The organism is Fulvivirga sediminis (assembly GCF_016757215.1).
Classification (GTDB): domain Bacteria; phylum Bacteroidota; class Bacteroidia; order Cytophagales; family Cyclobacteriaceae; genus Fulvivirga; species Fulvivirga sediminis.
In genome coordinates this window covers 576,713-692,055 of record NZ_JAESIY010000001.1, presented here as the reverse complement: position 1 = coordinate 692,055, position 115,343 = coordinate 576,713, and the positions used below count along the sequence as shown (strand labels likewise).

General features: G+C 38.1%; 101 protein-coding genes, 3 tRNA genes and 1 riboswitch (2 of these 105 running past the window's edge). Of the genes, 46 read left to right on the top strand and 58 right to left on the bottom strand.

Annotated features, from left to right (window positions below; translation table 11 throughout):
• The 3 genes in view from JL102_RS03105 to JL102_RS03095 are tightly spaced (at most 12 nt apart) and all read left to right on the top strand, a layout consistent with a single transcriptional unit that may run on beyond the window.
• Positions 1 to 816 carry the 3' portion of a CBASS cGAMP synthase gene (locus JL102_RS03105; RefSeq protein ID WP_202242279.1) on the top strand. The gene continues 150 nt to the left of window position 1, outside the view, so the window shows 816 of its 966 coding nt (coding positions 151-966); its start codon lies off the left edge, out of view; its stop codon occupies positions 814 to 816.
• Positions 817 to 828: 12 nt separating this feature from the next.
• The gene (locus JL102_RS03100) at positions 829 to 4,068 is read left to right on the top strand and encodes a type I restriction endonuclease subunit R (protein WP_202242277.1); all 3,240 of its coding nucleotides are present in this window, start codon (positions 829 to 831) and stop codon (positions 4,066 to 4,068) included.
• Complete coding sequence (locus JL102_RS03095) at positions 4,061 to 4,771, top strand: M48 family metallopeptidase (RefSeq protein ID WP_202242275.1); 711 nt, start codon at positions 4,061 to 4,063, stop codon at positions 4,769 to 4,771. The genes JL102_RS03100 and JL102_RS03095 overlap by 8 nt, the downstream gene beginning before the upstream one ends.
• A gap of 169 nt (positions 4,772 to 4,940) precedes the next feature.
• Here JL102_RS03095 and JL102_RS03090 read toward each other — a convergent pair whose 3' ends face one another.
• From JL102_RS03090 to JL102_RS03080, 3 genes are all read right to left on the bottom strand, one after another.
• The gene (locus JL102_RS03090) at positions 4,941 to 6,164 is read right to left on the bottom strand and encodes a site-specific integrase (protein ID WP_202242273.1); all 1,224 of its coding nucleotides are present in this window, start codon (positions 6,162 to 6,164) and stop codon (positions 4,941 to 4,943) included.
• 281 nt (positions 6,165 to 6,445) lie between these two features.
• Positions 6,446 to 6,520: transfer RNA gene (locus JL102_RS03085), tRNA-Pro, on the bottom strand.
• A gap of 56 nt (positions 6,521 to 6,576) precedes the next feature.
• Entirely contained in the window at positions 6,577 to 7,182 is a 606-nt protein-coding gene (locus JL102_RS03080) for a carboxypeptidase-like regulatory domain-containing protein (RefSeq protein WP_202242272.1), read from the bottom strand.
• A 168-nt stretch (positions 7,183 to 7,350) separates the two neighbouring features.
• On the opposite strand from JL102_RS03080, the gene JL102_RS03075 reads away from it, so the two are divergent.
• From JL102_RS03075 to JL102_RS03045, 7 genes are all read left to right on the top strand, one after another.
• Complete coding sequence (locus tag JL102_RS03075) at positions 7,351 to 7,737, top strand: ArsR/SmtB family transcription factor (protein ID WP_202242270.1); 387 nt, start codon at positions 7,351 to 7,353, stop codon at positions 7,735 to 7,737.
• The gene (locus tag JL102_RS03070; RefSeq protein WP_202242268.1) at positions 7,734 to 8,426 is read left to right on the top strand and encodes a YjjG family noncanonical pyrimidine nucleotidase; all 693 of its coding nucleotides are present in this window, start codon (positions 7,734 to 7,736) and stop codon (positions 8,424 to 8,426) included. Before JL102_RS03075 ends, JL102_RS03070 begins: the two co-directional genes overlap by 4 nt.
• Positions 8,427 to 8,506: 80 nt before the next feature.
• Complete coding sequence (pruA, locus tag JL102_RS03065) at positions 8,507 to 10,135, top strand: L-glutamate gamma-semialdehyde dehydrogenase (RefSeq protein WP_202242266.1); 1,629 nt, start codon at positions 8,507 to 8,509, stop codon at positions 10,133 to 10,135.
• 124 nt (positions 10,136 to 10,259) lie between these two features.
• Positions 10,260 to 10,877, top strand: a complete 618-nt coding sequence (locus tag JL102_RS03060) for a response regulator transcription factor (protein ID WP_202242264.1) — start codon at positions 10,260 to 10,262, stop codon at positions 10,875 to 10,877.
• Positions 10,878 to 10,953: 76 nt separating this feature from the next.
• On the top strand, positions 10,954 to 11,328 hold the full coding sequence (locus JL102_RS03055) for a hypothetical protein (protein ID WP_202242262.1): 375 nt from the start codon (positions 10,954 to 10,956) through the stop codon (positions 11,326 to 11,328).
• Between the two features lie 32 nt (positions 11,329 to 11,360).
• On the top strand, positions 11,361 to 12,284 hold the full coding sequence (locus JL102_RS03050; protein ID WP_202242260.1) for a M90 family metallopeptidase: 924 nt from the start codon (positions 11,361 to 11,363) through the stop codon (positions 12,282 to 12,284).
• A 7-nt stretch (positions 12,285 to 12,291) separates the two neighbouring features.
• The gene (locus tag JL102_RS03045) at positions 12,292 to 13,806 is read left to right on the top strand and encodes an FMN-binding glutamate synthase family protein (protein WP_202242258.1); all 1,515 of its coding nucleotides are present in this window, start codon (positions 12,292 to 12,294) and stop codon (positions 13,804 to 13,806) included.
• Here JL102_RS03045 and JL102_RS03040 read toward each other — a convergent pair.
• The 4 genes from JL102_RS03040 to JL102_RS03025 form a co-directional block, all read right to left on the bottom strand.
• On the bottom strand, positions 13,803 to 14,099 hold the full coding sequence (locus JL102_RS03040; RefSeq protein WP_202242256.1) for a hypothetical protein: 297 nt from the start codon (positions 14,097 to 14,099) through the stop codon (positions 13,803 to 13,805). The two genes, JL102_RS03045 and JL102_RS03040, sit on opposite strands and share 4 nt — an antisense overlap.
• Positions 14,100 to 14,289: 190 nt before the next feature.
• Positions 14,290 to 16,110 (bottom strand): glycoside hydrolase family 2 protein, encoded by a 1,821-nt coding sequence (locus tag JL102_RS03035; protein WP_202242254.1) that lies wholly within the window; start codon positions 16,108 to 16,110, stop codon positions 14,290 to 14,292.
• A gap of 61 nt (positions 16,111 to 16,171) precedes the next feature.
• Positions 16,172 to 16,654, bottom strand: a complete 483-nt coding sequence (locus JL102_RS03030) for a hypothetical protein (protein ID WP_202242252.1) — start codon at positions 16,652 to 16,654, stop codon at positions 16,172 to 16,174.
• A 7-nt stretch (positions 16,655 to 16,661) separates the two neighbouring features.
• A complete protein-coding gene (locus tag JL102_RS03025; RefSeq protein ID WP_202242250.1) occupies positions 16,662 to 17,504 on the bottom strand; it encodes a helix-turn-helix domain-containing protein in 843 nt (280 codons plus the stop codon).
• 196 nt (positions 17,505 to 17,700) lie between these two features.
• Between JL102_RS03025 and hxlB the strand changes: the two genes are divergently transcribed.
• The 3 genes from hxlB to arsB all read left to right on the top strand — a co-directional run bounded on the left by hxlB (position 17,701) and on the right by arsB (position 20,198).
• A complete protein-coding gene (hxlB, locus tag JL102_RS03020) occupies positions 17,701 to 18,282 on the top strand; it encodes a 6-phospho-3-hexuloisomerase (protein WP_202242248.1) in 582 nt (193 codons plus the stop codon).
• 51 nt (positions 18,283 to 18,333) lie between these two features.
• A complete protein-coding gene (gene hxlA, locus JL102_RS03015) occupies positions 18,334 to 18,960 on the top strand; it encodes a 3-hexulose-6-phosphate synthase (protein ID WP_202242246.1) in 627 nt (208 codons plus the stop codon).
• Positions 18,961 to 19,160: 200 nt separating this feature from the next.
• On the top strand, positions 19,161 to 20,198 hold the full coding sequence (gene arsB / locus JL102_RS03010; protein ID WP_202242244.1) for an ACR3 family arsenite efflux transporter: 1,038 nt from the start codon (positions 19,161 to 19,163) through the stop codon (positions 20,196 to 20,198).
• Positions 20,199 to 20,248: 50 nt separating this feature from the next.
• Here arsB and JL102_RS03005 read toward each other — a convergent pair whose 3' ends face one another.
• From JL102_RS03005 to JL102_RS02990, 4 genes are all read right to left on the bottom strand, one after another.
• Positions 20,249 to 20,911 (bottom strand): hypothetical protein, encoded by a 663-nt coding sequence (locus JL102_RS03005; RefSeq protein WP_202242242.1) that lies wholly within the window; start codon positions 20,909 to 20,911, stop codon positions 20,249 to 20,251.
• A 101-nt stretch (positions 20,912 to 21,012) separates the two neighbouring features.
• Positions 21,013 to 21,912 (bottom strand): flotillin-like protein FloA, encoded by a 900-nt coding sequence (gene floA, locus JL102_RS03000; RefSeq protein WP_202242240.1) that lies wholly within the window; start codon positions 21,910 to 21,912, stop codon positions 21,013 to 21,015.
• Positions 21,913 to 22,371: 459 nt separating this feature from the next.
• Positions 22,372 to 23,130 (bottom strand): DUF1828 domain-containing protein, encoded by a 759-nt coding sequence (locus JL102_RS02995; protein WP_202242238.1) that lies wholly within the window; start codon positions 23,128 to 23,130, stop codon positions 22,372 to 22,374.
• Between the two features lie 12 nt (positions 23,131 to 23,142).
• Entirely contained in the window at positions 23,143 to 23,631 is a 489-nt protein-coding gene (locus tag JL102_RS02990; protein WP_202242236.1) for a DUF6978 family protein, read from the bottom strand.
• A 477-nt stretch (positions 23,632 to 24,108) separates the two neighbouring features.
• Here JL102_RS02990 and JL102_RS02985 point away from each other — a divergent pair, with 477 nt between their 5' ends.
• Positions 24,109 to 24,687, top strand: a complete 579-nt coding sequence (locus JL102_RS02985; RefSeq protein WP_202242234.1) for a hypothetical protein — start codon at positions 24,109 to 24,111, stop codon at positions 24,685 to 24,687.
• Positions 24,688 to 24,858: 171 nt separating this feature from the next.
• On the opposite strand, the gene JL102_RS02980 is transcribed toward JL102_RS02985, so the two are convergent.
• Positions 24,859 to 24,932 (bottom strand) — tRNA-Asn (locus tag JL102_RS02980).
• 398 nt (positions 24,933 to 25,330) lie between these two features.
• On the opposite strand from JL102_RS02980, the gene JL102_RS02975 reads away from it, so the two are divergent.
• Positions 25,331 to 25,750 carry an Hsp20/alpha crystallin family protein gene (locus JL102_RS02975; protein WP_202242232.1) on the top strand — a complete coding sequence of 140 codons (420 nt, stop codon included), beginning with the start codon at positions 25,331 to 25,333 and terminating at the stop codon, positions 25,748 to 25,750.
• Positions 25,751 to 25,806: 56 nt separating this feature from the next.
• On the opposite strand, the gene JL102_RS02970 is transcribed toward JL102_RS02975, so the two are convergent.
• Both JL102_RS02970 and JL102_RS02965 read right to left on the bottom strand, forming a co-directional pair.
• Positions 25,807 to 26,709, bottom strand: a complete 903-nt coding sequence (locus JL102_RS02970; protein WP_202242230.1) for a hypothetical protein — start codon at positions 26,707 to 26,709, stop codon at positions 25,807 to 25,809.
• Between the two features lie 63 nt (positions 26,710 to 26,772).
• Complete coding sequence (locus JL102_RS02965; protein ID WP_202242228.1) at positions 26,773 to 28,050, bottom strand: CHASE2 domain-containing protein; 1,278 nt, start codon at positions 28,048 to 28,050, stop codon at positions 26,773 to 26,775.
• 103 nt (positions 28,051 to 28,153) lie between these two features.
• Between JL102_RS02965 and meaB the strand changes: the two genes are divergently transcribed.
• On the top strand, positions 28,154 to 29,137 hold the full coding sequence (meaB, locus tag JL102_RS02960) for a methylmalonyl Co-A mutase-associated GTPase MeaB (protein ID WP_202242226.1): 984 nt from the start codon (positions 28,154 to 28,156) through the stop codon (positions 29,135 to 29,137).
• Here meaB and JL102_RS02955 read toward each other — a convergent pair.
• From JL102_RS02955 to JL102_RS02930, 6 genes are read right to left on the bottom strand one after another with little or no spacing between them, the layout of a single operon-like run.
• On the bottom strand, positions 29,134 to 29,826 hold the full coding sequence (locus tag JL102_RS02955; RefSeq protein WP_317191609.1) for a Dph6-related ATP pyrophosphatase: 693 nt from the start codon (positions 29,824 to 29,826) through the stop codon (positions 29,134 to 29,136). The two genes, meaB and JL102_RS02955, sit on opposite strands and share 4 nt — an antisense overlap.
• A gap of 32 nt (positions 29,827 to 29,858) precedes the next feature.
• Positions 29,859 to 30,005: a DUF5522 domain-containing protein gene (locus JL102_RS02950; RefSeq protein WP_202242222.1), complete on the bottom strand. Its 147-nt coding sequence runs from the start codon at positions 30,003 to 30,005 to the stop codon at positions 29,859 to 29,861.
• 6 nt (positions 30,006 to 30,011) lie between these two features.
• A complete protein-coding gene (locus tag JL102_RS02945; RefSeq protein ID WP_202242220.1) occupies positions 30,012 to 30,398 on the bottom strand; it encodes an acyl-CoA thioesterase in 387 nt (128 codons plus the stop codon).
• Positions 30,349 to 31,320 (bottom strand): cobalamin-binding protein, encoded by a 972-nt coding sequence (locus tag JL102_RS02940; RefSeq protein ID WP_202242218.1) that lies wholly within the window; start codon positions 31,318 to 31,320, stop codon positions 30,349 to 30,351. Before JL102_RS02940 ends, JL102_RS02945 begins: the two co-directional genes overlap by 50 nt.
• Before the next feature lie 9 nt (positions 31,321 to 31,329).
• Entirely contained in the window at positions 31,330 to 32,346 is a 1,017-nt protein-coding gene (locus JL102_RS02935) for a YncE family protein (protein ID WP_202242216.1), read from the bottom strand.
• Between the two features lie 5 nt (positions 32,347 to 32,351).
• The gene (locus tag JL102_RS02930) at positions 32,352 to 34,208 is read right to left on the bottom strand and encodes a TonB-dependent receptor (RefSeq protein ID WP_202242214.1); all 1,857 of its coding nucleotides are present in this window, start codon (positions 34,206 to 34,208) and stop codon (positions 32,352 to 32,354) included.
• Positions 34,209 to 34,304: 96 nt separating this feature from the next.
• Positions 34,305 to 34,516, bottom strand: a riboswitch (cobalamin riboswitch).
• A gap of 100 nt (positions 34,517 to 34,616) precedes the next feature.
• Here JL102_RS02930 and JL102_RS02925 point away from each other — a divergent pair.
• Genes JL102_RS02925 through JL102_RS02915 form a run of 3 tightly spaced genes read left to right on the top strand, consistent with a single transcriptional unit; the run spans position 34,617 to position 37,832 of the window.
• The gene (locus tag JL102_RS02925) at positions 34,617 to 35,765 is read left to right on the top strand and encodes an ABC transporter substrate-binding protein (RefSeq protein ID WP_202242212.1); all 1,149 of its coding nucleotides are present in this window, start codon (positions 34,617 to 34,619) and stop codon (positions 35,763 to 35,765) included.
• Between the two features lies 1 nt (position 35,766).
• Positions 35,767 to 36,822 carry an iron ABC transporter permease gene (locus JL102_RS02920; RefSeq protein WP_317191605.1) on the top strand — a complete coding sequence of 352 codons (1,056 nt, stop codon included), beginning with the start codon at positions 35,767 to 35,769 and terminating at the stop codon, positions 36,820 to 36,822.
• The gene (locus tag JL102_RS02915; protein WP_202242210.1) at positions 36,819 to 37,832 is read left to right on the top strand and encodes an ABC transporter ATP-binding protein; all 1,014 of its coding nucleotides are present in this window, start codon (positions 36,819 to 36,821) and stop codon (positions 37,830 to 37,832) included. Before JL102_RS02920 ends, JL102_RS02915 begins: the two co-directional genes overlap by 4 nt.
• Positions 37,833 to 37,885: 53 nt before the next feature.
• On the opposite strand, the gene JL102_RS23945 is transcribed toward JL102_RS02915, so the two are convergent.
• Entirely contained in the window at positions 37,886 to 39,112 is a 1,227-nt protein-coding gene (locus tag JL102_RS23945; protein ID WP_202242208.1) for a BspA family leucine-rich repeat surface protein, read from the bottom strand.
• A gap of 379 nt (positions 39,113 to 39,491) precedes the next feature.
• Between JL102_RS23945 and JL102_RS02905 the strand changes: the two genes are divergently transcribed.
• Positions 39,492 to 40,820, top strand: a complete 1,329-nt coding sequence (locus tag JL102_RS02905) for an NAD(P)/FAD-dependent oxidoreductase (protein ID WP_202242206.1) — start codon at positions 39,492 to 39,494, stop codon at positions 40,818 to 40,820.
• A gap of 11 nt (positions 40,821 to 40,831) precedes the next feature.
• Positions 40,832 to 42,619, top strand: coding sequence for a 4Fe-4S binding protein (locus JL102_RS02900; protein ID WP_202242204.1), 1,788 nt, complete (start codon positions 40,832 to 40,834; stop codon positions 42,617 to 42,619).
• Between the two features lie 33 nt (positions 42,620 to 42,652).
• On the opposite strand, the gene JL102_RS02895 is transcribed toward JL102_RS02900, so the two are convergent.
• The 4 genes from JL102_RS02895 to JL102_RS02880 all read right to left on the bottom strand — a co-directional run bounded on the left by JL102_RS02895 (position 42,653) and on the right by JL102_RS02880 (position 48,415).
• Entirely contained in the window at positions 42,653 to 44,581 is a 1,929-nt protein-coding gene (locus tag JL102_RS02895; RefSeq protein ID WP_202242202.1) for an ATP-binding protein, read from the bottom strand.
• 172 nt (positions 44,582 to 44,753) lie between these two features.
• Complete coding sequence (floA, locus tag JL102_RS02890; protein WP_202242200.1) at positions 44,754 to 45,758, bottom strand: flotillin-like protein FloA; 1,005 nt, start codon at positions 45,756 to 45,758, stop codon at positions 44,754 to 44,756.
• A gap of 2 nt (positions 45,759 to 45,760) precedes the next feature.
• Positions 45,761 to 46,231 (bottom strand): NfeD family protein, encoded by a 471-nt coding sequence (locus tag JL102_RS02885; protein ID WP_202242198.1) that lies wholly within the window; start codon positions 46,229 to 46,231, stop codon positions 45,761 to 45,763.
• A 33-nt stretch (positions 46,232 to 46,264) separates the two neighbouring features.
• Positions 46,265 to 48,415 carry a WG repeat-containing protein gene (locus JL102_RS02880; RefSeq protein WP_202242195.1) on the bottom strand — a complete coding sequence of 717 codons (2,151 nt, stop codon included), beginning with the start codon at positions 48,413 to 48,415 and terminating at the stop codon, positions 46,265 to 46,267.
• 94 nt (positions 48,416 to 48,509) lie between these two features.
• Between JL102_RS02880 and JL102_RS02875 the strand changes: the two genes are divergently transcribed.
• Positions 48,510 to 49,871, top strand: a complete 1,362-nt coding sequence (locus JL102_RS02875; protein ID WP_202242193.1) for an MBL fold metallo-hydrolase — start codon at positions 48,510 to 48,512, stop codon at positions 49,869 to 49,871.
• A gap of 4 nt (positions 49,872 to 49,875) precedes the next feature.
• Here JL102_RS02875 and JL102_RS02870 read toward each other — a convergent pair whose 3' ends face one another.
• Positions 49,876 to 50,181: a hypothetical protein gene (locus JL102_RS02870; RefSeq protein ID WP_202242191.1), complete on the bottom strand. Its 306-nt coding sequence runs from the start codon at positions 50,179 to 50,181 to the stop codon at positions 49,876 to 49,878.
• A gap of 152 nt (positions 50,182 to 50,333) precedes the next feature.
• On the opposite strand from JL102_RS02870, the gene JL102_RS02865 reads away from it, so the two are divergent.
• From JL102_RS02865 to JL102_RS02855, 3 genes are all read left to right on the top strand, one after another.
• Positions 50,334 to 50,528 (top strand): hypothetical protein, encoded by a 195-nt coding sequence (locus JL102_RS02865; protein ID WP_202242189.1) that lies wholly within the window; start codon positions 50,334 to 50,336, stop codon positions 50,526 to 50,528.
• Between the two features lie 38 nt (positions 50,529 to 50,566).
• Complete coding sequence (locus tag JL102_RS02860; protein ID WP_202242187.1) at positions 50,567 to 51,391, top strand: DUF817 domain-containing protein; 825 nt, start codon at positions 50,567 to 50,569, stop codon at positions 51,389 to 51,391.
• A gap of 232 nt (positions 51,392 to 51,623) precedes the next feature.
• On the top strand, positions 51,624 to 53,693 hold the full coding sequence (locus JL102_RS02855; protein WP_237390319.1) for a glycoside hydrolase family 97 protein: 2,070 nt from the start codon (positions 51,624 to 51,626) through the stop codon (positions 53,691 to 53,693).
• Positions 53,694 to 53,792: 99 nt separating this feature from the next.
• Here JL102_RS02855 and JL102_RS02850 read toward each other — a convergent pair whose 3' ends face one another.
• The 9 genes from JL102_RS02850 to proS all read right to left on the bottom strand — a co-directional run bounded on the left by JL102_RS02850 (position 53,793) and on the right by proS (position 62,024).
• A complete protein-coding gene (locus tag JL102_RS02850; RefSeq protein ID WP_202242183.1) occupies positions 53,793 to 54,275 on the bottom strand; it encodes a c-type cytochrome in 483 nt (160 codons plus the stop codon).
• A gap of 1 nt (position 54,276) precedes the next feature.
• Complete coding sequence (locus JL102_RS02845; RefSeq protein ID WP_202242181.1) at positions 54,277 to 54,912, bottom strand: SCO family protein; 636 nt, start codon at positions 54,910 to 54,912, stop codon at positions 54,277 to 54,279.
• On the bottom strand, positions 54,899 to 55,438 hold the full coding sequence (locus JL102_RS02840; RefSeq protein ID WP_202242179.1) for a CopD family protein: 540 nt from the start codon (positions 55,436 to 55,438) through the stop codon (positions 54,899 to 54,901). Before JL102_RS02840 ends, JL102_RS02845 begins: the two co-directional genes overlap by 14 nt.
• A gap of 31 nt (positions 55,439 to 55,469) precedes the next feature.
• Positions 55,470 to 56,282, bottom strand: a complete 813-nt coding sequence (locus JL102_RS02835) for an MOSC domain-containing protein (protein WP_202242177.1) — start codon at positions 56,280 to 56,282, stop codon at positions 55,470 to 55,472.
• Positions 56,283 to 56,364: 82 nt separating this feature from the next.
• Positions 56,365 to 56,970: a TIGR04282 family arsenosugar biosynthesis glycosyltransferase gene (locus JL102_RS02830; protein ID WP_202242175.1), complete on the bottom strand. Its 606-nt coding sequence runs from the start codon at positions 56,968 to 56,970 to the stop codon at positions 56,365 to 56,367.
• A complete protein-coding gene (locus JL102_RS02825) occupies positions 56,967 to 58,313 on the bottom strand; it encodes a glycosyltransferase 87 family protein (protein WP_202242173.1) in 1,347 nt (448 codons plus the stop codon). The genes JL102_RS02830 and JL102_RS02825 overlap by 4 nt, the downstream gene beginning before the upstream one ends.
• A complete protein-coding gene (locus JL102_RS02820) occupies positions 58,306 to 59,760 on the bottom strand; it encodes a cellulose synthase family protein (RefSeq protein WP_202242171.1) in 1,455 nt (484 codons plus the stop codon). Before JL102_RS02820 ends, JL102_RS02825 begins: the two co-directional genes overlap by 8 nt.
• Positions 59,757 to 60,449, bottom strand: coding sequence for a glycosyltransferase family 2 protein (locus tag JL102_RS02815; RefSeq protein ID WP_202242169.1), 693 nt, complete (start codon positions 60,447 to 60,449; stop codon positions 59,757 to 59,759). The genes JL102_RS02820 and JL102_RS02815 overlap by 4 nt, the downstream gene beginning before the upstream one ends.
• Before the next feature lie 99 nt (positions 60,450 to 60,548).
• Positions 60,549 to 62,024 carry a proline--tRNA ligase gene (proS, locus tag JL102_RS02810; protein ID WP_202242167.1) on the bottom strand — a complete coding sequence of 492 codons (1,476 nt, stop codon included), beginning with the start codon at positions 62,022 to 62,024 and terminating at the stop codon, positions 60,549 to 60,551.
• A gap of 145 nt (positions 62,025 to 62,169) precedes the next feature.
• On the opposite strand from proS, the gene JL102_RS02805 reads away from it, so the two are divergent.
• Together JL102_RS02805 and JL102_RS02800 are read left to right on the top strand one after the other, a co-directional pair.
• Complete coding sequence (locus JL102_RS02805) at positions 62,170 to 63,567, top strand: hypothetical protein (RefSeq protein WP_202242165.1); 1,398 nt, start codon at positions 62,170 to 62,172, stop codon at positions 63,565 to 63,567.
• A 30-nt stretch (positions 63,568 to 63,597) separates the two neighbouring features.
• Complete coding sequence (locus tag JL102_RS02800) at positions 63,598 to 65,220, top strand: OmpP1/FadL family transporter (protein WP_202242163.1); 1,623 nt, start codon at positions 63,598 to 63,600, stop codon at positions 65,218 to 65,220.
• A gap of 42 nt (positions 65,221 to 65,262) precedes the next feature.
• Here JL102_RS02800 and JL102_RS02795 read toward each other — a convergent pair whose 3' ends face one another.
• Genes JL102_RS02795 through JL102_RS02785 form a run of 3 tightly spaced genes read right to left on the bottom strand, consistent with a single transcriptional unit; the run spans position 65,263 to position 67,424 of the window.
• On the bottom strand, positions 65,263 to 65,784 hold the full coding sequence (locus JL102_RS02795; protein WP_202242161.1) for a shikimate kinase: 522 nt from the start codon (positions 65,782 to 65,784) through the stop codon (positions 65,263 to 65,265).
• Positions 65,768 to 66,877: a BT_3928 family protein gene (locus tag JL102_RS02790; RefSeq protein WP_237390318.1), complete on the bottom strand. Its 1,110-nt coding sequence runs from the start codon at positions 66,875 to 66,877 to the stop codon at positions 65,768 to 65,770. Before JL102_RS02790 ends, JL102_RS02795 begins: the two co-directional genes overlap by 17 nt.
• Positions 66,870 to 67,424: a DUF1599 domain-containing protein gene (locus JL102_RS02785; protein ID WP_202242159.1), complete on the bottom strand. Its 555-nt coding sequence runs from the start codon at positions 67,422 to 67,424 to the stop codon at positions 66,870 to 66,872. The genes JL102_RS02790 and JL102_RS02785 overlap by 8 nt, the downstream gene beginning before the upstream one ends.
• A 39-nt stretch (positions 67,425 to 67,463) precedes the next feature.
• Here JL102_RS02785 and folP point away from each other — a divergent pair, with 39 nt between their 5' ends.
• The gene (gene folP, locus JL102_RS02780) at positions 67,464 to 68,318 is read left to right on the top strand and encodes a dihydropteroate synthase (RefSeq protein ID WP_317191604.1); all 855 of its coding nucleotides are present in this window, start codon (positions 67,464 to 67,466) and stop codon (positions 68,316 to 68,318) included.
• A gap of 5 nt (positions 68,319 to 68,323) precedes the next feature.
• The gene (gene cdaA / locus JL102_RS02775) at positions 68,324 to 69,217 is read left to right on the top strand and encodes a diadenylate cyclase CdaA (RefSeq protein WP_202242157.1); all 894 of its coding nucleotides are present in this window, start codon (positions 68,324 to 68,326) and stop codon (positions 69,215 to 69,217) included.
• A 43-nt stretch (positions 69,218 to 69,260) separates the two neighbouring features.
• On the opposite strand, the gene kbl is transcribed toward cdaA, so the two are convergent.
• Both kbl and JL102_RS02765 read right to left on the bottom strand, forming a co-directional pair.
• Positions 69,261 to 70,457 carry a glycine C-acetyltransferase gene (gene kbl, locus JL102_RS02770; protein WP_202242155.1) on the bottom strand — a complete coding sequence of 399 codons (1,197 nt, stop codon included), beginning with the start codon at positions 70,455 to 70,457 and terminating at the stop codon, positions 69,261 to 69,263.
• Between the two features lie 6 nt (positions 70,458 to 70,463).
• Positions 70,464 to 71,255, bottom strand: coding sequence for a hypothetical protein (locus tag JL102_RS02765; RefSeq protein ID WP_202242153.1), 792 nt, complete (start codon positions 71,253 to 71,255; stop codon positions 70,464 to 70,466).
• A gap of 108 nt (positions 71,256 to 71,363) precedes the next feature.
• On the opposite strand from JL102_RS02765, the gene JL102_RS02760 reads away from it, so the two are divergent.
• The gene (locus tag JL102_RS02760; protein ID WP_202242151.1) at positions 71,364 to 72,311 is read left to right on the top strand and encodes an NAD-dependent epimerase/dehydratase family protein; all 948 of its coding nucleotides are present in this window, start codon (positions 71,364 to 71,366) and stop codon (positions 72,309 to 72,311) included.
• On the opposite strand, the gene JL102_RS02755 is transcribed toward JL102_RS02760, so the two are convergent.
• Positions 72,297 to 73,448, bottom strand: a complete 1,152-nt coding sequence (locus JL102_RS02755; RefSeq protein WP_202242149.1) for a T9SS type A sorting domain-containing protein — start codon at positions 73,446 to 73,448, stop codon at positions 72,297 to 72,299. The genes JL102_RS02760 and JL102_RS02755 overlap by 15 nt on opposite strands.
• 278 nt (positions 73,449 to 73,726) lie before the next feature.
• On the opposite strand from JL102_RS02755, the gene JL102_RS02750 reads away from it, so the two are divergent.
• The 16 genes from JL102_RS02750 (at position 73,727) to JL102_RS02675 (ending at position 97,177) form a co-directional block, all read left to right on the top strand.
• Complete coding sequence (locus tag JL102_RS02750) at positions 73,727 to 74,509, top strand: enoyl-CoA hydratase/isomerase family protein (RefSeq protein ID WP_202242147.1); 783 nt, start codon at positions 73,727 to 73,729, stop codon at positions 74,507 to 74,509.
• A 12-nt stretch (positions 74,510 to 74,521) separates the two neighbouring features.
• The gene (locus tag JL102_RS02745; RefSeq protein ID WP_202242145.1) at positions 74,522 to 76,009 is read left to right on the top strand and encodes a lipopolysaccharide biosynthesis protein; all 1,488 of its coding nucleotides are present in this window, start codon (positions 74,522 to 74,524) and stop codon (positions 76,007 to 76,009) included.
• A gap of 39 nt (positions 76,010 to 76,048) precedes the next feature.
• Entirely contained in the window at positions 76,049 to 77,056 is a 1,008-nt protein-coding gene (locus tag JL102_RS02740; protein ID WP_202242143.1) for a sugar phosphate nucleotidyltransferase, read from the top strand.
• A 68-nt stretch (positions 77,057 to 77,124) separates the two neighbouring features.
• Positions 77,125 to 78,795 carry a tetratricopeptide repeat protein gene (locus JL102_RS02735; protein ID WP_202242141.1) on the top strand — a complete coding sequence of 557 codons (1,671 nt, stop codon included), beginning with the start codon at positions 77,125 to 77,127 and terminating at the stop codon, positions 78,793 to 78,795.
• Positions 78,788 to 79,543, top strand: coding sequence for a DUF4292 domain-containing protein (locus tag JL102_RS02730; protein ID WP_202242139.1), 756 nt, complete (start codon positions 78,788 to 78,790; stop codon positions 79,541 to 79,543). Before JL102_RS02735 ends, JL102_RS02730 begins: the two co-directional genes overlap by 8 nt.
• The gene (locus tag JL102_RS02725; RefSeq protein ID WP_202242137.1) at positions 79,530 to 80,723 is read left to right on the top strand and encodes a murein hydrolase activator EnvC family protein; all 1,194 of its coding nucleotides are present in this window, start codon (positions 79,530 to 79,532) and stop codon (positions 80,721 to 80,723) included. The genes JL102_RS02730 and JL102_RS02725 overlap by 14 nt, the downstream gene beginning before the upstream one ends.
• 184 nt (positions 80,724 to 80,907) lie before the next feature.
• Complete coding sequence (locus JL102_RS02720; RefSeq protein WP_202242135.1) at positions 80,908 to 81,177, top strand: Sec-independent protein translocase subunit TatA/TatB; 270 nt, start codon at positions 80,908 to 80,910, stop codon at positions 81,175 to 81,177.
• Positions 81,178 to 81,228: 51 nt separating this feature from the next.
• Entirely contained in the window at positions 81,229 to 82,653 is a 1,425-nt protein-coding gene (gene gatA, locus JL102_RS02715) for an Asp-tRNA(Asn)/Glu-tRNA(Gln) amidotransferase subunit GatA (protein ID WP_202242133.1), read from the top strand.
• Positions 82,650 to 84,122 carry a lytic transglycosylase domain-containing protein gene (locus JL102_RS02710; RefSeq protein WP_237390316.1) on the top strand — a complete coding sequence of 491 codons (1,473 nt, stop codon included), beginning with the start codon at positions 82,650 to 82,652 and terminating at the stop codon, positions 84,120 to 84,122. The genes gatA and JL102_RS02710 overlap by 4 nt, the downstream gene beginning before the upstream one ends.
• Positions 84,123 to 84,282: 160 nt before the next feature.
• Entirely contained in the window at positions 84,283 to 85,374 is a 1,092-nt protein-coding gene (locus JL102_RS02705) for a DUF4837 family protein (protein ID WP_202242131.1), read from the top strand.
• A gap of 131 nt (positions 85,375 to 85,505) precedes the next feature.
• Entirely contained in the window at positions 85,506 to 87,788 is a 2,283-nt protein-coding gene (locus tag JL102_RS02700; RefSeq protein ID WP_202242129.1) for an NADP-dependent malic enzyme, read from the top strand.
• A complete protein-coding gene (ruvA, locus tag JL102_RS02695; RefSeq protein ID WP_202242128.1) occupies positions 87,785 to 88,378 on the top strand; it encodes a Holliday junction branch migration protein RuvA in 594 nt (197 codons plus the stop codon). Before JL102_RS02700 ends, ruvA begins: the two co-directional genes overlap by 4 nt.
• A gap of 19 nt (positions 88,379 to 88,397) precedes the next feature.
• Positions 88,398 to 95,615 carry a T9SS outer membrane translocon Sov/SprA gene (gene sov / locus JL102_RS02690; protein ID WP_237390315.1) on the top strand — a complete coding sequence of 2,406 codons (7,218 nt, stop codon included), beginning with the start codon at positions 88,398 to 88,400 and terminating at the stop codon, positions 95,613 to 95,615.
• Between the two features lie 58 nt (positions 95,616 to 95,673).
• Positions 95,674 to 96,051 (top strand): glycine cleavage system protein GcvH, encoded by a 378-nt coding sequence (gcvH, locus tag JL102_RS02685; protein WP_202242127.1) that lies wholly within the window; start codon positions 95,674 to 95,676, stop codon positions 96,049 to 96,051.
• Positions 96,052 to 96,054: 3 nt separating this feature from the next.
• The gene (locus JL102_RS02680) at positions 96,055 to 96,420 is read left to right on the top strand and encodes a VanZ family protein (RefSeq protein WP_202242126.1); all 366 of its coding nucleotides are present in this window, start codon (positions 96,055 to 96,057) and stop codon (positions 96,418 to 96,420) included.
• An 82-nt stretch (positions 96,421 to 96,502) separates the two neighbouring features.
• A complete protein-coding gene (locus tag JL102_RS02675; protein WP_202242125.1) occupies positions 96,503 to 97,177 on the top strand; it encodes an energy transducer TonB in 675 nt (224 codons plus the stop codon).
• A 219-nt stretch (positions 97,178 to 97,396) separates the two neighbouring features.
• Here the strand turns inward: JL102_RS02675 and chrA are convergent, their stop codons facing one another.
• The 17 genes from chrA to tuf all read right to left on the bottom strand — a co-directional run.
• On the bottom strand, positions 97,397 to 98,566 hold the full coding sequence (gene chrA / locus JL102_RS02670; protein WP_202242124.1) for a chromate efflux transporter: 1,170 nt from the start codon (positions 98,564 to 98,566) through the stop codon (positions 97,397 to 97,399).
• Positions 98,567 to 98,569: 3 nt separating this feature from the next.
• A complete protein-coding gene (locus JL102_RS02665) occupies positions 98,570 to 99,541 on the bottom strand; it encodes an isopenicillin N synthase family dioxygenase (RefSeq protein ID WP_202242123.1) in 972 nt (323 codons plus the stop codon).
• Between the two features lie 172 nt (positions 99,542 to 99,713).
• The gene (rpsJ, locus tag JL102_RS02660; protein WP_009581876.1) at positions 99,714 to 100,019 is read right to left on the bottom strand and encodes a 30S ribosomal protein S10; all 306 of its coding nucleotides are present in this window, start codon (positions 100,017 to 100,019) and stop codon (positions 99,714 to 99,716) included.
• Positions 100,020 to 100,026: 7 nt separating this feature from the next.
• On the bottom strand, positions 100,027 to 102,144 hold the full coding sequence (gene fusA, locus JL102_RS02655) for an elongation factor G (protein ID WP_202242122.1): 2,118 nt from the start codon (positions 102,142 to 102,144) through the stop codon (positions 100,027 to 100,029).
• An 11-nt stretch (positions 102,145 to 102,155) separates the two neighbouring features.
• The gene (rpsG, locus tag JL102_RS02650; protein ID WP_202242121.1) at positions 102,156 to 102,623 is read right to left on the bottom strand and encodes a 30S ribosomal protein S7; all 468 of its coding nucleotides are present in this window, start codon (positions 102,621 to 102,623) and stop codon (positions 102,156 to 102,158) included.
• A 14-nt stretch (positions 102,624 to 102,637) separates the two neighbouring features.
• Positions 102,638 to 103,012, bottom strand: coding sequence for a 30S ribosomal protein S12 (gene rpsL, locus JL102_RS02645; protein WP_202242120.1), 375 nt, complete (start codon positions 103,010 to 103,012; stop codon positions 102,638 to 102,640).
• A 163-nt stretch (positions 103,013 to 103,175) separates the two neighbouring features.
• Positions 103,176 to 103,505, bottom strand: coding sequence for a DUF3467 domain-containing protein (locus tag JL102_RS02640; RefSeq protein WP_202242119.1), 330 nt, complete (start codon positions 103,503 to 103,505; stop codon positions 103,176 to 103,178).
• Between the two features lie 6 nt (positions 103,506 to 103,511).
• Positions 103,512 to 107,816: a DNA-directed RNA polymerase subunit beta' gene (rpoC, locus tag JL102_RS02635; protein ID WP_202242118.1), complete on the bottom strand. Its 4,305-nt coding sequence runs from the start codon at positions 107,814 to 107,816 to the stop codon at positions 103,512 to 103,514.
• 64 nt (positions 107,817 to 107,880) lie between these two features.
• Positions 107,881 to 111,753, bottom strand: coding sequence for a DNA-directed RNA polymerase subunit beta (rpoB, locus tag JL102_RS02630; protein ID WP_202242117.1), 3,873 nt, complete (start codon positions 111,751 to 111,753; stop codon positions 107,881 to 107,883).
• A gap of 165 nt (positions 111,754 to 111,918) precedes the next feature.
• Complete coding sequence (gene rplL, locus JL102_RS02625; RefSeq protein ID WP_202242116.1) at positions 111,919 to 112,299, bottom strand: 50S ribosomal protein L7/L12; 381 nt, start codon at positions 112,297 to 112,299, stop codon at positions 111,919 to 111,921.
• A gap of 37 nt (positions 112,300 to 112,336) precedes the next feature.
• The gene (rplJ, locus tag JL102_RS02620) at positions 112,337 to 112,867 is read right to left on the bottom strand and encodes a 50S ribosomal protein L10 (protein WP_202242115.1); all 531 of its coding nucleotides are present in this window, start codon (positions 112,865 to 112,867) and stop codon (positions 112,337 to 112,339) included.
• On the bottom strand, positions 112,864 to 113,568 hold the full coding sequence (gene rplA / locus JL102_RS02615; RefSeq protein WP_202242114.1) for a 50S ribosomal protein L1: 705 nt from the start codon (positions 113,566 to 113,568) through the stop codon (positions 112,864 to 112,866). Before rplA ends, rplJ begins: the two co-directional genes overlap by 4 nt.
• 12 nt (positions 113,569 to 113,580) lie before the next feature.
• Positions 113,581 to 114,021, bottom strand: coding sequence for a 50S ribosomal protein L11 (gene rplK, locus JL102_RS02610; RefSeq protein ID WP_202242113.1), 441 nt, complete (start codon positions 114,019 to 114,021; stop codon positions 113,581 to 113,583).
• Positions 114,022 to 114,025: 4 nt separating this feature from the next.
• Positions 114,026 to 114,583 carry a transcription termination/antitermination protein NusG gene (gene nusG, locus JL102_RS02605; RefSeq protein WP_202242112.1) on the bottom strand — a complete coding sequence of 186 codons (558 nt, stop codon included), beginning with the start codon at positions 114,581 to 114,583 and terminating at the stop codon, positions 114,026 to 114,028.
• Positions 114,584 to 114,595: 12 nt separating this feature from the next.
• Positions 114,596 to 114,787 carry a preprotein translocase subunit SecE gene (gene secE, locus JL102_RS02600; RefSeq protein ID WP_202242111.1) on the bottom strand — a complete coding sequence of 64 codons (192 nt, stop codon included), beginning with the start codon at positions 114,785 to 114,787 and terminating at the stop codon, positions 114,596 to 114,598.
• Between the two features lie 23 nt (positions 114,788 to 114,810).
• A tRNA-Trp gene (locus JL102_RS02595) sits at positions 114,811 to 114,883 on the bottom strand.
• 160 nt (positions 114,884 to 115,043) lie between these two features.
• Positions 115,044 to 115,343: the end of an elongation factor Tu gene (gene tuf / locus JL102_RS02590; protein WP_202242110.1), read on the bottom strand. The gene runs 888 nt beyond the window's last position; the window shows 300 of its 1,188 coding nt (coding positions 889-1,188); the start codon falls outside the window, past its right edge; its stop codon occupies positions 115,044 to 115,046.

The window sequence follows — 115,343 nt, the reverse complement described above, 5'->3', positions numbered from 1 at the left end:
CCTGATAAAGTAGCCAATCTAAGACGTGCGCACAATACAATCCGTTCAAAGGTGAGTGCTTACTTTGAAAAGTATACGAACCTTCCAATCCCAAATTTCTACATACAAGGTTCTTATAAAATGGGAACTGTCATTGAAAATAGAAGCACAATTTGTGATGTCGATCTCGGTGTGTTTTTTCCCAAACACCCAAATATGAATGTTGAAACCATTCAAAATCACATAAAAAAAGCTCTCATAGGACATACCAGTAAAGGAGTGACCATTAAAGCGAATTCTGTACGATTAAACTATGTTCGAGACTTTCACATTGACCTTCCTATCTACTACGTAGATTCCTATTCAAACAAAACATACTTTGGATCAAGGGGATATGAATGGGAACATTCCGAGCCGAAAGCTTTTATTGAATGGTTTAAAAAAGAGACCAGCAATAAGCCACAGCTAATTCGGATCATTCGCTACTTAAAAGCATGGTCTGATCACACTAAAGCTAAAACTGGGAAAAAGTTCCCGAGTGGTCTTGCATTGACTCTTTGGGCTATACAGTGCTATGAAAAAAACGGTCGTGATGATGTAGCATTTTTTAATACGTCATCAGCGATCATGGAGTATTTACACAATAAGAAGACCTGGAATGCAATTATGCCTGTCCCCCCAGGTGATGATGTAATGCATCGTCTTACTTCGTCTCAGAAGAACGCATTTTATGAGGAAATAGGCGAAATGGTTTCATTGGCAGCAGATGCTGTTAGTGCTCCTAATAAATTAAAAGCCACAACAAAGTGGCGGAAAATATTTGGCAATCGATTTTAAAGCTTTACAATAATGGCAGTACCATCATTCAAAGAAGACCATATATCACAGCTTCCCGCACTGAAGCTGCTTATGAATATGGGCTGGAAATACCTCTCTCCAGAGCAGGCTTTAGAAGCCCGAGGAGGCAGGACATCCAATGTGCTGTTGGAGACCATTTTGAAGGATCAACTTCAAGTCATCAACACCATTGAATACAAGGGCAAAGAGTTTCCCTTTTCTGATGCCAACGTAAACAACGCTATTCTCGCCATTCGTGACCTTCCGGTTCAGGATGGTTTTATTGCTGCCAATAAAGCCTTTTATGAACTTATCACTTTAGGCAGGAGCTTTGAGCAGTCCGTATTAGGAGATAAAAAGAGCTTCTCTTTCCATTACATTGATTGGAAACATCCTGAAAACAATACCTACCACGTATCAGAAGAGTTTAGTGTACATAGACGTGGCAGCAGCGAGCATTACCGTCCTGATATTGTATTGTTCATCAATGGCATTCCGGTTGTGGTTATTGAGTGCAAAAGCCCAAAAATCAAAGACCCAATCGACAAATCAATTGAGCAGCACCTTAGGAATCAGCAGGAAGACGGAATACGTGCATTGTATCAATACTCCAACCTGGTGATGGGATTGGCTACCCATGAAGCCAAATACGCTACAACTGCCACCCAGAAAGAGTTTTGGAGTTTTTGGAAAGAACTCTTTAAAACCAAAGCAGAGGAAACTGCATGGCTGGATAAACTCCAGACATTAAAAAATCAGCCACTTCCTACCAACGAAAGAACCACGCTATTTCAGGAACGCTACAAGAACGTCTGGACTTTCTTCCAGAACCTCGAAAAGGAAGAACAGGCAGTAACAGAGCAGGACAAGCTACTATTTAGCTTTTGTCAGCCAGAGAGACTTTTAGACCTATTCTTCAACTTCACATTATATGACGATGGCATCAAGAAAGTCACGAGGTATCAGCAATACTTTGCCGTTCATAATACCTTGGACAAGGTAGTTAAAACAGATAGTGAAGGATTAAGAAAAGGCGGTGTAATCTGGCACACTCAGGGAAGTGGCAAATCCCTCACTATGGTCATGTTGGCTCAGTTGATTGCTACGCATCCTCAAATCAAGAATCCTAAGATCATCTTGGTTACTGACCGGATTGATTTGGACGATCAAATCACAGAGACGTTCAAAAAATGTCAAATACCAGTTGAGAACGCTCAAACAGGCAAACACTTGGTAGAGCTTCTTTCTGGCACAGGTGATACGGTTATCACTACCTTGATTCACAAGTTTGAAGCGGCTGTCAACCGAGCTAAAGAAGGTTTTGATTCACCCGACATCTTTGTTTTGGTAGATGAAGGCCACAGAAGTCAATACGGCACATTCAATATCAAAATGCAAAAGGTATTTCCAAAAGGCTGCTTTATAGCCTTTACCGGAACACCTTTAATGAAGAAAGAGAAGAGCACAGCGAATCGCTTTGGTGGCCTAATAGATGTGTACTCCATCACTGATGCAGTTGAAGATGGAGCCGTAGTTCCTTTGCTTTATGAAGGTCGTCACAACCTGATTGAAGTGAATGAAAAACCATTGGACAATTACTTTGATCGGGTTTCCGAACCGCTTACCCCTTATGGTAAAGCTGCACTCAAGAGAAAGTTTAGCTCCACCAATCAACTGAACAAAGCTGAGGAGGTAATCTATGCCCGTGCCTGGGATATTTCAGACCACTACGAACAAAACGTTCAGGATATTCTATTTGGTAGTTTGAAGGCCAAAGGTCAGTTGGTAGCACCCAATAAAACCACAGCAATCCGATACCGTGAGTTTATCAAGGAAATTGGAAAAGTAACCTGTGAAGTCCTGATCTCCCCTCCTGATGTGCGAGAGAACTATGAGGATGCTTTTGAAGAAAGTGACGATTTGATATTGAAGTTTTGGAAAGCCATGATGGATAAATATGGCAGTCCGGATAACTATGAAAAGTCATTAATTAACTCATTCAAAAAGCAAGACCACCCTGAAATAATCATTGTGGTTGACAAGCTACTTACTGGCTTTGATGCTCCCAACAACTACGTTTTGTACCTCACACGCCAGCTCAAAGAACACACACTATTACAAGCGATTGCGAGAGTAAACCGCTTAGCTCCAGGCAAGGAACATGGTTTAATTATAGATTACTATGGTAATCTGGAGAATCTTGACAGCGCATTAGAAACCTACTCAGGTACAAACAACTATGATAATGCTGATCTGGAAGGTACATTGACCAACATCAGTGAAGAAATCAAGAAGTTACCACAGGCTCATTCAGAAGTATGGGACATCTTCAAAGAAGTCAAAAACAAGTATGACGAACCTGCTTATGAAGAGCTCTTGCAGGATGAAGCTATTCGACACATTTTCTATGAAAAGGTATCTGCTTTCTCTCGCTTGCTAAAGCTAGCTCTATCCAGCTTTGAGTTCATTAGTAAAACACCGGAGCAACAAATCAACAAGTACAAGCAGGACACCAAATTCTTCCTTGGATTGCGAATCTCTGTCAAACGCAGATACTTTGATGATCTGGAATACAAGGAATATGAGCCACAAGTTCAAAAGCTCATTGACAAGCATATCACCACGGAAGGTGAAATTCTTCGCATCACTGAAATGGTCAACATTTTTGACAAAGAAGAAAGAGACCGTGAAGTTGAGAAGATAACCAGCAAAGCTGCCAAAGCGGATCACATTGCAAGCAGGACAATCAAAGCGATCAATGTGAAGATGAATGAAGATCCTGTGTATTACAAGAAGCTATCAAGGCTTATTCGGGATACCATAGAAGATTATCACCAGCACCGGATTTCAGAAGCCGATTATCTGAACAAAGCAAGAGAATATGAAGATCAGTTCCATAATGGCAGACAGGACAATGTACCTGAAAACCTCGCTGGAAATGACACGGGTATTGCCATCTACAACCTCGTCAATGAGATTTTCAAAGGACATTTAAAACGTAGTGAAGGGTCGGAAAATATAGCTGCAATAATGGCTGAAGGTATCGATCAGGTAATCAAATCCATAGTCTTTGAAAACGGCAAGCCTATTATTGACTGGATAAACAAATCAGACATAGAAGGCAGAATTAAGATTGATATTGATGACTATCTGTTTGACCTTAAAGCCCAACAGGACATTGAGTTGCCTTTTGATTTGATTGATGAATTGGTAGAAGAAGGACTTAAAGTAGCCAAGTTGAAATATGTCTAAAACAGCCACCATAGAATCCTTAGCTTTTGGCTCTAGAGAGATCATGTATGAACTCTCTTATCAGGATCGCAAAACACTCGGCATTCGGGTTTATCCCGATTGCAAAGTACAGGTGATTGCTCCCCTCGACACCACAGAGGAGAAATTGAAAACAAAACTCAGGGAGAAAGCACCTTGGATCATCAAGCAGCAACTTGATTTTCTTTCTTATCATCCGCTAACACCACCCCGCAAATACATCAATGGTGAAACCCATCTTTACTTAGGAAGGCAGTACAAGCTTAGAATTGAAAAGGCTGCAACCAATGAAGTGAAACTGTTTAGAGGAAGGCTATTGGTATTGAAAAAAGAAAATACAACAGCCAAAAACCTCCTGTCAGAATGGTACAGAGATAAGGCTACTATTCACTTTGAGGTAACCCTAAAAAAGATACTACCGCTTTTTAATCGATACAATATCGATCAGCCAGAGCTTCAAATCAGGCAAATGCCTACACGTTGGGGAAGTTGTACACCCAAAGGAAAAGTGATTCTAAACCCTGAATTAATCAAAGCACCTAAAGGAAGTATAGAATACGTCATTATTCATGAGGTGTGTCACTTGGTTCATCACAACCACACAAGTGCATTCTACGAACTTCAAGAAAAAATAATGCCTGACTGGAAAAAATGGAAAGAAAGACTTGAAACCACTTTAACTTAACATTAATTGATTCAGTATGCATTTTCAATTCATAAACGAACAATCGCCTCAATTCAAATTAAGTATTAGATAATACCCCCTTTATTTCCTAAATTCAATTATCTTCTGAATCGTGATCACCCTAAAATTACAGCTGATAAGCCTTGAAACCTTCTTGCTTCATTAACTATTACCTAAGCTTCTCCCTCAACCCCGCCATATCTCTACTGATCTTTTGCTTTATCACTTTAGCATAAATTTGCGTGGTACTCAATTTCGTATGGCCAAGCATTTCACTCACGGTTTCTATCGGGATATCATTTGCCAAGGTAATGGTAGTAGCAAAGGTATGCCGGGCGGTGTGGAAGGTGAGATTTTTATTAATTCCGCAAAGTACAGCCAGTTCCTTTAAATATTGATTAGTCTTTTGATTGGAATATACTGGCAGGCATTTGCCTTCACCTTTCATTGGCAAATCATTGCGGTGTTTATACTTCTTTAAAATACTTAATGCTTTCGGCAAAAGCGGTACTGAAAATAGCTTATCAGACTTTTGGCGTCTACCTGTAATCCACAATTCATTATCCACTCCTTTAATAATATTATCTGTCGATAAATTCAAGGTATCTATATATGACAACCCGGTATAACAGGCAAAAACGAACACATCTCTTACTAACACCAACCTATCTTTAGTCAGCTTTACACTTTCTATATGCTGCAGTTCATCATGATTTAAGTAACATCTTTCTGTCTTCCTAAATTTCAGTTGGTATTTAATAAACGGGTTTTTAGTTATCCATTCTTCCCGTAAGGCCAGATTCATCATTTTGCACAACCTTTCCATATGCTTCATTGTGCCATTCTGCGTACAGGGTAAGTTCGATTGCAAAGGATTATTTCTGATATACCTTTCAAAGGATTTAATAAAACCATAATTCAACTCTTCCAGGTAGATATCCTTTACTCTAAGTCTGGATTTAAGAAATTTACGAATATACCTTTCAGTACTCCGATAGTTCTTCATAGTACCTTCCTTAAGCTCATAGTTCATTTCCCGATTATGATATTCTACAAGTTGAAGTAAGGAATTGCGCCGCTGATCCTGCCCGGTATACCTATTTTTAATGGCATCTGCTGTAATTATTTTTCGTTCCTTTTCCAGCTCTTCTATACATTCATATAATCTATTACGCAGGGTACCCATATAACTATTTAAAATATCGCTCCCATTGCTAGATTTACGCACTCGGGACTTCACAGCATCCCAATCTTCCAGATGCACCTTGCGCTTGATAGACATATCCACAGAGTGTCCATTAACCGTAATACGCACATAAATAGGCACCTGACCGCTTATTTTCTTATACTTCTTAACATAAAAAGAAAAACCAAATGTTGACTGACTCCTCATATAACATAGTGTTTAATGTAATTTGACTTCATTTGTGCCCTTTTTAAAAAGGGCACAGAAACGGAGGTCATTTAGAACCAATCGAGTTCATTCAATAAATCTCAATCAATTGATTATCAATACATTAATTCATCATCAACACTAAAAATAGCAATAAAAAAGGGGGCACGAAAAGGGCACATTTTTATTGGTTTTCTTTGTGTTTAGTTGGTGGGGTAATAACAAAAAACCCCTTAAAACATATGTTTTAAGGGGTTTTGGTTTTTGTTGTTGTAAAATCGTCGGGATGACTGGATTCGAACCAGCGGCCCCCACGTCCCTAACGTGGTGCGCTAACCGGGCTGCGCCACATCCCGTTCCTTAATGGGCTGCAATTATACTGAAATTTTTATTTTTTATAGCAAAGGATTGACTAATCCTTTTTCTTATTTTTCAAGCCCTTAAAAAACCGAGCCCAATTAAAGGGATTCAGCAGTGGATTGGGCCTGGGGCCGAATCTATCGTTTTGATACATTGCCCAGTTATCCATATAATATCGATAGTTTACGTAGCCATCCATGGGTGTGGTTTGCATCATAAGGGCTAGTAATTCATCATTCAGGTTTTGTGAGTTCACATCTTCGCTCACCGGCAAGTTCAGCGCCAGCACAGCCTCTTTGAAAATCTCCTCTGTGGGGAAAGGCATGATTTCCACCGTCTCCAAAAAGGTGGTATCAGAAATCAACTCTACCAATATCGTAAGGTTATCTCCTTCGGTATCGGGCACTCTATAATATTGCTTTTCGAAGCCTACCGCACTAATTACTATCTCATCTCCTACTAGTGTAGGCATGGAAAAGTAGCCCACCCTATTGGTAGAAGTTCCTCTACCGGCCTTAGGCACATAGACATTTACCCCGGGCACCCCGGCTACACTGTCTTCTCCCAAGATAATTCCTGATAATTGTATCACTCGTTTTTTACCTTGAGCCTGAGTGTTTTGTGCGGAAAACAACAGACCTAAACAAAGTATCAACATTAATAAGAAAATAAGGGATGAATTATTTCTGTGGTGGCTTTTTATAGTCATCAAAACGGGCATTGTGCAAAATTCCGAAGTTATCAATTGAACGGTAAATTTCCTTATAATGTTCACTAATTATTTTTTAAATTTGATAATATACATCTTTTACTCCGTTGTAAATTTATGAGGTTAAAAAATTTCAGCTTGTCGTTTGGTTCCCAAATATTCAAATCCTGTTCTGATGAATCCAGGCTTAGGATACTTTTCCTCATATTTCAAAATAAAGAGATGTGCATCTCTGATTTAGAGCAAATTCTAGACTTCACACAAACTAAAACGTCTCGACATCTTATTTATTTAAAAAACTCAGGTATAGTAAGTACCCGCAAGCATGATCAATGGGTTTTTTATCACCTTAAAGATGAGGTCTATGACATTATCAGTCAGATATTCCAGTTTTTAGAAAAAGACCAAACCTTAAAAATTGACCTACAGACTTATAAAACGATGTATTCTAACCGGGAGCTGGCGCTTAACAAGCTGGAAACCAAAAACTGGCAACGTGAATGAACTATAAAGCCATATTCTTCGACCTCGATCACACTTTATGGGATTACCAAAAAAACGCTTCCGAAGCGCTGGAAGAGCTATATAAGCAGTTTGACTTATACAGGCTGGGGGGCTTTAGCAGCAGTGCATTTATAGAACGATTCACCACAGTAAATTACGGCCTTTGGGATCAGTTTAATCATGGCCTCATTGATAAAGACAAACTTAGAGAAGAACGATTTCATAAAATACTTCATCATTTTAAGGTGTTGGATAAGCCGCTGTCACTTAAAATATCAGATGCTTACCTGAAGCTATGCCCCACCAAAACTAACCTTTTCCCTTATACCCATGATGTACTCAGCTACTTGCAAAGTAAGTATCAACTTTACATACTCACCAATGGCTTTAATGATGTACAGCAGATAAAGATCAATAGCAGCAACCTAACTTCTTATTTTAAGGGCGTGATCACCTCTGACAGTATTGGGTATAAGAAGCCTAACAAAGAGATTTTTGATCATGCTTTAGAGGTAGCTGGCATTGCTAATTATGAAGGACTCATGGTGGGAGACAACTTGAATGCTGATATTAGAGGAGCCAGAAATGCTGATATTGCTTCTATTTACTTCAATCCGGAGCGTAACCGCCATAAGGAAAAGCAACTTACGGAAATCAGCTGCCTTAGTGAACTTATGAATATTTTGTAACAATCAGGCGATTAGTTAAGTTATTAAAGTAGATTTACTAGTGAAAAAAATTTTGTAATACTAAATAATTAACTTAAGCAATGCCTAAAGGAATATACAAGATACCTACTCCAACCAATGAACCGGTATTATCATATGCACCGGGAACAGCAGAAAGAGAAACGCTAAAAAAAGCGCTGGAAGAAACGAGAGCAAAGGAAGTAGAGGTACCTATGTACATTGGTAGCGAAGAAGTAACTACCGGAAATAAAATAGCGATGACCCCTCCTCACGATCACAAGCATGTGCTAGGGTATTTTCATGAGGGAGATTCATCCCACGTAGAGCAGGCCATAAATGCAGCATTAGGAGCAAAAGAGGCTTGGGCTTCTCTTAGCTGGGAACACAGAGCCAGCGTTTTCCTTAAAGCTGCTGATCTTATTGCCGGACCTTACAGAAATAAAATAAATGCTGCGACCATGATGGGGCAGTCAAAAAATGCTTTTCAGGCCGAGATCGATTCAGCGTGTGAGATAGTGGACTTTTTAAGGTTCAACGCACACTTCATGCAGCAGATCTATGATGATCAGCCTTCTTCTTCTCCTGGTGTATGGAATAGAACAGAATACAGACCTCTGGAAGGTTTTGTATTTGCCATCACTCCTTTTAACTTCACTGCTATAGCGGGTAACTTACCTGCCTCAGCAGCATTAATGGGTAACACCGTAGTATGGAAGCCAGCATATTCTCAAGTATATTCTGCTAACATAATCATGCAGGTATTTAAAGAAGCAGGTTTACCTGATGGGGTAATCAACCTTATATTTGTAGATGGACCAGTAGCAGGTGATGTAATCTTTAATCACCCTGAATTTGCAGGTCTACACTTCACAGGAAGTACTGCCGTATTCAAACAACTATGGAAAACTATAGGTCAGAATATTGATAAGTACAGAACATACCCTCGCATAGTAGGAGAAACCGGAGGTAAAGACTTTATTATGGCTCATAAATCAGCCTATGCTAAACGTCTGGCCACTGCCATAGTAAGAGGTTCATTCGAATTTCAAGGACAGAAATGTTCTGCTGCCTCAAGAGTGTATGTACCATCTAACCTATGGGAAGAAGTAAAAGGTTATATAATCGAAGACATAAAAACACTGAAAGTAGGTAGTCCTGAAGACTTCTCTAACTTCGTTAATGCAGTTATTGATGAGAATGCTTTTGATAAGATAGCTGGTTATATAGATAAAGCCAAGGCAAATGATATGAATGAAATCATTGCTGGTGGTGGATATGATAAGTCTAAAGGATACTTCATTGAACCAACAGTTATCGAAACTAAAGATCCTCAGTCACTTACCATGTGTGAGGAAATTTTCGGCCCTGTGGTAACTATATATGTTTACCATGCTGAAAACTTCGAAGATACATTGGAGCTGGTAAACAGCACATCTCCTTACGCACTTACTGGCGCTATTTTCTCTACTGACAGATATGCCATTGATTTAGCCGCGAAAAAACTCGTACACGCTGCTGGTAACTTCTACATCAATGATAAGCCTACGGGCGCAGTAGTAGGTCAGCAACCATTCGGAGGAGCCAGAGGATCAGGCACTAACGATAAAGCAGGATCTGCATTAAACCTATTAAGATGGGTTTCTTCCAGAACTATTAAAGAGACATTTAATGCTCCTACTGATTATCGCTATCCATTTCTTGGAGAATAGTTAAAGCTATTTATATATCAAAATGCCATCTGAACTATTCAGATGGCATTTTTCGTTTATAATCAATTAGTTACCCAAACTAAAAGACGAAATATTTACAAAAAATAAATGTTTTATATTATTTTTGAAGAATACGATATGGCTAGTAAACATTTTCAACCTTAAAGCATTTAATACTTATAACTTTGTACTAACGTCTATGCCTGGCTTTACTTTTAGTAAAGTGGATCATTACAGAACTAAATGGCCACTTACAGATGATATTATTGATTTAAAGTTTCCTTCTGAACTTGAGAGTATGGATGAAAATTTGTTAAAAGATAGCTTACTCATCTTCATTGTAGAAGACGATCCTATGTTTCTTCAAATTTTAAATACCCACTTTAGCAAACTTCAACTCAAATTACCTAATGATACTCTGGTTAAATTCAAAATCAGAAATTTTGCCACTGGCCAAAGTGCGATCAACCACCTGAACCTAAAGCCTGATATTATTTTGCTCAATTATTTCATTAATCACGGCTTGCCTAATGCTCTGAGCGGACATGAGACCCTGCGTGAAATCATGGAAATTAACCCTGAGCAAAAGATAGTGGTATTGAATGACCTGCCGTTTGACATCAGCCATGCCTTTGTAGAAAATGGCTTAAGAGATTACATTATTCAAGACGAAGAAGCTCTGAATCACCTCAACGAAGTACTATTTGATGTCTTAAAAAACGTTAAAAAATCCGCTCAATAGCGAATTTTAAGGCATTTATTAAACATAGGTCATTAATATACGTTTCTCTATATGAATTTTAGCAAAGAGAAACCTGGTGGATAATTCGAAACAAAGCGTAAATCAAATAATACTCACTACATGGCTAATGATTGCGCTGCTTATAATGTTTGGAAGTACGGGCACCTCATTGTACTTTATAATACAATTTATTATTAGTCACCCAGCTCATAATAAAGCTTTTATCTTAGGAGGTCTTTCCTGCTTTCATGAAACGCTGAACATTCAAACTACTGTTAAAAACATTATCATCACTACCACAGAAAATTGGGGGTTGATAGCAAAACATCGCTTCACTACTTCTGTCTGTGGAAATTGTTTTATCCACCACGTTTCTATCCCTGCCTATTTTAAACTTGCAGGTAGCACAACCATTAAACCTAACTATAATCAACTATTGGTACTCTCATAAAATATGAGAAGCACATACCAATACCCTAGAAAATGAAAAAACACTTTAAACCTGATTGGTTCGATTATTTCCTAAGTGCAGGAGCTTTTACCATCCTATTAATCTTTTGCTACCCTCTGTACAGCGACGACATTAGTTTGCTGCCCGTAGTAGCGGCCTTCTGTCTCATAGCAGCTTACCTATTGTTCTATAGGCTTACCAGAAGTGTAAGAAAACGAAACAAGTTAATAAAGCTGGAATTTTCTCAAGAATGGAGAGATATTCTTAATGATAAAGTGAAATTTTACCGTGGATTAACTGAGAAAGACAAGTCTAAATTTGAAAGGGAAATCAATATATTTATCTCAGAAAAGCTTATCACAGGCGTTGAAACCGACATTACCGACACAGACCGATTGTTAGTAGCTAGCAGTGCTATTATCCCCGTATTTGCTTTTCCTAACTGGAACTATGATGACCTTACTGAAGTACTCATATATCCCAACTCTTTCAACCACGAATATCAGCTAGAAGGCAAAGGACGTAATATTTCAGGAATGGTGGGCAATGGTGTAATGAATGGAAAAATGATCCTTTCCAAAAAGGATTTGCACTACGGTTTCGAATATCCGCAAAGCAAGTCTAACGTTGGAATTCATGAGTTTGTACACCTTATAGATGACTCTGATGGTAGTATTGATGGAATTCCTGGTCTATTAATGGAGCATAGCTATGCCCAACCCTGGCTGGAGGCATTACAGCGAGAAATTGAAAAAATAAGAAAAAATAAATCTGACATTAACGCCTATGGAGGCACTAGCAAAGAGGAGTTCTTTCCCGTTATTAGTGAATACTTCTTCCAAAGGCCAAGGCTATTCAAGCGTAAACACCCTAAATTATATAAAATGATGAACAAAGTATTTAGGCAGGATCCGGTAAGCAGACTCAAGAAAAAAGTAGCCCTAAAAACAAAATAGTTAATACATGCGCAATATATTCATTTTTGGAAACCTCGTTCTAGTAAGCCTAACCATTGCTATCTTCTTTATTTGGCCTCCCATCATCTGGACATTAGCTATCATTGGCCCTTTTATTTTATTGGGCATTTATGATCTTCTACAAAAGAAGCATACCATATTAAGAAACTTCCCTGTACTGGGCCACTTCAGATACTTCTTCGAACTGATTTCCCCGGAGATACATCAGTACTTTGTAGAGTCAGACACCGATGGTAAGCCTATTGATCGTAATCATCGAGCTTACATTTACCAACGTGCTAAATTACAGACAGCCACACACCCTTTTGGCACTCAGCTAGACCTGAATGAGCCTGGGTATGAATATATGCATCAAAGCATTTATCCAGCAAAAAAACTGGATGATTTCCCTAGAGTTACTGTGGGCGGGCCAGATTGTAAATCTCCTTATTCGGCCAGTATTTTTAATATATCTGCCATGAGCTACGGAGCTTTAAGTAAAAATGCGATCACTGCCCTCAACATTGGAGCAAGGGAAGGTCACTTTTTTCATGACACAGGCGAAGGAAGTATCTCTCCATACCATCTCCAAGGTGGTGACTTGGTATATGAAGTGGGCACAGGCTACTTTGGCTGCAGATCAGAGGATGGTAATTTTTCTCCTGAGAAGTTTAAAGTGCAGGCAGAACGCCAAGAGGTAAAAATGATAGAAATAAAAATATCTCAAGGAGCCAAACCTGGTCATGGCGGAGTACTACCAGCCTCTAAAAATGACGAAGAGATTGCTGAAATAAGAGGCGTAAAACCACATACTACCGTCCTATCGCCTCCAGGACATTCTGCATTTAATGACGCTCAAGGCTTGTGCTATTTCATTAAAGAATTGCGTGACCTTTCCAAAGGTAAACCCATCGGCTTTAAGCTATGCATAGGTAACAAAGATGAGTTTATAGAAATATGTGAGGCAATGCGTAAGACAGGCATCAAACCTGATTTTATTACTGTAGATGGCGCTGAAGGTGGTACAGGAGCGGCCCCCATTGACTTCTCTAACTATGTAGGTATGCCATGGGAAGAAGCTTTAATATTTGTGGTAGATATGCTCAATGGTTACGATCTCAAAAAAGACATTAAAGTAATAACCGCTACCAAAATATTTACTGCCTTTGATATATACAAAGCCTTAAGCATGGGGGCAGATATCTGCAACTCCGCGAGAGGAATGATGCTGGCACTAGGTTGCATACAAGCTCTAAAGTGCGATACTAATAACTGCCCCACAGGTGTTACTTCTAACAAACCTCACCTAAGAAAAGGATTGGTAGTATCAGAAAAATGGAAAAGAGTGAAAAATTATCACCAAGAAACCTTAAAAGATTTTATTGAACTACTCTCAGCCTCTGGTAATAGCTCCATAGAACAACTCAACAGAACACATATTTATAAGCGTACTTTCAATAACAACTTGCTATCTTTTGAAGAAATATATCCTAGTGTAAAAGAGGGTAAGTTAGCTCGCTAGTATTTACCAAACGTTCTGCTTCTCCTTAAGGTCATCTTTACTTTGGGCTTGTCTCCTACCGGAGCTAATTCTGTCTGCATAAATTTGAGCAACTTATGAATAAGCTCATGACAATTATGAAAGCGATCCTTACATTTAATGGCATCATATTTAGCCAACTGAGCACTGAAAGCCATTTCTTCCTGATGGCTGGCATCTATGTAACGATTAACATTAAAAATCAACTCTCCTTCACTGGAAGACACTTCTACCATAAACTTTAGTGAAGGCTTTTGAATGATAAGTTTATCCATAATAATTAGCGTTTGTTGTATGTAGGTATTAGATACAACCACACTTCAATCGAAAACGTTTGCAAAACTCTAATTATTAATAACTCCTATTTCTCACTTCGTTTTAGGTGACCTTCAGAATCCTTTATAAAAATAAGGGCGAATGCTTCTTAATTGAACATTCGCCCTTATTCATGATTTAAAATAGATACTATTTTTTGTAAGCCTCTTCCTGCTTTTGATAGTAATCCTTTAAGATAAAAAAGGCCTTTTTCTTATCCCCTGTGTTTGATATCAGCCCCTTTCTATTCCAGAAGTTTTGATATACTGAATGCGGTCTTCTGGGAGACCTGAAATCGACCAGAATCCAGGGCGTCACACCCCTAAGCTGTTTAATTTCGGTAAGTAATTTTATCTGTTTGATATAAAGGTCTTCCTGATACTCTTCTGACCACCTCACTCTATCTTCGCTGTGAAAACCGCCTAAAGCACCTGCCCCAAATTCAGAGATAAAAACAGGCTTATCAATATCAAATTCAAATTTTATTTTACTCAACTCTGAAGGAGTAAGCCAATACCAACCTGCATATTCATTAAAACTAACTAAATCAATCTTATCTACCAGCGGATCATCACAGGTCCAAACCATCTCACCTTCCTTTTGGGATACCTCTAGCGCAGCGGCCACTAACCTGGAATCATCTAAAGACCTCACCTTATCCGCTAGGCCTCCCATAAATTTCATCCTAGGCTCGCTCACAGGCGTTTCATTTCCTACCGACCAAATCATTATAGATGCTCGATTTTTATCTCTAACTATCATATCTGTAAGTTGAGCCTCCGCATTTTTATAAGTAGCCTCATTCTCCCAAGATATAGTCCAGTAAACAGGTATTTCCGCCCATACCATCAAGCCCATTTCATCGGCCAGCTTCAGCGCTTTTTCATCATGCGGATAATGGGCCAGTCTAATAAAGTTGCAATTGAGTTCTTTAGCCCACTGAAATAACATTTTAATATCTCCCTCTCCCCTAAGTCTTCCTGGTAAGAATGGATTTTCTTCATGCATAGAAATGCCTCTTAAAAACACTGACTTTCCATTTAACAAAATATCAGTCCCCTCGGTGGTAATAGTTCTGAACCCTATTTTATCTAACACCATATCATTAGAAGAACTTATTTGCACCTCATATAACTTAGGGTTTTCAGGGCTCCAGTAAACCACTTTTTTCACAGGAATAGCAAATGAAGCATAGCCATTTCTATCTACAGCAATAGCTTTATCTACTTTCAGCTCAGGAATAGCAACCTTCACTTCACTTTCCTCCCCTTCCACCTTCACAAAACCGCGAATCTCTTTATTATTTGCAGGGTTTAGTTTTAGTTGATAATCCTGAATGTAACTATCAGGAGTATTGATGAGCAAAACATCTCTGGTAACACCTCCGTAATTCCACCAATCAGTATTTACAGTAGGCACTTCGTCTTGATGCCTGGCATTATCAACCTTCAGCACTATGAAGTTATCCCCCTCATGGAGCAGGTCAGTTACTTCAAACTGGAAAGGTGTGAATCCGCCTTTGTGAGTGCCCAGCTTCTTACCATTCAGATATACATGAGCTTCATAATTAACGGCGCCAAAGTAAAGCCAGTATTTTTTGCCTTTCTCGGGGCTTACCACAAACGCTCTCTGATACCATACCGTACCCTCATAGAGTTCCAGTTTTTCTACCTGAGAATTCCAATCTCCAGGAACATCAAGAGTAGGAGCATGATCAAAATCATACTCTATCAAAGACATAGGATTATTTTGCTTTAGATTATCATAGTAACCACCCTTTTTGTTACCTATCTCGTCAAAGGCTTTTCTTCTATAATTGTAATATCCGTTTTCATAAGGATCAGCAATATAATGCCAAGGCCCATTAAGGCTAATATGATCACGGCTATAAGGGTTTTGTAGTAAAGAACTCTGTGCTCTCACTGCTGTAGAAACAACAAACAAAAGCAGCAGTATATTAAGATATTTCATGAATTGAGGGTTTATTATAAGTGATAATTAAAGATAACAAACATCACTCATTTAACCCTCTTTAAAGATAGTCTTCTGCTTTCTCTACTTCTTGTTTGTAATCTGTTTGCAAGTCGGCATGGAGCTTACCATAAGCTGCTTTTATTTTCTTCACCTGCGATTGATACATATTCTTGAGCACACTACCCCCATGAATATTTATGTCTCTTTTCTGCACCCCTAAACAAAAATAAAGCAGCAGCTCCAACTCCGTTCTTTTCTCACCAGAATAACGGATATACTTATTAAGCTGCCGTAGTATCTTTCTTATATTCTTCTTGGCATAATAGTAGGAATGGGTATTCACTTCATCCAGAGCATCATCTACATATTCTTTTATCAGATCAATGTAGGCATCTTCATCTGGAGCTTCAAAAATGAGGTAAGTAAGTAGTTCTTTATTATCCTTCTTGAATTTAGCCAGCCTTAGCAACATAGCTGCCATCTGCTCGCTATCCATTTCTCTAAGTTCCTTCTTAATATCTACTAAGCTTGCTGCTTTCATCTATATTTTAATTAATCAACGTATTGGCATGTGCTCGTACATGCTCTTTCACTTCCTCCTGAAATTCCTGTGGAGTTTTAGCGGTATGTTGCTTAAAGAAACGACTAAAATAAGATCGATCATTAAAGCCCAGGTTAAACGCTATTTCTTTTATGGTATTCTCACTATGGATAATTTGACGTTTTGCCTCCAGCACCACTCTCTCATGAATGAGATTTGTGCCTGTTTTGTTCAACTTATCTTTAAGAACCTGATTTAACCTTTTCGCACTTATACCCAGCTTATCAGCATAAAAATCAATATTCCTTTGCTCTAAATAATTCATTTCTAATAAAAGCATAAACTCATACACCCGCTTTTCATGAATATCATGCTTGGTAAAATGCTGCTCTTTCAATTGAATAAGTTGCAATAAAAACACCTTGAGCAAGGCCTTGATCATAGTCATATTCATAGCAGAACGCTTATACTCTTCATTCAGCAGGTCAAAAACGGTAATAAGACCTTTTGAGCTTTCTTCATTTACCTGCAAACAAGAAAACTCACCCTGAATATTGAACATACGAAATACATCCAGCAAAAACTCTTTTAGGTCTCCCTCCAAAAGCTCTCTTTTAAAGGAAATTAGCACCCCTTTCTTGCCTGCCTTGTTGAGCTGATGCACACGGTAAGGAGGAATAAGATAAATCCAATCTCCCCTTAAGGTTTGAAAATCATGCTGAGGAACATGTAGTGCCTCCTCATCATGCAACCATACTATTTCAAAAAACTCTCTTCTTCCAGGATCATCCAGATAAGAAGGAGGACACTGATCCAGATTTCGAATAAATAAAACCTTATCACTTAGCATATTCTCTACTATTTATTATCAACCTAAAATCGACTCATTTCCAAATTGTACCACAATAATAGACAATATCACCACCAACTCTTTCAATATTAGCAAATTGTACTACACATTTATCTGATCGTGTACAAAGGCCCCCTTAAGGCCTCCCTACATTTGCCCCATTAATAATTAACGGCATTTTCATCAATTCATAAACATGAATACATCCACCACTACTGAGGCTAAGGCTATAAAAAATGCACTGGAAATGATTCTTAATGAGCACCAGGAACTATCTAAAAGGCTCACTTTTGAACCAATAACTTCTATAATACCTGCATTAAACGAAGCTAAGAATATTTTCTTGATTGGAGCAGGACGCACAGGCTTTATGATCAACGCAGCGGCTATGCGACTGATGCATTTAGGATATTCTGCTTATGTGGTGGGAGAAACCACTACGCCAGCCATAGGCGAAGGAGATGTGCTTATAGCCGCTTCAGGATCAGGCACTACCTCATCTATAGTAAAGGCAGGAGAAACGGCTAAAAAAGTAGGAGCTACTTTGATATGCTTTACAACTAATGCTACTTCTCCGCTAGCCGAAACGGCAGATTATACTGTAACCATACCTGCTGCTGGCAAGCAAGACCATAACACCAAAGTGTCTTCTCAATATGCCGGCAGCTTGTTTGAGCAGGGCTTTTTATTACTGTTCGATGCGCTAATCCACGAGCTATGGAATATAGATGGTAGCTCCGCAGAAGAACTATGGACAAGACACGCAAACATGGAGTAAATCTCATTTAACAATAAATATAATTTCGAAATAAAATAACTATATAACATTATGGCCAAATTACAAGTAGCAATTGACTTGCTTACCACAGAAGACGCCATCGCTTTGGCAACTAAAGTAGCACCTTACGTAGACATCATCGAATTAGGAACTCCTCTAATCAAGAGTGAAGGTCTAAGCGTAATCACTGCTATGAAATCAGCTTTCCCTGATAAAATGATCTTTGCTGATTTCAAAACTGCTGATGCTGGTGGTCTTGAAGCTGAAATGGCTTTTAAAGCAGGGGCTGATTACATCACTATCTTGGGAGCTACTGGTAACTCTACCATCTCAGGAGCTGTAGAAGCTGCTAAAAAATATAATAGAGCGGTAGTAGTAGATACTATCGGTGTAAAAGACAGAGTGAAGCGTGCTCAGGAAGTAATTGCTCTCGGAGTAGAATTCGTAGAGCTACATGCTGGGTTAGATGAGCAGGCTGAGCCTGGTTACTCTATTCAGGTTTTAATAGATGAGGCTTCAAGAGCTGGAGTACCTGTATCTATTGCCGGTGGAGTTAATATCAATAACATAGAAGCAGTTAAAAACTCAGGTGCTACTGTAGCTGTAGCCGGAGCTGCTATTTATGGTCAGGAAGATCCTGCTGCTGCCGCTAAAGCTTTAAAAGAAGCCTTAGCTTAAGTTAAGTTACTAAGCATTATGCTTATTTTATTATGGGCCTCATATCTTACGATATGAGGCTTTTTCATGTTCTACCTATAACATCTCTTTAACAAAAAGCGACATCCTTTTCAGTAGCCCTTAAATCAGTTGTAACTTTGCAGCGTTAGCAATATGAGTTCTACATTGCCCTCACTAATTAAGGTTAAACTATTCATCGCGTGACTAATAAAAAATTAAGCTTTTTAGACCAATACCTAACTCTGTGGATATTTTTTGCCATGATAATAGGCGTAGTCATTGGCTACCTTTTCCCATCATCATCGGCCTTTATCAACTCTTTTAGCAGCGGAAGCACCAATATTCCTATAGCCATTGGCTTGATATTGATGATGTACCCTCCTTTAGCTAAAGTGGACTACAAGCTACTACCACAGGTTTTTAGAAACACGAAAATACTTTCTATCTCTTTGTTGCTCAACTGGATCATAGGCCCTACCCTGATGTTTGTGTTGGCTCTGATATTCTTGCATGACTATCCTGAATATATGGCAGGCTTAATACTGATTGGCTTAGCTCGCTGTATAGCCATGGTATTGGTTTGGAATGACCTGGCAGACGGAAGCAGTGAATATGGTGCCGGATTAGTAGCTCTAAATAGTATTTTTCAGGTCTTTGCTTATAGTTTCTATGCTTGGTTATTCATTACCAAGCTGCCTCCACTTTTCGGTTTTGAAGGTGCCACTATTGACATATCTATTGCCACCATAGCTGAAAGTGTAGCCATCTATCTGGGCATTCCATTTTTAGCAGGATTGCTGAGCCGGATAATATTGGTAAAAATCAAAGGAGAAGAATGGTATAAAACGAAATTTATTCCTACCATTTCACCATTAACGCTGATTGCACTGCTCTTCACTATAGTAACTATGTTTTCACTCAAAGGTGAGCTGATCGTGCAAATACCAATGGATGTTATCCGCATAGCGATACCTCTCTTAATTTACTTCGCACTCATGTTTTTAATCGGCTTTTTTATAAGCAAAGCCATGGGCGCCGAATATGATAAAAATGCTTCTATAGCCTTCACCGCAGCCGGTAACAACTTTGAACTGGCCATAGCAGTAGCCATAGCCGTATTTGGCCTTAACTCGGGCCAGGCTTTCACTGGTGTTATTGGACCACTGGTAGAAGTCCCCGCTTTAATTATATTAGTAAGAGTAGCCTTTTGGTTAAAGAAGAGGTATTATAGTTCTTAAGTAGAGATGAAGGGTCTCCGGGCAAGCTCAGCAAAACAGAGCTACTTTATTTATGATTTAGCGGAAACCATATTTTTCTTGATCATTTTAAAGGCTTTTTTATAAACATCATAAAGGGCTGTCATCTTATTGGTAACATTCACATGTGATTCGGCGCCTTCATCCTCCTTAATGATTAATGAATTGATAGAAGTATGCACCAAAAACTTAGCTTCTATACTTTTGGAACCGATAGCATAAACATTAAAAATCATATCTGCTTCACTTGATTCATCATCGGAGTTATAAGATGCGTTGTATTGATTGAGTTCCTTTTCTGCATAAAACTCATAAATTGATCCATCTTTAAAATTATTTAACCGAGTTTCAATTATGTATCTCACCCCTAATTTATCTCCAATTTCCGACAAAGTGATACTGTCAGAAAGCGTCAGATGATCAAGCATATCCTTACTTATGCCCGATTTTATGAGATTATATTCTTCTTCTGGCAAATATAAAAGCCTGGCTTCGGTATCTTTAAATTGCACTTTAGTCTGCTCATACAAATTTTGAGACCAGTAATCTTTAATCCCCTTCGTGGGAAGAATCAAGATTCGCGAATTTTCAATAAGCCTGGGAGTACCATAGTAGTTGGTGATTTTCGTGTTAACACATGATGTGATTAACAATACTGCCATTACAATCAGCGACAATCTTAAAATATTATTCAAAATGATATTAATTAATATATTACTACAGATAATTAATACTAAATATATTAATTATTTTATATTAAATAACATTTATTAATTAAATTAATTCACTCAAATGACTAGTTCCGCTTTTTGAATAATTGCCCTTGCCTGAAGGCATCAGATAGAGCCGCAGGTATTTCCGCTTCTGCATCTATTACTTTGGCTTTAGCCTCCTGAATACGAGCCATCATCTCCTGCTCTTGTGCTATAGCCATAGCGCGTCTCTTTTCAGCCTTAGCATTAGCCACACTCAAATCTGCCCGAGCCTGATCTATTTGCAGTTTGGCTCCAATATTCTCTCCTATATTAATATCAGCAATGTCAATAGACAGTATTTCAAAAGCCGTCCCCGCATCTAGTCCATTAGCCAAGACTCTGCTAGAAATCTCCTCCGGCTTTTCCAATACTTCCAGATAACTCTCCGCCATACCTATGCGTGATATTACCCCTTGACCTACACGAGCCTGAATAGTAGCCTCTCCAGCCCCACCAACAAGCGTTTGAATATTGGTTCTTACCGTTACTCTGGCCTCAGCAATCAGCTGTATACCATCTACAGAAACCGCTGTAATAGATGGAACCACAATAATGTACGGAGTTACTGAAACCTGCACCGCCTGCAACACATCTCTACCAGCCAAGTCAATAGCAGTAGCCTGTTTGAAATTCATTTCAAGATTAGCTTTATCTGCAACAATTAACGCTTTGATCACATTTTGCAGATTACCATTAGCCAGGTAATGCGTTTCGAGCTGACTGGAAGTAACACCTTTAATACCCGCCTTGGTAGCTAATATCAAAGACCTCACGATAAGTTTGGGCGGTACCTTTCTAAACCTCATAAACACCAAGTCTAAAAGATTAACCCGAACACCTGAAAAAATAGCCGTAACCCATAAATCAATAGGGAAGATGAAGAAGAACAACCAAAGACCTATAATTATAGCGGCAATGACGATTATAGTTGCAACAGGCATAAGAATATGTTAATGATAAATAAGTTCTCTAATGTAGCTGAAGTTAATTGACTTTTAACCTAAAAAGTGAACTATAAATTACCTCTCACCAAGATTAAGTATGATTGGCGAATAAAACAGAAGCATCATCAATTGACCTTGTCAAATAAGGAAAATAAAGCCACCTGGTTAAAGCCTATTCTTTTGACAACCATTCCTCCCGAAGCATAGCATACATACACCACATCGTCAACATACTCTCCATAGAGAGAAAAGCCCCCTAGTTAGGAGCCGATAACAATCAGCGAACTCTTAAAGTGAAATAAATCGAACCGCAATCAAATGGAAACACTTGCACGGTTTTAACCTACATCACTGGTATACACCCAACCTAAATAGGTATCATAAATCAAACTTCAATATCCACATATGTGGAACTTTCGGCAAACCATATTTTTTTTAGTTTCATTAGTCCTAGTTTTAAGCAACTAAGTTTGGGATATTGTCTTCTCTCTTTGACCACTCAAAATATTTAATATTATACTCTTCTAATGCTCTTTGTACTTCAGAAGAAATCTCATTTTCATCATTTAGTATTAACAGTCCTTCTGTCTCAGGTCTTACTAAACGGGTATCTTCAAGCATCCACATTACACTCTCGATTCTATCTTTTCTTGGTGTGTTGATAGCTTTTATAGCAACTTCTTTTCTTTGCTTTATTTTAGGTAATGTAAAATCAAATTTATGGCTAAATCCACTTTTACCAATAAAAGTAGTATCTCTAACATAAATAACATCCCTCAACTCGAAGAAAGTGATTACATCTTCAATGAAAAAACTTTCTACTTTGGGTTTAGCAAGGACGAACAAGTCATCAATGGAAAGAATTGCTTGTATTACTCTGTGTTTTACTTGTGGAAAATTTTTAGTGGTGGTTTTTGCTATTAACTCATTGTTTTCTGTTCTTAAAATCCCAAAAGATCGCAATATTATATCAAGTTCCTTAGCCCTTTTTTCACTTCTATCAATGTCAATCCCACTTAATTTCAATTCACTAAGTGTTACACCAGCATCTGAAATAGAAATACTACCGTCTGACTCTTTCCTAAGATAAATCTCAATCATATCGTTTTTATGATTTAAAAAAGGAGTTATCATCTCATGCCAACCATCACCAACTTCCCTCAACGAGATTCCTTTCTTTATCCAGTCAACGTACGAATTTACAAGTTCTATCATCTTTGCAATTTACTAAAAGATGAGATTTTTAACTACCTTAACCCGCAAGTCTTCCACCTTACAGTAAGTGAAAAATTTTATCATTTTCTCATATAAGTCATCTTCTTTTGTAATACCTATCTCAGGGACTTTAGACAAAGGCAATGCCCACCTTTCACCAAAGCCATCCATATAAAAGTGTATATGGTCTTCTCGTAAACAGACATATTCCTCGAAACCATAAAAAATTTTGTCTGGTGCAGGGGCTGGAGGATTTGTATGGTTACCCATAAAATCCAATCTTCGTATTATGTAAGTCTTCTTATACCTCAGTTGCAGTGTAGCCTTATTGACGATTTTATTTTTCCTACTTATGTCTGATTGAAACTTAATTCTGCCAGTATCATTCTGCAATTCAATTTCCAAATATTCGCCTTGCGTTGGGAACTCTACACTTGCCGAATAACAAGGGTATTTTGCTACATCAAATAAAGTTTTGACTTCTGATGGATTCAATTCCATATTTAAGTTTTTACAATTAGGTCCATCCGTATGACACAAAAACCCCTTTTTGATTTATATAAATTCCAATATACATAATTCAAAATACTAAACGTTATGAAAATTAATCTTTTCATAACCTAATTCCGCTCTTAAGAGCTTCAACACCCAAGATCACGGAACTAATACAGCGCTTAAAAAGGCAAAAGAATGTTTACAGATAAAAAAGTAGAAATCACTCTCAGAGAAATGAAAAACAGAAAGGCTTAAAATGAAAAAAGCCTGACTTTCGTCAGGCTTTTGCTCCCCCTTTAATCGATTTCTCGAACCATTTCACGCAGGATCTAAGTACATTGTATCGAATTTCTGAACTAGTATGCATTGCAGAATAACTTTTAACACTTATTCAACTATCTTGTAGAAGATTTAAATTTAGCACATAGACCAGTCAGCATTTTCACAAAAGGTTATCAAATGTAAGAAAACGAATCAAAGGAAATGACTATAGATCCAAAAGGAGATAATGAATTAAAGGAAATGATTATTGACTCAGTAAAGCATATTGAAGATATGACTTTGTTGGACGGTAAAATTTTAGATGAAATGAACAATGCCTTAAGTTGGATCCTAACTTTAACAACTGTTATATTCGTATACTACTCTGAGTTTTTTAGAGACCATTTATCTTGCTATGAGCTGGCCATAACTGATCTCAGTAAAATACTCTTTATTTTTTCACTTGTCCTCTTTTTAACACATAAGATAGCCTTAATTGAATATGACAAAATTAAGGGGAGGTATCTTGGTGACCTTAGAATCTATAGTTTAGATTTAAAATATGACACTAGGAAATTAAGAGATAAATTACCTCTAGCTAAAGAGGAATTTAAAACTTTCATGCTAAAATTAAGGTCAGCACATAGGCGCCCATCATCTGAATCAAGTGAAACTGTTAAAACTTTTGATAAATATGAAAGCAAGTTAGAAATACTTGGGAAAATAATTACAATATCATTCTGGATAGAAATCGGGGCCTTCATCATTTTCGTCGCGGGCGCTGCCATTTTAATGTTTTAAGGCAATAAGGTCAGCAAAAGGCATGAATAGAATAAGTAGAGATACTTTCTTATAAATTTAATGAATCGGAATATCGAACCACTTCCTAAATAATGGAACATGGCCTAATTTTCAAAACAAAGGGGATTTTAAATAAAAAAGGGACCGCTTTTGCAAGCGATCCCAGAAAGGCTCCCCCTCTTGGGCTCGAACCAAGGACCTACTGATTAACAGTCAGCCGCTCTAACCAACTGAGCTAAGGGGGAGTGTGTTTGTGTTTCCCTTAAATGGAGTGCAATTCTACGTCATCGATTTTAAATATGCAACAATTAATTTCAAAAAATCTTAAAAAATTTTCTGAAACCGTATTTATTGAATTTTTACCATAATTGAATATTAAAAAATTTAGCAGACTCTCTTACTCACACAAGAAAATACTAAACCTGCATATTTCCATAACCAATAAAACCAAAGACATTTTTTCACAGAATATTGATTCATAAAAATGACATAATGTCTTGTTTTATGATATTTTACCACTTTTTAATGTCATAATGTCTTCATCTCAACGATATACTCGCATAATTTTAGGATTGGTACAGTTTTCACTAAGAACTAATTATAAATCGAAAAAAAATTCAAGGACTTAAAAAATAATAACACCATGACACTAGTAAGATACAACCCATTGAACAATTTCGTTTCAGGAACATTTGGCGACATGATCGAAAATTTCATTAGAGAAGGAGCCAAAGGCCAGGAAACTTATACTCCTGCCGTGGATATTTTCAAAAATGAAAACTCAATAGAGCTACATTTATATACACCAGGGATAAGCAAAGAAGATATTAAAATAGACTTGAGCGAAGATCTGCTAAACATAAGCGGTGAAAGGAGTCTTGGCGAAGAGTTAAGAAAAAGCGCTACGCAAATAGAGTCAAAATATGGCTCATTCAAAAGATCTTTTAAACTCTCTAAAGAGATTAACATCGAAAAGATAGATGCCTCTTATGACAACGGCATATTGAAGATAACCCTTCCTATCAACCCTAAGAAAGAAGCTCGAGTAATTAAAGTAAATTAATTCTAAAACAAAAAAGGCAGCCAATTGGCTGCCCTCTTCTCATATTGATTGATATACTAGTTTTCCAAATTATTTCTTAATATAAAATCAGAATAGGCTAACTTATATGTTTCCACATGTGGCGCCAGTGTTATGGCTTTTTCATAACTCCCCATGGCATCTATAAGCAAATTATTCTCCTCATAAAATCCCGCAAGGATAAACTGACTTAAAGCATTTTCCTGATCTATTTCTTCTGTTAGGTTTTTAAGCGAATCATTTATCTTCACCTGCTCTTCCGGCTTCAATTTTTTCAAAGCAAAGGTTTTAGAAGAGCTATTTCCATCGGCACTGCTAACATTAAAAATGATCACATTTTGTTTAGACAAACGTGAATCAGCAAGATTTACCGTCACACTATTATGATTACTTTCCAAGGTAAGAAGAGTATCCTCAAACATATTTTTAAAAGTAACTATATACTCAGCTTCGGCATACAAAGAATCCCACCTTACAACCACCTCATTATTCAACACTTTTCCTGAACTCGGCATATAAACCTTAATAATATTCTGCTGCGCACTTGTTATTTCCCTGGTAACAGATCCAGTAGACTTCAACCGATTCTTCTGTGTTTCGGCTGTCATTTTACTTAAAACGAAATCTGCATATTTACCCGCAGCGCCAGAAGTCACCCCTTTTAATGTATCTTCCAAGTCTTTAACCTTATAAGCACCGGGGGTTTTTAACTCCAATGTTTTTCCAGAATGGTGTACCAAACCCACATAAGCACCTTTTGAAAGGACGAGATCATCCAGGGTTTGTAGAACGGCTCCAGTTTTAACCTCTTGCCACTCGGCCTCTCTTTTAAATTTATTGTTTCCTTTATTAGCTAAAACCTTAAAAGCATAATCCTGTCCATGAACCACACCTGCCATAAGCAGAAGCAGAATTAGATTTAAGAGCTTAAATTTCTTCATGGAAAATTACGTTTGAACATTTTGCTATTTTGATTGAACAACCTTACATTGCTGAATAACAATCTATACAGCTTTACGCTTTATGGTAAACAGCTGCTTTCTCTTTTCTTTATTGAAGATATTTTTCACCACTCCATAATAAACTTCAAGTGCATCTCCTGCTAATGCAATGGCCGCCAAAGTAATAACCAAGTTGAGCTTGAAACTGTAAACACTGAAAAGGATGACACTCACAAACAAAATAAAGGCGATTTCAAGCAACTGAATCGTTTTAGTTATCCCATCATACCAGTCTGGCAAACGGTAATAGATGTAAGAAAAAAGCACAACATTAACAAAACAGATGAGTATAGCCAATACTATCCCTAAGCCCTTCTTATCATTTAACTGGTTAACATAATCTTCATTTAAAATCATAGATATGATATTAGCATGCACCACTACTCCATACATATCAGGATTAGCCTTGCCAGCATACTTCTTATTAAGAGGAGTGAAAAATTTATCATCCCAGGAAGTATCAAAAAAATCCTCTCCCATATACCCCAAAAGCACTATTTTATCTTTTATGAGTCCCGGCTCAAACTTTTCATTGAGCACATCTTCTACATCAAGCGCATAAAATCTATTGGGATAATCGGTTGTGGTAAAGGGATCGATGATATTGCCTCTGTAATTAATGACTTCGAGGGAATTATCCCTCTTCAAAAATTTCGAAGCCTTTTGGGGCGAGTATAACTGAGCTATTTTCACAGCAAAAGACTCCTCCCTTTCCTTTCTTACCTTCCTTTGAGGAGGAAAAGCACGACAAGTCTTAAAATCTTCCTGAGTTTCAGCATCTGTAAACAAATTAGAAAACCCATAGTGAGCGTTACTATTAAAAATTTCATGAGAAATATGCAAAGAGTCGAAATGCTCATCTCCCGGATGCTCCATAGCCAATTGAGCTGTTTGAAGAAGCTCCGACACCAACACCAGACTATCCACCTCTCCTAATACCCTGCTTAATAGGACATCACCCAATGTATCCGCCTTTAGGCCATCAAAAAACACATCGACACCCACAATTTTAGGATCATACTTATTAATGATTGAAATCTCATGCGCTAACTGCGCCCTGCTCAGGTAGCCAATATTAACCACTACAATATTAGTATCAGGAAGTGGATCTTCTCTTAGATTAGAAAAGGCAATATCCGTAATATCCATATCATCGAGAGCCTCTCCTATAGGATCAAATGCATCAAAAATTTTAAATTGAGTAACATTAAAGATCACCCACATAATGCAAAAAATGAAGATAGTGGCCAGTGCGGAATCGATCCAGAATTGCTTTTTCATGAAGCCAAAATTGTAACCGTTAAAAGTATAACCCGAGTAAAAGTATAAAAATTAAGCAGTTTTAGATATTATAATTTAATTTAAAGCCATTGACACCATATCTATGAAGCCAAGAAGAAAACGGTTAGCGATCAGTGAATATGTGGAAGGCGTGCTTTCAGGCAACAAGGTGATACTTAGCCGAGCCATCACTTTGATTGAGAGCCGGCTGGATTCTGATTTTGACTTAGCAGAACAAGTTTTAGAGCAAATACTTCCTCACACAGGCCAATCTAAAAGAATAGGCATAACAGGTGTGCCAGGTGTGGGCAAAAGCACTTTTATAGAGTCTTTAGGCTTACTACTTGCCGAAAAAGACCATCAATTAGCCATACTTACTATTGACCCTAGCAGCCAGAGAAGTGGCGGCAGCATTCTGGGTGACAAAACAAGAATGGAAAAGCTATCCCATCATCCTAACGCTTTTATAAGACCATCAGCCACCGGCAATTCATTAGGAGGAGTAGCTAACAAGACCAGAGAAACCATGCTTTTATGCGAGGCAGCAGGCTATGACCACATACTCATAGAAACGGTGGGTGTAGGACAATCTGAGGTGGCCGTAAAAGGGATGGTAGACTTCTTTCTGCTACTCATGCTAGCCGGCGCCGGAGACGAGCTACAAGGCATAAAGAAAGGCATTATGGAGATGGCTGATGCCATTGCTATTACAAAAGCAGATCAGGACAATATTGCGGCCTGTAATAGGGCTAAGGGAGAATATAAAAATGCGCTGCATCTCTTCCCTCCTAGTGAAACAGGCTGGCAACCTGAAGTACTCACCTGCTCAGCCCTCACCCATGATGGAATGGAAAGCATTACCGATCTCATCCAAAAGTATTATTCTCACATGGATACTCATTTGCACGAGCTTAGAAAGCAGCAGAATATCAGCTGGCTACATGAGAATATCAGCTTTTTATTACAGCAAAATTTCTACAGCACTCCGGCAGTAAAGCATCAAATAAAGATAATTGAAAGCCAGGTAGGCAAAGGCTCCATAACCCCGCAGGCAGCAGCACGCCAGCTTTTAGAGTTAGCACATTAATACAAACTGGCAAAGTAAAATGATGACTTATGCTCACTCACAGAGCCATCCTCATTCTTTACATTAAAGGTATAGGTTTTCTCCACCACTTCACCCAACTGATGCACCACAGGAGCTGAAAATAGTGGGCCATCGTAAACAAAAGAATGAAACTCACCATTCTCCCCACAGACATCCACCTGCTCAGGCACCTGACGAAGCCAATCTTGACTGATCTCCTTCCCCACCTGAGAAGCACGAAAATGCTTTTTATCCGCCGCACAAACCCTGGTCTTGTAGCCCTTACTCAGAAATTCGTTGATTAAATCATGAGAACTCTCTTTCCATAGCGGATAAACGCCCTGCATACCAGCACCAGCCAGTTTAGTATCACGAAAAGCCTTCAGATCTTCCAGAAAGATATCACCATACATGATCAACTCCACCCCATCAGCTTTCAACTGGTCAATATAGCCTGAAATTAATTTCTCATAAGTGGCATGACTATCATCTTTATGCAAATAGAGTTTATGTAAAGGAAAGCCTAAAGCATCCGCCTGCTTTTCTATAAGAACCTCAGGCACTCCATGAAGTCCTACTCGCTTCAGCTCAGCATCTATCACCGTATGTAAATGATGTACCTGATATTCATCACTTCCTACTAAGCGATCAAGAGCGAGCATAGAGTCTTTGCCTCCACTCCAGCTGATTGATATTTTAGGTTTATTGCTAATAGAATTGTTTATTTTTTCTTTTTAAAACCATAAGGACAATGTCTGCATCCATTTTTGCAGCAATAGCCACGTTTCAAATGATAGGCCTCTGTAAACACATAGAGCCCGTTTTCAATATAAAACATGTCTTCATTATCCTTATTGTTCTTGCTCATGCGGAATTATAATACGCTAACCGGCTTCTTATTTTCATCTATGGCCACAAAAGAAAATTCTCCTGTTATAGCCCTTTCCCTATCTTCACTGTACATCTGCTCTATAAAAATATCTACCCTTACTTTAAGACTGGTATTACCTACTTTTATCACCTCCCCAATAAGCTCAATGAGCGTACCTGATGGTATAGGGTGATTAAAATCCACCCTTTCTGATGATACCGTAACCACCCTCTTTCTTGAAAATCTGGTAGCCGCTATAAAAGCCACCTCATCCATAAGCTGCAAGGCAGTGCCTCCGAAAAATGTATCATAATGATTTACAGTACCCGGAAATACCGCTTTAAACAGTGACGTTCTGGAATGAGCTATTCTCTCTTCTAAATTTTGCATATAAAAAACTATAGTTGACATACCCCGTCCCTTTATGATTAGCAGGGAATAATTCAGGGTAAAAAATTTCACTTAAAATTTCGGCCGATTCGGCAATACTCGGCCCTGGCCTGTTGAAAAAATGGTTTCCATCTGCTACAAACACCTTTTCATTCTTTACAGCCTTAAGGTTATTCCATCCTTCCTTTTCAGCAAGGAGACACATCTCCTCCATTGCCCTCTCCACATCAAAACCACAAGGCATCACCACTATGATATCAGGATCCGCTTCTACCACACTTTCCCATTCATGATAATGGGAGTGCTCTCCGCTTTTGGCGAATAAACTCTCTCCCCCAGCAAGCTCTACCAACTCAGGAATCCAATTTCCACCCAGCATAAGAGGTGATATCCATTCCACCATAGCTACAGTAGGTTTATTTTTAACCTTTGCTACTTTTTTTCGGATAGTATCAAACCGCTGAGCAATCTCATTCACCAACTCCTCCGCTCTGCTTTCTACTCCCAATACCTTTCCTACTCTGAGAATATCATCAAAGATATCTTTCACTTCGTTAGGTTGCAGGCTTATTAACTGAGAATCTGAGGAGGTAAGCTTACAAACCGCATTTTCTACATCTTGCAAGCTTACCGCGCAAATATCGCAAAGCGACTGAGTGAGTATAAAATCAGGATTGAGTTGCTGTAGTAGCTCCTCATCAATATCATAAACAGACAGGCCTTCTTTGAGCAAATCAATAACGCTGTTATCTATCTCTTCACTAGAGCAGTTAGTATCAAACTTAGGTGCCGTAAGCACAGGAAGCTCCTCTACCCACAGTGGGTAGTTACACTCATGTGACCTACCGACCAACCTATGACCAAGGCCTAGAGCCGCTACTATTTCTGTACTACTGGGAAGAAGAGAGACAATGCGATTCATATTATTTCATTAGTTAAAAATAAAGCCATTAGGTAAGAACCCAGTAGTAAAAGAAGACTGTTCATTACCTTCCAAATCATAGATATAAACCGTGCCAGGCCCAGAATATGCATTTGCATCTCCTACAAAAAGCTTATCACCATTAATACCTACTCCATAAGCGGTAGTTACTTCTACCAAACCTTTTTCTGGTGCCACTGTATCATCAATTCCGAGAGTAAATATCTCGTTTCCTCCTATGAAGTAAAGCCTGTCGCCAGCTTCATTAATGACTAACTTCTCATTATAACCAAAAGCAGTAATCTCTTTTATCGTTTTAATCACTTTATTGGTACTCGGGTCTATCTGAACTAATGCTCCAGAACTGCAAAGCACCCATATTTTATTATTTTTGTCCAATACCATGGCATCCGGACGCTCCTCCGTCTCAATGGTTTCTACCACTTTATCTGTATCAATATCTAACACTGATATGGTATTTGAAGCAGAATGAGTAACGTATAGCTTTTCTTCAAAAATTAATAGCCCTTGAGTTTTTGAAGGCATATCTATCTTCTTAGTTACTGTATTACTACTCAAATCAACCACTGTAAGAAAAGCATCTACATACTTATAATCGGGTGTTTGTGTGCCCCAGTTAGATATGTACCCTTTATTTCCAACAGCTACAAATTTATAAGGAATGGCTAAATCAGTGGTAATAGTCCCTTCCAATAAATAGTCTTCACCATTAACTACAACTAACTCATCTGTAGAGTTACCAACCACATAATATTTTCCATTATATTTAGTTACACTTTGTATTATGGCTCCAAATTCAAAATCATTGGCAGCTTCAAAAAGCCCGTTCTCTACTTTTTCTGTTTCATAGTTATAACCAGAAATTGAGCCATCAGCGGCAGAAAAATTACCTTCATTAATCACAACAACATCATGCGAAAAAGAAGGTCCCTCATCATCATCGCCACACGCAACAGCAAAAAGAGACGCAAAAATTAGTAAAGCGTAGAGTTTAATTTGTTTCATAGTATTTATTTAAAATTATATACAAGGTTAAGTTCATAGTTAACACCAGGCATAGCCCTATTTTCCAAAAGCACATATTCCTGATCAGCAAGGTTATTGATCTTCCCGGCCAGGTTAAATGTATGTTCATTCCATTTAAACCTCTTTCCTAATTGTAGATCTATTATTCCGAATGGGTCCATTTCTCCATGACCTACCGTATAACGCATACCAGTATATTGAACATTTGCCTGTCCGTACCAACTTCCCCTATTCGCCTGTAAACTGTAAGTAAGCCTATGCTTTGGTGTATAAGCTAATTGATGACCTACTGTAACATCTCCTGCGCTCACAGCATCTACATTTTCAGTTTGGTTATAAGAATAAATGAAGCTACTTTTTAAATTCAATTTTCCGAATGAAACGCCATAGCTAGCACTTAACTCCAGCCCCTGAGCATGCACTTTTCTCAAATTATTGGGGGTCCAGTAGCTACTTTCCTGGATCCATATTATCCAATCTTCCACCCACATTTTATAGACATTCAGATTAAATGAGAACCTTTTCTCAGTATAAGCCATCCCAACTTCCACATTATAACTATCCTCTGGCTTTAAACTTAAGTTTCCTCCCGGATCCCAATACCTATCATTTAATGTAGGAATACGGTAATTGCGAGACGCCTGAAAATCAAACTTAATATTATCTATCCCTAAATAAGCCACAGATACAGATGGGGCCAACGGTGAGTTATACCCAGACACTATATTTTGTCTAACATTGAAGCCTGCCTCCCAATCTCCTTCCTTGTATAACATTAAAGCATAAATGTCATATCGATCCTCCTGCTTATCATCTCCGTACCCATCTACATCAGCATTGATGTGATTCCACATAACACCTGATTTCACACGAAAATATTTTGAAACATTCTTTTCATATGAAATTGCATTCAGTAGCTGCCCTGTCTTAGTAATGGATGACGATCGATTATAATTAAGGTAGTCATTCAAATAGCCTAGCCTATAAATAAAATATCCGACTTTAGAATTATTATGATAAGAAGCAGCCAGCCTTAAACTTCGATCTTGCTGCTCATCATTATTATTTAAGTTGCCATTAGTAGGCTGCAATTCTCGATCATTATTATTAAACCAAGCATTAAATAATAACTGCTGACTACTTGATATCTTGTGATTAATCTCTTGATTGAATCCAAAATAAGTATAAGCTGCATTATTTTGCTTTATCTCGGTTTTTCTTATAGGCATGTAGTATTCAAAATCATTATCAGACTGCTTATAATATGCCTTAGTCTTAAACTGCCAATGATCATCGCTATAATCTGACAAAAGCTGAGTACCATTGGAACCGAAGCTCCCCACAGACTGCCCTAATGAGAGCTTATACCCCTTCCCCCATTCTGGTTGAGAATTTAAATGAATCGACCCTCCAAGAGCGCCGCTGCCAGCCAAAGCACTTGCTGAACCATAATGAACGTAAATTTCATCCGCACTATTTAAAGGGATCAATGAAAAATCTGTTTGCCCAGAAGTCGGTGAGTTAATATTAAAACCATTCCAAAGCACCGCAGTGTGATTTGCTCCTGTGCCACGAAAGGAAATAGTAGATAACATATTATTTCCGTAGGATTTTAGATAAACAGGAGTAGTTACAGATAACATTTCTGCCAATGTATTAAATCTATACATTTCTTTTTGAGAGCTATCTACCTCCACCACCTTCTGACCTACTATATATGATTTATTAGGTATACCATAAATAATAACATCATTAAGCAATAAAGAATCCGACTGTTCCTGCGCAATCCCAATTTGAAAACACCAACAAAAAATTATCCCTAAAAAGATTGTTTTCCTCATAAATGATCATTCATGAAGCTTTAAGTGAGGAGACAGGAAGGCGCACCAAAATAGAATGCATGGGCATCTGCCTGAAGCCATAACTCCCGAAAGCTTCGTTGTAAATTGAATATGGCAGGTCTCCTGGCTTACTCTTCATCATTGAGCCTTCCCATCAGTTTATAAAAGTGGCTTTAAGAATTAATGATGAATTATATTGAGCTTACAGTTGCGGGTACAGCTCCGGCCTTTTCTCATGAATCACCGGATTCCCTTTTAATTATTACGTCCTGTTACAGAGGCAATAAACCAACATTCTTAACAAAGGTAGCTAAAGATTTATTTAAACCAACAAAGGCCTCTTACTTGCACATTAATTTCATAATACTGTATGTTTGTCATAGTCATTTACTTTAGCGCTCTTAATAAATGAATAGATTTAACGTTTATATTTTCACCATAACTTGCCTTCTCTTCTCTTGTAGCCAAAAACAAGAGACTGACGAATCATCACAAAGTAAATCTTCAACCCAAGAAAGTGTAGCATTAGAAGATGCAGTTAATTTCTCCATTACCCGGCAGGGCAAAGTGACTCACATAGAAGTAAAGCAACCTTACCAAGGCGCTAGCACCCCGGCTCGCTATCTGTTGGTACCTAAAGAAGAAAGTGTGCCTGAGCATAGTGAAGAAACTGTTGTGGTGCGCACTCCAGTATCAAGAGTAGTTTGCACGGCCACTGTGCATCTGCCGTCTTTAGAAATGCTTGGTGTTCAAAATACGCTAAAAGGCTTCCCTAGCACCAAATTTATTTCGTCCGAAGCCCTCACACAGAGAGTAGAATCTGGCGAAATCAAAGAGCTGGGTATGGACTCCAAAATAAACATGGAAACTCTTACAGAGGTAGACCCTGAGGTGGTATTTGGATATACGATGAATGGAAACTCTCAAGATTTAGAGCAAATAAGCAGATTAGGAATACCGGTAGTGTTGCAGGCAGCTTACCTGGAAGAAACACCATTAGGAAGAGCCGAGTGGATAAAGTTCATAGGCGAGTTTTTTAACAAAGCTGACCTGGCTCAAAAAAAATATAGTGAGATTAAGCAGCAATACCTGGCAGTGAAAGAACAGGTTAAAGGCTTGAGTGATAAACCAACGGCCTTCACTGGCGTTGTGTATAATGATGTTTGGTACATGTCTGGAGGAAATAGCTGGGCGGCTCGCTTCTTTGACGAAGCTGGCATTGATTATTTATGGAAAGAAGATAAAAGTACGGGCAGCCTCTCTCTGGCATTCGAAGCGGTATATGACAAAGCTGCTGAAGCTGACTTATGGGTAGGAGCAGGCCAATACAAAAGCCTGGCAGAACTTACTCAAGCCAACCCCAGATATAGTGAATTTGAAGCTTTTAAAAACAATGAAGTATATGCCTACATAAAAAGAATTAATAAAAACGGAGGTAACGATTACTTCGAAACCGGAGCTGCTCGCCCTGACTTAATTTTGAGTGATCTGGTAAAAATAGCGCACCCCGAATTACTTCCTGAATACGAAACCTTCTTCTACAAAAAGCTAAACTAACTTGAACGACTTGCTACCCCAGAAAAGAAAATATACTCTCTCGCTTCGGGTAGCATTACCTTTTTGCATTTTAGTTCTATTCATTTTAGACCTGTTTTTAGGAAGTGTACACATACCAGTAGGTGAAATTCTAGAAATCATTTTCACCGGGCAGAGCTCTAAAGTCAGTTGGACTAACATTATCTGGCAGTTTCGCATGCCCAGAGCCATCACCGCACTTCTGGTAGGTGCAGCACTATCGGTAAGCGGGCTACAGTTACAAACGCTTTTCAGAAATCCGCTTGCTGGGCCATTTGTTTTAGGCATAAGCACAGGAGCCAGCCTGGGTGTAGCTCTCATGGTAATGGCCGGATCCATTCTAGGTGCTGTTTTCTCGTTTTACATGAACAGCTGGCTTATCATCTTAGCCTCCACCATAGGCTCTTCATTAGTATTATTTCTGGTATTGGCAGCCTCTTTTAAAGTAAGAGACAGCATGACCTTACTCATCATAGGCCTCATGTTTGGCAGCTTTACCGGCGCCATTGTAAGTGTACTCCAGTTTTACAGCAATTCTGAAGAAATAAAAATATACCTCATCTGGACTATGGGCAGCTTGGGCCGCCTTTCCTGGGAGCAGATCATAATTCTCACCCCTATAGTCATCGCTGGCATAGGCCTTTCTTTTTCCATGATCAGACCCCTCAACACCCTTCTGCTCAGCGAAAACTACGCCCTCAGCATGGGAGTGAATATTAAAAAGGTAAGGCTCATTATTATTATCAGCACCAGTATTTTGGCTGGCAGCGTTACAGCTTTTTGTGGCCCTATTGCTTTTGTAGGTCTAGCGGTGCCTCATCTTACTCGGCTTTTGATCAACACTTCCGATCATAAGTACACCCTCCCTGCTGTAGCTATGGGCGGAATAATCACTATGTTTATTTGCGATATTGTTTCTCAAATTCCTAATAGCGAATTTGTACTACCTATCAATGCTGTAACTTCCCTTATAGGGGCTCCGGTAGTGGTATGGGTACTTATCAGAAAAAAAAATATTAACCGGGCCTTTGGCAAATGATACCTATAGAAAACAATGATATAGCCATGATATTGAAAGATCTTTCAGTAGGGTATGCTTCTAAAAAAGTAGTATCACCCATTTTGGAAGAGATAAACCTAAAGCTACCTTATGGTCAGCTCATATGCTTCATGGGGCCCAATGGCGTAGGTAAATCAACCTTATTAAGAACCATTTCAGGTATACAAAAACCATTATCCGGTCAAATAGTAATAGATGGAAGAGAAGTGAACCAAATAACCCCTGAAGCTATGGCCAAAAGCATCAGCTTGGTTTTAACAGACCAAATAAATGCTGGCAACCTTACTGCACGAGAGGTGATAGCACTTGGCAGGTATCCGTACGTAAGCTGGAATATTAACTTTAGCAAAAAAGACCTGAAAGCCATTGAAAAAGCCATTAAGCTCACTGAAACAACCTCTTTTATAGACAGGAAGACTTACGAGCTTAGTGATGGACAACTACAAAAAGTAATGATTGCAAGAGCACTAGCCCAAGATACACCTATCATCATATTAGATGAACCCACTGCCCACCTCGATCTAAACAACAGAGTAGCTGTAATCAATTTATTGAAAAAGCTAGCAGAAAATACTGGTAAAGCCATACTTATGGCTACCCATGAGCTAGACTTAGCCCTCCAAACTGCCGACCGACTATGGCTAGCTGGCTTCAACGCCCCTATTATTTCAGGGATTCCGGAAGATCTGGTGCTCAACGGAGCCATTGATAAGGTATTTCAACTAAAAGGCTATGATCTTAGAACTGGCCAGCTAGAAAAAAGAAGTCTAGGCAAAAAAGTTAATCTCTCCGGGCAGGGGCATGAATACCTTTGGACAAAAAACGCCTTGGAAAGAAATGGTTTTGAAATTGATTCTGCCGCAGAGCATACCGTTTCTTTTTCTTTAGAAAACGATGAGATTACTTGGCAGATAGAAGGTGAAGGTATAGCCATTACTAATACGCTGGAAGAACTGGTTATTCACCTCAATAAACTCTTAAAATATTAAAAAAGGCAGCACTCCGAAAAATGCTGCCTAAATTAAATTAGAATTATGAAATCTTAATTACAAGAGGCTGACAAAGCATCCCCTGAGATAGTCCAACTCTTTTGTATTAGCGAATTTCTGGCCAGCTGATCACAGTATTCCAGCCCCTGAGCTCCTAAATTTACGCCTGGGATAGCCGCTTGCTGAGACCATCCTTGTAGTGTAGCGTCATAATTAGCTACTGAAAGTTTAGTATTAAACAACATATTGGTCATATTAGAGACAGAAGTTATATCCCAATCTCCTAAACTTTGATTAAAAGCTGTAGCTCCAAGAAACATACTAGACATATTGGTTACACTACCCACGTTCCAGCTGCTTATATCCTGATTAAATGAAGTGGCTTGAGCAAACATTAACCCCATGTCTGTAACATTACTCACGTTCCATCCAATTAAATCAGTATTAAAAAGCTTGGCCTCCACAAATGCCTCTCTCATATTAGTTACATTATTTAAATTAGGAGTATCCTTAAAGTTACCTGTCACATTCACACATTTATAAAAAGCTCCACTAAAGCTTTTCCATGCTATATTACCCCACTGCTCTATAGTCATAAGTTTCGCTGAGTTCTCTGTTGAGTTTCCTTTGAATTTTATTCCTGGGAATGAGCCTGTTATCTCCACATAGTACGTGCCTGCTTTTGCATATTCATGCGATGTAGAAGAGTTAATAACGGAATTGCTAGAACCGTCTCCCCAATTTACTTTATAGCTTGAAGAAAAATCAGGGTTTACAGGTATAGTAATACTTTCATTGTCAGATGTCGTTTTCCATGTAGTAACAAAACCTACAAACTCATTTACATCTTTAAGGGTAATTGTAACGGACACGATTTGAGACTCCGCTCCTTCTGCTGACACTTCTACAGTAGCTTTTAACTCTTTATAAGTTTCATAGTCGAACAGTTTTTCATCAGCCACCAAAAGCTCACCTGTTTCTTCATCCACGGTCAAAGCTCCTACAGGCTCTTCAGTAGTAATGGCAAAAGACAATGTACCTTCATTAACTTCCGCAGTAATAGAACCTAAAGAAGTATTTGCTTGAGGGTTTTCGTCCATACTAAGAACGAAATCACTGACTGTAATGACTATTTCAGTTTCCCCATCACTTCCATCTCCTCCATCTTCTTCTCCATTATCAGGGTTATTAGGACCAGCGGTAGGCGTACCAGGACCTGGAGCGGGTGTTACATCATTGCTGTCATCATCTCCACAAGCTGCAAATAAAAAAATAAACACAATGCAAACCAGACTTCGAAAACACTTTAAATTCATCTCAAAAAATTATTATTTGTAAAAAAATCACTCTATCTCTAAAAAATCTACTGCTCAACTACAAACAACATCACTGATGCTATTAAAAAACAAAATTCAACCTATTGGGAAACAAGTTGCTATTTAAAGCCTATCTTAAATTACGAATCAAGCCAATAAAAAAAACAATTTTAATAATCCTTATATCAATACAATGTAATGAATTCATTGAATGATCAAATTAACGAAAATATTCCGACCTACAGCAATCAATAATCGACGAAGTGAGTTTTTTATCCATAAACGTCAGCCTCATTTTTATTTCTTAAATGATTGATGATCTTTACGATAACATAAAAGGCCTATGAAACATGTTGTAATTATTGGGAATGGGATATCGGGTATTACTGCTGCCAGACACATAAGAAAGGCCAGTAATTTTAAAATCACCGTTATTTCTGCTGAGTCAGAACATTTTTGGTCGCGCACAGCCCTGATGTACATTTACATGGGCCACATGAAGTACGAACATACCAAACCTTATGAAGATTGGTTTTGGAAGAAAAATAAAATCGAGCTGATGCATGATTATGTATCTAGCATCAATTTTAAAGAAAAAAAGCTTCGGCTAGCTAAAGGTGAAAACATCTCTTATGATTCTTTAGTACTGGCTACAGGCTCCAAACCCAACAAGTTTAACTGGCCGGGACAAGACGCAAAAGGCGTTTGCACCATGGTAAGTCTGCAAGATCTCGAAAACATTCAGAAGTACACTACTAATATTTCTAAGGCTGTAGTAGTAGGCGGCGGACTCATTGGAGTGGAAATGGCAGAAATGCTTCATTCAAAATCAATTAAGACCACATTTTTAGTAAGAGAAGAAAAATTTTGGCGCAACACCCTTCCATACCAAGAAGCTGATTTAGTAGGTAGGCATATATCAAAACATCAAATAGACCTAAGACTGTCTACTGAGCTAAAAGAAATAGTTACAGATGACCGCGAACAGGTAAAAGCCGTGATCACCTCCTCCGGAGAAACTATTGAATGTGAATTTGTAGGGATAACTACTGGAGTGCATCCTAATATAGAATTAGTTAAAGATTCCGCACTTAGCACTAACAAAGGCATTTTGGTTAATCAGTTCTTACAAACTAATATTCCTGATGTATATGCCATAGGAGACTGCGCAGAACAAATAGAGCCAATAGCTAACCGACCTAGCATAGAGCAAGTATGGTACACAGGAAAAATAATGGGTGAGACTGTAGCCCAAACCATATGCCGCTCTCCAAAGGCTTATCAACCCGGGCCGTGGTATAACTCAGCCAAGTTTTTTGATATAGAATACCAAACCTATGGACATGTACCCCATATTGCCCAGCCACATGAAAATAGGTTTTACTGGGAGCATCCTTCAGGAAACAAAGCCATGCATTTTTGCTTTCATCATAAAACAAATGCTTTTTTAGGGGTTAATACTTTCGGAATAAGGCTAAGACATAACTTACTAGATAGCTGGCTGCGAAAGCCTACCAGCATACAACAAGTGATTGAGAACCTAAAAGCCGCCAACTTTGACCCTGAATTTTTCGCCTCTTACGAAAAAGAGATAACAGAACAATTTAATCAACAGTACCCTGAACTAAAAGTGAAGCCACACAAGAGAAAAAGAATAGCAGGCATCTTCTAAACTGACCCACTATGCGCACCCTATTGATCCAAAAAGCAGGAATGAGTTTATTTATATTAGCATGTACTCTTTTAGCGGCCATGTTATTTATCAATAAATATGAGATCAGTCGTTCTCAATTAGAAACAGTACTATCGCCGCAAGACTATTCCAAGGTCTCTAATTTCATCAGCCCTATCATAAACCATGAATACACATCAAGTATAAGTTTCAATGCTGACTTAGAGAAGGTATTAGATAGCGCTAACCAGAATATACAAAGCACTTTTAGCATCTCTAATGCTGACTTGGAACACAGCATAGCCAGTTTCCCTAATGAAAACATCACTTTTAACAATGAAATACTGGCCTCTAACTTTGCTAATGACAGCATCTATAACTACAAAAAAGACAAGCTGCGAACCTACACCAGCTGGATGAACGGTAAAACTTATGAGAACAAAAAGGTTTTAAAAGAAGAGTTACAAGGAACTACAAAAAGCATAAATGGAAGCCTTAACAGCCACCTGGGTTTTGATAATTATAAATTGAACACCCTAAAGCTTTCTATTACAAGAGCAGCTAATTCAACACCTATAAAAGACAGCCCCCTTCTTTGGCTGGGCCTCACCATTGGGCTAGGCATCTTCGCGGCAATGCTTTACATTCTACCTAAGCTAAGTCAGCTACCAGGCATTAAGAATGATGGCGTATTTCAAAGCGCTCATACAAGCAGAGGTTGGATCGGCTACAGCATAGGAGTTATGCTCATTTTGTTTTATGTACTATTATACTGGTACCCTGAATACATGACTAACTGGATGATTATGGTAGATCCTGTAAGCCAAGTATTAAACGGTGGCCCTGCTAGCCAATGGTTTTTCTATGGTCTACTATACACTATTGCCATTATTGTGATGGGTATAAGAATGTTTATTAAATACAGGCACAGCCAATACCACATAATAAGAACCAGTTCTGTGATGTTTTTTCAAACTTCTTTCGCCTTCTTAATACCTGAAATACTGATCTTACTGAACCAGCCCAGCATGGATCTGAAAAATATATGGCCTTTAAACTATACCTTTTTCTTTGATTATAATATACAGAACCTGATCAATAGCGGAGGACTGGGATTGTTCATGCTAGTTTGGGGCATTATACTAGTACTGGTGGCTGTACCGGTAATCACCTATTTTTATGGCAAACGGTGGTACTGCTCTTGGGTATGCGGCTGCGGTGGGCTGGCCGAAACACTAGGAGACCCTTACAGGCAGCTATCTGATAAATCTTTGAAATCATGGAAAATAGAACGCTGGATGGTACATGCAGTATTGGCCTTTGCCATAATGATGACGACAGGCACGCTATACACTTATTTCACCGGAAGCGGTAGTCTTTTGGGTTTAGACACTTATTATATAAGGTCTGTTTATGGATTTTTAATAGGTTCCGTTTTTGCGGGAGTAGTTGGTGTAGGCTTTTATCCTGTAATGGGAAGTAGAGTGTGGTGCCGTTTTGGATGCCCACTAGCGGCATATTTAGGCATTATTCAAAGGTTTAAATCCAAGTTTAGAATCACTACAAATGGAGGCCAATGTATCAGCTGCGGTAATTGCAGCACCTACTGCGAAATGGGAATAGATGTGCGTTGGTATGCTCAAAGAGAGCAGAATATTGTGCGTGCATCTTGTGTGGGCTGTGGTGTTTGTGCTTCGGTTTGCCCCAGGGGTGTCTTAAAACTAGAAAATGACGATCCTGACAATAGGTTTGAAAAACCTATCCGCATTAGTAATAGTAAAATTGAAGTTTTGAACTAACCTTTTCGGAAAATTTAGACAGAAACAACAGTCTTATTTTTCAATAAACCTCGGAAGGGTAAAGGAAAAAGTACTGCCCTTTTGTAATTCGCTATTTACATAAAATTCTCCATCATTATCCCTAATCAACTCCTGGCAAAGAATAAGCCCCAATCCGCTTCCTTTCTCATTTGAGGTTCCTACCTGACTATCTTTACTCCCCAAATCAAATAAGCGATCTATATATTTCTGAGACATGCCCACGCCATTATCTATCACTGATACTTTCACTTTATTCTGGTAGTTAAAAGCACGGATTTTGATCTCTCCATCTGGGTAAGAAAATTTGATTGCATTCCCTATGAGGTTTCTTACTACAGTATGAATAGAGTTACTATCAGCCAGCGCCAACACACCCTCTTCACTATAATCTGACAGGGTAATTCTTTTTGAAACGGCCATTAAAGTATAAAGCTCAATATTTTTACTAATAAGATCATTAATGTCCACCTTCTCAACCTCCAGCTTTTGTGTCTTTGTCTGCCTGATAGACCAAGCCAAAAGATTATCAAGCAATTCACTAAGGTTATTTAATGATTGGTTGATTTTACCCCCCATTTGCTGAATATCATCTTTTGAGAGCATATCTATATTATTCACCAATAAATTAGAAAAGCCTTTCAGGGAATTTAATGGACTTTTTATATCATGAGAAATGATTGAAAAAAGCTGATCCTTACCTTTATTCATTTGCATCAGGTGTTCCTTTTGCGTTTGTATTTTCGCATTTTTTACCGCCAAAATATTTTTCTTGTTTCTGTTAGACTGATAAGCCCAATACACCAATACAAGAATGATAAGTACCAATATAATTACAGAAATAAGGGCATAAGTAAGAATATCCTTCTGCCTGAGGTTAGCCTGCTGTATCTGTTTATCTTTTTGTAATAGCTTGATCTGATTTTCTCTGTCTTCGGCATTGTATCTTTGCTTCAATTCCTGCAGATGCTGGTTGTTATTCTCGCGTAATAGTGAGTCACGGGCATCCATATTGAATTTCAAATATGTATAGGCCTTTTCATAATCACCTTGCAACTCCGCTATCTTCACCAACACCTTGCTGGCATTTTCAAGAGCAATATTAGAGTGTGTTTTTAATGCAAGATCTAACGCCACCTTGGCAGTATCATATGCCTGACGAAGCTTGTCTGTCTGGATATACACATTTGCCATATCCAGCCTATTCTCTATCAAGAAAATATCATTATTAACCTCTATATAAAAATCACCTGCTATTCGGTAATAGTCCAGCGCCCTTTCATACTCCTTATTTTCCTCCATTATCTTACCCAGGTTACCATAAGCCGTACCTAAATCCTTTTTCTCGCCCCTTATTTTCTTTATCTCTAAGGATTTCAAAATATATTCTTCCGCTTTTTCCAGGTCATCAAAATACTGAAGATAAACCAGGCCTATATTATTCAATGCCTGCGCCTCACCTTTCAGATCATTAGCCTTGCGAAACAGATCAAGCGCTTCTGTAAAATACTGTAATGACTTCTCCCAATCTCCGGAATAACCATAGACAATACTGATGTCATTAATAGCATTACCTATTCTCACGCTATCTCTCAGCTCTTTATAAACATCAAGCGATTTAAAAATATACTCCAAGGCCACATCATACTGCCCCTTGTCTCTCTTTAAACGACCCAGGTTAATGAGGGCGTCACCAAGACTTTCTTTATAACCTAACTTTTGTGCCTCTTGCAAGCATTTTTCAGCATAATGTAACGCCGAATCAAGATCGGAATTTTGATAAGCCATAGACAGACTAATCAACCCTTTGATCCTGATAGTATCATTTGACTGTAAAATCACGGCTCTAAGGCTATCTATCCTATGCACTTGTCCCTTAGCAGTAAACACTCCGAAGAAACAACACATCATAATATTAGCTTTCACTAAGAATCTGGGCATCATCAATTTACACATTTCTAAACAATGGCGGTAAAAATCATACTTAATTGATTCTTGACAAAAATTATTTTAGCATTTCACGTTGAAACGTCAAAATATTTATTTTAATACACCATTTAAAAAAGTAAAAAGGCTATCGAGAGTTCGATAGCCTTTATTAACTTAAGATTTTCAATTATGATTTATTGCCTTTGTCTTTAGAGCCGCTAGAGCCACCTCCTGGTTTAGCAATAGCTTCTCTCATTTCGGTATCAGCTTTTATATTATCCATTTTATAATAATCCATAATACCGAGGTTCCCAGTTCTAAAGGCTTCAGCCATAGCTTTTGGCACATCTGCCTCAGCTTCAATCACCTTGGCCCTTGCCTCCTGAGCTTTAGCTTTCATTTCCTGCTCATGAGCTACCGCCATAGCTCTTCTTTCTTCAGCTTTAGCTTCAGCCACCTTCAAGTCAGCAGAAGCCTGATCTGTTTGTAACTTGGCACCAATGTTAGTACCAACATCCACATCAGCTATATCAATGGAAAGAATTTCAAAGGCCGTACCAGCATCAAGCCCTCGCTGCAATACCAATTTAGAGATCTTATCAGGATTTTCTAGCACTTCTTTATGAGTACCAGCAGAACCGATAGATGTAACTATACCTTCACCCACACGAGCAAGAATAGTATCTTCCCCAGCACCACCTACTAGCTGTTGAATGTTCGCTCTTACCGTAACACGAGCAATAGCTATCAGCTGAATACCGTCGGCGGCTACAGCGGCTACCTTAGGAGTAGTAATTACCTTAGGGTTTACTGATATCTGAACAGCTTCAAAAACATCTCTACCTGCCAGATCAATAGCCGTAGCTTGTTTAAAGCTAAGGTTTATATTGGCTTTATCAGCAGAAATAAGTGCTTTAATAACAGATGGAACATGCCCACCAGCCAGATAGTGAGTCTCCAACTCTTTAGTAGTTACTGTAAGGCCTGCTTTAGTAGCCGTAATAAGAGAGTTAACCACCACCCCGGGAGGCACCTTTCTAATTCTCATAAACATAAGCTCGAACAAGCCTACTTTAACATTTGAGAATCGGGCTGTAATCCATAGCCCTACAGGAATAAAATAAAGAAATACGAAAAAGATGACGATCCCCAGGAAAACAATAAGGACAATGCCAATACCTGATAATTCCATGATTAAATAATTGGTTCTACAAAAATATTATTAGTACTAATTTTTATGATTCTTATTTTGGTGCCGGTATCTAGGTAATTACCCAAAGATTTTACTTCAAAAAGACCATTTGTAAACTCGGCCTTGCCTATTGGCTTAAGGGTGGAGACCGTTACTCCTTCATCTCCAACTGTTAAAACACTGGTAAGGCCTTCATTTACCTTACTGGAAATAGTATCCTTTAGTGAAAATTTTTCCCAGGTACGACCTTTAAAACTAAAGTATAACGACACCCCTAACAAAATGGAGCCTCCTGCCGTGAGCCATATACCAATATCTACACCGAAATAGACAAAGCCTAAATAAACTCCGAATAAAGCGGCAATAAACCCCAGAAGACCTACAAAAGTAGTTCCTGGCACAAAGAGGACTTCAATAACGATCAAACCTATCCCTACTATAATCAGGGAAGTAACAGTAATCCATTCTAACATAAGAGAGCACTTAGTGCGATAAAAGTAGTAAAATTATGGAAGCTCTACTTCTTTCCATTCAGTTTTTTTCATGGCCAGGTAATGTGAATGAGCCTTATCAAAATATAGTTTATCATAGATAAGAGGAATCACATCTACACCATGTAAGTTAATAACACCATATTTCTTGAACTTTTTCACAATAACCCTTCCATTACCCAAGTCAACCAGCTCGTCATATTTAGGATTTACGATGAGCCTGCCCGCCTTATTAATAAGGCCTTTTTTACCATTCTTTATGATAACATATCGCCCATTGCTTTCATGATAAACAGAATCATAGTCAAAAGCAGACACTTTGGTTCCCTGAGCATTAATGAGTCCCATGCCGGAGTTTGTAGACGCAATACTTAAACCATCTTCAAATCCACTTACCCAATTATAAAGAGGCTGCACCACTATTCGCTCTCGTTTATCAATAAAACCCCAACGCCCAAGTAGCTTAATAGCCGCCAGCTCTTCGCTAAAATTGCCTACATCATCATATCGGTTAGCTATTCGTAATCTATTCTGATTATCTATAAAACCATATTGCCCATTTATCTTTACAGGATAAAAGCCTTCTGTAGGCTTTCTCACTTCCTGATACTTTTCGTTGGCAGAAGGTTTGTTTAAAATTCGTCCTTCAAAATCTACTTTCCATACTGATCCATCATTGAGGTATTCTAGTAGATAGTTTTCAAAAACCTCCACCTTGTTTTGAGTAAAATAAACAGTTCCGTCTTCAAAACTCTTCAAATTAGTAAGGTTTCTATCCAGCTCCAGATAGTAGTCATCATTTATAACCTTAATAAACTTAGGCTGCGGAAAAACAATCCAACGGCCTACTTTATCTATCACTCCATATTCTCCATGAAATTTCACCATCAGGTAGCCATCAATTACGGGAGTTACCTCGTCATACACACAGTGAATCACCTCATCACCTGCTCTATTGATGAAACCCCAATATTTACCTTTTTTCACAGGATAGATATAACTGGTTTCCGGCCCAATGTTGTCATATAACTGTGTAGACTTTTTAACTCCATGCACATCATACAATGACCATTTTTTCACCCCTCCTACTTTCTCTCTGCAATAAATCATATCATTACTCAAATAAACAGAGTCAAAACGGGCGGAAAGCACCTCTTTAGAGTCTTGAGTCATCACTCCCCACTTTTGTTTTTTACGAAAAGCCATTAAGCCATCTGGTGTGTAAACCAACTCATCAATATTTTTGGGAGTAAGTGCATTACCTACACTATCTATAAGCCAGGTTTTTTCATTACAATACACCTGCAGATAATCTTCGCTTACGGGCTCTACATCATCAAAGGCTAAAGTATCTATTTCTGTCTGATCTTGATCAAGAATGAACCATGTATTAAAATCCAACTTCTTGGGCACCTCTCCGCTGAGGTCAAAATCTTTACTTCCAACAGGGCTAACCATTACTCCATTGGTATTTACAAGTCCTCTTTCGTGGTTTTCAAAAACCACGGCATAACCCGCTTTAAAAGGACTTATGCTGTCTAAAGAAAAATCAACAATCTGCTTACCATTGTCATTATAGATAGCGGTTTTATTATTCTGATTTTTAACGGCATACCGTAAGTTCCCCAAAGGAATAATTTCCTTATAATTCATTGGTAATATTTCCTTTCCGCCCAGATCAACCACTCCATAACGGTATTCCCTTCCACTTTTATTAGAAACTATGGCTCTCAGGTCAGATATAGTGATAGAAGCATATTTAAATGGTAGCGCTACTTTTCCATCAGTAGAAATGGCCCCTAAAAACTCCCTTTGTGAAACCTTCCCTTTCTTAGCAGCTATAATCAATCTCCTGCCTGAAGGGTAAATTTGCATATACTCAGGCTTCGTAATTATTTCATTACTAAGGCTGATTAGGCCCCATCCTTCTGCTGTTTTATAGCCAACAGTGTTATTAACCACCTCTAAACCACCTTTACTCCAGCCAATAGATTCATACTTAGCTGGTATTACAACATTACCCTCTGTGTTTTTAAGACCTTGTTTGCCTTGATCCTCAAAAAGCTTATAAGGATCTCCGGCATTGGCAAAAACGCCAAAGGAAGATGATAAAATAATGAGATTAAAAAGTAAGAATAAGTGTTTCATCCTCAATGTCGTGGTCATGACAAAATAGCTATTTTTTGCGATATTTGTTCTAAATAATTTGGGATATACCCGTACATAATATTTTGCAACTGCAATATAAAAAATTAGAACCATGTATATAGAGCAATTGTATACTTCTTGTCTCGCTGAGGCTGCATATTACATTGAATCTGAGGGAGAAGCGGCCATTATAGATCCTCTCCGAGAAATTCAAACCTACCTGGATATGGCGAATCAGCGAGGTGCGAAAATCAAATATGTGTTTGAAACACATTTTCATGCTGATTTTGTTTCCGGACATATAGATTTAGCAAAAAAAACCGGAGCAACTATCATTTATGGCCCAAAAGCCCAGCCTGCTTATGATGTATACACTGCTAAGGATGGAGAGGTATTTACCATTGGTAAACTCACCATTGAAGTACTCCACACCCCTGGACATACTCCTGAATCGTCTTGTTTTTTATTGAAGGATGAAAGTCTTGAAAATCATGCAGTATTCACTGGAGACACGCTTTTCGTAGGTGATGTGGGCAGACCTGATTTGCTAGATGGTGTTATGACCAAAGAAGAGCTGGCCGCTATGATGTATGACTCTCTGAATAAAAAAATAAAGCCATTGGCCGACGACGTGATTGTATACCCTGCACATGGTCCAGGATCTGCCTGCGGCAAAAATATCGGCAAAGAAACCTTTTCTACCATTGGTGACCAGAAAAAGAACAACTACGCACTGCAAGAGATGACCAAAGAAGATTTTATCTCAAAATTAACCGATGGCATCTTACCTCCTCCTCAATATTTCTTTGAAGACGCAAGAATCAACAAAGAAGGTTATTTATCTATTGATGAGATTATAGAAAGAAACAACAAAGCTTTATCTGTAGATGATTTTTTGAATGAAACTGAAAATGGAGCCATTATACTAGACACCCGTAAGCCTGATGATTTCGAAAAAGGCTTTATAGCCGGAGCTATTAACATTGGCCTGAATGGCCAATATGCCGTATGGGTTGGCTCTTTGTTCCATATCAATCAACCACTGGTTTTAGTAACTGAAGAAGGGATGGAAGAGGAAGCCGTAATACGCCTGGCCCGTGTAGGATATGAAAATGTAAAAGGCTACCTGGCTGGAGGAATAAAAAACTGGCCTGAAAGCCTAGATAATATAGAAAGTATAATGCCTGAAAAAGTGAAGCTATCTTCTGAAATATTAGATGTAAGAAAGGTAGGCGAATTTAATAATGGGCACATAGAAGGAGCGCAATTATTAACTTTATCAGAGATGCCTACTAACCTGCAAGCATTAGATAAAGACAAAACTTATTTTGTACACTGCGCAGGGGGCTATAGAAGTATGATAGCCGCTTCTCTCATGAAGAAAAATGGCTTTAGACATCCTATTAACGTATATGGTGGTTTCAAGGCCATGGAGGAAGCCGGGCTTCCGGTGTTAGTACCTGAAAAAGCTTAAAAGACTAAACAGGAAGGGGGTAAGCGATCAATTTATAGAACTTATCCCTTTCTTCTTTATTTCTTTCGTTTGGTTCTCTAATGTATTTTTCCGTAGCTGCCACGGCACAAAGCTCATTCAATGAATAACGCTCCCCAATAATTTCATTAGGCAAGTAGTCATATTCATCAAGCATATACTTATACACTTTTGCTAGCTTCTTTTTTGTTTTCACAGCACCATATACTTCGAGTATATCAAGAATAGACCCTTCTCGGTCTAGAACTTTGTGTAAAGATTCAGCAAGAAAATGACTTTTGGTAGATAGCATGCGTCGTTTAGATAGTTAAACAAGCCACCCAATTTCGGATTATTTCATGTAATATTCAACTAAAATTTCACTTTTTTAACATCCCCTAACCATCCAGAAAACTCAATAAAACAATATTAAAACCTTTTTTATTATGGTTCGTAAAAACCATTATGAGATTCTTAATTTCCATATTACTCTGGTTCATACTACTGGCTCTTTGCTGGCCTTTAGCCATATTGGCTTTCTTTGTATGGCTTATTTTACTACCCTTTCAGCTTTTGGGCTTTGCCATTGGTGGAGTATTTAAGATAGTAGAAGCCATTTTGATGTTTCCATTCAGAGTAGCTGGTCGTATGACTCGCTAACCATCTGAAATCATCTGACAATTGACCTCAATGGATAATTGAAACGAATACATCAACAAATAGCTATTAGACTTTCTGGCAATAGCACAGACAGTTCATTCATTATTTTTTTAAAGAAACTGTTGCTGTTTGGTTGGTTACAAGCCATTTCATGCATATTTCCTGTAATAATATTTGTTTCACTGGCCTTTTCTTCGGTAGCTACTGGGTATATCCCAAGATATGAACTGCTCCTAATTATTTGTATATTGGCTCAGGTTATTATGTATAAAACAGGCCTGGAAACTAAAGATGAGGTATATGTCATCTCTATGTTTCATATACTTGGATTAGTCATGGAACTTCACAAGGTTCATCATGGCTCATGGTCATACCCAGATTCAGCGTACTCTAAGTTTTTAGGTGTACCGTTATATTCTGGATTTATGTATGCTAGTGTTGGTAGCTACATCTGTCAGGCCTGGAGAAATCTCCAACTCACCGCTCTACATTGGCCTAAAAAAATATTAGCTATTGTTATAGGTGCTGCCATCTATCTTAATTTCATCACCAATGCCTACTTACCAGACCTTAGATTATACATTATAGCGGCACTCATCATTATATTTTGGAGAACCAAATTTAGCTTTACTCTTGACGGTAAAACTCATAAAATATCAGCTATTCTATCCTTCATTCTCATCGGTTTTTTCATCTGGCTGGCAGAAAATATTGCCACCTTCTTTGGCGCATGGAGGTATGCTTACCAGCATAATGGCTGGCAAATAGTAGAGTGGCATAAAATCACCTCTTGGAGTTTATTGGTAATTGTAAGTATTATAATAGTAGGACAACTGAAAATTTTCAAAAAAGAAGTTTTATAACTTATAAAAAAATCAGCTCTTCTTCGCAACCGTTTGCGCTCTCCGAAATTCAACAATCTGATGTAAAAAGGCTTTTATCAGGTTTTTTGAACGCAAATTTGAAAAGAGCTGTCTCAAAAAAGAGTTATATATTCAATACCTTAGTGCAAATAACCAAATGCACAGTTCAATGTTAAAATATATACCTCATGCTTTACTACTGGTATTTTTGACTATAAATTTATCATGTCAAATGGCTGTAGAATCAGAAGCTCCACTTATTGTTCAATCTCCCTCAGGAGATAATTCTGTATCCTTTTTCTTAAATAAAGAAGGGGAGGCAGGCTACAAAGTAATGTACAAAAACCAGTCGGTGATAGACTCGTCTTGGGTAAGCTTTGACTTCACCAATATGCCCTCTATCAAAGGAAGCCTTAAAGTATTAAACACTACTACCGATACGAAAAACGAAACCTGGTCAATGCCCTGGGGAGAACAGAAGGAAGTAGTCAATCAGTATAATTCACTCACTGTAGAATTGCAGGAAACATCAGAATTGCAAAGGAAATTTTCTATGATTTTTAAAGTGTATGATGACGGTGTTGGTTTCCGATACGCCTTTCCTAAGCAGGAAAACATGAATGAAGTGCTTATTGCCAATGAGAACACTGATTTCCAACTCACAGGTGATCACACCGTATGGTGGCAACCTGGCGATTGGGACATCTACGAGCACTTATACAATAAATCTAAGTTTTCAGAAATTGATGCCACCACCAAAAGGGATCATCCTAACCTGGCTCAGACCTACATTCCTGTGAATGCAGTGAACACTCCTGTGACCATGAAAACAGCTGAAGGCTTATACCTAAGCTTTCATGAGGCCAGTCTGATCAACTACTCTGACATGACCTTACAAGTAGATCCTGCTACTTTTAAAATGAAAAGCAACCTCGTAGGTTCTGAAAACACAGAATATAAAGTAAAACAACAAACTCCTTTTAGTACTCCATGGCGTACTATACAAATAGCCGACAAAGCGGGTGACCTTATTGAATCTAAGCTTATCGTTAACCTGAACGAGCCTAATAAGCTGGGAGATGTATCATGGTTTAAGCCTACGAAGTATGTGGGCATATGGTGGGAGATGCACCTGAACAAATCTACATGGGATATGAGTGCACAGCAAGATATGGGATCTTTTACCGATAAGGCCAAGCCTCATGGTAAGCATGGCGCCACCACCGAAAACGCAAAATACTACATAGACTTTGCCGCTAAAAATAATATCCATGGCATTCTGGTAGAGGGGTGGAACACCGGATGGGAGCACTGGATTGGCTTTGAAGACAGAGAAGGTGTTTTTGATTTTGTTACCTCTTATCCTGATTATGATTTAGAAGAAGTAGTGCGCTACGGAAAAGAGAAAGGTGTAGAACTGATCATGCACCATGAAACCTCTGCAGCGCCACGTACTTATGAGCAGCAGATGGAAGCCGCCTATAAACTAATGAAAAACCTAGACATACATGCAGTAAAAACAGGTTATGTAGGCAAGATTATACCTAAGGGAGAATATCACCATGGCCAGTGGATGGTAAACCATTATCAAAAAGCACTTGAGACGGCAGCGAAGTACCATATAGCAATCAACGCTCATGAACCGATTAAAGCAACAGGGTTAAGAAGAACCTATCCTAACTTTATCTCCAGAGAAGGGCTTAGAGGTCAGGAATTTAATGCCTGGGCTAATGACGGAGGAAATCCCCCTAACCACCTGCCAACCATTGCTTTCACCAGAATGCTGGGCGGCCCTATTGATTATACCCCTGGTATTTTCAACATCAAGCTAGACCCGTGGAAAAAAGACAATCAGGTAAACACTACGCTAGCTCAGCAACTGGCCTTGTACGTAGTAATTTATAGCCCGGTACAAATGGCTGCTGACCTTCCCGAATATTATGAAGCTCATGATGATGCCATGCAATTTATCAGAGATGTAGGAGTAGATTGGGATGAAACGAAAGTACTCAATGGAGAAGTAGGAGAATATGTTACTATCGCCCGAAAAGAGAAAGGCACTGATAAATGGTTTATAGGATCCATAACCAATGAAGAAGCCAGAGCGCTAACCATTAATCTTGATTTTCTGGATGCAGGCAAAACCTACAAAGCTACTATTTATGCTGATGGTGAAAATGCCCATTGGGATGATAACCCCACTGAATATGTAATAAGCAGTGAAGATGTAAACAATTCTTCTCAGCTCCAAGTTAAGCTAGCTCCGGGTGGCGGAGCAGCCATAAGTATTTTACCGTTATAAAGAGTTAAAAGTAGCTCAAACATAAAAGGCCTGAATTTATTTGGCATCAAACTGATCCATTTTAAATTCAGGCCTTTTCCTTTAAGAGATTGCAGAAACCTATTCTTTCTTACACTCCTTCATAATTTTATTTACTTCTTTAACATTTAGTATGCCTTCAGACCTACCCCAAGAGTTATATATAAATGTCGTAATTTCAGCAATTTCCAGATCTGTAAGCCTAAAGTTACCGGGCATTACCTGATCAAACACCTTTCCATTGACAGTAATTTCGCCATAAATCCCATTCTTTATAATACAAGGGACTTCTTTCATTCTGCCATCCAGATAATCAGAATTTTTTATGGGTGGATATAAAGAGGCCAGCCCTTCTCCATTTTCCTGATGGCAGTTACTGCAATGAGTATCATATAACTCTTTGCCTGCATAAATGTATTGATCAAGCTTTGCATCTCCTTTGGAAACCATCGGCTCTTTCTCTGCCTCCTTGATGATAGAGCCAGACTCTGAGGAACTGTTAGATGATTTTCCACATGAAAGCAAGAAGGTACAGGCCGTTACAAGTACAAGTAAATTTCTCATATTAACTTTCTTTTCTAAGCACTTCTATGTCCTTCATCAAAACATCAACATCCTCTGGCTTAGTGCCGTCATATACCCCTCTTATGTGTCTATCTTTATCTACCAAAATAAAGGCTCCGCTATGGATATAACCTCCTGGCTCAGAAGGATCCTCTGAAGCACTTACCATATAACTGGTTTGCCCAAGCTGGTAAATAGCATCTTTATCTCCTGTAAGGAAGTGCCATTTATCGGTATTCTCCACTCCTAATTTCAAAGCAAACTCTTTTAACACATTTACACTATCATGCTTAGGATCAATGGTATAAGAAACTAAGGCAACATCAGAAACATCTTGAATAGTATTATAAATACGCAGCATCTGAGCATCCATTTTAGGGCAAATGGTAGGACATGAAGTAAAGAAAAAGTCCGCAACATAGATTTTATCTTTAAAAGTATCATTACTCACCCAGTTACTATCCTGATCTACAAATCTAAAATCAGCAACAGTATGATATACGGTATCTGTTTCACTATACTCATGCCTTCCTAAATAAGGTAATTTCTTATCTCCAGACTCCTTAGAGCCTCCACATGAGGCGGCCAGTGCTGCGATTATTACGGCAACTATTATTTCTAACTTAGCTTTTTTCATTTTTCTCTCTTACTTTTTTATATAATCTGATGGCCAACATTAAAACTACCGTAAAGCCGATAAGTCCTGCCAACCCCCAAATCATGCTTAATGCACTTTTTAATATTATAATAAAAACGATACCGACCAATAAAATGGTGGCTACTTCATTCCATACTCTTAATTGCTGAGAAGAATATTTATACTCATCCTTTTGCAAGGATTTAAATATTCTATGACAAAGAAAATGATAAACGTAAAGCAAAAGAACCAAACCAAGCTTGATGTGCATAAAGCCTAGCGACAGATAAGAAGGCACATAGCTCAGCACCCATGTCCCGAATATTAAAGTAAGTATAGCGGATGGCCAAGTTATACCAAACCACAGCCGGCTACTGTTTCTTTTGTATTCCTTAATAAGGATAGATCTATCTGGCTCAGGTTTTTCATTGGCCTCTACCTGATAAATAAACAGCCGGACTATGTAAAATAGTCCCGCAAACCAGGTAACAATAAATATAACGTGTAGTGCTTTTACGTATAACATCTGATGTCAAAGTTAAGCACCAAATGCCATTTTAAAGCGGATCATAGGGAGAATCTTTATAAGATAAGACCTCAATATCATCACCTACTTTAATTTCTCCAAAATCTATCGGTATTGCATGCTGACCAAAAACCACTTTCCCGTCCACCTTTTGTTTAGCTAAAGTGGCTAAAGGTTCTTTTCCTCGCTCTCCTGTAATAGGATCTATAGTAGTAAGCACACACCTGACACAAGGCTTCAGTCCCTTAAAATTATTATAGCCAATTTTAAAGTCTTTCCAGCGCAACTCATCATAAGCTTCTCCACCTGAAAAAATAAGATTTCCTCTAAATCGATCTACACTCAGGTGAGCCCCTGCTTTCTCATTAATATCATGCAGTGACTCCGACCCTATCATGAGTATGGGATATCCATCTGCAAAACTTACCGTTTCATCACCTGTAGACCATTGCCCACTTATTCGCCTCTGTGATGAATCTGGCATGTAAACCAGCTTACAGGCCAGGCCAGCCTTTTCCCCTATCCAGCTACCCCACTCCTCTTCACACTCTATCGCGTCCACAGTATCATCCCAAATAGACACCTCCACCGGCTTACCATTTTCATATTGAAAAGGAATCGTTAAGCAGTCGCCAGATTCTCGGTCCTTAATTTTAAAGCCATTCATCTCCATGGTCACAACAAAAGATAATAGCTCACTATGCTTTCGAGCCGTAATAAACCGATTATTTTCATCTACCAACATATAACGCCTGTCATACTGAAGGCCACGTGATTCTACTTTAGCCTCATTAAGACGAACACCCGGCAAGGATTTAATAGGATAAATAATTATTTCATTCAAGAACATAACCGATTTTTTAAAGCTTTATTAATGAAATTAACTATATCAACCTCTGCTAAGTTTATGCCACTATTCCAATTTATCATAAACCTGTAAGTCTTTCCAGGTCTGTCCCTTTAAGATCTTCCAGAATATCAATATCATTCAGCAGTTTAGTTTGACTGCAAGAAAGCTCATTTTTATCAATCAGCTTCATTGTCTCACTAAACACATTAGGCGTACTCCAATGGCTCAGGTCAAATACATCATGTGGCTGTTTCATTCCGATAAGGTAATAACCACCATCCTTAGCTGGGCCTATCACTACATCAGAGCTTTCCAGCTTTTTAAAAGCACTATTAACTAGGTCTACACTCAAATCATAAAGGTCTGTACCTATAAGACAAACAGAATCATACCCCGATTGAAAAGCCCTGCGGAAAGCATTGGCCATTCGTTCTCCCAAGCCATTGCCTTGTTGTAAAAATTTTTGATAATCATCAGCATCCCACTGGTCTTCTTCATCTATAAAATCAGAATAGTAGACCGCTCTATCTACCTCCTCTAACTTATCAGTAACTCCCTGAGTATGAATAAGAAGGTTCAGATACACATTTAAAGCTCGCTTATCTCCTATTGATTTGGCCAACCTCGTTTTAACCTTTCCTATTTCAGGATTCTTTACAAAAATTATCAATAACTTTTTCATTCGTGCTTCGGTAAAATGTGAAAAGAAAATTGCACCCTTTTCTTTAAATAAATTTCATAAAACAAATAAAAAATAACAACTCCGTACTCAAATCCTGTTAACCAAAGGTTTTCATTAAAGCTTACTTGAGAATAGCCTAAGTAGCTCAAAAATATCAGGAAGCTCCATATCACCACAAACCTATATTGAGTAAATACTGACAAAACTAGTAATGGGGTAATATACCAAGGGTGTATAGTAGTAGAGAAGAGCAAGTATATGAAAAGACACCAAAGCATAACCCCAGGTGTAGCGGAATTGTATTTATGCTTATAAGTATAAAATAAGATCGAAACCAGAGTAAGTAATGGCAGTATTTTACCTGCCATGCCTATAATATTATACCCAACGGCTCTAAATCCAAAATATCGAACCAAATAATAGATACTGGCATTAAATTCAAACTTTTGAAAGTACAAGGCCAGACTAGTGGTCATACCATGAATGAGATCTGGCCGAGCCATGGGCAGAAATAGCAAAACCGTAAAAAGGAAGATCATACCATAGTAAGATAGGCATCTTTTAAAAGGGAGATAGCGTAAAAATATCGGCAAAAAGATTAAAGGAATAAGCTTAGTGGCTATAGCCAAAGCCATGCATAAGGCCGAAGGCCACAATTGATTTTTACTAAAGGAGTAAACACTCAATAATAAGAAAAAAATCATGATGGCTTCGAAGTGTAAATTACCCGTAAGCTCAATAATCACAAGCGGATTCAAAGCATATAGTAAGGCATTGCGCTTATCCAAACCATAATTTCTAAGTAAGGCTATAAGCAAGAAAATACTTCCACATTCTGCTGATATTATAAATAAGCGCATTACTACTGCGCTACCCATTACTGAGTTGGGGAACAATTTAACCGCTATCCAAAATATATCTTGTGCCAACGGAGGATAAACCGTATAGTAGTCAGGTGAATTTAGTAAAGCAAATAACTGACTAGTAATGCCTGGAACATCTTCACTACCTGGCTGCATATAATAACTAGGCAACTGGGCAAAAGGTTCTATTCCTTGAATCAGCAACCTGCCATCCCAAACGAAGCGATAAATATCATCTGAAAGCGCAGGTAAGTCTATCATAAACAAAAGTCGACAAACTATTGCAAAAGCAACTAGCCAACCTATCTTTGACGTTTCCCTAAAGGCAATAAGCACCACGTAGCTCAAAAAAAGGACTGTATAAACTCCTAATAATTCAAGGTTATCATGCCGCTCTACGTAGAGTATTAAAAAACTATAAGCTAATAACGAAACGAGTACAGCTAAAGCCACTATCAGATACCGCTTTCCCTTACCCACGTTTTATTGGTTTTATTGAAAACAAAAACACCATGGCAAATCCCATACTTAGCATAAAATGAAAAAATAATAATTTAAAATCATTAAGATAGATTCCTAATACTATCCCAAACCCAAAGTACAAACTCATGCATGCCTCCAAGAGTGTAATTATACTCCATTTTGATTTCACATAGACATTTCCTTCCCAAGAGTCTTTACTCGAAATTACATTAAATTTAGGTGTTCTCACAAAAGGTGTTTTCTTACCCAACAAGCCTTCTAATACAGCTAATCCATTATGAAGAGAAAGCCCCATAGACACCACCAAAAAAGGGAGAAACAAGATGAAAAAGTACTTCGATAGCCCTCTTCTTGAGTTAACAGTAGCGACCAGATAATAAAAAGCTATAGAAAAAAAACCGATCAGAAGCACCCATCCATAAGTGAATACCTTGTGATAATATTCATTCTGGGCTGATAGATAAAGCATAGGAACGCTCAGCACCGCAGATACGAACACGCACATAAATACAGAGCTATTAAATAAATGAAAAAAGGCATGAATCTTATTAATCCAGCTCATTTTAGCCGAGAGCACTTTTCTAAAATGCTTCCTAGCAGTTTCAGCGGCTCCTTTATTCCATCGGTATTGCTGAGACTTAATTGCTGACATTATCACAGGTAGTTCCGCAGGAGAATCAAACCGCTCCAGGTATTTAAACTTCCAGCCTTTGAGCTGTGCCCTATAGCTCAAATCGAGATCTTCAGTTAGCGTATCATCACTCCAACCTCCTGCATCTTCTATACATCGCTTCCTCCAAATACCACCTGTACCATTAAAGTTAATAAAGCTACCTGCATGCTGCCTCCCCACCTGCTCCACGGAAAAATGAGCATCAAGAGCAAATGCTTGCAGTTTAGTTAAAAATGAATAATCTCTATTGATATGCCCCCAGCGGGTCTGAACCATACCTGTATTTTCAGAAAACTCACTCAGTGTAACCTTTAAAAAGTAAGCATTAGGCAAAAAGTCCGCATCAAAAATGGCAATAAAATCTCCTTTAGCCAAGGCTAAGCCGTAAGCCAATGCACCAGCCTTAAATCCCACTCTATCTGCCCGGGTTACATGGTTAATATCTATACCCTTTAACTTCCACTCCTTAACCTTATCGGCTATTATAGCTACCGTTTCATCGGTAGAGTCATCTAACACCTGTATTTCAAGCAACTCTCTTGGGTAATCAAAAGAGCAAGCGGCATCAATTAGGCGCTCTATTACATATTTTTCGTTATAAACCGGTAACTGAACCGTTACCCTGGGGTATTCTTTTAGTGGATTTAATGGCTTCTTTTTTATAGAAGCATTTAGGTAATGCCAGGTAAGATGAAGCTGCCCGAGGCTAAAAAAGCAGATAAAGACCAATGACAGAACATACAGCGACAGTATTGTAACTTCAAAAATCATAAATACTTAAAAATAGTCCATATGATTTTATAACCTGCCATAACAGTACCCTTTATAGTTCCTGATATTTTTGAGTACCCTATTCGTTGCCGATAATTGACTGGCACCTCTACACATTTCATCCTTTTCTTAGCAGCCTTAAGTTGCATCTCCACAGTCCACCCATAAGTCTTATCCTGCATATCAAGCAATAGCAGTTGTTCATATTTTACAGCTCTAAATGGCCCCAGATCAGTAAACCTCACTCCATAAAGTAACCTTAATAGGTATGTAGCTAACCAGTTTCCAAATATTTGCTGTGGAGTCATAGATCCTTTCTCTTTAGCTCCTTGAGCGCGTGAGCCTATAACCAAATCAGCCTCTCCTTTTCTTATAGGACTTATTAAGTTTATCATCTCCTCCGGATAATCAGAGTGATCTGCATCTAAAAAAACAACAATATCAGTCTTGGCAGTTTGTTGCAAGTAAGCAATACCTTTGAGACAGGCCCTACCATATCCCTTTTCAGGCTCTTTTAATACAGTAGCTCCAGATCGTAGCGCCACTTTCTCAGTATCATCAGTAGAAGCATTATTCACCACTATTACTTCTTCCACTAATTCTTTAGGGATTTCATTAATCACTTCTCCTACTCCGTTTTCTTCGTTAAAAGCCGGAATTATGACGCGTATAATGGGTGGTTTATTCATAAAGCAAAAGCGCTTATACGATAATACTAAAACAAAAAAGTGCCCTAACTTATAGACTTACTATAAGCTAAGACACTCAATATGATCATTAGGATTAAATTAATAAGCTCTAGCAAATAATACCTTTCTCTTAGAAGGTTTTCCTGAGTAAATACATACTCCATCTTCCTCCTCAGCATCCATAGGTATACACCTGATAGTTGCCTTGGTCTCTTCTTTTATCTTCTCTTCGGTTTCAGCAGTACCATCCCAGTGTGCAGATACAAAACCACCTTTTCCATCAAGTACTTCCTTAAACTCTTCATAAGAAGACACGTCTGTAGTCAACTCGGCTCTAAAGTCCATAGCTTTAGCATAGATATTTCTCTGAATATCTTCCATTAAATCTGTGATATACTGAACTGCCTCATCTTTAGACACTACTTTCTTCTCCTTAGTATCTCTTCTGGCTATTTCTACAGTACCGTTTTCAATATCTCTAGGTCCTATAGCTATTCTTACAGGTACCCCCTTCATCTCATACTCTGCAAATTTCCAACCTGGTGAGTTAGTATCTCTATCATCAAACTTCACACTTACACCAAGTTTTAACAGCTCATGTTTAAAACCATCAGCAACTTCTCTGATACTTTCTAGCTGCTCTTCTGTTTTAAAAATAGGCACTATCACCACTTGTATCGGCGCTAATTTAGGAGGCAATACTAATCCTTCATCATCAGAATGTGCCATTATCAAAGCCCCCATTAACCTGGTGCTCACACCCCATGAAGTACCCCATACATGCTCCAGCTTACCTTCCTTGTCTGCAAATTTCACATCAAAGGCCTTGGCGAAATTCTGTCCTAAAAAGTGAGAAGTACCTGCCTGAAGAGCTTTACCATCCTGCATTAGAGCCTCAATACAGTAAGTATCAATAGCTCCCGGAAATTTCTCACTTTCAGTTTTCACACCTTTAACCACTGGCATAGCCATAAACTCTTCCGCAAAAGTGGCGTATATATTTAGCATTTGAACAGTCTCGGCCTCAGCTTCTCTTCTGGTAGCATGAGCAGTATGACCTTCTTGCCATAAAAACTCCGCTGTTCTTAGAAAAAGCCTGGTTCTCATCTCCCACCTTACCACATTAGCCCATTGGTTAACCAAAATAGGCAAATCTCGGTATGACTGAATCCAGTTTTTATAAGTACTCCAAATTACTGTCTCTGAAGTGGGTCTTACTATCAACTCCTCCTCCAATTTCGCATCCGGGTCTACTATTACTCCACTACCATCTTCTGCATTTTTCAATCGATAATGCGTCACAACGGCACACTCTTTAGCAAAGCCCTCTACGTGATCTGCCTCTTTACTTAAATAACTTTTGGGCACAAACAATGGAAAATAAGCATTACTATGACCTGTGTCTTTAAACATTTTGTCAAGCGCTGCCTGCATTTTCTCCCATATGCTATATCCATATGGTTTTATGATCATACAACCCTTAACCGCCGAATGCTCTGCCAGGTCAGCCTTTTTTACTAATTCGTTGTACCATTTAGAATAGTCCTCACTTCTTTTTGGAAGTCCCTTCGCCATAATAATTTTTGGTATAAAATTTGATGTAATTTAGATTAAAAATCCAATTGCGCAACAAATATACAGATATTCTGCGCTTAACATATATCTGTTTTTTGGAATTGTCGTATAAAGGATTATGTTTATATACAAAACGAGGACAGCCATGAATACATACCTTAAAAAAATTTCTGTAGTAATGGGCTTATCGCTGCTATCTATACCAGCGCTATTCGCTCAGAATAAAGAATATGATGACTTGTACTTTAACTCTGACGACAGGGTGAAGGTGAAAAAAGTGAAAGCTGAGGATAAAGTAGTTCAAGATATCAAAGAGGTAGAGGACTTTTCTTCAGATCCTACGTCAAGTTATTCTGCTAAAAACGTTAATCCAGAGTACATCGCTCGCTACCAATCCAAATCTCAGGAAGATTATAATAGCAATAGCGACTATGCTGAAGATGAATATTATGATGAGGATTATAACAACAACAATAACAGTAATCCAAACTACTCTAATACTTCGTATAGCAATAACAATTACAACAACCAGATTCCGGTAAGAGATAGATTTGGCAACGTAAATTTTTACAATAGCTATTCTGACGTTTATTACAATGATCCTTTCTACTATCAAGGAACAGCATTTGATCCTTTTTACAGGCCGTATTATGGCTATGGCAGATATGGATCTATGTATAGACCATACAGGTCTGGCTGGAATGTTTCTTTAGGATTCGGCAACACCTGGGGCTGGGGTGGAGGCTGGCATTCAGGAGTTTCAGTAGGCTATGGCTGGGGTTCTTATGGAGGCTATTATGATCCTTTTTACGGATACCCTTCTTACTATGACAGATATTATGGAGGCTACTATGGTGGATATTACGGATACCCTTACAGAAATGTAGTTATAATTAATAACAACAATGAATCTAGAAGCCACAGAACTTATAGAAGAGGCACCGGCCCATCAAGAAGCAGAGTAGCCACCACTAACAGCAGAAGTAGAACTTCTTCAGGCAATGGCAGGTCAACTTCAGTGTCAAATGGAAGAACCGCTTCTAGAAGTAGAGATTATAGTAATACTCAAAATAGATATTACAGAAGATCAAGACAGTCTGTAAGCTCATCTAGCAACGACCGTTCTTCTAATGGCTCAAGGACATCATATACAGCTAGATCGAGATCTTCATCTAACTATAATACCTCTAGCAGCCCTTCAAGAAGTAGAGGAAACTATTCGAATTCTTCTAGCAGATCATCAAATGGTAGCTACAGTGCTCCTAGCAGATCTAGAAGTTCATCTTCTAACGGAAGCTACAATAGCCCTAGTAGATCGAATAGTAATCGTAGTTATAGTGCACCTAGCAGATCTAGAGGTTCATCTTCTAGCCCTAGTTATAACAGATCTTCGGGAAGCAGAAGCAATAACAGTTATAGTGCACCTTCAAGATCAAGAAGCTCTGGAAGTTCTAGAAGCTATTCTCCTAGCAGCAGAAGTAGCAGCTCAGGAGCAAGCAGAAGCAGATCAAGTTCTGGCGGCAGTCGTTCAAGAGGTAACTAAGAATAACAGACGGAAATTTAGTTTTAAATTATGAAAATCACGAAAAAGCTTATTCTTATAAGCATGGCACAGCTTTGCCTTGTTTTTATAGCAAAAGCACAGGATATAACTACACCTTTGAGCATAGGGTATTATGATGCCGGTAATCATGCAGGTACTGCATTAATGATGAGCAGAACATATGCCGGAGGTAGTGCAAGAATGCAAGGACTAGGAGGAGCACAAACTTCTCTTGGAGGAGATATTAGTTCAGCTTCATCTAACCCGGCAGGGCTTGGTTTTTTTAATCGTTCTGAATACTCATTTAGCCCTACGATAAATGTAATGAATACCACATCATCCTACTTAGGAACATCTACAGAAGATTCTAGGCTAAATCTTAATTTTGCTAATATGGGGGTAGTATTTAATAGATCTAAAGGAGATCTTGTACAGAGTAAATGGAGAGGCGGCTCATTTGGGATAAGTTTGAATAGGATTGCTGATTTTCAGCAGCAATTCACTTATGAAGGTTATTCCTTTAATGAGACCGACGCTGATGGGAGCCTAGCACTAGATCCTAATTCTCCTCGTGATTTTATAGAGTATTCGGTACTCAATTCTTATCCAGACTCTGAATCAGGTATAGGTTTTAATAATGATCTTGCTGAGTTAGCTTATAAAACATATTTAATTGACAAATTTGAAACTCCTGATGGAGATATAATTGACAGAGATATTTATGCTACAGACGGAAATGGTAATTTACGGGTAGATGACAATGGAAATTACATCCCTGCCTATCCCGAAAAAGGCTTTAAAACCAGACAACAGGAAAGCATCAAATCTAGAGGTGGTATTTACCAAATATCTCTAGCTTATGGTGGCAATTATAATGATAGACTTTATTTCGGAGGAGGCTTAGGTATCCTTTCTGTAAACAGAGAGGTTGAACGTGAGTACATTGAGCAACCTACCCAAACTACCTTAAGACAGTTAACATTAACTGATAAATTCACACAAAATGGTATTGGTATAAATGCCATCATAGGAGTTATTGGCAGACCTGTTAACTCTTTGTTATTAGGAGCTACCTATACAACACCAAGCCTCTACAGCTTAGATCAAACCCAAGAGACAACACTATCAGCATCATACACAGGCGCCACTTCTATACGACCTGAATACTCATATCACACTTTTGTATATGATGCCAATTATAACCTCCGAACTCCTTCGAAATTATCGGGAGGCCTTACTTACTTTTTAGGCAAAAGAGGTTTTATTACTGGTGATATTGAAAGAGTTAACTATGCTGGAGCAAACTTATCAGGAGGAAGCGATGGCATTAGTTTCCAAGACAGCAACAGCGAAGTAGATAGACTTGAGGCCACCTACAATTATCGCGCTGGTATAGAATTAAGGTTTAATACTTTCAGAGTTAGGGGTGGGTATTCTTACTTTGGAGATCCCGTTGCAGATAATCACATAGATGAAAGCATTAGTAAAGCTTCGATTGGAGCAGGGATAAGAACTAAAGATTACTTTGTAGATCTTGCTTTAAGCAGAATCTTAAATAATGAATTTCAAATATCGCCTTATCCCGGAGCATCTCAAGCGGCAGTGGATAACAACAGAACTGCAGCTACTATCTCAGTAGGATTCTTCTTTTAAAAAACATTCATGACTAGTCCTTAAAAAAGGCTGATTAGATATCTAATCAGCCTTTTTTATTTTTTCTATCAAGCGCTGCAAGCCTTCTTCAGAACTCCATCTCAAACCGGCTTGGTTATAAAAGGGTTTTCTTTTCTGGAACAGCTCTTCTAAAAGCTCATTAACATTTTGTTTTTCTGAATAGAGCTTGGGCCTTTTACTTACTTCCCCCCTTCCCATTCTGACAACTAACTCTTCTACTGTTTCATCTATAAAAACACTTATGCCATTTTTATTAATTACTTCCATACTATCAAAGAAACAAGGGGCACCGCCTCCTGTAGCTACAATACAATGCTCCGAGCCGCCTAAAATAGCCTGAAGTACTTTATTCTCAACCTCCCTGAAGTAATCTTCGCCATCTGCAGAAAAGATTTCAGCTATACTCCTACCTTCTCTTTTTACAATTTCCTCGTCCATATCAATAAAGGCGAGATTCATCTCCTGAGCAAGCTGCCTACCTACAGTGGTTTTTCCACTACCGGGCATACCTATGAGTACTATTTTTCTATTGAACAAGGCCATTCACCTCATTGGCTTCAGGCACATCGTTATAGTGCCACTTTCCTAAAACCACACCATCATGAAGCATCATCACACCTGGATTAGCTCTTATCATTGCTTTAAGCACAGTAGCATCAGTTAAGTAGAATGGGGCCGCCAACTGATATTCATGCCTGAAAGTCTCAAAATTTTCAGGGTTGGCAGAAGTCAAAACAATTGGCTCTACACCTGCTTTCAGGTTATTAACCAAAGCAACTATCTCTTCCATATGATCTTTATTGGCCTTTTTTGTATCATAAAAAATCAACACCAATTTATACCCCTTAAAGCTCTCTTCTGTATAGTCTTCGCCATCAACACTTACAGCCTGATAATCTGTAATTTTTGGTGTAGACTCTTTTTCATTAATCACTTCAGAAGAAACATACTCATACCCATCATCTGGCATTAGGTATTTTTGAGACTTCACTTCTTCTCCTTCCTTATCCTTAAAAGTATATTCTATTATAGGAGATTCTGCGGCGATCATATTCTTTGGTAAACTATCTCCTATTTTATAAGGCCTGAAATCAATATAAGGCAAATGCTGAATAGCATAAATACCAATTATAAAACTAAGCACGGTAACTCCTCCTACTATGATATTTCCAGCCTTAGCAGGTAACGCCTGACGATACGTTTTCCTATACCAGAAAAGATGCAGTACAAAAACCATAAGTATAACATCTTTCCAAAAAGACTGCCATGGATCTAAAGGAATAGCATCACCAAAGCACCCACAATCCGTTACTTTATTAAAATAAGCTGAATAGAAGGTAAGAAAAGTGAAGAACACCATAAGTCCGAGCAGCACCCAGGTGGTAATTTTCATTTTATAATTCAACAACACTGCTACACCCAGCACCACCTCAAGCACTATCATAATCAAACCAATGACTAATGCTGCAGGAATAAATATTTCAAATATAGATCCGAAATCAGTTGAAAAAACATCGAAGTATTCTTCTAACTTAATCTTAGTACCAACAGGGTCATTGAGCTTTATTAAGCCAGAAAATATAAATAATGCTCCAACGAAAACCCTCGAAAAAATGTCAATTGCTTTTCTAATCATTTTTAATGTAGTTCAGCTTTATCAATGAAAAAACAGAATAATTAATCATATCCTGATAATTGGCCTTTACTCCTTCTGAAACCAAAGTTTTACCTTGATTATCTTCAATTTGTTTTACCCTGAGTAGCTTCATTAGAATAATATCAGTAATTGAACTTACTCTCATCTCTCTCCAAGCTTCACCATAATCATGATTTTTATTCTTTAGCAAATCTAAAGTCTCCTCACCCACTCGATCATACACCGGCTCCAACTGCTCGTAAGGAATTTCCAGAGCATCATTATCCTTCAACTCCATCTGTATAACGGCCATTATGCAATAATTAATAATGCCTACAAACTCAGAAGTAATATCTTCACCCACCTTCTGCATGCCTCTCTTTTCCTGTACAGAACGGATACGCTGAGCCTTAATGTAAATTTGGTCTGTAATAGAAGGCAATCTCAAAATCCTCCATGCAGTGCCATAATCTTTTGTTTTCTTTTCGAAAAGTTCTTTACACTGCTCTATAACCTGCCTATATTCGCTAACGGTTTTATCTATCACCGGTAATGCTTGTTTTTAAATTATTATTTTATTTCAAAAGTGGGGAAAGATACAGTTTTTTCAAATAAAAGTACGCTTAACATTGGCGGAAATCTGCTTAGCCTGACCAAGCCTGTGGTTATGGGAATTCTAAACCTAACACCAGATTCTTTCTTTGATGGAGGCCAGCATAACAATGAAAAAGAGGCTTTAAAAAAGGCTAGTCAATTACTTAAAAATGGTGCTGACATGATTGATGTTGGAGGTTATTCCTCACGCCCTGATGCTATTGATATTTCTACAGAAGAAGAGATTAAACGCATAACGCCAACCATTAAAAATATTAAATCGGAATTCCCAGAAAGTATTATTTCAGTAGATACCTTTAGAGCTGCTGTAGCAGAAGCTGCGGTAAATGCAGGCGCAGACATCATCAATGACATTTCTGGCGGAACATTAGATGATAAAATGTTTGACACAGTAGCCCAGCTCCAAGTGCCATATATACTCATGCACATGAAAGGCACCCCACAGTCTATGCAAAAAGAAACGGACTATGATGATCTTCTTTTAGACATCATTGATTTTTTTCAAAAAAGTTTGAGCAATCTGCATGAAAAAGGCGTTAAAGATATAATACTAGATCCTGGATTTGGTTTTGCAAAAACTGTGCATCAAAATTATGTATTACTAAAAAATTTACACTATTTTGATTCTTTAGGCCTACCTTTGTTAGTAGGTATATCTCGTAAATCGATGATTTACAAAGAGCTGAACATTGAGCCTTCAGAAGCACTGAACGGAACTACGGTTTTAAACACGATGGCCCTGATGAACGGCGCTAAAATCCTTAGGGTTCATGACGTAAAAGAAGCTGTGGAGGCGGTAAAACTTTTTAATTTGACATATAACTAAATAAATTGATATTACTTTTTAGCATAGGTTTTTTAGAAGTAAGCTGGGTTGACATCTTCGATATTATGCTGGTAAGTGTACTACTATACCAGGTTTACAAACTTATGCGCGGAAGCGTGGCAGTGAAAATTTTCCTCGGTGTACTATCTCTTTATCTTTTATATCTGATCGTCCGTGCCTTGCAAATGGAATTGCTGGGGCTCATTCTAGGACAATTTATGGGAGTAGGTGTACTAGCCGCCATCATCCTATTTCAACCCGAAATCAGAAAGTTCTTACTACTTGTAGGAAAAACCACCGATTTCAACAAAGGTGACTTTTGGAACAACCTTTTCATATGGAAAAAAAGAGCCGCTAAAGAAACTTACAACATCACGCCTATAATAGAAGCTTCAAAAACACTGGGCGGATCAAATACAGGGGCGTTAATAGTAATATCAAAAGATTCTGAGCTTAAATTCTATGCTGAGTCAGGAGATATCATAGATGCTCAACTATCAAAAAGGCTTCTTTTATCTATTTTCAATAAATATAGCCCGCTGCACGACGGTGCTGTAATTGTTTTTAAAGGAAAAATTAAAGCTGCAAGATGTGTACTTCCCGTGTCGGAGAGCGATAGTTTACCTGCTCAGTTTGGTCTAAGACACCGAGCAGCATTAGGCATGTCTGAAGTCACTGACACTATTGTACTTATTGTGTCTGAAGAAACAGGGCAGTTTTCTTTAGCAAGAAACGGTAAGCTCACACACAACCTATCTCCCCAAGAGCTTAGAAAAAAAGTAAATGATTACCTTCATTCTGATGAAGTGAAAAAGGCAAAAGAGAAAGAAGCAAAAGAAGAAGATGCAGTTGAAAAAGAAGCCTCTAAAATAAAGGGAGAAGCAAAAGCTGGCATTTAATTAAAAAGGCCGCCTCAATTTGGCGACCTTCTCAATCAAAATTTTATTTTATCACTTCAAGCTCTTTACCTACTTCAGTAAACGCCTTTATGGCTTTATCTAAATGAGCCTGATCATGAGCTGCTGAAATTTGCACCCTTATCCTTGCTTGCCCCTTAGGCACTACGGGATAAAAGAAGCCTATTACATAGATGCCTTTCTCTAGTAACTTTTCAGCGAACTGTTGAGCCAAAGGAGCTTCATACAGCATGATGGGAACTATAGGATGCTCGCCCGACTTTATATCGAATCCTGCTTCAGTCATAGCCTTTCTAAAGTACTGAGTGTTCCACTCCAACTTATCCCTAAGGTCTGTGGTCTCACTTAGCATGTCTATCACCTTAATCGATGCACCTGTAATAGAAGGAGCTAACGTATTAGAAAACAAGTAAGGCCTTGATCTTTGTCTTAATAGCTCTACTATTTCTTTTCTGGCAGATGTAAAGCCACCTGAAGCACCTCCAAGTGCTTTTCCTAAAGTGCCTGTGATGATATCTATCCTCCCCATAACATCTCTATACTCATGTACACCTCTACCCGTTTTGCCCATAAAGCCAGTAGAATGACACTCGTCAGACATCACTAATGCTCCATATTTCTCTGCTAAGTCGCAGATTTTATCTAATTGAGCAATGGTTCCATCCATGGAAAACACACCGTCTGTTACTATTATTTTTTCTTTAGCTCCTGCCTCATCTGCCTCTTTTAGTTTAGCTTCTAAGTCAGCCATATCATTATGGTTATACCTGTAGCGCATGGCTTTACACAGTCTAACACCATCGATAATAGATGCATGATTTAATGCATCAGAAATAATAGCGTCTTCAGGACCTAATAATGGCTCAAAAACTCCGCCATTAGCATCAAAAGCTGCAGCATAAAGTATAGTATCCTCCATACCTAAAAATTCGGAGATTTTCTCCTCCAACTCTTTATGGATATCTTGCGTACCACAAATAAATCGTACTGAAGACATTCCAAAACCATGAGTATCAATGGTAGCTTTAGCCGCTTTTAATACCTCCGGATGAGAAGAAAGCCCTAAATAATTATTAGCACAAAAATTAATAACTTCTTTACCTTCAGTAGTTTTTATATCAGCTCCTTGAGGGGTAGTTATTACTCTCTCTTTTTTATATAATCCGGCCTCTTTTATAGAAGCTAATTCCTTTTCTAATTTTAACTTCAGTGTATCGTACATAGATTATTATTCTGTTTTTGGTCTTTTCTTAATTACAGGTCTTGGTTTTGCCTTTGGTTTTTCATCTTCAACTGTATCCGCTGGCAAAGAATTTTCATCTTTCTTTTTAATAACAGGCTTCTGGATCTTCGGTTTTATTACCGGCTTTAGCTTCTTCTCTGGTAATTCCTTTTTAGCACCATCTTCTTCGTTCGTTTTTTTAGGAATTTTGGGCCTTACCATTTTAGGCTTAACCGGTTTCGACTTTTCTCCTAACTCATTATCCTGACCTTCAGCCTCAACCTCTCTTTTTATTTTTGGCTTAATAATAGGCTTCGCTTTTTTATTACCTTTCGAGCTTTCATTTTCGGAAGCCTTAGATTTAGTAATCTTTGGTCGCACCATTTTAGGTTTTGACTTCACCTTATCAACTCCCTCGTCCTGAGAAATGTTAGGTTTAGCCATTTTTGGCTTCATTACGGGCTTTGATGCTCCTTTATCTCCACTCGTGTTTGCTCCTATTTTTGGCTTAGCCATTTTTGGTTTACCTACCTTTGGCCTAGCAGGTTCTTCAGGCTCTGCATCGGTAGTAGTTTTGATGCTTACAGGCACCTTTCTTTCAGCCTTCACCTCTTCTACCTCTTCAGTAACAGGAAACTTCCTCCTCAAAGGATTCAAAAGAAACTTCTTTTGAGATGTAAAACTATCTGGATGAACCTGCTCAAAGATCCCCTTAAGATTAGTCCAAAGAGCTATATCCTGCTCTTTAAACTGATCATGATTGATCTTCTTTTTATATAAATATTCTTCGAAGCTCATTAAGGCAAATATATAAATTTATGACATAGATAAGGTTTGCTCATAAGGATCATTTGCTTTAAAGGTTTTTTGGTAATTTCGCACCACAAAAAAAATTAGATAAAAGTGATGGATAAAATTCTTGTAACAGGCGCCTGCGGACAATTAGGATCTGAATTAACCTTAGCCCTTAGAGAATTATATGGAAATGATAATGTTATAGCATCAGATGTAAGGCCTGCAGATGGAGATCTTTTAAGTGGCCCATGCATTATACTTAACGCTATGCATAAAAGTGATATTGAAAATGCCATCGATGAGCATCAAATAACTCAAATCTATCACCTGGCGGCCATACTCTCCGCGAAGGGAGAAAATGACCCGAAATTTGCCTGGGATCTCAACATGACCAGTCTACTCAATATTTTAGAACTAGCAAGAGACAAAAAGCTTGATAAAATATATTGGCCTAGTTCTATTGCTGTTTTTGGCCCAGACACTCCAAAAGACGACACTCCTCAAAATACAATAATGAGCCCCACCACCGTATATGGTATAAGCAAATTAGCCGGCGAAAGGTGGTGTGAGTACTTCCATAATAAATTTGGAGTAGATGTTAGAAGTCTTAGATATCCTGGCCTGATCGGCTATAAAGTAAAACCTGGAGGTGGCACTACCGACTATGCTGTAGACATATTTTACAAAGCTCTTGAAGAAAATAAATACGAAAGCTTTTTAGAATCTGACGCTTATCTGCCTATGATGTATATCAATGATGCTATCAAGGCCACTATTAACCTTATGCAAGCCAATTCGGCAGATGTAAAAGTAAGATCGAGCTATAACATTTCAGCAATGAGCTTTTCTCCTGAAGAAATAGCCAATGAAATTAAGAAATCACTTCCTGATTTTAAAATTAGCTATCAACCTGATTTCAGGCAAAAAATTGCCAGCTCTTGGCCCAATTCTATTGATGACTCCGAAGCAAGGAAAGACTGGAACTGGCAACATGAATACGACCTTCCAAAAATGACGCTGTCAATTTTAAAAGGTCTTAAAGAACTACTCAACAATTAATCTTCCTGTTTTAGTAAGAGAACCTGAAGTTAATTTAATTACATATAATCCACTTCTCAATCCGGAGTTAAGTACTGTGTAACCAGCTTCTGCATGACTCTCTTGAGCATACAGCAGCTGGCCAGCTCCTGAATATACCGCTACATTCAGTGCCTCAGAGTGATCGGCTCCGGTATATATTTTTATATCCTGACCCTCTGCTGCAGGTGAAGGAAATATAGCAAAAGACTTCACACTACTATTAAATACTGCCTGGATGGCTACATTGTGCTCAGTTCCGTCATAGTCCGTTTGCAACAGACGGTAGTAAGAAGTTCCATAAATTGGGTTGGCATCTAAATAAGAATAGCTTTGCTCTTCATTGGTCGTTCCATTACCCGCTATTTTTGCGATGTTTTCAAAAACCTTTCCGTCAGATGACCTCTGAAGGGTAAAGTAATCATTATTTTCCTCAGAAGCTGTCTTCCACTCCAAACTGACGTTTTGATCAACTAACTCATAGTTAAAAGAAAGTAAACTGATAGGAAGAGGTGCACTCCCATTATTTTGCACAAAATCATAAATATCAGGAAAGTCGTTTCTTAAGTCGTTTGCTACATCCTTCTCAGAAGAATCTGGCACAAAATCTCCTGCAACACCTGAATAACTGCCCGCGTACACATTTCCTGTCCCTGTATAATCACCTTGACTTGCAGAACCTGATTTATAAAAATCACCACTTACCACCAAGCTACCTGATGATGCCAACTCTATTTTATTGGCCATAGTAAGATTACCTAATACAATCATCACCGCTCCTGGATCAATCACAAGATTCATTGATTTATTAGTAAAAACAACATCTCCGTATACTACTAAAGTGTCAGAAACCCTAAAATCATAAGCATCTCTGTTCGATTGAAAACTCAAAGCTGTAACTGACCCTGGAGTTGGGGCAGGCGCAGTACCAACACTAATGTATCCGTTAATCTGAAAGTTTCTGGCGGTAACGGGCAAATTCGCTGTTTCTGGGGCTGAACCATCTACCCAAGAGCCGTTAGAAGACCATGAACCGGTATAATTATCTCTCGAAACCTCTTGTGCCTTCGCATAATTAAAGGCAGTTATCAACAACACAAATCCTAAAATCGCTTTCATAATCCTAAATGTTATATTATTTTATGCATATTACCACATAAAAGTAACCTATGTAATTTAAATAGTTATTTTAACTATAATAGTAAAATAGAAAGCACAATAAGTAATCAAAGTCAATAATATTGGATATTTCCAACAAAACAACAAGAAATGGACATCTCAAATCAGATGGTTAAGTAAATAAATATTTTATTTTATGTTATTTATTACATGAAAAATGATCAGTTTTTCCTTTCCTCATTCTCTCGTATATTTGGGTCAAACATTCAAGCAGTGCTATGAGCTTATATCAGAACCTTACTGAAGCCATTGAAAATGGCATTTTGATAATTACCATTTCAAGACCAGAAAGCCTAAATGCTTTAAATACAGAGACTTTAGACGAACTAAGGACAGCAATACAAGAGGCGTATGACAATAAAGAGATAAGAGGAATAATTATAACAGGTGCTGGCGAAAAGTCTTTCGTTGCAGGAGCTGATATAAAAGAAATCGCTGAACTCAATGAACTAAACGCCAGAAAATTCGCAGAAAATGGTCAAGAAATATTTTCTTTGATAGAGCAATGCGAAAAACCAGTTATAGCAGCCGTTAATGGCTTTGCCTTAGGTGGTGGCTGTGAACTTGCCATGGCTTGTCATATAAGAATAGCTTCTGAAAACGCCAAATTTGGACAACCAGAAGTTACGCTAGGTATTATTCCTGGATATGGGGGAACACAGAGACTTACTCAACTTGTAGGCAAAGGCAAGGCCCTTGAGCTTATAGCTACCGGAGATATGATCAGCGCTAATGAAGCTAAAAACATTGGCCTTGTGAACCATGTAGTAGAGACTCAAGACGAGCTCATGGAACTAAGTAAAAAGATCATGTCTAAAATTGTATCAAAAGCACCACTTGCAGTAGGCATGGCTATCAATTGTGTTAATGCATTTTATGCAGAAGAAAATGGATACCAAACAGAGGCTAACAGCTTCTCTAACTGCACTAAAACCAAAGATTTTCAAGAAGGAACCATGGCCTTTATAGAAAAAAGAAAGCCTGAGTTTAAAGGCGAGTAGAGTTTTTTCTTTATGAGTAAAATAAAGAGCTTAGCGAGCCAAACCGCTATCTACGGCATTAGTAGTATTTTAGGGAGGCTCCTAAACTATGCGCTTGTACCTATACATACTGACTTATTTCCTAACCCTGATGATTTAGGAGTTGTAACCGGCCTATATGCTTATACCGCTATCTTTCTTGTTCTCTATACTTTTGGAATGGAAACAGCCTTTTTCAGGTTTGCCACTAAAGACAATAAGGAAGAAACCTATAATGCTACAGCGTCATTTGTAGTCCTTTGTAGCACGGCGCTATCTATATTGATCATTATTTTCTCTGACTCATTAGCTACTTGGGCAGGCTACCCTACAGCCTCCAATTTAGTTACGTGGTTAGCCATAATTTTATGGATTGACGGCCTATTGGCTATTCCTTTTGCTAGAATTAGGCTTGAAAATAAAGCTAAGCTATTTGCCTCTGCCCGGATAATAAACATTATCATCAATGTAGGCCTACAAATTTTATTTCTATACCTCATTCCTTTAATCATAAGCAAAGGCTGGGAAGGATCTGGATGGCTAGAATCCGTTTATAAGCCAGATCTGGGCATTGGTTATATATTCTTAGCCAATCTGATTGCCAATATTTTGCTCCTAGCCATCTTAGGCAAATGGCTACTAAAAGTCAAACTAACCTTTAACAAGAAAAAACTAAAACCTATACTTATTTATGCCTCCCCCATACTGCTTACTGGCTTAGCAGGGATGCTCAACGAACAACTTGACAAAATACTAATAGAAAAATTCTTGCCTGTCAATTTTTATGATGGTATAACCAGCACAGCTGCAGTGGGCATATATGGCCAAACATTCAAACTAAGCATATTCATGATGTTGGCCATTCAAGCATTTAGGTATGCTGGTGAGCCTTTCTTTTTTAGCAATGCTAAAGACAAAAAAGCACCCGAGCTATTCGCTAAAATCATGCACTATTTTGTATTGTTAAGCCTGCTTATTTTCTTAATGGTAAGTATTAACGTAGAACTTATTGGGTTCGTATTCCTTAGAAGTTCAGCATATAGAAGTGCTCTATACCTAGTACCTATACTTCTCTTAGGCAAGTTATTCTATGGAATTTATATGAACCTAAGCATATGGTTCAAACTGACCGACCAAACAATGTATGGCACTTACTTTAGCCTGTTCGGAGCTGCTATTACTATAGTAGGAAATATCTTACTTATTCCCATTATTGGTTACACAGGCAGTGCCATTACATCCGTATTATGCTATCTTTGCATGACCATAATCTGCTATAAGATAGGTAATAAAAAATACCCTATACCTTACAATTTCAAAATACTCTCAGTCTATATAATAATATCCTGCATTATAGCCTCAGGCACACAATTATTTAAACTGGAGAACTTTTGGCTAGATAGCATTGTAAAATTGGCAATATCTTTGTCAATAGTGGTATTCATTTACTTGGTAGAAAAGCCCAAACTGGTTAGAAATTAACCTTTATTTTAGTTAAGAAAGAAAAATAAACGCAAACCCATGAACATAATTATACCGATGGCAGGCCGCGGAACAAGGCTGCGTCCTCATACACTTACTGTTCCTAAACCTTTAATGCCTATTGCAGGAAAACCCATCGTACAGCGCTTAGTAGAAGATATTGCTAAGGTGGGAAATGATAAACTAGACAAAATAGGATTTATAATAGATCGTGATTTCGGCCCCCAGGTAGAAGAAGATTTACTAAAAATAGCGGAGACGGTAGGAGCCGAAGGAATCATATGTTACCAGGATGATAAGTTTGGAACCGCGCATGCAGTACTATGCGCTAAAGAGCTGCTGGAAGGAAATGTAATTGTTGCTTTTGCCGACACTTTGTTTAAAGCTGATTTTAAACTAGACACTTCTAAAGATGGTATCATTTGGGTACAAAAAGTAGAAGACCCCTCTGATTTTGGAGTGGTAAAGCTTGACGATAGCGGCGTCATCACTGATTTTATAGAGAAACCACAGACCTTTGTATCAGACCTAGCCATTATAGGCATCTACTTCTTCAAGAGTGGTGAAACCCTACATAATGAACTACAATATCTGGTAGATAATAAAATTCATGACGCCAAAGGTGAGTATCAACTTACTGTAGCCTTAGAAAACATGAAAAAGAAAGGAACTAAGTTTGTACCTGGTCAGGTTACAGAATGGCTAGACTGTGGTAATAAAAACGCTACAGTTTTCACCAATATGAGGTATCTGGAATACCTAAAAGATCAAAATCTGGTATCTGAAAGTTTTAAACAAAAGAATTGTGTAATAATTCCTCCAGTATACATTGGTGATAATGTAGAGATAGAAAATTCGGTAATAGGACCATATACTTCTATAGGAGCAAACACCATTATTAAGAGTTCTATTGTGCAGAACTCTATCATTCAAACTAATACTAAAATAAATAATGCCAACTTCAAAAACTCGATTTTAGGAAATTTCGTTACTTTTGAAGGCAAATCGGATGATTTTAGTATAGGAGATTACAATAGTTTTCAATAATATTCTCTATGGGCTGGAGCAAAAAGAACTTTATCATACAAATTATTTTTTGTGCTATTATAATTTTAATGGCCCCAGCCCACAGTATAGCTCAAAAGCAAAAAGGTAAAAACTCTGCATCAAAACTTAAAGATGCAGAGTACTACTTCACTGAAGGTGAAAAATATTTCATCCTTGAAGATTACTCCAAAGCACTGGTGCTTTTTCAAAAATCCTTAGATATAGCACCTGATAATGCCACTGTCCATTATAAAATGGCTCAAATCTATGCCGCTGGTCAAGAAATGGACAAGGCCCTTATAAACATCAAAAAAGCGCTAGAAAGTGAACCCAGCAACAAGTATTTTTATGTGCTGGCCGGTGAAATCTATACCCAGATAGGCGATTTCAAAAATGCCGCTGCTACCTATGAAGAGATGACCTCCTCAATAGAAAATACTGATCAGTACTTGTTTGAACTGGCTGCTATTTACCTTTATCAACAAGATTATGACAAAGCCGTAGAAGTTTATGATAGAATAGAAAAACACTATGGTCCTAATGAAGACGTCATTGGTCAAAAACAAAAAATTTATCTGAAGAATAACGACTTTGACCAAGCTCTACTAGAAGGACAAAAGCTTATAGACCTCTACCCTGAAGAAGAAGAATTTGTACTGAATCAGGCTGAGGTTTTACTGACGAATAACAAAAGCAAAGAAGCCCGAGCTCTACTGGAAAATTTCTCACAGGAAAACCCTGAAAACAGCATGAAGTCCAGATTAGTGCTTTCTGAACTTGACAGAAAAGAAGGTGATATGGAAGGAGCTATTAACAATATTGAAATAGCCTTTAAAGACCCCTCTCTTGATATTGAAGAAAAAATCCAAATTCTGGCAGAGTACAGAGTAACTATGACTCCAGAAGAATTGAAACACTCAGGAGTAAAACTAGCAGAATTATTAGTAGAGGCTCACCCAGAAATAGCGGATTCTCACATTATTTATGCAGATATACTGCAAACAGTAGGAGAATTAGCTAAGGCTAAAAACGCGTATTTAAAATCTTTAGAGCTAGACCAATCCAACTTCGCTGTATGGCAAAATGTATTACAAATATATAGTCAGCAAAATAAAACAGACAGTGTACTTATGCTATCCAATCAAGCTTTAGAGTTGTTTCCCAACCAAGGCTCACTATACTACTTCAATGGATATGCTAACCTGCGCAAGCAAAATTACCAAGAGGCTGTTTATGCATTAGAACAAGGAAAACGTCTCTCGAGCTCCAACCTATCATTAGTAAGTGCTTTCAATGCCATGCTCGGAGATGCCTATAACGGCACTGAGCAGTTTGCCAAATCAGATAAAGCCTACGAAGCGGCTCTAGATTTTGACCCTGAAAATTATGCTATATTAAACAACTATAGCTATTTTCTTGCTTTAAGGAAAGATAGACTAGAAGATGCCGAAAAAATGGCTGCAAAAACCGTAAAAAATAACCCTAACAATCCTACCTATTTAGACACTTATGCCTGGGTACTTTTTACCAATGGCAAATACAAAGAGGCTAAAAAAATCATAGAACAAGCAATAGACACGGGAGAAGTTACGGCTGTTTTTCATGAGCATTACGGAGATATACTCTATAAACTGGGGCAGATCGATGCCGCAGTAAAACAGTGGCAAAAAGCCAAAGAAATGAATCCAAAATCTGAACTAATAGATAAAAAGATTGCTGACAGAAAACTATATGAATAAATACTTTCCTCTAATCCTGATCGTAGGCCTACTGCTCATTGCATCGTGCAGCAAAAAAACAACCGGTATAAAATGGAATTTTCTGGATCGCAACAAGCTAGACATTCAACAAGTTGATTTTGAGTATTTCTCAGGCAAAGCTCGCATAGACTATAAGGATGAGAAAACCGACCTAAAAGCCAAAGCTAATATTCGTATAAGAAAAGATAGCGTTATATGGATTTCTTTCTCTGCTGTAGGCATACAAGGAGCCCGATGCCTCATCAATCAGGACTCGATCACTCTCATGAATATGATGAAAAAAGAATATTCTGTCTTTAACTATGACTCTTTAAGTAAGCAATTTAATTTTGAGATTAATTATGCCACGATTCAAGCCATCGTTCTGGGTAATTTAATAGTGCCTCGAAGCAAAAATGACGATGTAGAAAAAAACGAAGATTTCTATTTACTCAAACAAAAATTAGGGCCTATAGCTGTAGAAAACTATGTTAACCCTAAAACCATGAAAATAGAAAAGATACAAATGAAGGAAAAAGCATCAAAAAACTCTGCTGAAATGAAATATAGCGACTTTCAGATGCTAGAAAAACACGCGTTTCCTTATTCAGCATTAGTGTCAATTCTATATTCAACAAAAAAAGGCAGCTTAAAAACTGTCATAGAATTTGAATACAGCAAAGCAGAAATTGAAGACAAAGAACTCAAGTTTCCTTTTAGCATTCCAAAAAAGTATGAGCGCAAGTAAAAACCTGAGTCTAATTTTCGTATTCATCTTATTTTGCGGGATTTATCCTTCTTTCGGGCAAAAATCTAAAGCCCAGTTACAAAAAGAAAAACAGGAGAACCTGAAAAAAATAGAAGAAGCTGAAAAGATCCTGAAAGAAACCACAGGTAAAAAGCAAAATACGCTAGGTCAGCTCAATGCGCTTAACCAAAGGATCAAAACCCAAGAAGATCTCATCGGATCTATCAGAAAAGAAATTACCTTACTCACTGAAGAAATAGAAGAGAACAATCAGATTATTTCTTCTCTTGAGCAAGATCTAAAAAAGTTAAAAGAAGAATATGCAGCCATGGTGTATGCTGCACATAAGGCTAATCAGGGTTTTAACAAACTTACTTTTATTTTTTCGGCTAAGTCATTTAACCAGCTACTCATGCGCTTAAAGTATATGGAACAATACAGTGACGCAAGAAAAAACCAAGCAGAAGAAATAGTTAAAGTTCAGGAAACGCTAGGGGCTCAGGTTACAGTTATTAAAAGTAAAATGACCGAAAAGAATGATCTTTTAGCTGAGCAGCTAGAGGAAAATAAGAGCCTTTCTAACCTGAAGCAAAACCAAAACCAACTGGTTAAAAATCTTCAGCGCCAAGAAAACAAGTTAAAAGATGATCTTACAGAAAGAAGAGATGCTGTAGCTAGGCTAGACAAAATCATCAATGATATTATAAAAGAAGAAATGGCTAAGGCTAAAGTAGCAGAAAAGAAAGATTCTGAAGCTAGCCTTAAACTAGCCAACCAGTTTGCTGATAATAAATCTAAACTACCCTGGCCTGTATCTGGCTTCGTTTCTCAGAAATTTGGCAGGCAAAACCATCCCGTGTTAAAAAGCATAGTTCTTAACAATACCGGTATTTACATACAAACTAAAGAAAATGAAAAAGTAAAAACTGTATTTACAGGCGAAGTAAAAACCGTTGCTTTTGTTCCCTTAATAGGAAATACCGTAATCGTAACCCACGGAGGATATTTCACAGTTTACGCTGGCCTTAAAGATGTATTTGTGAAAAAAGGGCAAGAAATTTCTACCGGACAAGAGATCGGCACCATACTTACCAATAAAGATGGCGTTTCAGAACTACGTTTCGAAATATGGAAAAACTCTCAGGCCACAGATCCACAACAATGGCTAACCAGAAAATAAAAAACGAACTTTTTACTTATTAAATATCTTTTATAACAAACAAACGTTTTTTCACATGGAATATTTATGTATATCTTTGTGAGAGGCCTGATTTTGAATAGTCAAAAAACTAAGGCACACTGATTTATTGTATATCGGTGAATAAAAAAGCAGAAAAAAACATTTAATTTAAATAAATACGGAAATGAATAGCATGTTAGCATTTATGCCTGGAGGCTGGGAATGGGTAGTTATAATCCTGGTAGTATTAATATTTTTCGGTGCTAAGAAAATACCTGAATTAGCTCGTGGTCTTGGGCGTGGAATAAGAGAATTTAAAGATGCTACCAATGAGATCAAAAGAGACATTGATGACTCATCTAGAAGGGATGAAGAATACCGAAGAAGAGATGAAGAATATAGAAGGAGAGAAGAAGAAAAGCCTAGAGATATCCCTAAGGAAAATGTAAGGTAATTCATTTTCGTTTCAACTGATCTATTCAATCAAAAAGCTCAAAACAACCCTTTGGAACCATACACATCTTTAAATCTTATACGAGAAGATTTAAAATCAGGAAAAATTACGTGCTGTGAGCTGGTAGAGTATTATCTAAAAAACATTGAAGATCATAAGTATCTTAATGCCTTTTTAGAAGTATACACTGAAGAAGCTCAAGAAACAGCCAAAAAAGTAGATGTAAAAATAAAAGAAGGTACTGCAGGCCCTTTAGCTGGCTTAGTAGTATCTATCAAAGATGTTCTCTGCCATCTAGATCACGGCCTGCAGGCGTCCAGCAAGATCCTGGAAGGTTTCCAATCTCAGTTTAACGGTACCGCTGTACAAAGGCTTATAGATGCAGATGCTATCATTATAGGCAGAACCAATTGCGATGAATTTGCCATGGGATCTTCCAATGAAAATTCTGCTTTTGGCCCCGTATTAAATGCCATTGATAATGAACGCGTACCGGGTGGCTCATCCGGGGGAGCGGCAGTATCTGTTCAGGCAGATATGTGTCTTGTGGCTTTAGGCTCTGACACAGGAGGATCTGTAAGGCAACCAGCAGCTTTTTGTGGTGTAATAGGTCTTAAACCTACTTATTCAAGAATTTCAAGGCATGGGCTTATGGCCTATGCCTCCTCTTTTGACTGCATAGGCCTTCTAGCTAAAAATGTAGACAGCATAGCTGCTACGTTAGAAGTGATAGCTGGAAAAGATGATTATGACAGTACTGTATCTCAAAAGCCAGTACCTCATTATTCTCAAAATCTCACTCCAGACTCTGAATATAAAATAGCTTATATCAGAGAAACCATGGAAGCTGAAGGCATTAATGAAGAAGTTAAAGCTAAAACAGTAGAAGCAATTGAAAAACTGAAGAGCAATGGCCACCAAGTTGATGCTGTAGACTTCCCTCTTTTAGATTATCTACTGGCTACCTACTACATCCTCACCACTGCTGAAGCTAGCTCCAACCTATCTCGATATGATGGCGTAAAGTACGGGTTTAGAAGCCCTCATACCCACGATCTGGAATCTATGTATAAAAAAAGCAGAAGTGAAGGCTTTGGTCATGAAGTAAAAACGAGGATCATGCTTGGAACTTTTGTTCTTAGTGCTAGCTATTATGACGCTTATTACACTAAAGCGCAAAAAGTAAGAAGAATGATAAGAGATGAGACAAAAAAAATCTTATCTAAATATGACTTTATAGTGTTACCTACCTCCCCTACTACTGCATTTAAGTTAGGGGAACATAGCGAAGATCCCTTAGAAATGTACTTGGCTGACTTATTTACCGTTCAGTCATCAGTAAGCGGACTACCTACTATTTCCATTCCTAATGGAAAAGATAACGGTGGATTACCAATAGGTCTTCAGATAGTATCTGATGACTTTCAAGAAGAAAAAATACTAGCATTTTCAAACTATTTAATCAATCTCAATTGAGAAGTAATTTCACGGCACTATTATTATTTTTTTGTGCATCGTCTGTTTCATATGCTCAATATGACCCATCAGTTTTCGATGCTTCCATTTTTGATAGAACCATAAGTGTATCGCGAACTCCTGATAAAGAGGACAACTCCTCTATTGATCTAGCTATATTCGAGGCTGATTCACTTGATGATTACTATTTCCCCGAATCAGAATACGAATTCATTCCCGGAGAAGTAGATTTTGATGTCATCAAAGATCGGTTATCATGTATACAAAATAAGATTCCGTTACACTATAATGAAAGAGTTCATGCTTTTGTAAACTACTTTGCAGTGAAAGATCGTGAGTATACACGTATGATACTCAAAAGAAAAAACCTCTACTTCCCTCTTTTTGAAAAGTATTTGAAGAAGTATAATATGCCTGAAGAGCTAAAATACTTATCCGTAGTAGAATCTGGTCTTAACCCTACGGCCGTTTCTAGAGCTCAGGCAGTGGGCCTATGGCAGTTCATGTCATTTACAGGGAGACACTTTGGCTTACATCAGGACTGGTATATGGATGATCGAATGGATCCTGACAAATCTACAGAAGCAGCATGCAGATACCTGAAACAGCTATACAATATGTTTGACGATTGGGAATTAGCTATTGCCGCTTATAACACAGGACCAGGAAATGTACGTAAAGCCATTAGAAGATCTGGATATAAAGAAACGTTTTGGGAAATATACCCTTACCTCCATAGAGAAACCAGAGCTTATCTTCCCCAATTTATAGCTATTGATTATATTATGAGCTACGCTCATGAGCATAACTTTTTAGAAGATAACCTAGAGTATCAAATAGAATCTGACACATTAAATGTATCTAACTATTTACACTTTCAAACATTTGCGAATCAGGTTAATCTATGCTTAGATGATATCCAAAAGCTAAATCCAGGACTAAAACGAAATGTTATACCAGAAAATGCAAATAACTACCCGTTCAAAGTTCCTGCTGACATCAAGGCCGACTATATGAACAGCATGACCGCCATACTTGACTCAGCCTCAAAAGTTGGTAAAAAAGAATTAGAGTACCTGGCCAAAAACACTGTAGGTAGTACTTATGGTAGAGATAAGTTGGTATACAAAGTAAGGTATGGAGATGTGCTAGGTAAAATAGCTCAAAGGTATAATGTAAGAGTTAGTGACATCAAAAAATGGAACAACCTGCACAACAATAATATTCGCATCGGTCAGAGGTTAGCCATTTGGCAAAGTTCAGGGCATGCAGCTCCAGCTTCTTCTCACCGCACTTCGGTAGTAAGCACCAACGCTGATGGCTCAAAATTTTATGTAGTGCAACCAGGTGATACCCTCTGGGATATCTCCAGAAGGTTTAATAACCTTACTTTAGCTGAACTTAAACAAATAAATCAGCTAAAATCAAATGATATTAAACCAGGACAAAAACTTATTGTTAGCAAATAGAAGGGAGCTTCATTGTAATGAAATAGTAGGAAGCTTCCATCACTAACAAATATTATTATTTTTTATTTTATAGTGACGGAATCGCCCCGGGCGGGTTATTACTATAGGAAACAATGAATTAGGTACGGTCATTACCAGAGGCCGGAAACAAATATCAGCAATGAAAAATATCAGCTTAATAACCTTAATAATCTTGATTATTGCCGGATGCTCCGGTACAGGCAAAAAAAATAAAGGACTACTTCCTGATGCCAGCGGTGGTGCCGGTGAAATCATTATAGTAATGGATTCTGCCCAATGGAATGGAGAAGTAGGAGATGCCATCAAATCTACATTTAAGCAAGATGTACCCGGCCTTCCACGAGAAGAACAAATGTTTAAGATCAACCATGTTGATCCTAGAAAATTAACAAGCTTTTTGAAATCAGTTAGAAACTTGGTTTTTGTGATGACCACGGATGACAATAGTAGTGGGTCGAAAATATTAAGAAACTACTTTACTAAATCATCTCTGGATCGAATCAATAAAAATGAAGATCTTTTTATTCACACCGCTGAAGACGAATATGCTAAGGGGCAAGAAGTAATGTATCTCTTTGGTCAGACTAGTAAATTACTAGCTCAGCATATCAGAGAGAATAAAAATAGTCTTCAGAAATTCTTCAATAAGGCAGAAAAAGAAAGGCTATCAGAAACCTTATTTGCCAATTCTCCGAAGGGCCTTACTGAGCTATTAGAGAAAGAACATGGCTGCACTATGACACTGCCTTTTGCTTACAAGCTGGCTTTAAATGAAGATGGTTTTGTATGGTTCAGACAAATGAATGCTGAAAATGACAAAAATATTTTCATCAGTTATCGTCCCTATACCTCTGAGAATATTTTTCAGAAAGACCAACTTATTCAACTAAGAGATTCTATAGCTAAAAAGCAGCTTTTTGGAGATCCTGATGAACCTAATTCTCACCTAATAACTGAAACTAATGTATCTCAGGTTCCCGTTTTGGTAGAGCACCAAACCTTTAAAGGCAAATACGCCATGCAGATGAGAGGAATCTGGAGGACCAATAATGTAACTATGGGAGGTCCATTTATAAGCTATACCATCCTTGATGAGGAACGGAATCGGATTTACTATATTGAAGGATTTGTTTATAGCCCCGGAAAAAACCAACGTGAATTCATGAGAGAAATGGATGTTATTTTATCCACTTTTGACACAAAAGGCTCCGCTCAAGCTTCGGCTAAATAATCTTTCTTTTGTACCTTTAGAACAAAAAAACAATAATTATAAATATATTCTCTGAAGCATATCAACATGATATCATGTTGATATGCTTCAGAGAATATTATGCCTATTTTATACTTTGCTAATCAATACTTATGGCTATTAAAATAAGAAAAGAAGATGCGCTCAATTACCATTCTCAAAATCAGCCTGGTAAAATTGAGGTTGTACCTACAAAGTCACTTAGTTCGCAACTAGACCTAGCATTAGCTTACTCGCCAGGCGTGGCCGAACCCTGTAAAGAAATAGCTGCTAATAAAGATGATTCCTACAAATACACCGCTAAAGGGAACTTGGTAGGGGTTATTTCTAATGGTACAGCCGTTTTAGGACTTGGAAATATTGGTGCAGATGCCTCTAAACCTGTTATGGAAGGTAAAGGAGTGTTGTTTAAAAAATTTGCTGGTATAGATGTCTTTGACATTGAAATAAATGAAGAAGATCCTGATAAATTTATTGAAATAGTAAAATCTCTGGAGCCAACTTTTGGAGGGATTAATCTTGAAGACATTAAAGCTCCTGAAAGTTTCAAAATAGAGCAGGAACTTAGAAAGCAAATGAGCATTCCTGTAATGCATGACGATCAACATGGTACTGCTATCATTTCTGCCTCTGCCCTACTTAATGCTCTGGAAATCATCGATAAAAAAATTCAGGAGATTAAAATAGTAGTCAATGGAGCCGGAGCTGCTGCCATCGCTTGCGCAAAATTGTATATCTCTTTAGGAGCTACTAAGGAGAACATAATCATGTGTGATAGTAAAGGAGTGATTAACACTCGAAGAACAAATCTGGATGAAACAAAGGCCGCCTTTGCTATAGACACTGAAATAGATACGCTTCAAGAAGCTATGAAAGGAGCAGATATGTTTTTGGGCCTTTCTATTGGAGATATACTTACAGCTGAAGACCTAAAGGGCATGGCTGAAAATCCAATAGTATTTGCCTTGGCTAATCCCAACCCTGAAATTGCTTATGATTTAGCTATGAGCACTCGTAAGGACATCATCATGGCTACTGGTCGCTCAGATCATCCTAATCAGGTTAACAACGTATTGGGTTTCCCTTATATATTCAGAGGTGCGCTAGATGTTAGAGCAACTTCCATTAACGAAGAAATGAAGCTTGCGGCAGTTCATGCCATCGCTAATCTAGCCAAGCAGCCAGTCCCAGAACTAGTGAATAAGGCTTATGGAGATAATAAAATTCAATTTGGTAGAGAGTATTTAATACCTAAACCTTTAGACCCAAGACTTATTACTACTATATCTCCTGCTGTGGCTAAGGCCGCCGTTGAAACGGGTGTGGCTAGAACAGAAATTACAGACTGGGAAAATTATCATATTGAACTTCAGCAAAGAATAGGCATTGATGAAAAATTAATGTCCAGAATCATTAATAGAGCTAAAAAAGAGCCACAAAGAGTAGTTTTTGCTGAAGCCCATGATCTTAAAATATTGAAAGCTGCACAAATCTTACAAGATGAAAAAATTGCTTTCCCTATCTTATTAGGCAACCGTGAATCTATCCAAAAACTTATTGAAGAGCATAGTTTAGATTTACAAGAATCTACTATTATTGATACTGCTGAGGAAAAGGATAAAATTGAAAAATTTGCTGTTTCTTATTATGAAAAGAGAAAACGCAAGGGAGTTACATTAGCTGAGGCCAAAAAGCTAATGAAAGAAAGAAATATGTTTGGCTCTATGCTAGTGGAGCATAATGAGGCTGATGCCCTTATCTCAGGACTTACCAAAGATTACCCTAAAACCATCCTTCCTGCCTTACAGATTATAGGTATGGAAAAAGATGTAAAAAAAGTGGCAGGTATGTATATTATAGCAAACAAAAAAGGAACCTTTTTCTTTGCTGATACTACTGTAAACGTAGATCCTACTCCAGAAGAACTGGTAGACATAATTGGAATGACCGCTCGGGGCGTTAAATTCTTTGATATTGAACCAAGAGTAGCTGTACTATCATACTCCAACTTTGGCAGTAGCAAAGGTGATGTGCCAGACAAAGCAAAAAAGGCCGTACAACTAGCTAAAGAAAAATTCCCTGATTTAATTATTGATGGTGATATTCAGGCGAATGTGGCTATAGATAAAGAAATGCAGCAAAACAATTATCCTTTTAGTGCCTTGGCTGCAAAGGGGGCAAATACGCTGATATTCCCTAATCTGGCCTCAGGAAACATCGCTTATAAATTATTGATGGAAATAGGTGGCGCCGAAGCTATTGGACCGATTTTGTTGGGAATGAATAAACCTGTTCATATATTGCAGCTTGGCAGCTCTATCAGAGAAATAGTAAATATGGCTGCTATCGCAGTAGTTGATGCGCAGTTATACCATAAAAATAATCCCAAACAATGATCACCTATCTTAAGGGAAAATTAGTTTACAAAGATCCAACTTATGTTATTATAGATGTTAATGGAATTGGGTACCACGTGAATATTTCACTTGGTACCTACTCCAGCATTAAAGATGCAGAAAACATCTTACTCCACACTTACTTACATATAAAGGAAGACTCTCAGACCCTTTTTGGATTTGCCGATGACAATGATAAAAAAATGTTTTTGAACCTAATCTCTATTTCGGGAGTAGGGCCGAGTACAGGACTTATGATTCAGTCATCACTTTCTGCCTCAGAATTACAAGCTGCTATTGTAAATGAGGAGGTAAAAACTATTCAAGGAGTAAAAGGAATAGGAAGTAAAACTGCCCAGAGAATAATACTAGAGTTAAAGGATAAACTCAAAAAAGACACTTTAATTCAGGGATCTGAAAATTTAAAATCAGTATCACACAATACAGTCAGAGCTGAGGCGTTATCCGCCTTACTAACGCTTGGTATTAATAAAACTTCTGCTGAAAAAAGTATAGATCGCATCCTTAAAAATTCGAAAAATACAATTACATTGGAAGAATTAATCAAGCTTTCATTAAAAAACGCCTAGACTAAACCAACTTTCAGTTTTGATATTTAAGAGATTTCATAAGTCGCTCTTTGCTACATTATGTGCTTTTGTAATTTGGGTAGGACTAGACTATTCTGTTAGCTCTAAAGGTCTCAACTTTAGTTCCATAGAAAGTTTGGAATACTTACTACTTCAGGAGCAAGACACAACCGAACAAGATACTCTAAAACGGGACTCTGCCATTACAGCGCCGTACTCACCTTCCAGAAAGCCCAATTATGAGCCTCGGGATAGATACGGTGACCCTTTTAGTAATTCTACGAATTCTTCGCCTTTAATGTTACAAGATCCTGCCAGTTTACAGCTGGATGTAGACATAGATACAAGTATGAACTACACCATCTATGAAAAAATAGGAGATGTAAACTATAGGCCTACCTCTTCTATGACTTTTGAAGAGTTCAAACAGCATCAGGAAAAACAACAGCTAAAAGATTATTGGAAAAGTAGGTCTGAAGGACTAGACGGAGAGAGTGCTGTGAGCGGTAGAAGCTTAATTCCTCCAATCTATATCAGCCCTATCTTCGACAGAATATTCGGAGGTACTTACGTAGAAATAATACCAAGAGGTTTTGTTACTCTGGATTTTGGTGGCAGATGGCAAAGAATAAGTAATCCCAATATTCCGATAAGACAACAAAGAAGTGGGGGCTTTGAGTTTGACCAACAGATAAGCATGAACGTGGTAGGAAAAGTAGGTGAAAAACTACAAGTAACGGCCAACTTTGACAATAACAACTCCTTTGATTTTGAAAACAACCTAAAAGTTGAATATACTGGGTATGAAGAAGACATACTTCAAAAACTTGAAATCGGTAATGTAAGTTTACCCCTAAACAATAGCTTGATAAGCGGAGCTCAGAACTTGTTTGGTATAAAGGCTCAAATGCAATTTGGAGACCTCTATGTAACTACCGTAGCCTCTACTCAAAGAGGTAAATCAGAATCCATAACCATTGATGGTGGAGGTGCCCAAGGCCGAGAATTTGAAATACAAGGATCTAACTATGATGAAAACCGTCACTTCTTCCTAGGTCACTTTTTCCGTGATAATTACGAAAAATGGCTATCTACCATTCCTAACATAAACTCAGCAATAAATGTTACACGCGTAGAGGTATATGTAGTTAATACCAATAATAACACGCAAACTTTGCGAAATGTAGTAGGTCTAATGGATTTGGCAGAACCAAGCACAGAAAACCTATACAGAGATAGCTGGAGTAATGGTACCGTAACGGAAGCTAACTATAATGGAGCTAACAGCTTGTTTGAGACTTTATCAGGTATATCCAAAAGTGCTGACCAGGTAGATGGAGCCCTGCAAGGACTAGGATTAGAAGATGGTCTTGATTATGAAAAAATTAGCAGCGCACGTAAATTAGAACCGACAGAATACACTTATCATTCTAAACTGGGCTATATCACCCTAAACAGAAAATTACAAAATGATGAGGCTTTGGCGGTATCTTACCAGTATGGCTATAGAGGTCAAACTTATCAAGTAGGTGAGCTATCTCATGACTATAGCAACAGGCCTGAAAATAATGTTATCTTCCTTAAATTACTACGTCCAAAGAAAATAAGCATAACTGACCCGCAGAATAACCCTATACCTACATGGGACTTAATGATGAAAAACATCTATAATCTGAGTGGCACTAACATAGAGGAAGAGGGTTTTGAACTGAGAGTAATATACAGAGATGATAACACTGGTATTGACAACCCTCAACTTCAAGAAGGAGCTAAGGCTAGCCAAGATCCATTAATCAGGCTACTTAACCTTGACCGATTAAATCAAAATGAAGACCCTCAGCCTGACGGTAATTTTGATTATGTGGAAGATGTAACTATTGACTCTGAAAATGGCCTTATCATATTCCCTAACCTGCAACCTTTTGCTGATCCACTGAGAGAAGCTTTTGAAAGCGATCCTCCCGGCCGAAGACAGACTTTAATTGATAAGTATGTATATAATGAACTTTACGAGCAAACCAAAATTGATGCAGAACTAGTTTCCAATAAAAACAAATATGTAATTGTAGGAAAGTATCAGGCAGGATCTTCTACTGAAATAGTGATTCCAGGGTTTAACATCGCTGAAGGTTCTGTTAGAGTATATGCCGGAGGCTCCCCCCTTCAAGAAGGAGTAGATTATCAGGTAGATTATACTTTTGGAAAAGTAAATATTTTAAATGAAGGTGTACTTAATTCAGGAAAGCAGATTACTATTTCCTATGAAAAAGCAGATTTATTTAATTTTCAATCAAGAACTTTACTAGGTGCCCGCTTCGACTACAAGTTAGATGATGATATAACCTTAGGAGCCACCTTGCTCCACCTTAATGAAAGACCTCTTATCTCTAGAATAAGTGTAGGCAATGAACCCATTAGAAATACCAAATATGGTTTTGATGTAAACATTCAAAAAGAGTCTCGTTTTCTCACCAAAATGTTAGACAAGCTCCCTCTCATTCAAACCAAGGAACCTTCCAGCGTTTCTTTTAATGCAGAGTTTGCACAGTTAATACCAGGAACTTCTAACATAGTTGATGGTGAAGGCACCTCCTATATCGATGATTTTGAAAGTTCAGCCACACCATACTCTCTGAGTAACCCTAATACATGGAAACTAGCTGCCACACCTGAAACTGATGACAATAGGTTCTTCGGAGAATCAACAAATCTGGAAAATGGTTACAAAAGAGCTCGATTAGCTTGGTACACCATCGACAACCTATTTTACCGTAACGACAGAAGAAAGCCAAGTAACATCACTGATGAAGAGCTCAAGAACAATTATGTAAGGCAAGTTATTCCTCAAGAGATTTTTCCAAACAAAGATGCTAATGTCATTAACATTCAGCAGACTTTTGATTTAGCCTATTACCCGGCAGAAAGAGGGCAATACAACTTTAATAGCAACGAAACTGATAATAATGGAATATTCAATAATAACACCAGCATTAGGAACAACTGGGGAGGTATAACCAGCGCGATTAATACTGAAATAGATTTTGACAAAGCCAATATAGAGTACATCGAGTTCTGGTTAATGGACCCTTTCATAAACAATTCCAACGGAAATATCAATGACGGGAGAGGAAACAACAGGCCAAACACTACTGGTGGTGATATGTACTTTAACCTGGGAACTATTTCAGAGGATATAATTCCGGATAATAAGCATGGCTTTGAAAACGGTCTACCTGCTGATGGGTTTTCTCTTGAGGTACCTGAGGGTGTTGAAGAAATCAGCCCTTGGGGGTTCACTACTACTCAACAGTTTCTCACAAATGCTTTTGACAACTCAAAATCTGCAAGAGCCAATCAAGATGTTGGTCTAAATGGACTAAGCAGTGAAAAAGAAAGAAACTACCAGCAATACCCGCAAAAGTTCAGACAACTTGAAGACCCTGCCGGTGACAATTTTAAATATTTCTTAGGAGATGAATTAGATCAGAAAAATGCAGGTATACTCGAAAGATATAAAAGCTTTAACGGCATGGAAAACAACTCTCCGGTTGTTTCTAGCAGTAATGCTCTTTACACCGAATCTGGCTCTACCCTTCCTGACAATGAAGATCTTAATGGAGATAATACTTTAAATACGCTTGAAGAATATTATGAATACAAAGTAGACCTTGATCCAGGAAATTTAGAGAAAAACAACTACGTGGTAGATCAAGCCACTACAAATGATGGGGTTAAATGGTACCTGTTCCGAATTCCTATCAGACAATCTAACCTGAATAGCTATGGAAACATCTCAGGCTTTAAATCAATCAAATACATCAGAACATACCTAACTGATTGGCAAGAGCCCGTAGTGCTAAGAATGGTTAATTTCCGCTTTGTAGCCAGCCGCTGGAGAAGATACACTAACCCTATCGAAGATGCTGACTTTGGTACTATAGATGATAATAACCTCGGATATGATGACCTAACAGTATCAGTAGTAAATGTGGAAGAAAATGGAGCTGGAAGTATTAACACCTCTCCTTATGTAACTCCTCCAGGAATCAATAGAGATAGAGATAACACATCATCTGTGGAAAGAAGACTGAATGAGCAGGCATTACAACTTACTGTGGACGGTTTGGAAGATGGGCATGCTGCGGCTTCCTTTAAACAAGTGGCCTTTGACCTTATCAACTACGGTAGAATAAAAATGTTCTTACATGCCAACAGTGAAAATGCAGCCGATGATGAAGTCACCGCTTTTCTTAGACTAGGATCTGATGTAGACTCTAATTATTATGAGATAGAAGTTCCTCTTAAAATTTCAAATCCGTCATCTGCCGACCCTGAAGTAATATGGCCAAAGGCTAATGAAATAGATATGGACATGAATCAGCTGTACTCTCTAAAAGCCGATCGGGATGCCAATGGTATCAGTAAAAGGGAGTTATTCCCTCTAGATGGCCCCAGAGTAGTTGGTAATAATAGAATAAGACTACGTGGTAACCCTGATATGAGTGCTGTGACTTGGCTGACCATAGGAGTACGTAACCCAAAAGACAACGGGCAAACCAAAGACGTTATCGTTTGGGGTAATGAGCTACGTGTAACCGATTTCGACCGTACCAAAGGCTGGGCAGCAAATGCCACTTTAAACGCCAAGCTCGCTGACTTTGCAAATATAACAGCCACGGCACGTCATACTACTTTCGGCTTTGGCAGCATTCAGTCTAAAATTGCAGAAAGGACCAGAGAAGAAACTACCGCCTATGACGTATCTGCAAATGTAAATGTAGATAAGCTTCTGCCTGAACAATTAGGCCTAAAAATACCGATGTACGTCAGCTATGAAAAAACTACCATTAAGCCAAAATTTGATCCAGCTAACCCTGACATTACTTTAGAAGCCTCTTTACTCAACAAAAGTGTAGAAGAGAAGGCAGAATATGAAAGCATAGTTACAGACGTAACTACTAGAAAAAGTATCAACTTCACAAACGTAAGAAAGGTAAAAACTAACCCAGAAGCTAAAAAGAGGATTTATGATATAGAGAATTTATCTTTTAGCTATGCCTATAGCGAAATGCTAAGGCACAATTTTAACCTAAGGCAACAGCTTTACAAAAACTATAATGCAGCCATAGCCTATAACTATAGTACGCAATCCAAACCTTGGGAACCCTTTCAAAAAGTTAAATTCCTCGATAAGCCATACTTTCAGCTCATTAAAGATTTCAATATAAACTTCCTCCCAAGCAATATTGCCGTAAGGGGTGAACTCCAGCGTAGACTTGAAAAAACAGTTTATAGAAACAGCGAGAACGTATCTACTCAGACTAACTTTGAGAAATATTTTTACTTTAACAGAAGCTATAATTTACAGTGGGATCTTACTAAAAACCTCACGCTTGATTATAGTGCTCGAGCTGCCGCTGTTATTGATGAGCCGGACACAGACCCTAGAGGAGGCATCAGTGAATCTACCCGAAAGTTGATCACCGCCGATCAGTATCAGGATTCAATTATGACCAACCTGAAAAATCTGGGACGTTTGAAAAACTTTGATCAAAGTATTAGTGCCAATTATCATTTGCCTATAGACAAAATCCCTTTAACTGACTGGGTAGCTACAGACTACCAATATCAGGCTGGTTACTCATGGAAAGCAGGACCTCTATATACTGAACCTAAAGATCAAGCTCTAAACTTTGGAAACACCTTACAAAATAGCCGAGACAATACTGCAAGAGGAAAACTTGATCTGGTGAAATTATATAATAAAGTAGGCTTTCTTAAAAAAATCAATAGTCCTACCAGAAATACCAGAAGAAGTTCATTACGAAGAAACCAAGAACAGGATAGTACAGAGACTAAACAATCTGAAAATAAATTTGGTAAAGGTTTCTTAAGGATGCTCATGGCGGTAAGATCTATTAATGGAAGTTATACATTGAGAGAAGGCACCTTACTTCCTGGCTATACCGGCCGACCGTTTTTATTTGGCATGGACAGCAGCTTTAATGAGCCCGGCTGGGGTTTTATTTTAGGTTCGCAAGATCCATCTATCAGGTACCGACTGGCAAACCAAGGACTCATTACAAAAAACAATGAACTCACCGCGCCCTTCACTCAAACTAAAACCGTAGATTATAATATCAAGGCAAATGTAGAACCTTTTAAAGATCTAAAAATTCAACTTAACATCCAGAAAACAAAAAGTGCCTCATACCAGGAAATATTTCATATGAATGCTGACTCTACCATGTATGAAAGCATTGGTCAAACTAGAAGCGGAGCTTATTCCGTTTCCTTCTTAAGTATTGCCACTGCATTTAAAAAAGATGATAGCCGAAATAACTCACCTGTGTTTCAAGACTTTGAGAAATATAGATTTGAAATTTTAGATGAGTTTGAAAAAGAAACTGGGGTGAGGTACGATACTAATTCTCAAGATGTACTTATTCCTGCTTTTATTGCCGCATATTCAGGCAGAAGCCCTAGCAGCACCAGTTTGAGCCCATTCCCCAAAACACCGTTACCAAATTGGAGAATAGATTATGCCGGCCTAGGAAAGATTAAGGCATTATCTAAAATATTTCAATCAATCTCTATCACCCATGGCTACCAGTCGGACTACACCGTATCTAACTACAGCAGTGAAGTTTCCTATAATGATGGGATTGACCTAAACAATGACATTGAATCATATAACCGCACACAATTTGCTCGGCAAATCAACGGTGAATTCAATGCCATGTATTTCATAAACCAAGTAGTGATCCGAGAACAATTTGCTCCTTTAATAGGTATAAATGTTAGAACAAAAAGCAGGCTTTCAGTAAGGGCTGAATATAAAGTAGCAAGAGATGTGGCTTTACAACTAACCAATGCTCAGGTAACGGAAATGAAAAGCAATGATGTGGTACTAGAAGTAGGATTTACCAAAGCCAATTTTAAACTTCCATTTAAATCACAAGGCAGAGTTATCTCTTTAAAAAATGATCTTACATTCAGACTGAATGTAACCGTAAGAGATACAGAAACAATACAACGGAAAATAGATGAAGTAAATACAGTTACAGATGGTAACCTAAACTTTCAACTGAGACCAAATGTTAGTTACGTCCTTAATGAAAAGTTAAACATTCAATTTTATTTTGAAAGAAGCATTAATGAGCCTAAAATTTCCAGTACGTTCAGAAGAACAACTACCCGAGCAGGCTTTCAATTACGTTTTAGTTTAGCTCAGTAAAATTTTAGCATTACAAAATAAGGATGTATTTTTGGATCTTAACTTAATAAAGCAACTTATGAACATACCTGAATCATTAAAGTACACAAAAGACCACGAGTGGGTGAAAATCGAAGGCAATACTGCTACTGTGGGTATCACTGATTTTGCACAAGGCGAGTTGGGAGATATTGTTTATGTGGAAATTGAAACTGAAGGAGAAGAAGTAGAAAAAGGTGAAGTTTTTGGTACTGTAGAAGCTGTCAAAACTGTATCAGATCTCTTTATGCCAGTTAGTGGTACCGTAGAAGAAGTAAATTCAGAACTAGAATCAGCTCCTGAATTAGTAAATGAAGATCCTTACGAAAAGGGTTGGTTAATCAAAATAAAAATAACTGACGCAGATAGTTCAGAATTATTATCTGCAGACGAATACAAAGAAGTTATAGGAGGATAAGAAGTGAATATATACCTCATTGGAGCATTTCTATGGTCACTCCTGATTCTAGTACTTACACTTACTCCAGGTGAATCTGTTCCAGATGTAGGCCTTTTTGATTATGACAAACTAGGGCATGCCTTTATATTCTTTGTATTATCCTTTCTTTCCATAAATGGAATTTACAGGCATCCAAGATATAATGCCAAAGTCAATAAGGCCGTAATAATAGGGGTATTATTTTCTGCTTTTTATGGATTCACAATAGAACTTATTCAAAGTGTTATTCCTGGTAGATCTATGGAAGCAATGGATGCAATAGCTAATATTATTGGAGCTATTTTGGGATTATCTTTGTTCTACCTAATGAATAAGCTTAGAACATAAGTTATTAATAAATTTTATTTTGTATATTTGAGTAATACACTCATTAAATTTTTAACACGAAAAAGAGTAGATAAAACTAATAATGGAAGCCAAAAAGACTAAAAAAGCCGACTTGAGAAGAAAATCTGGGCTTTTCTTCCAGATAGGTCTACTGCTGGCCATGTGTCTTGTAGTTTTTGCTTTTGAATTCAAAAACTATGACGAAGGTGGGCAAGTAGAAACGGCTCAAGTTCAAGATGATTTTGAAGACTTGTTGGAAATACCACCAACAGAACAGCCACCGCCACCACCTCCAAAAGTTCAGCAACCTGAAATTATAGAGGTGCCCGATGAAGAAGAAATCGAAGAGGAAATTGAAGTAGACCTTGATGTTGAAATTACTGAAGAAGAAGTAATTGAAGAAATCATCGTTGAAGAAGCTCCTGAAGAAGAAGTTGCCGAAGAAATCTTCCAAATAGTGGAAGATCCAGCGCAACCACCAGGTGGATATCCTGCCTTCTACAAGTTCGTTGCTGACAAACTAAAATACCCTGCTCAAGCTAGAAGAATGGGTATAGAAGGAAAAGTATTCGTTCAGTTCGTAGTGGACACCGATGGTACTTTAACCGATGTTCAAGCTGTAAAAGGTATAGGCGCTGGTTGTGACGAAGAAGCTGTAAGAGTGATCAAAAGTGCACCAAAGTGGAGTCCTCCAAAGCAAAGAGGAAAGCCTGTAAAGCAAAGAATTATATTACCTATTACATTTAAGTTAGGTTAAGACATAAAGAGCCCGATAACAATCGGGCTTTTTTTATGCTCAATTTCTAAGCTAATTCTATCAATAAATCAATGGCTAATCATTCTCTAGCAAAAGTAAAAAGAAAGACCATATAACCTCTACTTCACTATCAACCTTATTCGAATAAAATACCACACTTATATGTACAGCCTGCAAGACTCCACAAATAACTTTATTTTTAAAAGAGGGCTAAGCGTTCTAAAAGACAAAACCAATTAAAAGGCCCGACAGAATAATCACGGGAGGGGGAACCTTAGTAAAGGTTAGTAAAGAGAAGGTACAAACAGTTACTGATATATTAAGTATATTCACCTCTAACGGCAGAAACATCAAAAAAGCAGCCGATACCACCATACCTGCACTCGCAGCATTTATTCCTTCCAAAGAAGCCTTAACCATACGATACCTCTTCAAACTCTCCCAAAAACGAATTACGAAGAAAATAAGAAAAGTGCCCGGCAAAAAAATCCCTACTGAAGCAGAGATAGCACCTAATATTTGTCCACCAATCCCATAGTTCTTCATAGACAATGCTCCTATATAGGAACAAAAAGAAAACACAGGCCCTGGAACTGACTGAACTAAAGCATAACCGGATAAAAATTCCTGTGAGGTCAAGTAATGCTTAAATTCAACAAACTCACCGTAAAGAAAAGGAATGAGCACTTGTCCACCTCCAAAGATCAAGCTCCCATTACGATAAAAGTTCTCTAAAAGAAGAATAGGTCTATATCTTGTAAAGTGTCCTAATACCGCTATAAAAACAAAAAAACCGGCCCAAAGAATAAAATTAGCCCAACGAATTTTTATGCCTTCTTTTTCTTCTATGGGTTGTGCTTTATATTTCAAAGCAGTAAAAGCACCTCCAATAATTAACATTGCAGGAAATGCAAATGGAGAACCAGAACCAAAAGTCAATGAAGCTATTAAGGCCAATAGCCATAAAACAGCAGAGGTCTTTGTTTTAACGACCTTGCGAGATATCTTTAGCCCTGCATAAGCCACAAATCCTACAGCCATTGGCTGAATAAAACGGGTGAATTCAGTAGATTCTAACTGAGATATGGTAATACCTGCAACCGTCATGATAGTCACTGCAGGTATTATCCATACGAGTAATGTTAAGTAAGCCAAGTTAGGTCCACCTATCTTAAAACCTATGGCAGTAACCGTTTGGGTGGACGTTGGACCTGGGAGAATCTGACATAAGGCATTCAGCTCTATTAAATCCTCCTCAGTAAGATATCCCCTCTTCTTAACCATAAGGTCAAACATAATGGCAATATGCGCCTGCGGTCCTCCAAAAGCACTCACAGCCAACACTAGCACATCACGTAGGAATATGAAATATCTAACTCGCTTGAACAACGCTTACTTCTTTAAGCCTATTTCAGCTAATCGTTGATTTAGAAATTCGCCAGCAGTGATATCGTCAAATTGCTTGGGATGATTAGCATCAATACAATTATCTAAACACGTCAAATCCATATCTGATCTTGGGTGCATGAAAAACGGAATGGAAAAGCGACTACTTTTCATTTGATCTTTAGGAGGATTAACCACTCTATGTATCGTAGACTTCAATTTCTTATTTGTCAACCTCTCTAGCATATCACCAACATTTACCACTAGCTGCTCTGGCAATGCAGTGATAGGAATCCATACGCCATCTCTCCTTAAAACCTGTAAACCATCCGCACTAGCCCCCATAAGCAAGGTAATTAGATTAATATCTCCATGTTCCGCAGCTCGAACAGCATCTTCCGGCACCTCATCAGGCTTTTCTATAGGAAAGTAATGGATTGGTCGCAAAATGCTATTTCCATTTCTTACTTTATCATCAAAATAATTTTCCTCAAGCCCTAAATAAAGAGCTATAGCCCTAAGCATCTCCACACCAGTTCTTTCCAACTTCTCGTAAACTTCAATGCCAATCTCCAAGAACTCTGGCTGCTCATTGACAGCAACATTATCAGGATATTCATCTTTAATGCTATCTCCATCTTTCACCTCCTGGCCAATATGGAAAAACTCTTTAAGATCTCCTGTCTTTCTTCCCTTGGCATGCTCTTTTCCCTTTCCAACGTAGCCACGCTGCCCTGCTAAACCCTCAATTTCATATTTCTGCTTAACCTCATCAGGAAGAGCAAAAAACTTCTTTATACTAGCATATAAAGTCTCCGACATTTCATTGGTAAGATAATGTCCCTTTATTGCTACAAACCCTATATTATTGTAAGCGTTACCTAAGTCCTCTACAAACTGTTTTCGTTCAGCGTCAGTTCCATTGCGAAAATCATTTAAATCTAATGACGGAACCTCATCATATAAAATATCAGGCATATTATTTCATTTAGTGTTCAACCATGCTAAAATACATTAAATATTCGTCAATTCATCGTCCAGTAAAACGGAAACTAACACCATAAAGGCTTGAAAGAACTTGATTTTTATCATAAAAAAAGCCCTGCTTAATTAACTCAAGCAGGGCCTTCTTATTTCTTAATTGAAACAGTTAAACTTTGATCTCAACATCAACACCACTAGGCAATTCTAGTTTCATTAAAGCGTCTACAGTCTTAGTACTGTTAGAGTATATATCAACTAATCTCTTATAAGTACATAATTGAAATTGCTCTCTTGATTTTTTATTAACGTGAGGCGATCTCAACACAGTAAACTTCTCCTTAATTGTAGGAAGCGGAATAGGCCCACTAACTACAGCTCCGGTAGTCTTTACCGCTCTTACGATCTTCTCAGAAGATTTATCAACCAAATTATGATCGTAAGACTTTAATTTTATTCTAATTTTTTGATTCATAACTTTATTAATTAACAGCCGCTCCTTTTACATCTTCAATCACCTTTTCTGCCAAGTTCTTAGGAACTGGGTCATAATGTGAGAAGGTTAGTGATGCAGTAGCTCTACCAGAAGTAATCGTTCTTAAGTCAGTCACATATCCAAATAATTCAGATAACGGCACTGTAGCTTTAATAACCTGAGAATTACCTTTAGTATCCATTCCTCTCATCATACCTCTTCTCTTGTTAAGGTCTCCAGTAACTGATCCCATATACTCTTCAGGAGTTACTACTTCAACTTTCATTACCGGCTCTAACAATTGCGGTCCGGCCTTTTTAGCTGCTGCTTTGAAACCTAATCTAGCTGCCAATTCGAATGATAATGCATCTGAATCCACATCATGGAAGCTACCATGGTACAACTCAACTTTCATTGCTTCGATTGGATATCCAGCCAAAGGTCCATTCACCATTGCTTGATCAAATCCTTTTTGTATGGCAGGAATAAATTCCTTAGGAATAACACCACCAGTAATGCTGTTTACAAACTGTAAACCAGGCTTGATGTTCCCATCCTCATCAGGCTCTGCAGGGCTCAGTTTAAATACGATATCCGCAAACTTACCTTTACCACCTGACTGCTTCTTATATACTTCCTTATGATCAACTAAAGTAGTGATATCTTCCTTGTACGCCACCTGTGGAGCACCTTGGTTAACCTCTACTTTAAATTCTCTTCTTAAACGATCCATGATGATATCGAGGTGAAGCTCACCCATTCCTCTAAGAATGGTCTGACCTGTCTCTTCATCTGTGTTCACTTGTAGCGTAGGATCTTCCTCTACCAACTTCGCAATAGCCATACCCATCTTATCCACATCAGCTTGTGTCTTAGGCTCAATAGCATAACCAATTACAGGCTCAGGGAATACCATAGACTCAAGTACGATCTTGTTACCTTCGTCACAAAGAGTATCTCCTGTTTTTATATCTTTAAATCCTACAACTGCGGCTATATCGCCAGCATGTAACTTATCAATCTGATTCTGCTTGTTAGCATGCATTTGGAAAATACGAGAAATACGTTCCTTCTTATTAGTTCTAGTGTTAAACACATAAGAGCCTGAATCCAACATTCCAGAGTAAGAACGAACAAAACAAAGTCTACCTACAAATGGATCGGTAGCGATCTTAAATGCAAGAGCACTAAAAGGTGCATCAACTGAAGGCTTTCTAGAAACCTTTTCTTCAGTATCAGGATTAGTACCTACAATGTTATCTCTATCTAATGGAGAAGGTAATAATTCCATCACATAGTTAAGCATTGTTTGAACACCCTTGTTTTTGAAAGCAGATCCGCACAACATTGGAACGAAAGCTAAATCAATTGTAGCCTTTCTTAAAGCTGCAATAACCTCGTCTCTAGTAATAGATTCAGGATCTTCAAAATACTTTTCCATCAAAGTTTCATCGTATTCAGCCACTGCCTCTAACAGGTGCTCTCTGTAGCTATCTACGTCTTCTTTCATGTCGGCAGGAATTTCAACCTCACTAAATGTCATACCAAGGTCTTCTTCATTCCAAACCATAGCTTTCATTTCAACTAGGTCTACCACACCTTTAAATGTAGCCTCAGCTCCGATAGGCAACTGTAAAGGAACTGCTTTAGTTCCTAACATCTCCTTCACTTGCTTACATACATTTAAGAAGTCTGCTCCATCTCGATCCATTTTATTTACGAATCCGATTCTAGCAACCTTGTAGTTATCAGCTAATCTCCAGTTTGTCTCTGATTGAGGCTCAACACCATCAACAGCACTAAAAAGGAATACAAGACCATCTAAAACCCTTAGTGATCTGTTTACCTCCACTGTAAAGTCAACGTGTCCTGGAGTATCTATAATGTTAATGTGATACTGCTCTCCGTTATAAGGCCAAAATACAGTAGTTGCAGCAGAAGTAATAGTAATACCTCTTTCCTGCTCCTGCTCCATCCAGTCCATAGTAGCTGCACCGTCATGCACCTCACCAATTTTGTGGCTTACTCCAGTATAATACAGAATACGTTCTGTAGTTGTAGTCTTACCAGCATCGATGTGTGCAGCGATACCTATGTTTCTTGTTAATCTAAGATCTCTTGCCATTTTAAAAGATATTAAAATCTAAAGTGTGAAAATGCTTTATTTGCTTCAGCCATTCTGTGAGTATCATCTTTCTTCTTCACAGCAGCTCCTTCACCCTTAGAGGCAGAAATAATTTCACCCGCAAGCCTATCACGCATGGTTTTTTCTCCTCTTAATCTAGAGTAACGAATCATCCACTTAATTCCTAGAGTAATTTTTCTATCAGGACGCACTTCCATAGGAACTTGAAAAGTTGCACCTCCGACTCTTCTACTCTTCACCTCTACAGAAGGCATGATATTATTCAATGCTTTCTTCCAGGTTTCAAGACCATTTTCACCAGTCTTATTTTCTACTTGCTCTACAGCTTCATAAAAAATGTTATACGCAATACTTTTTTTGCCATCCACCATTAGGTAGTTTACAAACCTGGTAACAAGTGTATCTTGAAACTTAGGATCTGGCAGAATATACCTTTTCTTTGGTTTAGCTTTTCTCATTCTATTCTACTGATTTATTTTTTGGGCCTTTTTGCACCGTATTTTGATCTTCTTTGCAGCCTACCATTTACTCCGGCTGTATCCAGCGCACCACGAATAATGTGATACCTAACACCTGGTAAATCTTTTACTCTACCACCTCTAATAAGCACAATAGAGTGTTCTTGTAAATTGTGTCCTTCACCAGGAATGTAAGCGTTAACTTCCTTACCATTAGTAAGTCTAACCCTTGCTACTTTTCTCATAGCCGAATTCGGCTTCTTTGGGGTAGTAGTATATACCCTTGTACATACTCCTCTTCTCTGAGGACACGAATCAAGAGCTGGTGACTTCGACTTAGACACCAATTTCTTTCTCCCCTTTCTTACCAATTGTTGAATAGTAGGCATTATATAATCTTTAGTTTTATACCTTTTTTAAAATTCGGACTGCAAAGGTAAAAAAACAGTCCAATTATTCAAATAGTTTAAATAAATTAATTATCAATTATAAACAAGACTTTCCCTGTTTTGTGAGGAAAGTCTTGTTTTGAATATCCTTTTATAAAGCTTATCAGGCCTCTCCTACTGTACCCCCAAAATTTAAGGGGAACTTTGGTGCCTCTTCAGTCTTTTTTATAGGGCCGAACGTATCCTCATATCTTTGAATATTATCATTCAAAGCATTAAGCAAACGTTTAGCGTGCTCCGGAGTAATAACAATTCTGGATTTAACCTTTGCCTTTTGAACTCCTGGCATAAGACGAATAAAGTCTATTACAAATTCACTGTTTGAGTGAGCAATCATAGCCAGATTCGCATATACACCTTCAGCTGTTTCTTCTGAAAGCTCTATATTGATCTGATTAGGATTATCTTTCTTTTCTTTATTATCGTCAGCCATTTCTAATTAGTTATTCTGAAGTTCTTTTTGCTTTGCATCTTCCTTAGATGCAACCAATCCATCATACTCCTCTTGAGAACCAACAATTACATCTTTGAAATATCTCTGTCCTGTACCTGCAGGAATCAAATGCCCTACAATAACATTTTCTTTCAAACCTAACAGTTGATCTGCCTTACCTCTAATTGCTGCTTCACTCAAGACTTTTGTAGTCTCCTGGAATGATGCTGCTGATAAGAAACTTTCTGTTTTCAATGAAGCTTGAGTAATACCTTGCAAGGTAGGTTTAGATACCGCTGGCATAGCGTCTCTTACCTGTACAAGTTTCAAATCTTTACGCTTTAACGTAGAATTCTCATCTCTTAGCTCCCTTGGGGTAACTATCTGACCAGGCTTGAAGTTTTCAGAGTCACCAGCATCGGTAACCACTTTCTTATCAAGTACCAAGTCATTTTCTTCTCCAAACACAAACTTATCAACTATCTCATTAGTCAAGAAACTGGTATCTCCTGAATCAAGAATCTGTACTTTCTGCATCATCTGACTTACGATCGCCTCAATGTGCTTATCGTTAATTTTCACACCTTGCAAACGGTATACTTCCTGAATTTCATTTACCAAATACTCTTGTACCGCTGTTGGTCCTTTTATCGCCAAAATATCAGCAGGAGTAATTGCTCCATCAGATAAAGGATAACCCGCTTTCACAAAGTCATTATCCTGCACAAGTATGTGCTTAGATAGCGACACCAGATATCTCTTCTTAATACCGTCTTTAGACTCGATAAAGATTTCTCTGTTACCACGCTTTATACCTCCATAAGTTACTACACCGTCTATCTCAGAAACTACAGCAGGATTTGAAGGATTTCTCGCTTCAAACAATTCTGTAACTCTAGGAAGACCCCCTGTAATATCTCTTGATTTACCCATAGTTCTTGGAATCTTAGCTAAGATTTGTCCCGCTTTGATTTTATCCCCATCGTCTACAGCTAAGTGAGCTCCTACAGGTATGTTATAAGATTTACCATCGTTCTTACCATTAATTCTAATGGCAGGGTTCTTAGTTTTATCTTTAGTATCTGTAATTACTTTTTCTCTATGGCCAGTTTGTTCATCTGACTCCTCTTTATAGGTGATTCCTTCTATAATTGATTCGAACTCAATAGTACCATCAAATTCTGAAAGAATAACGGCATTATAAGGATCCCAGAATACAAGCTCATCACCTTTCTCTACTTTCTGCCCTTCTTTCACCTTCAAGAAAGCTCCATAAGGCACGTAGTTAGTCATTAGCACTGTTCCCTTTTTCTCATCAACTACTTTGATCTCACCAGTACGTCCCATGATTACCTCTATCTTCTCACCTTCTTTGTCAGTGGTTTTGATAGTTCTAACACCTTCGAATTCGATTACTCCATCAAATTTAGCTTTGATGTTAGCATCTACCGCAATGTTAGAAGCAGTACCCCCAACGTGGAAAGTTCTAAGAGTAAGCTGAGTTCCTGGCTCTCCGATTGACTGTGCTGCAATCACACCAACAGCCTCTCCGGAATGCACCATCTTACCTGTTGCCAGGTTACGACCATAACATTTAGCACATCCTCCTTGCTTAGTTTCACAAGTAAGGAGCGATCTAATTTCTACTTCCTCAATATTACTTTCATCAATAGTCTTAGCTATTTCTTCAGTAATTTCATCACCTGATTCACAGATTAATTCATCTGTAATCGGATCGTAAATATCATGAACGGATACCCTACCTAAGATTCTTTCAGATAATGCTTCCACTATATCTTCATTGTCTTTCAATGCAGATACAGTAAGACCTCTCAAAGTACCACAATCATCCTCGGTAATTACTACGTCTTGAGCAACATCAACCAAACGTCTGGTTAAGTAACCCGCATCCGCAGTTTTCAATGCTGTATCGGCAAGACCTTTACGTGCACCGTGAGTTGAAATAAAGTACTCTATTACATCAAGACCTTCCTTAAAGTTAGAAAGGATAGGGTTTTCAATGATAGCACCAACAGAACCAGCAAGATTCTTTTGTGGCTTAGCCATCAATCCTCTCATTCCACCTAACTGACGGATTTGCTCTCTAGAACCCCTTGCGCCTGAGTGCATCATCATATAGATAGAGTTAAATCCTTGATCATCCTCAGCTAGCTGAGTCATCAAAGTATTTGTAAGCTGAGTATTGATCCTGGTCCAGATATCAATTACCTGGTTATATCTCTCATTATCAGTAATAAGACCCATAAGGTAGTTATTCCATACTGCATCAACCTCTTCTTTCGCCTGATTTACAAGCGCCTCTTTCTCTTCTGGAATAGCTACATCATTAAGTCCCATTGAAAGACCGCCTTTATAAGCCATCTGGAAACCAAGCTCTTTAATATCATCTAGGAAGTGAGCTGTTCTAGCCATTCCTGATACCTTAAAGATGTCAGAAATAATTTGTTGAAGCTTCTTCTTAGTTAAGAGTTCGTTAACAAAGCCTACTTCTTCCGGCACATATTGGTTTACAAGAACCCTTCCCGCTACTGTTTCCAGTAAAGTGTTTTCTAGCTCACCTTTTTCGTTACGAACTTTAGTTCTAACCTTAATATATGCATGCTTAGAAAGCCTTTTTTCATTTATGGCTATAATAACCTCTTCAGCACTATAGAAACTTCTGTTTTCTCCTAATACCGGGTTATCTTCTGTTCCTCTACGTCCTTTAGTTACATAGTAAAGACCTAACACCATATCCTGAGAAGGTACCGTTATAGGTGCTCCATTAGCAGGGTTTAGGATGTTATGAGATGAAAGCATCAATAACGAAGCTTCCAACACAGCCTCTTGACCTAAAGGTACGTGTACCGCCATCTGGTCACCATCAAAGTCAGCGTTGAATGCTGTACATACCAATGGGTGCAACTGGATAGCTTTTCCTTCTATAAGTTTAGGCTGGAAAGCCTGAATACCTAATCTGTGAAGTGTAGGAGCACGGTTAAGCAATACAGGGTGTCCTTTCAATACGTTCTCAAGAATATCCCATACTACCGGATCTTTTCTATCCACTATTTTCTTAGCAGATTTCACCGTTTTAACGATACCTCTTTCTATCAGCTTACGGATGATAAACGGCTTAAATAATTCCGCTGCCATATCCTTAGGCAAACCACATTCATGTAGTTTCAATTCTGGACCTACTACAATTACAGAACGACCTGAATAATCCACCCTTTTACCTAATAAGTTTTGACGGAAACGTCCTTGCTTTCCTTTAAGCATATCACTTAAAGATTTTAAAGCTCTATTACCATCAGATCTTACCGCATTGACTTTTCTTGAGTTATCAAACAGTGAATCCACTGCTTCCTGAAGCATCCTTTTCTCATTTCTAAGAATTACTTCTGGTGCCTTTATATCAATTAGTCTTTTCAGACGATTGTTTCTGATAATTACCCTTCTATAAAGATCATTCAAATCAGAAGTAGCAAATCTACCACCATCCAAAGGAACCAAAGGTCTCAATTCAGGAGGAATAACCGGTACCATTCTGATCACCATCCATTCAGGACGATTTTCAATTCTAGTTTTTGCTTCTCTGAAAGCTTCAACAACTTTAAGTCTTTTTAAAGCCTCAGCTTTTCTTTGCTGTGAAGTATCAGTTGCAGCCTGATGCCTTAACTCATAAGAAAGAGTGTCCAACTCAGTTCTTGCCAATAACATCTCTAGAGCCTCAGCTCCCATTTTGGCAATAAATTTATTTGGATCATCATCATCTAGCAATTGATTCTCACGAGGCATCTTATCTAGTATATCCAGATATTCATCCTCAGTAAGGAAATCCATTTTTGCTATACCATCCTCTTCTTTGATACCTGGTTGAATAACCACATACCTTTCATAATAAATGATTTGATCCAGCTTCTTAGTAGGTAACCCTAGTAAGTAACCAATTTTATTTGGCAACGACTTGAAATACCAGATGTGAGCCACAGGGACAACTAACTCGATATGTCCCATTCTTTCCCTTCTTACCTTCTTTTCAGTAACTTCAACACCACACCTGTCACAAATTATACCTTTATATCGTATCCTCTTATACTTTCCACAGTGGCACTCCCAGTCTTTCACAGGCCCGAAAATACGCTCACAGAACAAACCACCCATTTCCGGCTTATATGTTCTGTAATTAATAGTTTCAGGTTGAGTAACTTCACCATGAGAGCTCTCTAAGATAGACTCAGGTGATGCCAAACTGATAGTAACCTTGGAAAAGTCGAGGTTTAGCTTTTTATTCTTTCTGAATGACATAATTTGAATATTTGATGTCTATGTTCAAGAGGCTCTCACCTCTTGAACACATGTAATTTTTATATTAGTCTAAAGTGATTTCCAACGCTAATCCACGAAGTTCGTGTACCAGTACGTTGAACGACTCAGGTATATTTGGCTTTTTCATGTTTTCTCCTTTAACAATTGCCTCATATGCCTTAGCTCTACCAATAACATCATCCGACTTGATAGTAAGTATCTCTTGCAACACGTTTGATGCACCAAAGGCCTCAAGTGCCCAAACCTCCATCTCACCAAATCTCTGACCACCAAACTGGGCTTTACCTCCCAATGGCTGTTGAGTAATAAGTGAGTAAGGTCCGATAGATCTAGCGTGCATCTTATCATCTACCAAGTGACCTAGTTTAAGCATATAAGCTATACCTACTGTTACTGGTTGGTCAAATCGCTCTCCAGTGAGACCATCATACAAATATGCTCTACCATAATCAGGTAAACCTGCTTCACTCAATTCTGCAGCTACTTCTTCCATAGAAGCTCCATCAAAAATTGGAGTAGCATACCTTCTACCTAATTCTAACCCGGCCCAGCCTAAAACAGTTTCATAAATCTGACCCAAGTTCATCCTTGACGGTACACCAAGAGGGTTCAAACATATGTCCACAGGCGTTCCGTTTTGAAGGAATGGCATATCCTCGTCTCTAACGATTTTAGCAACAACCCCTTTATTTCCGTGTCTACCTGCCATTTTATCACCTACTTTCAGTTTACGCTTCTTAGCGATGTAAACTTTAGCCAGCTGAACAATGCCTGCAGGTAGCTCATCACCTACTTCAAGAGTAAATCTTTCACGCTTAAATTCACCAGCGATCTCATTCCTCTTGATGTTATAACTCTTCACAAGCTTGAACACGATATCATTAACTCTCTCATCAGTAGTCCAATTATCAAGGATAACATCTGAAACTAAGTTAACTTCCTCAGGAACGTTATAAGTACTTTCATCCTTATAAATGTTCTTCTCTGGGAATAAATTGTGCTCTATATTTTTACCAGAAAACTTAACTCCTTTGCTAATAAGCTCATCTCCAAATTTATGCCTAACGCCCTGACTGGTTTGACCATCCAACAGCGTAGTTAATTTTTCGATCATCTGAGCTCTTAACCCTAGAAGTTCTTTGCTGTATTTGCTCTTAAGGATTTCAACCTCCTTCTTAGATTTAGCTCTTAACTCCTTATCCTTCTTCGGTCTAGAGAAAAGCTTTGTATCTATAACTACACCTCTCAATGATGGTGAAGCTTTAAGAGAAGCATCCTTAACATCACCAGCCTTATCTCCGAATATAGCTCTCAAAAGCTTTTCTTCAGGAGTAGGATCAGTCTCACCCTTAGGAGTAATTTTACCAATTAGAATATCGCCTTCTTTTACTTCAGCTCCCACTCTAATGATACCATTTTCATCTAAATGTCTTACAGCCTCTTCACTAACGTTAGGAATTTCAGAGGTTAGTTCTTCTTCTCCACGTTTAGTATCTCTTACTTCAAGCTCATACTCATCGATATGGATTGATGTATAAATATCATCTCTAACCACCTTCTCAGAGATTACAATAGCATCCTCGAAGTTATATCCTTGCCAAGGCATGTAAGCAACTCTTAGGTTTCTTCCTAAGGCAAGTTCTCCACCTTGAGTAGCATAACCTTCTACTAATGGCTGGCCTTTCAAAACTCTTTCTCCTTTTTTAACGATAGGAGTAAGGTTAATACATGTATCTTGGTTAGTTCTTCTAAACTTAATTAGATTATAAGTCTTAGTATCTTCATCGAAGCTAACAAGAAGATCATCCTCCGTCATATCATATCTAACAACGATTTTCTTCGCATCAACAAAGTCAACTACTCCATCTCCTTCAGCTAACACTAAAGATCTAGAATCTATAGCTACGCGTCCTTCAAGCCCTGTTCCTACTATTGGAGCTTCAGGCTTCAATAATGGCACCGCCTGGCGCTGCATGTTTGATCCCATCAATGCACGGTTAGCATCATCATGCTCCAAGAATGGAATTAAAGATGCTGCAACTGATACAATCTGATTAGGCGCAACGTCCATATACCTTACCTCAGCAGGTTCTACTACAGGGAAGTCACCCTCAAATCTTGCCTTTACTCGTTCATTAACAAAATCACCAGTATCTTTAAGAGGTGCATTCGCCTGAGCAATATTATGAGTATCTTCCTCTTCGGCTGTTAGGTATTTAACATCACCTGTCATATCTACCTTTCCTTCATTTACTTCTCTATAAGGAGTTTCAATAAAGCCCATATTATTCACTTTTGCGTGAACACATAATGAGGAAATCAGACCAATGTTTGGTCCTTCAGGTGTTTCAATTGTACAAAGACGACCGTAGTGAGTATAATGAACATCTCGCACCTCGAAACCAGCTCTTTCTCTAGAAAGACCACCAGGACCTAAAGCAGACATTCTTCTCTTGTGAGTTACCTCCGCAAGAGGATTAGTTTGGTCCATGAATTGTGACAACTGATTAGTCCCGAAGAACGAATTAATAACAGAAGATAATGTCCTTGCATTAATCAAGTCCACAGGTTTAAAATCTTCGTTATCTCTAACGTTCATACGTTCTTTGATAGTTCTAGCCATTCTAGCAAGACCTACACCGAACTGAGTATATAACTGCTCTCCAACAGTTCTTACTCTTCTATTACTTAAGTGATCTATATCATCTACTACGGCTTTAGAGTTAATTAACCCTATCAGATACTTTACGATAAGTATAATATCTTCAGTAGTAAGTACTCTTTGCTCAGAGTCAATGTCAAGACCTAACTTCTTATTTATTCTATATCTACCAACTTCTCCTAAATCATAACGCTTCTCACTAAAGAATAAACTTTGAATAATGTCTCTAGCCGTTTGCTCATCAGGAGCCTCAGTATTTCTTAACTGTCTATAGATTTGTTCAACAGCTTCCTTCTCAGAGTTTGAGTTATCCTTAGCAAGCGTATTGAAAATAATTGTAAAATCTGTAACGTTTACGTCCTCTCTATGAAGAATAATAGACTTAGAACCTGAATCTACAATAGTTTCTATATCCTCATCTGTAAGCACGTGATCCCTTTCGAGTAACACCTCGTTACGATCAATAGAAACAACTTCACCAGTATCTTCATCCACGAAGTCTTCCGTCCAAGTTTTAAGTACCCTGGCAGCAAGTCTTCTTCCTTCAGCATCCTTCAAATCTTTCTTAGTGGCTTTCACCTCTTCAGAAAGACCAAAAAGATCAAGTATATCCTTATCTGTTCCATAGCCTATTGCACGAAGCAAGGTAGTAACAGGGAATTTCTTCTTTCTATCGATATAAGCATACATAACGTTGTTTACATCGGTAGCAAATTCTATCCATGACCCTTTGAAAGGTATAATTCTAGCAGAATAAAGCTTTGTACCATTAGTATGTTTACTTTGAGCAAAGAACACACCAGGGGATCTGTGTAACTGAGATACTATAACCCTTTCAGCTCCATTTATCACAAAAGAACCCTTTTTGGTCATATAAGGTATATTCCCTAAGAACACTTCCTGCTCGATAGTTTCAAAATCCTCATGATCTTCATCGTTACAGGTAAGCTTCAATTTGGCCTTTAAGGGCACCGAGTACGTAAGCCCTCTATCGATACACTCATCAACAGAGTATTTTGGAGGATCAACAATATAATCAATGAACTCCAACTCAAAATTTTCTCTGGAATCAGTAATGGGAAAGTTCTCGGAGAAAACTTTGAATAATCCCTCCTGTTCCCTTTTTTCTGCCGGTGTTTCTAGCTGAAAAAAGTCCTTAAAGGATTGTAACTGTATATCAAGGAAATCAGGATAATCTATAATCTTCTTAATGGAAGAAAAACTGATTCTTGCGTTTTCTTTTTTACTAGCCAAAGCTTTTAAAATTTAAATTACAAGATTTTGTAAATGGCAGTAAGAACTTTAAAGTTCCTGCGCCTTAATGTTTGTTGAATGTAAAGTATCTACAAACAGCAAAAGACCCCGATTAATACCGGGGTCTAACTTTTTGTTAGACGACCTAGAGTATGTCGCCAAGGCTTATTTCAACTCAACCTCAGCCCCAGCTTCTTCAAGCTGCTTTTTAAGAGCTTCAGCTTCATCCTTAGCTATGCCTTCTTTGATAGCTTTAGGAGCGCTATCTACGATTTCTTTAGCTTCTTTAAGACCTAATCCAGTTAATTCTTTCACCAATTTCACGATAGCCAATTTAGCTCCACCTGGTGATTTAAGGATTACATCAAATTCAGTTTGTTCAGCTCCAGCAGCATCACCATCACCGCCAGCAGGTGCAGCAACAGCCACGGCTGCAGCAGCAGCAGGTTCGATACCATGCTCTTCTTTAAGGTACTCTGCTAGTTCATTTACTTCTTTTACTGTAAGTTCAACTAGTTGATCTCCAAGTGCTTTAACGTCTGCCATTTTATTCTTATTTAGTCAATTATTCTTTTTTAATTAATTAATTTTCTCGTTCGGATAATGTTTTAATCAAACCTCCAAGTATATTTTTTCCACTTTGAAGAGCAGAAACAACATTCTTAGCAGGTGATTGAAGTAAACCAATAACCTCACCAATGAGCTCTTGCTTAGACTTAAGCTCGCTCAAAGTTTTAAGATTCTCTTCACCAAAGAAGAAATCTCTATCTACGGAAGCAGCCTTTAACGAAGGTTTTGCAACACCTTGTTTCTTTCTATATTCAGTAAGTACTTTTCCTGGCAAATTAGCCACCTCTTCTGAAAACAAAATCCCAGAGAATCCCTTCAGGCTTTCATTCAAACTTTCGAAGTCTCCCTCTACGTTTTGTAAAGCTTTTTTGATCAAAGAATTTTTGTATACTCCATACTCCACTCCCTTATCGAAACAAACACGTCTAAAAGCATTTACCTGACCTACAGATAAACCCGACGCATCAGTGATATAGAAATGGGGGTTCTTATTGAACTTTTCAGTAAGAGAATCTATAATTTCTGATTTTTCTTGCCTTGTCATGATTTTAATCCTGAAATTGATTGTTTGTCAATAGTTATCGAAGGACTCATAGTAGAAGAAATGTTAATTGTTCTAAAATAAGTTCCTTTTGCAGAAGCAGGCTTTAACTTGGCAACTGTTTGTAACATTTCCTGAATGTTTTCGGTAATCTTCTCAGGAGAGAAAGATGCCTTTCCAACACTCACGTGAATGATACCAAACTTATCAACTTTGAAATCGATCTTACCAGCTTTAATATCCTGAACAGCTTTACCTACTTCTAGAGTTACGGTACCAGACTTAGGATTAGGCATTAAGCCTCTTGGTCCTAAAACTCGACCTAACCTACCCACTTTAGCCATTACTGTAGGCATGGTAATGATAACATCTACATCAGTCCATCCACCTTCAATTTTCTTAATGTAATCATCAAGACCTACGTAATCCGCTCCAGCGTCTTTAGCCTCTTGTTCCTTATCAGGAGTACATAAAACAAGAACGGTTAAATCCTTACCAGTACCATGAGGCAATGTAACAACCCCACGCACCATTTGATCAGCTTTTTTCGGGTCAACACCCAAACGGATATCTAGATCTACTGAAGAATCAAATTTAGTGTAAGAAATTTCTTTCACCAGACTTGAAGCCTCTTCTAAAGCATATTCTTTAGTAGAGTCTACTTTTTCGCGAGCCGCTTTCTGATTTTTTGTCAGTTTTGCCATTGTGCTTTTATTTTAACTCCAAGGAGCTGTTCCAGTTACTTTTATTCCCATACTTCTAGCGGTTCCTGCTACCATTCTCATAGCTGACTCAACCTCAAAAGCATTCAAATCAGGCATCTTAGTTTCAGCAATGGTTTGCACTTGCTCCCAAGTAACACTACCAATCTTAGTCCTGTTTGATTCGGCTGATCCTTTTTTCTTTTTAGCAGCCTCTAAAAGCAACACTGCCGCAGGAGGGGTTTTTACTACGAAGTCGAATGACTTATCGCTATAGATTGTTACCAAAACAGGTAACACCTGTCCCTGTTTTTCTTGCGTTCTAGCATTAAACTGCTTGCAGAAGTCCATGATATTGAGACCCTTAGAACCTAATGCAGGACCAACTGGAGGTGATGGGTTAGCCTGGCCACCTCTTATCTGCAATTTCAAGTATCCACTAATTTCCTTAGCCATTATCTTAATCTAATTTTTCTACTTGCATATAGTTCAATTCAACAGGGGTATTCCTGCCAAATATTTTAACCATGACATTAAGTTTCCTTCTTTCTTCAAAAACCTCTTCAACAGTACCTGTAAAACCACTGAATGGACCATCCATTACTTTCACAGATTCGCCGACTATGTATGGTGTTTCTAATTTCTCCTCGAATTCGTCAATCTCATCAACCTTACCTAAGATTCTATTCACTTCAGACTGACGTAAAGGAACAGGGTCCTTAGAAGATCCTGTACCATTGTTTCCCAAAAATCCTATAACTCCAGGAACACTTGTTACCAAGTGATTAGCTTCTCCATTGCTCAGATCTGCAGAAACGAGAACATAACCAGGGAAAAAGTTTCTTTCTCTTACCCTTTTCTTTCCATTCCTCATCTCATAAACTTTCTCTGAAGGTATTAATACCTGAGGAACAAAATCAGTCAATTTCTCACGTTCTACCTCAGTTTCAAGATAAGCTTTGACTTTCTTCTCCTGACCACTTACGACTCTAACCACATACCATTTAAGATCACTCATTATCTAGTCTGATTAAAATTGGTCGTAAAATAAGTCCATCCCAGTTTGGAAAACGTAATCCATTAAGCCTATTAATAACGCAAAAATAAAAGATGCTACAAGCACTAATATAGAACTACTCTGTAATTCACTATACTTAGGCCATGTAACCTTGTTTTTCATTTCGTCATACGACTCAAGAATAAAAGATTTTAACTTTTGCATCTGGCTTACTTTTTAATGTTTTGCACGGGTGGAGAGACTCGAACTCCCAGCCAATGGTTTTGGAGACCACTACTCTACCAATTGAGCTACACCCGTTTATTTCTGTTACTTTGTTCTATTATGAGGATAATTATTAAAGTTCTTTAAATGACTTCCGATAATACCACCTCAAAATGGTTTGCAAAGGTAATAGAAAGTTTAAGAAAATAAAAGCGTTCCGATAAAAATCGAAACGCTTTTAAAAGAATATTTTATATTATTCTATGATTTCAGTTACCTGACCTGAACCCACTGTTCTACCACCTTCTCTGATAGCGAATCTAAGTCCTTTTTCCATAGCTACTGTGTTGATCAACTCAACTTCAATAGATACGTTATCACCAGGCATAACCATTTCAACGCCTTCTGGAAGCATAATCTCGCCAGTAACGTCAGTAGTTCTTAAATAGAACTGCGGTCTGTATTTGTTAAAGAAAGGAGTGTGACGTCCACCTTCTTCTTTAGAAAGAACATAAACCTCTGCCTTAAACTTTTTATGAGGAGTTACAGAACCTGG

Bases quoted from the DNA above. Each gene is read 5' to 3' on its own strand.
- JL102_RS03100 (WP_202242277.1), top strand. From the start codon at position 829: ATGGCAGTACCATCATTCAAAGAAGACCATATATCACAGCTTCCCGCA.
- JL102_RS03095 (WP_202242275.1), top strand. From the start codon at position 4,061: ATGTCTAAAACAGCCACCATAGAATCCTTAGCTTTTGGCTCTAGAGAG.
- JL102_RS03090 (WP_202242273.1), bottom strand. From the start codon at position 6,164: ATGAGGAGTCAGTCAACATTTGGTTTTTCTTTTTATGTTAAGAAGTAT.
- JL102_RS03080 (WP_202242272.1), bottom strand. From the start codon at position 7,182: ATGTTGATACTTTGTTTAGGTCTGTTGTTTTCCGCACAAAACACTCAG.
- JL102_RS03075 (WP_202242270.1), top strand. From the start codon at position 7,351: ATGAGGTTAAAAAATTTCAGCTTGTCGTTTGGTTCCCAAATATTCAAA.
- JL102_RS03070 (WP_202242268.1), top strand. From the start codon at position 7,734: ATGAACTATAAAGCCATATTCTTCGACCTCGATCACACTTTATGGGAT.
- pruA (WP_202242266.1), top strand. From the start codon at position 8,507: ATGCCTAAAGGAATATACAAGATACCTACTCCAACCAATGAACCGGTA.
- JL102_RS03050 (WP_202242260.1), top strand. From the start codon at position 11,361: ATGAAAAAACACTTTAAACCTGATTGGTTCGATTATTTCCTAAGTGCA.
- JL102_RS03045 (WP_202242258.1), top strand. From the start codon at position 12,292: ATGCGCAATATATTCATTTTTGGAAACCTCGTTCTAGTAAGCCTAACC.
- JL102_RS03040 (WP_202242256.1), bottom strand. From the start codon at position 14,099: ATGGATAAACTTATCATTCAAAAGCCTTCACTAAAGTTTATGGTAGAA.
- JL102_RS03035 (WP_202242254.1), bottom strand. From the start codon at position 16,110: ATGAAATATCTTAATATACTGCTGCTTTTGTTTGTTGTTTCTACAGCA.
- JL102_RS03030 (WP_202242252.1), bottom strand. From the start codon at position 16,654: ATGAAAGCAGCAAGCTTAGTAGATATTAAGAAGGAACTTAGAGAAATG.
- JL102_RS03025 (WP_202242250.1), bottom strand. From the start codon at position 17,504: ATGCTAAGTGATAAGGTTTTATTTATTCGAAATCTGGATCAGTGTCCT.
- hxlB (WP_202242248.1), top strand. From the start codon at position 17,701: ATGAATACATCCACCACTACTGAGGCTAAGGCTATAAAAAATGCACTG.
- hxlA (WP_202242246.1), top strand. From the start codon at position 18,334: ATGGCCAAATTACAAGTAGCAATTGACTTGCTTACCACAGAAGACGCC.
- floA (WP_202242240.1), bottom strand. From the start codon at position 21,912: ATGCCTGTTGCAACTATAATCGTCATTGCCGCTATAATTATAGGTCTT.
- JL102_RS02995 (WP_202242238.1), bottom strand. From the start codon at position 23,130: ATGATAGAACTTGTAAATTCGTACGTTGACTGGATAAAGAAAGGAATC.
- JL102_RS02990 (WP_202242236.1), bottom strand. From the start codon at position 23,631: ATGGAATTGAATCCATCAGAAGTCAAAACTTTATTTGATGTAGCAAAA.
- JL102_RS02985 (WP_202242234.1), top strand. From the start codon at position 24,109: ATGACTATAGATCCAAAAGGAGATAATGAATTAAAGGAAATGATTATT.
- JL102_RS02975 (WP_202242232.1), top strand. From the start codon at position 25,331: ATGACACTAGTAAGATACAACCCATTGAACAATTTCGTTTCAGGAACA.
- JL102_RS02970 (WP_202242230.1), bottom strand. From the start codon at position 26,709: ATGAAGAAATTTAAGCTCTTAAATCTAATTCTGCTTCTGCTTATGGCA.
- JL102_RS02965 (WP_202242228.1), bottom strand. From the start codon at position 28,050: ATGAAAAAGCAATTCTGGATCGATTCCGCACTGGCCACTATCTTCATT.
- meaB (WP_202242226.1), top strand. From the start codon at position 28,154: ATGAAGCCAAGAAGAAAACGGTTAGCGATCAGTGAATATGTGGAAGGC.
- JL102_RS02950 (WP_202242222.1), bottom strand. From the start codon at position 30,005: ATGAGCAAGAACAATAAGGATAATGAAGACATGTTTTATATTGAAAAC.
- JL102_RS02945 (WP_202242220.1), bottom strand. From the start codon at position 30,398: ATGCAAAATTTAGAAGAGAGAATAGCTCATTCCAGAACGTCACTGTTT.
- JL102_RS02940 (WP_202242218.1), bottom strand. From the start codon at position 31,320: ATGAATCGCATTGTCTCTCTTCTTCCCAGTAGTACAGAAATAGTAGCG.
- JL102_RS02935 (WP_202242216.1), bottom strand. From the start codon at position 32,346: ATGAAACAAATTAAACTCTACGCTTTACTAATTTTTGCGTCTCTTTTT.
- JL102_RS02930 (WP_202242214.1), bottom strand. From the start codon at position 34,208: ATGAGGAAAACAATCTTTTTAGGGATAATTTTTTGTTGGTGTTTTCAA.
- JL102_RS02925 (WP_202242212.1), top strand. From the start codon at position 34,617: ATGAATAGATTTAACGTTTATATTTTCACCATAACTTGCCTTCTCTTC.
- JL102_RS02915 (WP_202242210.1), top strand. From the start codon at position 36,819: ATGATACCTATAGAAAACAATGATATAGCCATGATATTGAAAGATCTT.
- JL102_RS02905 (WP_202242206.1), top strand. From the start codon at position 39,492: ATGAAACATGTTGTAATTATTGGGAATGGGATATCGGGTATTACTGCT.
- JL102_RS02900 (WP_202242204.1), top strand. From the start codon at position 40,832: ATGCGCACCCTATTGATCCAAAAAGCAGGAATGAGTTTATTTATATTA.
- JL102_RS02895 (WP_202242202.1), bottom strand. From the start codon at position 44,581: ATGATGCCCAGATTCTTAGTGAAAGCTAATATTATGATGTGTTGTTTC.
- floA (WP_202242200.1), bottom strand. From the start codon at position 45,758: ATGGAATTATCAGGTATTGGCATTGTCCTTATTGTTTTCCTGGGGATC.
- JL102_RS02885 (WP_202242198.1), bottom strand. From the start codon at position 46,231: ATGTTAGAATGGATTACTGTTACTTCCCTGATTATAGTAGGGATAGGT.
- JL102_RS02880 (WP_202242195.1), bottom strand. From the start codon at position 48,415: ATGACCACGACATTGAGGATGAAACACTTATTCTTACTTTTTAATCTC.
- JL102_RS02875 (WP_202242193.1), top strand. From the start codon at position 48,510: ATGTATATAGAGCAATTGTATACTTCTTGTCTCGCTGAGGCTGCATAT.
- JL102_RS02870 (WP_202242191.1), bottom strand. From the start codon at position 50,181: ATGCTATCTACCAAAAGTCATTTTCTTGCTGAATCTTTACACAAAGTT.
- JL102_RS02865 (WP_202242189.1), top strand. From the start codon at position 50,334: ATGAGATTCTTAATTTCCATATTACTCTGGTTCATACTACTGGCTCTT.
- JL102_RS02855 (WP_237390319.1), top strand. From the start codon at position 51,624: ATGGCTGTAGAATCAGAAGCTCCACTTATTGTTCAATCTCCCTCAGGA.
- JL102_RS02850 (WP_202242183.1), bottom strand. From the start codon at position 54,275: ATGAGAAATTTACTTGTACTTGTAACGGCCTGTACCTTCTTGCTTTCA.
- JL102_RS02845 (WP_202242181.1), bottom strand. From the start codon at position 54,912: ATGAAAAAAGCTAAGTTAGAAATAATAGTTGCCGTAATAATCGCAGCA.
- JL102_RS02840 (WP_202242179.1), bottom strand. From the start codon at position 55,438: ATGTTATACGTAAAAGCACTACACGTTATATTTATTGTTACCTGGTTT.
- JL102_RS02830 (WP_202242175.1), bottom strand. From the start codon at position 56,970: ATGAAAAAGTTATTGATAATTTTTGTAAAGAATCCTGAAATAGGAAAG.
- JL102_RS02820 (WP_202242171.1), bottom strand. From the start codon at position 59,760: ATGATTTTTGAAGTTACAATACTGTCGCTGTATGTTCTGTCATTGGTC.
- JL102_RS02815 (WP_202242169.1), bottom strand. From the start codon at position 60,449: ATGAATAAACCACCCATTATACGCGTCATAATTCCGGCTTTTAACGAA.
- proS (WP_202242167.1), bottom strand. From the start codon at position 62,024: ATGGCGAAGGGACTTCCAAAAAGAAGTGAGGACTATTCTAAATGGTAC.
- JL102_RS02805 (WP_202242165.1), top strand. From the start codon at position 62,170: ATGAATACATACCTTAAAAAAATTTCTGTAGTAATGGGCTTATCGCTG.
- JL102_RS02800 (WP_202242163.1), top strand. From the start codon at position 63,598: ATGAAAATCACGAAAAAGCTTATTCTTATAAGCATGGCACAGCTTTGC.
- JL102_RS02795 (WP_202242161.1), bottom strand. From the start codon at position 65,784: ATGGCCTTGTTCAATAGAAAAATAGTACTCATAGGTATGCCCGGTAGT.
- JL102_RS02790 (WP_237390318.1), bottom strand. From the start codon at position 66,877: ATGATTAGAAAAGCAATTGACATTTTTTCGAGGGTTTTCGTTGGAGCA.
- kbl (WP_202242155.1), bottom strand. From the start codon at position 70,457: ATGTACGATACACTGAAGTTAAAATTAGAAAAGGAATTAGCTTCTATA.
- JL102_RS02765 (WP_202242153.1), bottom strand. From the start codon at position 71,255: ATGAGCTTCGAAGAATATTTATATAAAAAGAAGATCAATCATGATCAG.
- JL102_RS02760 (WP_202242151.1), top strand. From the start codon at position 71,364: ATGGATAAAATTCTTGTAACAGGCGCCTGCGGACAATTAGGATCTGAA.
- JL102_RS02755 (WP_202242149.1), bottom strand. From the start codon at position 73,448: ATGAAAGCGATTTTAGGATTTGTGTTGTTGATAACTGCCTTTAATTAT.
- JL102_RS02750 (WP_202242147.1), top strand. From the start codon at position 73,727: ATGAGCTTATATCAGAACCTTACTGAAGCCATTGAAAATGGCATTTTG.
- JL102_RS02745 (WP_202242145.1), top strand. From the start codon at position 74,522: ATGAGTAAAATAAAGAGCTTAGCGAGCCAAACCGCTATCTACGGCATT.
- JL102_RS02740 (WP_202242143.1), top strand. From the start codon at position 76,049: ATGAACATAATTATACCGATGGCAGGCCGCGGAACAAGGCTGCGTCCT.
- JL102_RS02735 (WP_202242141.1), top strand. From the start codon at position 77,125: ATGGCCCCAGCCCACAGTATAGCTCAAAAGCAAAAAGGTAAAAACTCT.
- JL102_RS02730 (WP_202242139.1), top strand. From the start codon at position 78,788: ATGAATAAATACTTTCCTCTAATCCTGATCGTAGGCCTACTGCTCATT.
- JL102_RS02725 (WP_202242137.1), top strand. From the start codon at position 79,530: ATGAGCGCAAGTAAAAACCTGAGTCTAATTTTCGTATTCATCTTATTT.
- JL102_RS02720 (WP_202242135.1), top strand. From the start codon at position 80,908: ATGAATAGCATGTTAGCATTTATGCCTGGAGGCTGGGAATGGGTAGTT.
- JL102_RS02705 (WP_202242131.1), top strand. From the start codon at position 84,283: ATGAAAAATATCAGCTTAATAACCTTAATAATCTTGATTATTGCCGGA.
- JL102_RS02700 (WP_202242129.1), top strand. From the start codon at position 85,506: ATGGCTATTAAAATAAGAAAAGAAGATGCGCTCAATTACCATTCTCAA.
- ruvA (WP_202242128.1), top strand. From the start codon at position 87,785: ATGATCACCTATCTTAAGGGAAAATTAGTTTACAAAGATCCAACTTAT.
- gcvH (WP_202242127.1), top strand. From the start codon at position 95,674: ATGAACATACCTGAATCATTAAAGTACACAAAAGACCACGAGTGGGTG.
- JL102_RS02675 (WP_202242125.1), top strand. From the start codon at position 96,503: ATGGAAGCCAAAAAGACTAAAAAAGCCGACTTGAGAAGAAAATCTGGG.
- JL102_RS02665 (WP_202242123.1), bottom strand. From the start codon at position 99,541: ATGCCTGATATTTTATATGATGAGGTTCCGTCATTAGATTTAAATGAT.
- rpsJ (WP_009581876.1), bottom strand. From the start codon at position 100,019: ATGAATCAAAAAATTAGAATAAAATTAAAGTCTTACGATCATAATTTG.
- fusA (WP_202242122.1), bottom strand. From the start codon at position 102,144: ATGGCAAGAGATCTTAGATTAACAAGAAACATAGGTATCGCTGCACAC.
- rpsG (WP_202242121.1), bottom strand. From the start codon at position 102,623: ATGAGAAAAGCTAAACCAAAGAAAAGGTATATTCTGCCAGATCCTAAG.
- rpsL (WP_202242120.1), bottom strand. From the start codon at position 103,012: ATGCCTACTATTCAACAATTGGTAAGAAAGGGGAGAAAGAAATTGGTG.
- JL102_RS02640 (WP_202242119.1), bottom strand. From the start codon at position 103,505: ATGGCTGACGATAATAAAGAAAAGAAAGATAATCCTAATCAGATCAAT.
- rpoC (WP_202242118.1), bottom strand. From the start codon at position 107,816: ATGTCATTCAGAAAGAATAAAAAGCTAAACCTCGACTTTTCCAAGGTT.
- rplL (WP_202242116.1), bottom strand. From the start codon at position 112,299: ATGGCAGACGTTAAAGCACTTGGAGATCAACTAGTTGAACTTACAGTA.
- rplJ (WP_202242115.1), bottom strand. From the start codon at position 112,867: ATGACAAGGCAAGAAAAATCAGAAATTATAGATTCTCTTACTGAAAAG.
- rplA (WP_202242114.1), bottom strand. From the start codon at position 113,568: ATGGCAAAACTGACAAAAAATCAGAAAGCGGCTCGCGAAAAAGTAGAC.
- rplK (WP_202242113.1), bottom strand. From the start codon at position 114,021: ATGGCTAAGGAAATTAGTGGATACTTGAAATTGCAGATAAGAGGTGGC.
- nusG (WP_202242112.1), bottom strand. From the start codon at position 114,583: ATGAGTGATCTTAAATGGTATGTGGTTAGAGTCGTAAGTGGTCAGGAG.
- secE (WP_202242111.1), bottom strand. From the start codon at position 114,787: ATGCAAAAGTTAAAATCTTTTATTCTTGAGTCGTATGACGAAATGAAA.